Genomic DNA, 113230 nt, shown 5'->3' with positions numbered 1-113230 from the left:
CGAGGTGATGCCGGTGCAGCACCTGGTGTTGGCGGCGGGGGTGCGCAGCCCTGAGCTGGCGCTGCCGGGGATCGCGCTGCCACTGTACCCGCTCAAGGGCTACAGCCTGAGTGTGCCGATTGGCGAGCAGCACGCCGCGCCGAAAATCAGCATCACCGACTATGACCGCAAGATCGTTTACGCACGGATCGGCGAACAGCTGCGGGTGGCGGCGATGGTCGACATCGTCGGCTTTGATACGGGCCTTGAGCCCAAGCGCCTGGCCCTGATCAAGCGCCAGGCCTGTGAGACGTTCCCCTTGGCCGGTGACTACAGCCAGGCCATCGAATGGGCCGGCATGCGCCCGGCCACCCCCAGCGGTGTGCCGCTGATTGGCGCCAGCGTGTACCGCAACCTGTGGCTCAACCTTGGCCACGGCGCCCTGGGCTTCACCCTGGCCTGTGGCAGCGGCCAGGTATTGGCCGAACTGATCGGCCAGCACACCACTTCCATTGATATGCAGGGCCTCGCGCCCCGCGCCGCATAGGGCACCGCAATGACCATCAGCCGGATCGACAGCAATAACCGCTTATCGGGCGCCGTGACCTACCAGGACCTGGTATTCCTCTCCGGCCAAGTGCCGGGCCAGGGCCAGGACGTCACCACCCAGACCCACGAGGTGCTGGCCAAGATTGACGCGCTGCTGGCGCAAGCCGGCAGCGACAAGGATCATCTGCTCAATGCGACCATTTACCTGAAGAACATCCAGGAAGGTTTTGCGCCGATGAATGATGTCTGGTCCGCCTGGCTCACGCCCGGCCAGGCACCGACCCGCACCACCCTGCAGGCGGAACTGGCACGCCCGAGTGTGCTGGTGGAAATCAGCGTGATTGCTGTACGCCGCCCATAACAAGAACACCAACGGAGAATAACAATGCAAAAAATCACGTTGATCGGTACCGCACTGGGGCTGTTGTTGACGGCCCAGGCCCAGGCCAATGAAGCGCCGCTGACGGGCACCCTGGCCAAGGTCGCGAATGCCAAGAGCATCACCCTGGGTTATCGCGATGCGTCGGTGCCGTTTTCCTATGTCGGCGATAACACCGGCAAACCCATGGGCTATTCCGTGGACCTGGCGAGCAAGATTGTCGAGCGTATTCAACAAAAGACCGGTGTGCCCAAGCTCAACGTGAAGTACAACCTGGTCACTTCGCAGACGCGTATTCCGCTGGTGATCAACGGCACGGTGGACCTGGAGTGCGGCTCCACCGGGGTGACGGCCGAGCGGCAGAAGCAGGTGGCGTTTTCCTATGGCTTTATCTATGTGAAGGGCCAGTTGCTCACCGCCAACGACAGCGGTATCCAGCGTTTCGCCGACCTGCGTGGCAAGAACGTGGTGACCACCGCCGGCACCACCAACGAGCGGTTCCTCAAGAGCTACAACCATGAGCACAAGCTGGATATGTCGGTGATCAGCGCCAAGGACCATGGCGAGGCGTTCCAGATGCTGCAATCGGGTCGGGCCGTGGCGTTCTATATGGATGACGCGTTGCTCTATGGCGAGCGCGCCAAGGCCAAGGACCCGCACAAGTGGGTGGTGGTGGGCGAGGAACAGTCGCGGGAAATCTACAGCTGCATGGTGCGCAAGGACGACCCGCAATTTTTGGCGGTGGTCAACGAGACCCTGGGCGAGCTGTACAGCTCGGGGGAAATCAACGGGATTTACCAGCGCTGGTTTGAACAGCCGATTCCGCCCAAGGGCTTGAACCTGGAGTTCCCCATGACCAGCGAGCTGAAGGCGATTATTGCCAAGCCGGTGAGTGATCCGGTGGAGTAAACACTCAATCCCCATGTGGGAGCGGGCTTGCACGCGAAAGCGGTGTGTCAGTCAATACATCCGCAGACTGATAAAACGCTATCGCGAGCAAGCCCGCTCCCACATTTTTGATTGGGTTTACATGCAGGGTTAGAAGTCGCCCCAGAGTTGTTGAGCGACTGATAACGCGACTACCGGTGCAGTCTCGGTGCGCAACACCCGCGGGCCCAGTCGTGCGGCGTGGAAACCAGCGTGTTTCGCAGTTTCGACTTCGCCATCGGTCAAGCCACCCTCCGGCCCGATCAAAAACGCCAGGCTCGACGGCTTGGCATGGCTCACCAGCGGCTCGGCCACCGGGTGCAGCACCAGCTTCAAATCCGCCTCGGCCTGTTTCAACCAATCGGCTAGCAACAGCGGTGGGTGAATCACCGGCACCGTGGAGCGGCCGCATTGCTCACAGGCGCTGATCGCCACCTGGCGCCAGTGCAGCAGGCGTTTGTCGGCGCGTTCGTCCTTGAGGCGCACCTCGCAGCGCTCGCTGAAGATCGGCGTAATGGCGTTGACCCCAAGCTCGGTGGCTTTCTGGATTGCCCAATCCATACGCTCGCCACGGGACAGGCCCTGGCCCAGATGAATGTGCAGCGGCGATTCGACCTGGCCGACGAAGGCCTCGGTGAGTTGCACGGTCACGCGTTTTTTCCCGACTTCCAGCAGTGTGCCGCGGAACTCCTGGCCAGAGCCGTCGAACAGTTGCACGGCATCGCCTTCGTTCATGCGCAACACGCGGCTGATGTAATGCGCCTGGGCTTCGGGCAGTTCGTGGTCGCCAAGGCTTAGCGGGGTATCGGTGAAAAAACGCGACAGTCTCATTTCTGTTCTCTGCAAATAATGTGTGTGTTGCTATGCAGCGGGAGCGACGTTTTTCCTGTAGGAGCCGGCTTGCCGGCGATGGAGGTCAACGATAACGAGGGGGCCTGGATGAATGCGGCGCTCTCACGTTTTTCGCCGGCAAGCCGGTTCCTACAGGGGGCGTTAGCCGGGGTCGCGAAAGCCTGGGTGAAAGTCTTTCGGGACTGCCACGCTGACTTTGCTGTTGGTGGCGATATCAATGCCTTCAGTGGCCACTTCGGCCAAAAAGTCGATCTGCTCCGGGGTGATCACATACGGCGGCAGGAAATACACCACGCTGCCCAGGGGCCGCAGCAATGCACCGCGCTCCAGGGCATGCTCGAACACTTTCAGGCCGCGCCGTTCCTGCCACGGGTAGGCGGTCTTGGTGGCTTTGTCCTGCACCATCTCGATGGCCAGCACCATGCCGGTCTGGCGTACTTCCGAGACATGGGGGTGATCCACCAGGTGCGCGGTGGCCGTAGCCATGCGCTGGGCCAGGGCCTTGTTGTTCTCGATGACGTTGTCTTCTTCGAAAATATCCAGGGTCGCCAGGGCCGCCGCACACGCCAGCGGGTTGCCGGTGTAGCTGTGGGAATGCAGGAAGGCGCGCAGGGTCGGGTAGTCGTCGTAGAAGGCGCTGTACACATCTTCGGTGGTGACCACGGCCGCCAGCGGCAGGTAGCCGCCGGTCAGGGCCTTGGACAGGCACAGGAAGTCCGGGCGGATGCCCGCTTGCTCACAGGCGAACATGCTGCCGGTACGGCCGAAGCCTACGGCGATTTCGTCGTGGATCAGGTGTACGCCATAGCGATCGCAGGCTTCGCGCAGCAGCTTGAGGTATACCGGGTGGTACATGCGCATGCCACCTGCGCCCTGGATCAGCGGCTCGACGATCACGGCGGCGACGCTGTCGTGGTTGTCGGCCAGGGTCTGTTCCATCGCCCGGAACATGTGGCGCGAGTGTTCTTCCCAGCTCATGCCTTCGGGGCGCAGGTAGCAGTCCGGGCTGGGCACCTTGATGGTGTCCAGCAGCAAGGCCTTGTAGGTCTCGGTGAACAATGGCACATCGCCGACCGACATCGCGGCGATGGTTTCGCCGTGGTAGCTGTTGGTCAGGGTGACAAAGCGCTTCTTGTTCGGCTGGCCGCGGTTGAGCCAGTAGTGAAAGCTCATTTTCAACGCGACTTCGATACACGACGAACCGTTATCGGCATAGAAGCACCGCGTCAGGCCCTCGGGCGTGATCTTTACCAGGCGCTCGGACAGTTCGATCACCGGCTGGTGGCTGAAACCGGCGAGGATCACGTGCTCCAGTTGGTCCACCTGATCCTTGATGCGCTGGTTGATGCGCGGGTTGGCGTGGCCGAACACATTGACCCACCAGGAGCTGACGGCATCGAGGTAACGCTTGCCTTCGAAGTCTTCCAGCCATACGCCTTCACCGCGCTTGATCGGCACCAACGGCAGTTGCTGGTGGTCTTTCATCTGGGTGCAGGGGTGCCACAACACGGCAAGATCGCGTTGCATCCACTGGTTATTCAAGCCCATCTTTGCGTCTCCTCGAAGCGCTGCCACGACCTGCGCAGGCAAAACAATCGCGCAAGCCTATGCAATGGCGGGCTGTGTCACAACCCATGAGCCATGAATTGGCAGTAAATGCAGGACGGTCTGTCACGTTTGTGCTCAATAGTCCTTAATCCTTAGTTAATTTACTGTTCATAGGCTCAAGATCGGATAAATCGATCTTTCACAGCAAAATTTTCCGCTTTATATCGATAGGTAAAACGCTAGTCTTGGGCACGGCTCTCACGGGATTTGGGGAATGCAACTACGAAACACATCGACCCGCTACGGCTGGGTCAGCATTGTTATCCACTGGAGCGTGGCACTGGTGGTGTTCGGTCTGTTTGCGCTGGGCCTGTGGATGGTCGGTCTGGATTACTACAGCATGTGGCGCAAAGACGCGCCGGACCTGCATAAAAGCATCGGCATTACGCTGTTCGCGGTGATGTTGGTGCGCATTGTCTGGCGCCTGCTCAGCCCACCGCCGCCAGCGCTGGCCAGTTATAGCCGCATGACCCGGATCGGCGCGGCGTTTGGCCACGCGTTCCTGTATCTCGGGCTGTTTGCCGTGATGATTGCCGGCTACCTGATTTCCACCGCAGACGGTGTCGGGATCCCGGTGTTTGGTCTGTTTGAAATTCCTGCCGTGGTTTCCGGTCTACCGGACCAGGCAGACGTAGCCGGCCTGGTGCATTTGTACCTGGCCTGGGTGCTGGTGGTGTTTGCCGGCCTGCATGGCGTGGCCGCCTTCAAGCACCACTTTATCGATCGTGACGCGACCCTGGTTCGTATGCTGGGGCGCAAAGCCTGATGTTCAACCTCGACTCACAAGGAATAGAAAGCATGTTGAAAAAAACTCTCGCCGCTCTGGCAATCGGTACTGCTCTGCTGTCTGCTGGTCAGGTGATGGCGGCCGATTACAAGATCGACAAGGAAGGCCAGCACGCCTTCATCGATTGGGAAATCAGCCACTTGGGCTACAGTTTCATCTACGGTACGTTCAAGGACTGGGATGGTACTTTCAGCTGGGATGCCGCCAAGCCTGAGGCCAGCAAAATCGCCGTCAACGTGAAAACCGCCAGCCTGTGGTCCAACCACGCTGAACGTGACAAGCACATCGCCAGCAAGGACTTCCTGGACGTTGCCAAGTTCGCCGATGCCAAGTTCGTTTCGACCGCGGTTAAACCAACCGGCGAAAAAACCGCTGACGTGACCGGCGACCTGACCTTCCACGGTGTAACCAAGCCTGTGACCTTCAAAGCCGTTTTCAACGGTGAAGGCAAGGATCCATGGGGCGGCGAACGTGCTGGCTTCAACGCAACGACCACGTTGAACCTGAATGACTTCGGCATCAAAGGCCCAGGCCCGACTTCCCAGACTGTAGACCTGGATATCACGCTGGAAGGTGTCAAAACGAAGTAAATTCGCGAGCTGCATAAAAAACCGGATCGAGAGATCCGGTTTTTTTTAGCCTGGAACGCGGTCAATGTGGGAGGCTGGCTTGCCTGCGATGGCCATAGGTATCTACACAGCCTTCAGAAACTGACGAACTTTCCTGTGGCGAGCGGGCTTGTCCCGCGCTGGGCTGCGAAGCAGCCCCAATAAGCCGAATGCGTTGTACCAGATACACCGCAGCAGCTGGTTTTGGGGCTGCTTCGCAGCCCAGCGCGGGGCAAGCCCGCTCGCCACAACGGCGCTATCTGCCTGGATTTAGGCGTTGCGGCAAAGTTGTGTAGATACCGCCATCGCAGGCAAGCCAGCTCCCACCGTTGATCAATGCCCAGTCCATAAAAAATGCCCCGGATCTTTCGAACCGGGGCATTTTTCGTGGCGCTATGAAAATCAGCGGTTGCGGGTCAGCAACGCTGGTTTTTCACCACGAGGGCGGCCTGGCAGTTGATCCAACTGTTCAGGTGTCGGGAAGCGATCGCTTTTCGACTCCTTGTGGATAATCTTCGGCGTGGTGCCGCTGCGCGGGTTCTGCACGGCCGGCTCGGAGGAGCGTGGCTGCTCATCACGGGCAGGGCGGCGGTTGCGCGACTCTTCGCGACGGGCCTGGCCATCACGCGGAGCGCCGTTACGCGGACCATTGCGCTTGGCAGGCGGGGTGCCAGTGGTGGCGCCGTTGCTGCTGCGTGGACCATTCTGGCGACCCTGCGGCTGACCACCGGTGCGCGGAGCGCCTGCGCCTGCGCCCTGTGCCGGGGCACCTGGGCGGCGACCACGGCCCTGGGCCGGTTTGGCCTGGGGCACGTAGTCAACGCGGTTACCGAAGTTATCCACATCATCGTCGAGGAACTCGTCCGGTGCGCGGTCGGCTGCGGCGCGTGGCGGCTGGCTCGGCTGGCGCTGTTCGCGGGCCGGGGTGCCTTCGCGGGGCTTTTGCTCGCGGGCTGGGCGTTCGCCACGGCCGTTGGTAGGCGCCTTGTCCTTGCCGCCCTTGTCCTTGCCTTTGTCGCGACGACCACCGCCACCACCGCCGCCGTTCGGGCCATCGCCCTTGGGACCACGTGGGTTGCGCGGGTTACGCACATCCGGACGCTCGCGCACTTCCGGCTTTTCGGCTTCTACGGTGCTGGCATCGAAGCCCATCAGGTCGCCGTCGGCGATTTTCTGCTTGGTCATGCGCTCGATGCTTTTCAGCAGTTTTTCTTCATCCGGGGCGACCAGGGAAATGGCCTCGCCCGAACGACCGGCGCGGCCAGTCCGGCCGATACGGTGCACGTAGTCTTCATCGACGTTTGGCAGCTCGAAGTTGACCACGTGTGGCAGTTGGTCGATATCCAGGCCACGGGCGGCGATATCGGTGGCGACCAGGATCCGCACGGAGCCGGCCTTGAAGTCGGCCAGGGCCTTGGTCCGCGCGTTCTGGCTCTTGTTGCCGTGGATGGCGACAGCGGTGAGGCCGTGCTTGTCCAGGTACTCGGCCAGGCGGTTGGCGCCGTGTTTGGTGCGGGTGAACACCAGCACCTGTTCCCAGGCGCCAGCGGTGATCAAGTGGGCCAGCAGAGAGCGCTTGTGGCTGGCAGGCAGGCGGAACACCCGTTGCTCGATACGCTCGACCGTGGTGTTGGGCGGCGTGACTTCGATGCGCTCGGGGTTGTGCAGCAGCTTGCCGGCGAGGGCGGTGATGTCGTTGGAGAACGTTGCCGAGAACAGCAGGTTCTGACGCTTGGCCGGCAGGCGCGCGAGGACTTTCTTCACGTCATGGACAAAGCCCATGTCGAGCATGCGGTCGGCTTCGTCCAGCACGAGGATTTCCACGTGGGACAGATCGACGCTGCCTTGGCCGCAGAGGTCGAGCAAACGACCAGGGCAGGCGACCAGCACGTCAACCCCACGGGACATGGCCTGAACCTGTGGGTTCATGCCGACGCCGCCGAAGATGCAGGCGCTGACGAACTTCAGGTCACGGGCGTACAGCTTGAAGCTGTCATGCACCTGTGCGGCGAGTTCGCGGGTAGGGGTCAGGACCAGTACGCGGGGTTGGCGCGGGCCGTGACGCTGGGATTTGTCCGGGTGACCATTGGGGAACAACCGCTCCAGAATCGGGAGGGCGAAGCCGCCGGTTTTACCAGTACCTGTCTGAGCCGCGACCATCAGGTCGCGACCTTGCAACACGGCGGGAATAGCCCGCTGTTGCACCGGAGTAGGCTCGGTATAGCCCGCTGCCTCGATGGCGCGGACTAAAGCCTCGGAGAGACCGAGGGAAGCAAAGGACATGAGTAATCCTGTTTGTAGTTAGGGCTTGGCCCAAAGGGATAATCTTGCCGGGCGCGAATGGCGTTTAGAGGAACGCAATCCCGTCCGGTCCTGCTGGGGTTGGCAGGCACTCCAACGGCTCGCGCGGGCTGCAAAGCTGCGCAGTAGCGGGGTTGGATACCTGTGATACGACCACAGAGGCCGGGCGTAAGCCTGGCGGAAAGGCCGGAGTATAACAGAGCAATCACTGCGCGCTGCTTTCCTGCTGCTCAACGGTGTCGTCCAGCAGGGGCGACGGGGCGATTTGGCTCACGGTACCGGCATATTTTGCACTCAGGGCCGCGTAGGCGGGCTCTTGCTTGAAGCGTTTGAGCTCGGCGCCAAAGCGCTGCACCAGCAGGTCCATGCCCGCGCCACGGCGTACGGCCAGGAATTGCTTCTGGCTGCTGATCACCGGCGACGCCTGGGTGACTTGTTGCTCCAGGCCCAACTCCTTGAGCACATGCTGGCCGACCCGGCGGTCGGTGATCACCAGATCGATCCGGCCACGGGCCAACTTGCCGAAGTTGGCCTCATGGCTGGGGGCCGGCTCGCGGGTAAACAGGGAGGATTCGCTGAACCCGGCGCTATATAGGTAACCGGGGGACGTGCCGATGGTCAGCCCTTTCAGGTCGTTGAGGGTGCGGAATGGATGCGGGCGCTCGTTGGCGTAGAACATCACAAACTCAACCTGGGACAACGGTTCGCTGGGGTAAAGCAGTGCTGCGTCGCGTTCATGGCTGTGAAAAATGTCCAGCGCGCCATCTGCCAGGCCCTGGTCGAGCATGGCCAGGCAACGTTTCCAGGGCAGGAACTGCCATTGCACCTCAATCCCCAGGCGCTGGAACACGATCATGGTGGTCTCGTAGTCGAGCCCGCGCATCTGGCCGTTTTCTTCGTAGACGTAGGGTGCCCAGGGTTCGGTGACAATGCGCAGTTTCTCGCCATGGGCGGTCAGGCTCAGGCAAGTGAAAATAACAGCGGTCAACAACTGGAGAATGACGGGCATACCCTGAGGTTACGACTGTCTCAGGTTAAAGAGAAGCTCTGGATCGGGGATCTTCAGGCGGCAAACCTGAATTTTTATTGTGCCGCCGACCCGCAAGGAATCCGGGGCGACGGCACAACGGGCAGCCTCAGCGTGGCAACTTGAGGTTGTTCCAGATCGCCAGGCTCGGGTCGGCCTGGTTCAGGGTGTAGAAGTGCAGCCCCGGTGCGCCACCTTGCAGCAAGGTCTCGCACATTTCGCTGATGACCTGCTCGCCGAAGGCCTGGATGCTTTTGACGTCATCGCCGTAGGCTTCCAGCTGCTTGCGTACCCAGCGTGGGATTTCTGCACCGCAGGCGTCAGAAAAGCGCGCCAGCTTGCTGTAGTTGGTGATCGGCATGATGCCCGGCACGATCGGGATGTTCACGCCCAGGGCCTGCACGCGCTCGACGAAGTAGAAGTAGCTGTCGGCGTTGAAGAAGTACTGGGTGATCGCGCTGTTGGCGCCGGCATTGGCCTTGCGTACGAAGTTGTTGAGATCGTCTTCGAAATTACGCGCCTGCGGGTGCATTTCCGGGTAAGCGGCCACTTCGATATGGAAGTGATCACCGGTTTCTTCACGAATGAAGCTCACCAGGTCGTTGGCGTAGCGCAGCTCGCCGCTGGCCATGCCCATGCCGGACGGCAGGTCACCGCGCAGGGCGACGATGCGCTTGATGCCGGCAGCCTTGTACTGGGTCAGCAGGCCGCGCAGGTCGTCCTTGCTGTCGCCCACGCAAGACAGGTGCGGAGCCGCAGGCACCTTGGCTTCGCTTTCCAGCTGCAGCACGGTGTTGATCGTACGATCACGGGTCGAGCCGCCTGCGCCGTAGGTGCAGGAGAAAAAATCGGGGTTGTAGCTGGCCAACTGCTTAGCAGTTGCCATCAGTTTTTCATGCCCAGCATCGGTCTTGGTCGGGAAGAACTCGAAGCTGTAGCGACGGTCTTGGGACATGGTAATACCCTTGGAAACTCGAAGGCCTGGAAGGCATACACAATCGAAGCGGGTGCCGGGCTTTCTGTGGGAGCTGGCTTGCCTGCGATAGTGTCACCACGGTATTGCTCAAATACCGAGGTGCCTGCATCGCGGGCAAGCCCGGCTCCCACAGAAGAGCCGGCGCCAGCAGGGCCGATCAGTAGCGGTAGGCGTGCGGCTTGAACGGACCTTCGACAGTCACGCCGATGTAGTCGGCCTGGGTCTTGGTCAGTTGGGTCACTACGCCGCCGAAGCCGCGGACCATTTCCAGGGCCACTTCTTCGTCGAGTTTTTTCGGCAGTACTTCCACGGTCAGGCGCTCGGCTTTCTGGGCTGGCGACAGGTCGGCGTATTTCTGGTCGAACAGGAAGATCTGAGCCAGTACCTGGTTGGCGAACGAGCCATCCATGATGCGGCTTGGGTGGCCAGTGGCGTTGCCCAGGTTAACCAGGCGGCCTTCGGCCAGCAGGATCAGGTAGTCGTCGTTCTGCGGGTCAAAATCACCAGCGCCGGTACGGTGAACCTTGTGCACCTGTGGCTTGACTTCTTCCCATGCCCAGTTCTTGCGCATGAAAGCGGTGTCGATCTCGTTGTCGAAGTGACCGATGTTGCACACCACGGCGCGCTTTTTCAGGGCCTTGAGCATGTTGGCATCGCACACATTCACGTTACCGGTGGTGGTCACGATCAGGTCGATCTTGCCCAGCAGGGCCTTGTCGATGCTGGCTTCGGTGCCGTCATTGACGCCATCGATGAACGGCGAGACCACTTCGAAACCGTCCATGCAGGCTTGCATGGCGCAGATCGGGTCAACTTCGGAAACCTTGACGATCATGCCTTCCTGACGCAGGGACTGGGACGAACCCTTGCCCACGTCACCGTAGCCGATCACCAGGGCTTGCTTGCCCGACAGCAGGTGGTCGGTGCCGCGCTTGATCGCATCGTTGAGGCTGTGACGGCAACCGTATTTGTTGTCGTTCTTGCTCTTGGTCACCGAGTCGTTGACGTTGATGGCCGGGATTTTCAGCTCGCCCTTGGCCAGCATGTCCAGCAGGCGGTGTACGCCGGTGGTGGTTTCTTCGGTCACGCCGTGGACGCGGTCCAGGATGGCCGGGTATTTCTTGTGCAGCAGCTCGGTCAGGTCGCCGCCGTCGTCGAGGATCATGTTGGCATCCCAAGGCGCGCCATCTTTCAGGATGGTTTGCTCCAGGCACCATTCGTACTCTTCTTCGGTCTCGCCTTTCCAGGCGAACACCGGTATACCGGCAGCGGCGATGGCGGCAGCGGCCTGGTCTTGAGTCGAGAAGATGTTGCAGGACGACCAACGCACTTCGGCACCCAGGGCAACCAGGGTTTCGATCAGCACGGCAGTCTGGATGGTCATGTGGATGCAGCCGAGAATCTTCGCGCCCTTGAGCGGCTGTTCAGCGGCGTACTTGCGGCGCAGACCCATCAGGGCTGGCATTTCGGATTCGGCGATAAAGGTTTCGCGACGGCCCCAGGCAGCGAGGGACATATCGGCGACTTTGTAGTCGGTAAAACCTGCAGGCGTGATTACAGCGCTCATGAAGAGCCTCCATTCGTAGTGTGCGAATGGGCGCCGTTGTGCGTTTAGTATCCAACCAGGACAACCTGGCTGGGCAACGCCCCATCCGAGCCTGACAGGCCAGGGCCTGCTGCAGCGCCCCTCGGACAGGTGGCGGGAGAACGGTATCAATCGCAGATGACCGTTTTGAAACGGTGGCGATTATAGCCGCCTGCGCCCGACTTCCCAAGCCTTTCTGTCGGGCTCATGAAGATCGCTCATGGCCGTGATAGGCAATGGCGCATAGAGCTTGGGCCGGCGCTCTGCCATGATGTTGCCCATCATTTCGCAAGACGCTTTGGAGTGAACATGAACTTCCACACCCGCAAATGGGTAAAACCCGAAGACCTGAACCCCAACGGCACCCTGTTCGGTGGCAGCCTGCTGCGCTGGATCGATGAAGAAGCGGCGATCTATGCGATTGTCCAGTTGGGCAACCAGCGGGTGGTGACCAAGTACATCTCCGAGATCAATTTTGTCAGCGCTTCGCGCCAGGGCGACATCATCGAGCTGGGCATCACCGCTACCGAATTTGGCCGCACCTCCATCACCCTGACCTGTGAAGTGCGCAACAAGATCACGCGCAAAAGCATCCTGACCGTGGAAAAAATGGTCTTCGTCAACCTCGGCGAAGACGGCCTGCCGGCGCCCCACGGGCGTACCGAGATCAAGTACGTGAAGGATCAGTTCCAGGACGACAGCGAGTAACGATCCGCCGTGTAGCGGTGGTCATTGAACGCTCTTGAGGGCGCACAGGTCGTACCTGAAATCGCCCCCTCGTTCAGGTACGCCCATGGCCACGCAAAAAGACGGCAAGACTCCCAATCTGTCGCAGGAAGAACAGCACGACGTGGACAAAAACCAGCCGCCCCGGGCGGCTGTGTTGCATGAAATCATCCGCACCCAGGGCGACCAGGAACTGGAGCGCAGCGTCGCGGCGTTATGGTGGTCAGCGCTGGCTGCGGGGCTGACCATGGGCCTGTCATTGATGGCCATGGGGTTGCTCAACTCACGCCTGCCGGACGGCGAAGGCTTTAAGGTGATCGCCAGCCTGGGCTACTGCGCGGGTTTTTTGGCGGTGATCCTCGCGCGCCAGCAACTGTTCACCGAAAACACCCTGACCGCCGTGCTGCCGGTGATGAGCAAGCCGACCCTGGGCAATGCCGGGCGCCTGTTGCGGCTGTGGACGGTGGTGTTGGTGGGCAACCTGTGTGGCACCTTGCTGGTGGCCTATGTGATGTTGCACTTACCGATCTTCGACACCAAGACCGACCTGGCTTTCTTGGAGATCGGGCGCAAGATCATGGAGAACGACACCGGCCAGATGTTCGCCAAGGGCATTGTCTCCGGTTGGATGATCGCCACTATGGTATGGATGATCCCGTCCATGGAAAGCGCCAAGATGTGGATCATTATCCTGATCACCTATCTGATGGCACTGGGCGACTTTACCCACATCGTCGTCGGTTCGGCGGAGGTGTCCTACCTGGTATTTGCCGGCGAGCTGCCGTGGAAGGACTTCTGGCTGATATTTGCCGGCCCGACCCTGGCCGGCAACATCATCGGCGGCAGTTTTATCTTCGCGTTGATCAGCCATGCGCAGATTCGCAGCGAAAGCAGCTTGCCGGGTAAAAAGGCTGCGGATCCCAGGCATCCGCAGCAGATCGACAAGGATCAGTGATGTTCAGGCGTGGCCTGGGGCTCGCCCTCGGTCACGCGCTTGACCAGCCTGCCGATGCTCAAACCCTGCAACAGGATCGACGACAGCACCACGATATAGGTGATGCTCAACAGCAGGTCACGCTCCGGACCCAACGGCAAGGCCAGGGCCAGCGCCACCGAAACCCCGCCGCGCAGCCCGCCCCAGGTGAGGATGCGGATGGTGCCGCGCGGCACCGTGCGCCAGCGCCGCAGCAACAGAATCGCCGGGGCCACCGTCAGCAGGCGAGACAGCAGGATCGCTACCGCCAGCAGGCTGGCGGCAAGGACATGTAGCCAGTTGAACGGCAACAGCAGTAGTTCCATGCCGATCAGTGCAAACAGCAGTGCGTTGAGCATGTCGTCGAGCAACTCCCAGAAGCCATCCAGGTAGCGACGGGTCATGTCGTTCATCGCCAGCTTGCGTCCCAGGTTGCCGATGATCAGCCCGGCCACCACCATCGCAATCGGCGCCGATACGTGCAGCTCGGAGGCCATCGCCGAGCCGCCGATCACCAGTGCCAGGGTCAGCATGACTTCGATCTGATGCTGCTCGATGCTCTTGATCATCAGGTACACCAGGTAGCCGATCAGCCCGCCAAACACCACGCCGCCAATCGCCTCATGGGCAAACAGCATGGCAGTGGCGCCTACGGTGGGCGTCTCGCCGAGCTGCGCGATGCCCAGCAGGACGGTAAACACCACCACCGCCGTACCGTCGTTGAACAGCGATACGGTCTATATGGACACATGGAACCTATGCCGTACATGTGACCATGTGGACAGACACTCTCTATATGAAGGTGTGGCAACTAGCTTGAGCGCACGTTAGGGCAGGCCCCAGAAAGAATTACGCAAACATGGACGCAACGAGAGATCCTAGTCATACGGCTGAAAGATGATGGTCGATGGGGGGGCTAGATGAGTGCTGTGGCTGCTCTGCGTCCCAGGGCGTGGATCACTTCTTCAGAGTCAGGAGGAGCCGTGCATCACAATGGGACTGGAATATTGTCGGCGAGCGAAAGCGATCAACCGCGCGATGCGAGGTTGGTTATGAAACTTCTTAGAACTGGACTAATGCGAGAGAAAGGGGTTACCAGCGTCCTGAGAGGAGAGCTAATGTTGGGAGCAATACCCAACATTCGCCCACCGGAAGCTCTGCTGGAGACTCAGCCTATGGGGCTTACCAGCCTTGGCTTACGCAGCCTTACAATCTCCCTTTCAAGCTCGTCGATGTATCGGACAAGCATCAGCTCGCGGCTTCGAACTTCGTCGCACTCATTTTTGAGGTTGGCAATTTCCTGGTTCTTAGCTTTGAGCTTTTCCTTTTCTTGCCGAGTGGAAGCTTTCTTTGGAGGGGGCTTCTGCGCTGCCGCTGCGTCCCTGATGGCTTGCCTGAGCGCGGCGAATTGGGGGCGATCAGCCCTGATCGAACCCCTAGTTCGCCCAGCCTCAAGCGCGACCAGGTCATAGGTGATAGGCATGTCTCTAGTGACGATCAGTGGTTCGCCAGCAAGGATTCGGTTTAAAGCATCCCAAAAGATGATTAGGTCGCAAAGTTCGGTCATGCTTGGATCCCCAGGCGAGTAGCGAAGGATGACAGCTCATACTGCGTCTGAAGCTCTGCAGTGTGCTCCATACTTCCTTGGACGCAGGCATCTACAGTCAGGCCCTGAAGGGCAATAAGCTTGAGGAGTTTTGGTTTGATCACGACTGCAGAAGCACAACCATCGCAGCCGAGGAGATCAACGGAGATCCGTTTAGTGCAAATGCTATTTGACGTGCAGCCGCCCAGTGGTGTGGGGCGGTACGACAGCTGACCTTTTTTCACCCGTTTGATTGTTTCCTCGAAGCGTTCTGCATAGCTCAGCTTGAGCATTGATTTCTTGCCATGGATTTGAGCCCAGGCGCCATGAGCGCCATAGAGAGTCTCTTCTGACATAACTACCTCATTAGTATATTGCCAAGATGCAACGTGACGTTCAGACTCTTGAAAAAGAGCAACCATACTGTCTTTGTTGCCACTAAAAGCTTTGAGAATGTCGGGTGCGTAAATAGACCCTCCGCTATAGTATTTAGTCATGACTATGCTTATGTGTTTAAGCATGAGCTTGAGGGCTGGAAGCGTGACGATTCCACTCCTGATCGCGTAGACTGCAGTAGAGCGCCGCAATTGGTGAATGCTTAGTGGCCATGCGTTTCCGATGCGGATATCATTGGAAACATCCCAGATGCGCAAAGGATCAACGTTCTTCAGTTCCTTCATATCCTCAGCGCTGATGGGCGGTGTGCTAAGCCTCCGTTGGAAGCGAGAGGGTTCATAGTTTCCGGCTACCGGTTCTTCCGAGTTAATTGTTGCTGGATCCAGCAACGTGTTGCTGAAAGGAAAATATGCGGTTGATATGAATACATACTGATCGTCAGGAATAATTTCATTACAAGTCAGGATTGTTTTGCAGACGTGAGACGCTGCTGCAAAAGGCATTTCAATATCAGCGGATGAATACCATGATACATATTTCCTTCTTTTGTGCAGTTTGGTAGTAAATCCGTACAGACTTCTGGAAATTACTACTCCAGCCCTGATGTCTTTACGAAGTGCGCTAAGTCGCAAAGAGTAAAGCTCAGACCGCCTCATGCCTGTAAACGCGTAAATTAACATTGCGGCGCAGTAATTGATGACGCCGAAATGACTCAGAAGCTCTTTCTTGTCATTAATGTTGTTGGCTTCTACGTAATCAGTGAGGTCGCAGCGTGCTATGGCGGTTTTGAAGGCTTCTCCCTGAACTTCTGACGAAGTTTCACCTGGGCGGTGATTCCATGATATTACCTGCGCCAAATCTTGTAGCTGACTGCGATGCTCCATGTAGTCAGCGATTTTATTTTTGTAGCCTAATAGCAGTTCTATATAGATGGCGGTTGGTATCGCCAGTGTTTGGTCATTCTTAGTATTTTTAGATGTTGAGGCTGGTTTGAACTGAGCAGTCGCAGGCTTAAAACCTAGATACTGGAAAGGGAGCATCGAGATTTTCGGCAACAGATCTTCAAGTGCTGCTGCATTGCTTTTAGCTGTTTCAAGGCATAGCTTATGGATGCCTTGCACATGCTCGGCTGATGATAAAGCTTGGAAAACAGAAATGCATTGTTGATAGCAATACATTCGAGTTTTCTGCAATACAAGGTTGTACCTGTTAATTGAGTCGACACCTAGCGGCGTACCGGGGGATTTGAAGGCATGTCTGTCCAATGCAAGTAGAATGCTTTTGGATTGCTTAATATTGATTCCCCAGTCCGCATCGGTTTGTTCTCCAGCGTACCCCAGATAAATGACTTTCCTTTGGGATATTCCTCGCTCGCGCCCTTGAAGCGGCCAAGTATTATCGCTAAATTCAACTGGTGTACCATCAGGCAGGTACGCAACCACAAAATTATCCGAAGGATAAACATAGTCCTCAGCTAGCGCCGACCAAGGGGTGTGCTCGGTGTCTAAATACTCAGTAAGGAAAAACTTTGCGAACTGCATTACAGAACCCCTATTTCAGAAAGTATTCTTAGCTTGTTTTGCCAGTAGGGAGTAAGATTTTCATGTTCGTAAACATCAATCCGGATGTCCGAAATTTTTTGCGCCAACGAAGCATTGGCTACCATTTTTCCAATGATCCAGTGGATTTTATTTAATGTGAGGTCGAACACTTGTCCGTGTTCCTTTGGGTTGATTTGTATAAGTTGGAGCTGTTCAATTATGTAGGCCATGCTCAACAGCTTGTGTGCATCTTCGGTGTTAAAGTGAATTAAATTGCTTTCGCAGAACAAGCAGCCAAGAAAGTTTTGGCAGTTTGGCTGTATTGAATATTCGTCCAACTGCTTTGCAGGTATAAGTTGGCCATTACATGATCCTGCTTGAGTGGTTTGAACTGCGCGCTCTTGCTCCACAGTTGCAAGCATTAACCCAAAACTGGTGAAAAAGGCTCCAGCTTGGGCAATGTTTTCTGCGGTATTACCTGCTTGATAACTGGTGACTGCCGTGGTCAGAGTATGCTGCGCATCTGCTGCTGCGACATCGATACCATGATTGGTTGTTTTATAATGGTGATGGAACGCCCGGAGCTCTCGAAATCCAAAAATAATGAGATTGGGATCCACTAGGCGCCTGAGCTGACTTCCTACGATTGAAGAGTATCCATTGTTTAGAGGGAGCGGGCTGTCTTTGCGACCAAATGTGCCAAATAAAAAGCCGAAGTCGTGACCTTCAACCAGGATTTCCCTAATTCGCAGATATGCTCGAAAGTGAACTAGAAATTTTGTCTCGAATGACAAGTCTAGCTCGGTATGGCTGCGCCATTTTATCGTTCGAAAACTTTGAACAACAGTTTCGACGGATGACATTGCATCCCAAGGTATTGAGCCCACTGGTGACTCGTTACCTTCAGTGTACAAAATGAACATGAAAAGGAAGCAGTCGTGAGCAACCTTACAGAGCTGCAGCTGCTCTTCCTTGGTCAGTATTCTGTCGAGGGAAATGAATCTGTCCATAGTTGCTGAGTCTTGTATCCAGCCCCTTTCGTTTAGGCGATCAAATACGGTTCGGAATCCGTCTGAAACGTCGTCACCCGTTGCTTCAACGTGATTCAGTACATCACGTCTTACCGAGGTGAGAATCCTGCCTGGAGTTTTACTGGTTTGGTAATGTAAAATGGCTGTCTCTGACATCACAGGGTAGTAGCAGGACGTAAACCAATAGGTATGTCCAGCTCCTTTCAGAGCGACAGGTACACGCTGTGATCCGCCCAAGAATTCACTTATTGAGTCAAATAGCCCACGTGCAGCTGCAAGGGTGGGGAATAACTCATCCTCGGAAGGTACTTCAGTGTTTATTTTCTCTTCTTTGCTGTATCCAGGATGTTGAATGCCTACACTGATATTTACAGTATGTTCTGGATAAAATTTCTCAGCGGACTGCATTGCTACAGAGAGATTGCGCTGTGGGGTGTTTCGCCGCTCGGGACTAGCTGTCAAGCAGAGGTGGCGAGAGTATTGCACCAGCGCGAGGTGATAGTCCTCAATGCTATCGAGCACTGCGGGGTGACCATTTGAGTCACTCCAGTCCAAGAACATGCTGGTTCGATTAAAACTCTCATACACAGAAGATGGCCGTAGTATGCGGTAAAACAGTTCCGCAATGCTGATGGCCCAGTTTAATAAGGCCTGTAGTCTACTGTATGAAGTAGTTGCGGGATCCACGTGGGCTGGCGTGTATGGTCTTGGTTTTACTCTCACACAATATGAATATGCTCCGATATTCAACCGTTGAACATTAGCGCCATCTCGAAATGACAGCTGCAATGATTCGACAGGTATTTCGTCAAGTAAGAGCATACACTGGTCGTAACTGCATTCGTCCAGGTCGATTGTATAGGGAGCGAATGCAACATGTTCTGGCATTAGGATGCTCCCCAAGTGTTCTGGATTCGCGATTCCAAATAGGCCTCAAATTGATTTTGAGCGATAGCCTTGATTTTTTTCTTGCGTACACTGTTGACGTAGTTTTCAGTCTCTTCAGTGCTCGCATGGGCGAGCCGCTCACAGACAATGTTCAGTAGGTCAGCCCAGGTTATACGTCCAGCGTTGAGATGCTCGAGATTTTCAGTGACTACGTTCTCAGCAAAGGATGCGCGCAAGTTATGGAAGCGTACTTTGAAGGTATGCCCTGAGTGTGATAGCGCTGGGTTCAGTTGCTGGAAAATAAAAGCTTGAATCGACTTGCCTAACCGTTGGCTCCGGTAGTCACCTGCAAAGCTGTCATCAGCTTTAGCGTAATATGGTGCTCCGGTTTTCGCTAAGAATATATAAGTTTTATCATTGTTAGAGTAAAAGGATTTAGCCTTGCGTTCGGCGTACCTGTCAGAGGCTAGGTATGTTTTTAGAGCTACTACCAGCCATCCAGGGATCAGTACCGCAAATCTCTTCTGAAACTTACTGTCTGCGAATCCTTCTTCCCCCACGACGACAGGGTGATAGTCGCCATCAACATAATCATCCAAAGCGCTCGCTTGAATCGTGAAGACGGTTTGAAGTCTAGCCCCTGTTAGGAGTGCAAGAAGAAAACCTAGGGTCATCTCCGTATTGTCGATCTGGAGCAGTGTGTCGATGAGTCCCTTCTGCTCTGTCTCGTCATACGCCCTAAGAGCTTTGGGGCCTAGGTTTTTGATAACTTTCAGCGTCAGATCAGTACGCGTAATCTTCTTGTCATAAGACATGCCTGCTTTGTTCTTGATGCGTATGTATCCTGTTGACTCTTTCCACATAGCCTGCTCGGGGACGAATCCTCTGTGCCGTAACCAGCGGTAGAATGAGATGACTTTACGAATCTTTGCGTTGGCCTTTTGTCCCTCTTTAGGGAACTCTTTGACGACATCCCGGTAATAGTCCGAGTAAGCATAAGTGGGTCTTTTGGCTTTTCTTAAGGAGAAATTTAAAAAATTAATACCGAGATCCGACATGACACAAAAGAAGTCTTTCAAAGCCGCTGCATGCTTTTCTACTGTCGCCTGACTTGCGGTAGCGCCGGTAGCCACGAGATCGAGCAAGTAAAGATTGCCAAGTGCCCATGGGGATCCGTCCGGCTGCAGCAAGCATGGAAAATGGTTGAAAATTTGTTTTTCAACACTCTCCATCGGTATTAAGGGGAACAGGTTTTCATGAGTATTAGAGTCTGAGCAGGAAGTCAGATCGCGCGTAAGCTCACGCTCCTCCACATCTACTGCTTGAAGTAGTTTTAGTTTGGCAATCTTTTTAATTGAAAGTTTACCAGTCGGAGGTTGGTTTTCGATTCTGATCAGGCCTGCATTGCTCATGATTTCTTTATGTCCACACACAAGGGGCGCAGTCGAGAAAGTGCTCGCGGCGGGTAGCTTAGGTTTATATTCGTTTGAAGAGGCTAGCGCCGAGTCATTAGCTTTGCAATAGGCTTTTCCAGCAAGGAATATATGATCTTATGACAATATTAGTTAAGTTTTAATATAATTTTATTGTCTTGCGGGAACGCCGGTTGGCGGGATTTCGGGACAGTAGTTTTCTGCGTACCCTCAGGCGGGCCCAGTGCCTGCTGGGGCAGGGGGAGATATACCCTCATCACCTTAAAGGCGAAGAGTGCCTAAATATATTGTCAATTCTTGGGTATATATCTATATCCCACATATGGGTAAATTTTTTTCTGGGTTGATTGTCTTTCTGTGGGCGTTTGCACGGTCACAGCATTAGATGGCTTGCTGACGGAGGCCATCGGCGTTGCAGCCCTACCTCATTTCCCTTATGACTAGGCAGGTAGGATTGCTGATCCAGTCTTACTGCAACCGACGCGTGCATCATTTGGTTGCGTGATCTGCTTATGTTGCACATTGAACTGCGGCTACGGTCACCGCATACACAGGCTTGTTATAAAATCGCATTTAAGTGTTAGCCTTCGTGCTCACGACAGTTCATTTCATTGCAGCCTCCGGATCATCCATGATCACTCTCCAGCGATTCATCGCTTGGCTATTCCCCGACCGTCGCACCGGCCATGAAAAAGCGCGTGAGCGCGAATTCATCAAGGCAGCGAACAGCCTCAAAACCCTTAGGGTGACACCAGAGGGCGGCATGTCTATCGACCCAGAAGAGCTCCGTGAGCAGATTGTCTCCGCACGTGAGCAGTTGAAGCACCTTGTTCACAACCCAGGAACACGTAGTGGGCCGTGCCAAACAGTTGCGACAGATGAGGTGGCTCAGGAGGCTGCCCCGTCTGCTGAGGAGCTGCAGGACTGTATTGAGGTGGTGGCTTGGCGTCGGCTTTCTGGTGGCGCTACTGTGCGCTACGTGTGCCTTCAGTCCACGCATACCGGTAGGTACTCTGTCGCGACGGCTTGTCTCTTCTCTGGAACCTCGGAAAGTCTACCGACCTGCGTCGACGGCAATACCCACAGGCAAGTCGCTAACGCCCTTCAGGGTGGTGAACTCCACTGGTACGCGACTGTGAATAAGGCCATGGATACTTGGGATGCAGAGCTCTGAAGGTAGTGCAGGTTTTACTGGCGCCAAATGATGCTCATCGCTCCTGGTCTACAAATTTACAGCCCGGCGCAGATAAGTTACAGGGGCTCATTTGAGGCCGAAATTGCACACGCCTGCTTTAGCCTTTAATCACGAGGCTCAATTGGCTGGCTTGCTCTGCGCGCCAACGATTTACTTCTCATCTGTAAATATTCGCTTTCCTTTTGCGTCCTTTCTCTTTTACTTCGCTTTTTAATATCATTATAAAGACTATCTCGATGCTTATTGAATTGCATCCGCTCCCGCAGCATTTCCGACGTCGATGAAGAAGGCCAGGCCAAAAGTTCTCCTTCATTAAATAATAGCCCATTGCTTATCACATCCAGCGGCCACAGATTTTCGACATAATGATCAATCGTACGACACACGTGTGCATGCCTAAAGGCCTTGTATCCGAGGCAGTTGGCTACAAGATCATAAGCAAAGCTAAGTTTCATCGGGCTACCATCAGCCCTAACTAACTTAAGGAGCTTTTTGGCTCGGTATTTGATTTGTGCAATACTCATTCCTTTAGCAGTACCAAGACAAACCAGTACATCAGCTACTCTATCCTCTCTCAGAACGTAATCATCCGTAGGTGCCCAGCTTGAAATATTATTTGCATTCAAGAACGCTTGGAGATGATCTCCCAGATGTACAATTGCAGCTTTTGCAGTAAGGGGCTTTTCGGCTTGCTGCGCAGGGTACACTGTGTAGTTCATTCTCACAAAAGCTCGTCGGTCGATTATTCTCAATCATGCTAATCAAAAATCTCCGACTTGCAAGCCCCAAAAAGAACGAGCTGTCAATACATGGTTAATGTTTTATTGATATATTGACGCTGCTCTTTCAGGTGCGGGGTATTCTTCTATCGCAATCGTTGGCTAAGGCACAGGATTCTTCGGGATGTTACCGTCTTGCCCAAGGTGACGTCCCTCGCAAGCTGATTGTTATTGCAAACAGAGTTAGCCACCTATTCGATGGCTTAAGTTTGAAAGAAAGCGTGGCAGGCGTTCATCAAAGCGATTGCGTCGTCGAGAGCGCGATGGTGCGTGGTGGTTGGTAGTAGGCAGTAGATCTTACTGGCAGCTTCCCGTCCCACAAACACCTCCAGAGGCTTCAACTCGAAGGTGGGCATCAGGTCTGCTGCTTCGTAGAGTACATCGAGCCAGAAACCGTCCTGAGGCGAGTCGCTACATAGCACTTGTCCTGAGAACAACTGATTCATATGCCTCGCCACAACGTCGGCGGGATCACCTTGCTGATGCAACTGATCCTGACAGATGCCGTGCATGTCTTGGGCATCAAACGACCAGTGCGTCCAGTAGCGGGCTGGCTTGATCAGCGAGCTGTAGGAGGCCTCACTCGATACGACAGCGACTTCGATAGGATAGCTATCAGGAGCTATCCCTGAGGCCTCGAAATCGATAAAGAATGAGGGCTGTTCCATCCTGCTGCTCCTGTTAGAAGATTGCGATTCCGCTACGCCGAACCAGTCGCTTTAGCCGCTGGCTGCCTGCGCTACTCGGTGATTGTGCAGGTGCTGCATCTCACGCTCCCACTCAACCAGAAATTTCTGCCAGTCGTGCGCATATGGGCCTTCGGGGAGTCGCGTTGATCCAACGCTGGCCTGCAGAAAGCGCTCTCTCCAGGGCTGCGGGATTTCTTGCTCCAAGACTATATCGATGCCGGAGTGATGGCGTTTCACCAGGGCAGAATGACGAACCTTGTTGAGCTCGAGTGGCTCATGGATGAAGGCTGTGCTGCTTCGCTCCTGGTTGTCGAGATCGTCAAGGATGGCTAAGACACCTAGTGCCATTGAATCACCAGGATGGAGGCTAGCAAGTGCCCAGAGAGCCCTTCGTCTTGCTCTCTCAAGCTCGCTGAGCTCCTTACTGGTCATTGCAGATTCCTCTGAGATGGCTCGAAGCTGAGCAGCGGTAATGGCGTGCCGCCTGACGGCGTATGGCTGGTGTGAACCGAGCCACAGCAAGCTGCGTCTCGGCCCTCCGGGCGCTCATCCTGCACGCCTGCGCGCTCCGCTTGCTAGATGCTCGCATGGTATGGAGGGCATCACGCTGCGAATCTGGAATTCCTGCTGCGCTTTCTAGCGAGTGGGGCACGATGTTGCAGGTACCCCAGCGTACCGCCAGGTTGGCTACTTATGAAATTTACTGAAGCGACTCGAAAGTGTCGCAGGGTCGATGCTTTCCCAAACCTCTGGATTCGCCGTTGCACTGAGCATCACCTGAGAGCGCCAAAGAAAAAACAGCGCAGCCAAGCTGCCTTCCACTAGCGCAAGCACAGTGGCGTTGGAGAACACGTCTGGGTTAGGCCCAAACAGGAGTCCCAGAGCGAATAAAGACGGAACCCACCCAATTACGAACATCAGGCAAAACGCGATGACTGCAAATCCTGCAAGAGCGACAGGTACTTTGAACCGCTGACTGGTATCAAATATTTTCTCACCGCGCTGGGTCAGGCCGTAGAGCACTCCATGATTTTTCTCTTTTTTCTTACTCCTGTTGAAAATTCCATAGAGGGTCGCAGTTTCACCTGCTTCTAGCTCTTCATAGAGCTTGTTGGAGACCTGGAGATTCGGAATCACCGCGCCATCCAAGCTGATCTTGATTTTATGACCACCGCTTATGGGGTTTACAGACCGAACGTAGTCAACCTTTCCTGAAAATTTCACGCAATCAAACTTCATTACTACCTATCCCTGCCTTCACAAAAATTATCCCAGTCATGGCTAGACACTGATCGATGCTGAACGCAAGCGGGCTTATGCGGTTCATAAGCGTTGACTCAATGACGCATCAGACGAGCGTGGCGCCCTTGAGATGTCCCTTGCGATGCTATGCCGAATATCGCGCCGTCGTGATCAAGCAGCCGCCTAGCTACCGATATGTCACGATAATATCATTATGATCTGTTTATCGAAACGTGCCCGTCGTGGCTCTATCCTCAGTTTTGAGGATCCTGCTCATGCAACTGAAAGAGGCGCTAGCGGCGGCGTTGCGTGGAGCACGTGCTCATCAAGGCTTGAGCTACGACGAACTGGCAGGGGCAACCCACAGGACTTACGTTGGAATGCTTGAGCAAGCACGAGCGAATCCGACGCTCGAAAAGCTCGACGAGATCGCTGAGTACCTTGGGCTCGACCTCCTAACCATGGTCACGTTAGCCTTAGCGGCTCAGGGGAATGAGCCTCCATCGAATGTATTGCAGCGCACGGCCTTGAGAGTCCGAGAGTTTGAGGCGACAGGTGGGTGGCAGTTGGTCGAGGAGCAATTCAGTGGCGGTAAGCTGATTAAGCGTTCCCAAGGAAAACCCAAGCAGCCGTTGAATGCTGAAAGTGTCCGGGCCCTGAAGGCACAAGGTCTCGACAAGAAAACAATTGCGGAAAGGCTCGGGCTTGCCAGGAGCACCGTCCAGAAATACTGGAATACCTGAGCCTGCAGTTCGCCAGATATCGACGATTCAGGCTAGCCAGAAGTCGCTATCTAGTTGCCCAGCCATACACCTAAAATAGGCGAGCATACAATTGTGTCATGACCCGCTTTAAGTATGGCGGCAGCAAAGGTTGTAGAAAAAACCAGGTCGAAGAAATAGCTATTTTATTGAGGGGATTAATCTACAAAGGCATCAGGGCGTCGACGACAGTTTAAAGCTGAAGCTAATGCACAAATCAAAGTCTTAAGCCCCAGGAGGGTGGTGATTTAAAAATTTAAAACATCTTACCCCCCTTGAGATGCGTTGTGATTTCTCTGTATTTGATTTGCGTTGCAACTAGATCATTTCACGCATTTGCCAACTTTCCCGAACATTTGAAGGCTCATGCTGTAGAATGAGTAAATAGCTCCGCTAGATTTTCCAATATATAGGTCGGCTAGCCTTTGGATTGCATAGCCATCCGGAAGCGCATCAATAATTAAATCGTTTAGTTCGTTCCACCAAGATTTGCGTTCTCGAACTAGAAACTGGCTGTTCAGGTTTAGGCATTCGATAGTGTATTTTGCCCGAGCAGAGTCAAGCGTATTTAACCCTATAGCAGGAACTACCTCGCCATTGGACAAGTAGTAAAAAAATCTTTCACAGCCTGGCTTGTGCGGAGTGATAAAAAGCTTCTTGTCCACGGTTTGTGACTTGCCTATTGCATGCCCGCCAAATGCAGCTCTACTACAGGCGTTGCTTATTGAGCAAAGATCACTGCTACTAAGTGCGCTTGCTGCAAGATTTGCGTATTCAAATGTAAGCCTTGGGTATTGGCTTTTATTTAAAACATGCTCCACATGATAGCCGTACCCATAATTTTCAGCCCTAAGCTCACTATAGCAGCATATTTTAAACTGCTCCTCCAGTAACGCATCAAGGAGTGCGGATTTGTTTTTGAATCCACTCCACCTGCGCCCTGCCTCCTTTGAGGATTCGGGAGGGGGATTATTAATGTGTTTAAGTTGGTGATAGCCTTGCTGAGACTTAGCTATATATCTCATTGACTAAGAGCCCGCTGACGAAAAATACTCCGTTGGAGACGGAGCAACTGAGGGTGTTTTTCACCCAAGACCTGGCTCAGATTAGTCATCAACAGAACGGCCTCAGGTTTGTCATAATAACCTTGTTCCACTAATGAGGTCAGGTGCTGCAGTTCTACTCTCTCTGGAACTGGAGGCAGCGGGTCAACCAGCATCACTCCCTGGAGTACATCCCCGGCGGGCTCACCATAACTTTGCGCATATGGCTTTCCTGCTACAACCCGATTTGTACTGTCTCGTCCCAAGATGCGTATATTGTCGCGACGTACCGTGCTTAATACCTGCGGGCTATGAGTCGTAACTATAAATTGAATGCATGGGAAAGCTTGCTTAAGATCGTTGAGAATTGTTTGCTGCCAAGCTGGATGAAGATGTAAGTCAATCTCGTCAATCAGAACTATTCCATCCGTCTTCTCCGCCGCCTCAGCACCGAATTGGGGGTTTAATAATGCGCACCTGCAAGCCAAATCACCCACCATTTGAATCAATCCCCGAGCCCCATCCCCGAGCTGGGAAAGTTTAAGCTTCCCTGCACCACTCTGCTCGAAATATAATTCGCTTTCACCTTTACGGGGCAGTATTAATTTCCAGCCGGTAACATTTTTTACTGTATCTCTGACACCAAGCCAAAGTATGGTTGCATAGTTCTTGTCAAAAAGACCTGCATATACGGAAGAAAAAAGATTACCGACAAAATAGCTGAACCCCATAAAGCTAGTGGTTACATTGACTGCTCCATCGTAACCAGCAAGTCTAGGGATTTCCCTATGGATACTACGCCGACCGGCATTTTTTTTCCATAGCCTATTCGTCCCGTAAAATGCAATTACAGGAAGATTTGGTGTGTCATTTTCTTGACCGGTTAGCTTTTGTATGTCTGCCCATATCGCATCCATGCTCTTCGAGGCTGCGTGATACGCTACCATTGAAACATTTTTCCATTTGCACTTCCCTCCGCTATTATTTAGAGAGCAGCTTATCTGATACATCTCAGACCAATCGAGAGCGAATTCATCTACATCAAAATCATCGGCGTCGTGTATTTCATCAATGTCATCCCAGTCTCGCTGAAAAGCACCATCTTCGGAAAACCAAGGCTCAGCTCTTACCGAGCAAGGATATAGTTGTTGGCCATGTTTAGAAAGAACGTCCTCCGCCTTAATTGTAGGCACAGCACCTCGCCTGATATCCTTTCCATAGCTTTTAACATATGCCCACAGTAATAGTTTTACTGCGCTAACGACGGAGCTCTTTCCGCTGCCATTCTCTCCAACTATAATTGTTATGTCTTTTTCGAATCTCATATCAAAGCACTCTAGACCTCGATAGTTAGTCACTGAGATATGCTTGATTTTCAACTGGCAACTCCTTTAAGGAGGGGGTTGATTGGCTTGGTGGTTACCATGTTAATTCCCTTGTTCTTAATGCTGTATGGTGACCCTTGAGAAACTGCTGAAGGCTCTCTAGCGGTAGGTTTTCTTCGGCCACGACGACTGCCGCAGCCGCGCATCTTTTAACACCTACGTCAGCGTACATAGCCTTTAGTAATCATCCCAGTCGTCATAATACTCGTCGGACTCTGGCTGACCATCCTCGCGCTGGAGGTCTTCCGTTATGAATCTGACACGACAAACCTTATGCCTGACCAGCGTGTCAGGAACGTACTCAATCGCAGGCGTCTGCGATGGGGGGCTGCTGAGCAAATCATCTAGTTTCGTGAAAGCAGTTCGAGGCTCGAGTGAAGCCACCACCGCATGATTAAAAAGGGTCAGGTTAGTGCCTTTCCGCACTTGAGCGGATTCGAACAGTACACCGTCGAGCGGCGGGTCGAACTGCGTAGCTAGGTACTCCGCCATGACTTGGGTAGCCAAGTATTCGTGTTCCTGGTTCGGAAGCACTGGTACGGTGATTTTTGCGTGGAGCGTTTTCAGGAAGATGCGCCGACCCATTTGCTCTTCATAGCTTGCTTCAAAGGCACTCAACGGCCTCGCTTCGTAGGCTTCATCCAATGCGATGAAATCCAGGACGCGAACGGGCCTTGTGAGCTTGAATTCGCCGCTAACGACTCGTCCTCCTACTGGCGGGCGAAGCTCGGCAACACATGTTTTTCGATCAAAGGCTCCATAAAATGCAGCCAAGCCTTTAGGGTTCATTCGGCCAGCACCAGCGGCCTCCTTGGGTGGAGGGCCTAGTTCTGCAGCAGGCTTGCTAATGATAGAGTCGTATTCTGCAAGGGAATCACAGCGCCTGGCACGAAAGATCTGTTCGTCGACAAGCTCTCTAATAACGGACATCGAGCCATCAGGGCTTTTGAAGGATGAGAGCCCTCGAAACAGCCAGTCCAGAAAATCCTTGGCATGCTGACTAAAAAATCGATTTCCATGCTTCATTTCGTTCTGAAAATTCAGCCATCGAGCTTCTGCTTCTCTTGGTCGAATCACTCTCCACTCATAGTTTTCATCATCGCTGTACCTCGCTTCACCTCCCTGAATGATGTCGTAATGGGAGCTTTCGTTGAGGTCGCAGAGAACACGCTCGACAACGGGGTCGTCCTCATCCAAACCAAGTAATTCTGCGACATGAAAAATAAGGGGGTCGCCAGCCTGCTCTGTTTCAGAGCGTTTCCCATTGTCATCGTAATGATCGTATATCGCTTCAGGATGGCAATACTTCTGGAGGACATCGTCGACCATGGTGATCAGGGCGTCGAATGGGATAGCCTTACGCCTTTTTATTAGGCAGAACGAGCACTCCGCAGTCATGCCGGTTCGCCTGATCAACCCAATGAGATAGGCTTCGTTCAAGCATTTGTGGCAGATCAGGTCTTCATCCATGTGGCTGTGCTCAGCAATTCAGTTGACGGTGATTCTAAGTCAACATAGACGCTCGGCTCGATGGAAACCTGCGGCCCATAGGCTCTGCCCTCAAGGAGCCCGTTGGAGACCACGTGTAGACTTGGGCTGCTTAGCCACTAGGTGTTGCAACACCATGGCTTCATAGCATTAGCACTGACAAATGGAGTTGATTTTAAGGTTATGACTGTAGTGGTCAACTGATCCCGGACACGACGTTAAGGTTTTTCTCGTACTGAGCGGGTGCCAGTCCATCATTGAACTGGTGTGGCCGAACCCAGTTGTAGCGATGCATCAGATAATGACTGATATCCCGCTGTGCCTCTTGGGCCGTCATGTAGCCCACGGCGGGTATCCACTCGGTTTTCAAGCTGCGGAATACACGCTCCATCGGCGAGTTGTCGTAGCAATTACCTCGGCGACTCATGCTCTGGCGCATGCGGTATCGCCAAAGCCGCTGGCGAAACTGTCGGCTCCCATATTGGGAGCCCTGATCTGAGTGAAACAGCAGGCCCTGAGGCTTGCCGCGTTGCTCATAAGCCATGTCCAGCGCCTTGATGACCAAGTCCGTGTCCGGTTTGTTTGAAAACGCCCAGCCCACCACCCGACGCGCATAAAGATCCATAACCACCGCCAGGTAATGCCATTTTCCTTGCGCCCAGATGTAGGTGATGTCGCCACACCAGACCTGATTGGGCGCGAGTACATCGAACTCCCGATTCAAAATGTTCGGAATGTCAGGCCTCTCCACTGTTGCTTTTTTATAAGCATGAGAGCCAGGTTGCTTGCTGATTAATCCCAGTTCCCGCATCAGGCCACGTACCTTGAACCGACCAATTTGCTCGCCATCTTCCTGCAATATCGAAACGATACTGCGGCTGCCGGCAGCGCTTCTACTTTGCCCGAACAGCTCATTGACTCGACTGAGTAAACGAACCCGCTCAGCGTCTGGAGCCCGACGCCGCTGGCAATGGTCGTAGTAGCACGAGCGAGGTGTCTCGAACACCTCGCACAGCAATTCGATCGGCTCATGGGCACCTAGCTGATCGATCAGCGCAAGCGCTCGTGTTCTTCCGACATCAAGAGCGCGGTAGCCTTTTTTAAAATGGATTTCTCCCGCTCAAGACGAGCGATCCGCGCTTCCAGCTCCTGAATTTTCTGCTGCTCGGGCGTCAGGGCTTTACTCTGAGGCGTTACGCCATTGCGCTCCTGCTGGAGCTGGCTAACCCAGCGACGCAGCGCAGACTCGACCACCCCTAGCGAGCGGGAGGCCTCAATGTGGCTATAGCCCTGATCGAGCACGAGGCCTGCGGCCTCACGTTTGAATTCAGCAGAGAAGGTACGGCGTTGTTTGGTCATCAGACACCTCTATCTGGCGATATTCTCGCCTAAATGAGTGTCCGGAATCATTAGACCACTACATGACCGCACCACATGCCTCGACCTACCGACGTCCCGCAGACTGGAAGCAATTCGAGCGTCTGTCTTTAGCAGTGATGAGTTGCGTCTTTAAAAGCAGGTTCGATCAGTACGGTCGGGAAGGCCAACGGCAGCATGGCGTGGATCTGTATTGTCGCCTCAAAAATGGTTCTCTCATCGCCGTTCAGTGCAAGGGACGAAATGATAACCTCGGCAAAAATCTGACCCTGGCTCAGGTAAACCAGGCGGTTCTCGAAACAGAAGACTTTCCGTTCAAGATCGATCACTTCTTCATCCTTACCACCAGTCCGCATGACAAGCACCTGACCAATCGTGCCTTAGAGCTCACGGAAGAGCGAGCTATCGTTGGAAAGGGAACAGTGGACGTATGGGGCTGGGGGGCGCTTGAAGCTGTGATTCAAGAGAACGCCTCGCTCCAGGAGTCATTTTATCCTGACTACAAACCGAAGATTTCTTTTCGTGGCTGGTTCCTCAGGGTCGGGTTGGCTAGCTGCTTTTTCGTAGCTGCCGTCGTGGGAACTCATAAGTACCTTACCTATCAAGCCGATACAGCACAGATGAACCAAGCGACTGTCGAGGGCCTCACTGAGTATATGGATCTGAATGATCGGTTGATTCAGATCTATGAGGGTTGCCTAGGGATGCTGGACAAAGAGACCTTTGCCTTCTCATATTCTTTTCAGCAATTTTGCATCGTTCCTGTGGAAAGGACTCTGAATGCAATGGAGCATCAGGTGCAGCACGCCAGTTTGAAGATTGATATTGCTGCGATTAATCAGCTGGATGTGCTGCTCGATCTTTTGCGAGAGGATTATCGACAAGGATTGATAGCCAATCAGATGACTGATTTTTTTGAACAGGGCATCAGGGATAGCCAGAAGGCATTGTGCATTCCAAACAATTCTGACGCGTCCGCTGAACGCCTGAAGCGGCTGCGCAAGCCTGCTGACGATGCGATGAACCGGCAGCTGGAGTTCTACTTTATCCTCCGCGACTTTATCCTGCCTGGGCTTCAATCCATGCAGGCAAATGTGCTGGTCGCAGCTCGGCAAAGTAACCGCAGTGGCCTATCAAAACAGATGTTGAGTGACGCGCATCAGTTAAGCGAACTGCTGAAGCAGCGCCACCAGTATCGAATGGAGGAGCCACAGCAGCCTTTCACTCTGTCTGCTGTGAAGAATTTGAGCTCACGAGGGATAACAATATCAGGCGAAATGGACACCATGATTGAAGATGCCCGATATGCCCACGTTTTGCTCAAGGGGATTCGAGCATCATTTCTTGGCAAGCACGAGGACGTGAGTGAGCTAATTGAATGCGGCGTCTATGTTAAGGATGCCGGAATAAGGTTCCGCAAGGATGAGGAAGCCATCAGGGCCTCCGCTGTACCAAACGCCTGAGATGAGCAGTCAGGCTCTTGCTTACCGAGGCACTGCTTTTGGTAGCACTGGCGCACAGAGGCATGCTACATGACGCAACCGCTCTTTGATTTTGACCTAAAACGCGTTTCTCGTCGGCACTACATAACTGGCAAGGCCGCAATCAATTTCCCCCAGCCAGGATGTATCACTGGTGGTTGGCATTTCCTGTCTTACTTCGACCGAGATTCGGGCGTTGCTAAAGTGTCGCTAGCAGGGATTCACTACCCAGACACCGATGCGTTTTTTGGTGACACGGGCATCACTGACGTGACCGAACAGCTCAGGAAGCGTGGATGGCCCATAGTGGACAAAAAGCTCTTCATGGCTGACCACTACAGAGCTGCTGCAGACATGATCGTGAAATGGTCGTTGAGCGATTCAAGATACTGCAACGTAGAAGTCGCGGAATGGTTCCCTTCCCCTGAGGCTACGCAGCGGCTGCTTGGAATACTGAATCTTGGCAAGCCCAAGCTTTCGGAATGGAACAGGCTGCAAAAAGTGGAAGCTTGGCTAAGCTCGCAATAGGTGATGAAGTCAGGTTAGTCAGGAAGACAGCCGTTGTAAGACGCTGAATGAGAGTAATGAGTCATTGAAAATTTTGGGGAGCGCCTCACGGGTCTGGCAGTCATTAACTATGCCCCCCTGTAGTGTTGGCCGATTGGACTTCCATCCACAACGCATCCGGATGCGCCTGCACCTCCGTGCTGTGGTTGCTTTCTTGCTTCAAGCTGTACAGGCTTGTAGTTTGAAAATATCGAAAATCAGGAACGCCACATGAAGATTTCGTTGATAGACAATGGGCTTGACTCCCTTCGCAAAGGTTACGTCCACTTGGGTAGGTATGAGAAATTATTAGCCGAAAAGGCCGGCGACACAGAAAGATTCTCAGCACTAAAAGACTCAGTCCTATCAATCCAACATGGTGTTGAAATCTTATTCAAATACTCTCTCAAAGAAAAAAATGAGATCCTGCTCTTTACCGACATTTCAAAACTCAAAGAAGCTTATAAAAGCCGACGAGAGGGAATCATTAAAGAGCTCTATGAGTACGAAGGCTTACATACCGTAACATTTAAGGAGTCTATCGAGCGCCTAAAGGATATCTGCGGCATTCATATGGATGAACGGTTTGTCAAGACTCTAAAAAAGGTTGAGGCATGGCGGAATAGCATTACTCATAGCGCTGTGCTTTTGAGGGAAATTGAAGTAGCAAGAATCCTAATAAAATTTTTGACAGAGCTGGATGATTTTTTTGGCCCTTTGATCGGAGAACCCTACCTAAAAGGGCAGGGACGAACAGAGTTAGATCGAGCCTATAGGCTGACAAAAGCGGTCTACGGCGAGCTGGATAACAAAATTAAAGGATTGACGGTTGAACGTTTAATTGATGTGCTGCAATCTAATAATCTTAAAAATGTGACCGCTCCGAGCACTTTTCTAATCAAAGATCCAAAAAAGGCTTACGCTATACTGGAGCAAATACAGGGAAGCGAAATCCGGTATGGTTGTGACTTTGTAAATATGCACAACTCCGGTCATGCACAAATTGTAAGCCTAGCAGAAGACGATATCCTCACGATCCATGCCGTGGATATTCGAACCAAATATCAGTTTTGTTTAGATGCTCTGGTTGTACACATCCCAGAAATCAACAACGACCGTTCGCCTCTCATATTCATGTTCGCTAAACGCCTCACAGCGCAGGGCAAAAAACCCTATGTCAGAGAGGACGTAGGATGTACCCTGCAGCATGGAGTGAACATCGATGCTGACGACTCCTATCACTGGGAGAGGGAAATGCGCGAACAATCAATCGAAGACTATAACTCCGACACTCCCCAACTTCCGTCACATAAGGAAGCTATTAGATTTTTATCAGGTGGCCCCGTATGCTTCATGAACATCCAGCAGCTGGAATACGGATCTGCACATCGTCTTCTTGATAACAAGGCATTTCAAAATCCGGAAGCGTTACATGCTGCCTTTCAAGAAATGGAGTCAGGCGAATAAAGAGTGGTCGAGGAGGATGTTCGGTGGTGCCAAGTTCTATTACCGACATGGGATGGTAACCGAAAGTAATTGGTAGGGGTGAATGTTGAGAACTGTGTTTGATGAGTCTATTGATGCGAACGAACACTTGTGGCGATACTTTAGGCCTGATCGTTTTTTAGAGATGATAAATCAAGGGTGTCTTTATTTTGCATCTGCCCGACAGTTTCAAGATCCTTTTGAGGGGGCTACTGCTGTACTACCACCAGGATCAATTCATGATCCCCGGTTTTTGCCGCAGAATGAGGGCGGCGAAAGAGCCTTCGAGCAGCTACGTCGTCTAACAAAAATATGTTGTTGGCATCGAGCTGCATATGAAAGTGATGCGATGTGGCAGTTGTATGCTGCAGCATGGAAAGGAGTAGCTATTCGAACCAGTCCAGCGAGATTGGCCAAGGCGATTAAGCCCTTCAAACTGAGGAAGGATTACGCTGACGAAACTCTCTGGAGCGGTAATGTTCGGTATCTCGATCTGTTAAAAGAGAGACTTAGGGTTAATGTGCTTGAGCGCTTTATGTACAAGCACAAGGCATTTTCCTGGGAGCAAGAATTCAGGCTGATGATATCACTTCGTTTGGCAGAGGAATTTGGCGTAAAGGTTCCTGAGTCTGGTATTAAAGTGGCCGTAGATGTTTGCTTGCTTATAGATCGAATTTATCTTGGCCCAGAACTGTCTATTGACGACACTCAAGCTATTCGCCTTGCCGCTGAGTCTGCGGGACTTGGCGATAGGGTCAGGGTATCAAGTATGCTGGGAACTCCTAGATATACTTGAACTAGAACAATAGGCATGACCCGCTTCAAATCCGGATTGAAGCAAGGACGGTCGTAAAGCGCGCTGCCGTATCGCGGCAGCAGTGATGCCGGCATGAGGCCTAAACAGACTATCCTCGCTTCAACTCAGATCAAAACCTCTTATGAGTGTGCGGTGCCATGCCAACTTGGACGCAACGGAAGAGCCCTGTTTCACGTACTCGAGTCTTCGGAGAGAATGCGCTTCCAATGACGATTGACTAGGCTCGGCGACAAGCCCAACTCCTGGGCGATCTGCGCCTGTGTCATGCCGGTTGCTCTAAGCCTCCTAACGGCGTCGAGGCTTGCGGGGTTCTGAGGTTTTCCGCGTGTACGCTGAACTAAAGCCCCATCGGCAAATTGCTCTGCTAATAGCTCCATGCCCCCACCAGCTTCAAACGCTCGAAGCTGCTCTTGTGCATTTTTCATGAGGTCAGGATATGGCGTCCCCAGCCGTGCGGACATGCACAAGGCCAGAAGGGCGAGCGGATCTATCTCAAGTGCTTCAGCCAGGCTTTCGAATTTCTCAAGCGTGATGCTGGTTTCACCGCGCTCCAGAGCACTGATCTTGGACTTGGCGCTGGCATCCGAAAGCTTCTCATACCGGATGCGTTTGTTCAGGCGTAGAGCCCTGAGGGTACCTGCTAAGGCGATTTTGAGATGCATGGCTTGACCAAAAGTCAGGATATAGCCATACCAATGGGTTTCCGATAAACATCAATATGAGGTATTATTGTAAATATCGGAGCGGCTCCAATCCCTCTCTCCAGGCCTGACGCCAACAGGGGGGGGCTGACAGCGACCACGGCCTGACAATTTATGATAAATCCTAAGGGTGAAGAGATGGACGTGGATAGTCCCATTCAAGACGGTCTGTTGGGCGTTCCTGGTGTCAGCCTAATGGGCGCGGAGCTTTGTCTTGATGACGCCCTGCAGGCGGCGAGAAAGCACTACAAGCACCTTCCATTATGCGTCGTCGAAGAGTGGATCATCCTGGATGCCATGGTCACCGACGATGAGCGAGCGAAAGTAATCGCTGCAGGCTGCCAGCCAATGTTCCTGTTTGCTCACAAAGTTGTGCATGACGAGCAGAGGCGATTTGAGCCCGGTGATTGGGTGAGGTCGAGCATGGGGACTGCGTTCAAAGACGAATTTATGTTCGCGACCCGAAATACAGTTTACGTTCTGATCGGGCCGGGCCATCGCAAGTCTTCCTCCATAGAAGCGATATTTTCCCTTTTCTGATTACCAACCGTTCTGCTGGGCAACTGACGTGTTCCAGCAGGTGAGGCGACACATGTTCAGAACCATTAATAGCGACCTCATAGGCGTACCAGGATTGTTCGGTGAGGGCGTGTCCCATTGGCGCGGAGTATCAAGGCTGCTCCGGACGCCGTGGTATCACGTCACCCTCAGCGTCGAAAACGATGGAAGGCACAGCGAGTGCGCGCTGATGATTGACGACACGCGCCAGCTTCAAGAAATTTTGATGATCCAAGGCTCTGATTTAGGTATCGCCGACATCATGGCTGTGACGCCGTCCTGGATGAATAAGACTGGTAGTTGGCAGATGGAGCGATTGACCAGATTAAGCGTAGGTGAGGACAGAGTTGGCTCTGAGGTTTGTGTCCTGGAGGTGGGTGATGGCGAGGTTTATCACACCTCGCACCAACCAGATTTCCAGATCGAAGCGCTGGCAAACGTAAGGCCCGTCTTCCTTTTAAGCATGATTCGATCAGCCTGAAAGTTACCATTAACCTCCCACGATACCAGCGCTCCTGGTCACGTGTGCAATTCTTGATAACCACCTACAGACTGCAACCGGAGCCCAATGATGCTGGACACGATAGATGTGAATTTTCACGGCAAACGCCATACAGATTTTGATCTAAAGCGAATTATAAGGGCTCAAGAGCAGGGCTTCGACATGCCCGTCACTGCGTACCTTTGCGGGGTATCCATAAGGGCGCGCGCAGGCATCGGCGTGGTGTTTGGCCACAAGCGAAAAGACCAGCACGGACGGTTTGGCGATGGCCACCTGATCAGGACTTCTGATGTGGTCAAGGTCGAGCGCGAAGGCCGATTCTGGGTTATGACAACCGTTAATTCACGGTATGTGCTCGCGACGTTTCAGAGGGGTAATGGGCGTAAAAGTTTGAGGGATTACCAGCGTCTGGCATCAGGGCAGCCACACTTCACTCCCCGCATTCTGCAATAACCCTCTTCAAGTCAGATTCGACATGTGGTGGGGCAGGTATCTAACAATTTGTGTAAGCGTCCGGGGAAGTCATCTACCCGATCCCTGCGATGACTGGATGTGTACGGCAACATCTTTCAGCAGGCTTTTGAGTAGCTATTCACCCATCCCTAGCCCGCAAAAACTATATTCGCTAGCTCTTAAATCACTGTCGATTTCTCGGTGGAGACGTCGGTGTAGTCAGCTTACGATAGCGCGATCTGCATCTGTCTTCTCTCACCGAGGTACCACTGAATGACGCCACTAAGTGCGGTTTTCCGCAACCTTCACCAAGATAATTTGTTGGTACTCGCCAACGTGAGCGATGCTGGCAGCGCACGTATTGTCGAGAGCGTAGGGAGTAAGGCAGTCGCAACCAGCAGCGCCGCCGTTGCTTGGGCGCATGGATACCAGGATGGCAATCAACTTCCCCTAAAACTGCTGACTACTACAGTTGAGTCAATGGTTAGAGTGCTTACAGTCCCCCTCACGGTCGATGTCGAAGGGGGCTATTCCGACGACCTTGAGTCGGTTGCTAAAGTTGTTGACTGCGTAGTTAGGGCTGGAGCGGTTGGAATCAATATTGAGGACGGAACAGGCAGCACCGATCTGATTTTGCGAAAAATCGAAGTGGCAAAGAAGGTAGCAAACAAGCATGGAATCGACCTGTTCGTGAACGTACGAACTGACGTTTATCTGAGATGTTTGGTAGAACCAGCGCGACAATTGGCAGAGACCCTCTTCCGTGCATCGCTGTTCGAGCAAGCAGGTGCAGACGGCATTTTTGCGGCTGGAATGGTTGAGAAAAACGACATTGCTACACTGTGCGAGGCAACGCGGCTACCCGTCAACCTGCTTGCCTGGAACGGCCAACCCGGTATGGATGAATTAACGAGCCTAGGCGTCAAACGGCTAAGCGCCGGTTCCAGCATTGCTGAATTCTTATACGGCGCCAACAAGGCGGTAGCCAGGAGCTTCTTGCGAACGGGAAAGCTTTTCGAGTATCCATTGGACGCATATACCTACAGCGACCTGAATAGCCTCATGGCAGCAAAAAAACACCTAAGCGAAAAGTAATCTTCGCTCTATCAATCTGTGATTCGCATGAAAATCGCCGCTGCTTTCCGCACCTCGAAAGCGATTTTTCACACCCATTCGAGGACGAGGCTACGCTCTAATGAGATCTTACAATCACGCTCTTCCGCCCAGAAGCGAGATGGTAAATGCAATGCTATGCAGCGACACCGCCTATGAGGGCGTTTTTTTCACTGCTGTCAAAACTACAGGTATTTTTTGCCGCCCTACATGTGGTGCACGTAAGCCAAAGCCCGAGAATGTAGAGTTTTTTTCGCAGGCCAACGAAGCGATGGCGGCAGGTTATCGGCCTTGCTTACGATGCAAGCCATTGGATCTCGCGGCTTCCGCGCCAAATTGGGTCAAGGGGCTACTGGCCTCTGTATCTGCATCACCTGACGCTCGCTGGAGTGATGCTGAACTAACTACGCGTGGTATCGATCCGTTACGCTTACGCAGGTGGTTCAAACAAAATTTTGGCATGACTTTTCATGCATGGATGCGTTCTAGAAGGCTCGGTGTCGCCCTAGGCCGGATTTCTTCGGGCGAAACGCTGGATAACACAGCATTTGACTTAGGATACGAGTCATTGAGTGGCTTTAGAGATGCTTTCAAAAAAACATTTCAAATGCCCCCCGGTAAGGCAACTGAAACGTCGCTCCTGCTTTATCGCCATCTGACTACACCGTTGGGCCCAATGATTGCCATGGCAGAAGAACGAGGTTTGGTACTCCTCGAATTTCTTGACCGACCGGCCCTAACCGCTGAATTAAACGAACTGCGTGGGCGTCATGGGTATTCAATTGCGCCTGGCGAGCATCTCTACATCAAGCAGATCGAAGCTCAACTAAAACTTTACTTTGATGGAAAACTAAAAAGGTTTTCAGTACCGCTCCATATGCCAGGCAGCTCTTTTGACAGGCTTGTTTGGGCAGAGCTTCTAAAAATCGACTATGGAACCATTTCAACCTACGGTGCCATCGCTAGGGGCATCGGTAAGCCAGGTGCAAGCCAAGCAGTGGGCAATGCAAATGGACACAATCGCTTATCTATTGTCGTGCCCTGTCACCGTGTCATAGCGACAAATGGTGCACTCGCCGGATATGGCGGAGGACAGCCCAGGAAAGAATTTTTACTGCGTTTGGAGAAGAATGCTTTGCAAATGACTCAACAGAACGAATTCCTGTTGAATTAGTTGCTAAGCAGAATATACGCAGACACAACGACTCCTCAGAGCGTCTTTGTAAAGATCCGTCGGCACTTATTTGCTAGCTAAACCAATGATATGCGTCCGGGCATCCCGTCTTGCGCAACTAAACCGGCTGCCACCTATGCGGCAGCAGCTCCGCAATCTCACTTGCCCGCTGCGTGGGCAGGCGCGTGAGGACGTCCTTCAAATAAGCATACGGATCATGCCCGTTGAGTCGCGCCGACTGGATCAAACTCATGATCGCCACTGCTTGTTTTCCGCTGCGCAGTGATCCTGCGAAGAGCCAGTTCTTGCGCCCCAACGCCCAAGGCCGGATCTGGTTTTCTGCCCAATTATTGTCAATGGGTATGGCGCCATCATCGAGATAGCGCGACAGAGCCGTCCAGCGTTTGAGGCTGTAATCCAAAGCCTTGCTGATCGCTGAGCCATCGTGCACAAGTAGGCGCTGGGCGATCATCCAGGCATGCAAAGCGTCCATCACCGGTACGGCTTTTTCTTGCCGAATTCGGCGGCGTAAATCCGGTTCCAAGTGGCGGACTTCACTCTCGATTTCGTAAAGCAACTGGATGTAGCGCAAGGCCTGTTCGGCGAGCTGGCTCTTGTTCGTGGCGTGCAGCTCGAAGAACTTGCGCCGTGCATGGGCCATGCAGCCAATCTCGGTGACGCCCAGTTCAAAGCTGGCCTTGTAGCCGCCAAAATCATCACAGACCAGCTTGCCTTTCCAGTCTTGCAGGAAGTTGCGTGCATTCTCTCCGGCGCGGCTCGGACTGAAGTCGTAAACGACCGCTGCCAAGTCCGAGAACTGGCTGGTGGCGTAGGCCCAGACATACGCGCGATGGGTTTTCTTTGCGCCCGGCGTAAGCATCTGCACCGGCGTTTCATCGGCATGGATTACGCCATGTTCAAGAACAGCATCGTGCAGGGCATCGACCAGCGGCTGCAACTGCACGCCACAGCTGCCGACCCATTGCGCCAAGGTCGAGCGGGCAATGGCCAGACCGGCCCGACCAAAAATCGACTCCTGACGATAGAGCGGTAAATGGTCGGCGAACTTGGCGATCATCACGTGGGCTAGCAGGCCGGCGGTCGGGATGCCCTTGTCGATGACCTGCGCCGGAACCGGTGCCTGGATCAGGATTTCGCACTGATCGCAGACCCACTTGCCACGGATGTGACGCTCCACGGTGAACACGCCCGGCGTGTAGTCGAGCTTCTCGCTTACATCCTCGCCGATGCGCTTGAGGACGCAGCCGCACTGGCAGTGACTGTTATCGGGTTCGTGGTGGATCAGGGTGCGCGGAAACTGCGGCGGCAAGGCGGTACGTTTAGGTTTTTGCCGAGCCTCGGTCGAAACAGTCGCGGGTTGCAGCGCTTCAAGCTCGGCTTCGATGGCCGCGATGTCGGTGTCGATCAGGTCATCAAGCAGGCTGGCCTGATCCGGGCTTAGTTGCTCGCTGCGCTTGGCAAACTTGAAGCGCTTGAGCTGCGCGATCTCGTGGGCCAGTTTCTCGTTGACCGTTTTGTGATGGTGAATTTGCTTACCCATCGTCTCGACTTTCTGATCGAGATTCTCGACACGCTGCATCAACTGCGCCGCCAGAGCACGCAGTTGTTCAGGGTTTAAGTGGTCGAGATTAGGAAGCGAAGTCATGCCGCCGATTTTGCCAGAACAGCCTAAAAGCGACGATAGGCTCATCGGACAATTGGACGGCCTGGCTGGTCGTGGCAGGCGTTATATGATGGAAATTACACTGCCTGGGCCAACTCTTTGCCAAGGCAAACCCAGCACCAAGGCATGCAGTTGTTCGGCACCTAATTCCATCTGAGAGCCGTGTCGAGAACCCGGCCAGAAGAACTTGCCCTGATGCAGGCGGCGCGCCGCCAACCAGATACCCAACCCATCGTGCACCAGCACTTTCATTCGATTGGCGCGGCGGTTGGCAAACAGATAAGCACAGTGCGGCTGAGCCGCACCGAACACCGCGACCACCCGCGCCAGAGCAGTGTCGGTACCGGCACGCATGTCCATAGGCTCGGTGGCGAGCCAGATGGCATCGATGCGGATCATCGCAACAAGTCTCGCAGAAAGGTGGCGCAGGCGGCAGCACTTTCGGTCGGCCAGTTCACTTTGACGGTGCCGCGCGGATGTGAGATTTCGAGACAGATAGTCGGTAACGCAGCCTGCGAATTTGCTCCGGCTGGCTGCAAGGGCAACGGAATGAACGCGGGTTGCAGCGCCATGGCTTTCTGCGTTTGCACTCGAATCCATTTATGGACGAGGTTCGCGTTAAGGCTGTGGCTCAGCGCGACATTGGCAATCGAGGCCCCGGGCTGGGCGCACTCTTGAATGACCTGGGCCTTGAAGGATTTGGAGTAGGAACGGCGTTGTGGCTGCATGAAAGACCCGCTTAAAAGGCTAGAAATGGTGTCCACTTAAATCAGGTGGACACCATCGCCTTTGGCGTCGGGGTCAGGAAGGTGTGTTGGCCGGACGCATACCAATTTGTGGGCGTTTTGGATGGTGAATGGAAGATAAGGAACTGTGCTTCACTGTAAAAACGACCCAGTCAGAAGCGCTTTTGCCACGGTTAAATTGCACTGGCATTGCCGATTGAAGACTCTAGGTTGCGCGACACTGCGTTCGGAGCAGACACAGCGTCGCCACCTGTATTTACATTCGTATGATCCGTATTCGAACGTCAAGGCTCTGCGTCATATTAGGTCGCCAATGCTCAGCTATGCAGCTATTTTCCGTTAGGTGGTTGTTTAGATAACTGCTCCACGCGCTGGGTTATGAACAAGTAAAGATTGGTAGAGAACATGCCTACTAATATTGCCACCAATGACATAGTGTAAAAGCTATTAGGGGTGCTTAGTGCATCCTTCATATCAATCCCGCGTGGAGCTAGATGTGGCGCTACGAGAGACACCAATACTCCGCTCTTTATGCTTATCCAAGAAAAGCAGGCCATGAAAGCCGACCCTCCTACCAAAGGCAGCTTATCCACAATGCGCACTTCGGAAAGGAGCAAGCGAGTTCCCGCACCTACGGCACCTAGCAAGAATGGGATCGTGAGCAGTACCCCTGCGTTGAATGCCTGACTAAGAAAGGCCACAGTCTGCTCGTCGAGCTTGTAAACCCCTGGATTCACGTACACGGCGGTGGCAATGATGGACATCGCCCCTACAAACACTGCGAAGGCCAGGATCAACCTGTAGTTTTCGCTCCTCCTCTTAGCACGAGCGGCGGTGTCATCAACACCAACTGAAGCAGCCTCATTGAAAGGATTCAACTGGGACGACTGCGGATCTTGCGATGCATCTGAGGCGTTCGACGGGGTAGCGGATTGGTGATCCTGATCACACGTACAGCTCATGTATCTTCCTTAGTAATGTATTGCCATCGAACCCGACAAGGGGGGGCACGGAAGCTTGTTCTTTTCCGCTTAGCAAGCTTATACCAATGCAGCGGGGAGAAGACGAACTGGTCATTTGCGTCATGTTGAGGGCTGTACCAATGTAGACCTATGTCGGTAGATGGCCTTCTACCGCCATCGCTTCAAATCAGCTTATTCTCCAACCTACCTGACTGGTGAATGCCAGCACACACGGACGGAGATAGGTAATGAAGCTGCAGAGTGTTCGCCTGAGTAATTTTCAATCCTTCGGGGAGCCAACCTCAATTTCATTCGAGGACTCCACCTTTTTGATCGGCCCTAACGGGGCTGGCAAGACCGCCGTCCTACAGGCTTTATGCCGCATGTTTTGCTTCGACCCGTCACTTCGTAGGATCCGGCGATCCGATTTCTTCGTTCCTTTTGATGAGGTTGAGCCCCCTGAAGAGCGCTCTCTTTGGCTAGAAGCCGACTTCATCTTCCCCGAGCTGCTGGAGGAGGAAGACAACGCAACCGTAGCTCCTCACTTCGCCCACATGCGCATGGACTCGCCAGATGACATCCCTCGTGTCAGATACCGTCTGGAGGCTACGATGGGCGTTGCTGGTGATATCGAGGAGGCGCTTTTGTACGTGCTGGATGCCAGCGATGAGGGGGTTGCACTTACCACTACACCGGTGACTCGGCATCATCGCAATGCAATCCAGATGCATTACCTACCAGCAAGGCGCGATCCTGCTGATCACATTACCTACGGAGCCAACGCATTGCTTGGGCGTTTGCTTCGTGCGGTGGATTGGGAGTTGGATCGTGAAGTCGTTCAAGAGCTCACTGATCAGATCAGCGAATCGCTGTCCTCCAACGTATCCATCAAGGCCTTCAGTGAAATCCTGAGCAGCACTTGGAAGGGCCTTCATCGTGGCACCTTCTTTTCTGATCCGAAGCTGACCTTCATCACGTCGGAAATCGAGTCTCTGCTTCGTCACATGTCGGTGTCTTTCACTCCTGGGCATGACGATCACCTGGTGGATTTCTCGCGGCTGTCCGATGGTCAGAAATCGATGCTGTATCTCTCACTGGTCTTGTCATCTCATGCGATAGGTCGTGCAGTGTTGAAAGGGGAGTCGACGGCATTCGATGTACAGCGGCTCAAGCCACCATCGTTCACCCTGATCGCAATCGAAGAACCTGAGAACAGTCTCTCACCCCACTATCTGGGGAGAATCGTCAATGCTTTGAATAGCTCGATTGGCGGATCAGACTCTCAAGCGCTGATTGCTACCCATGCGCCCTCCATGTTGCGTCGTGTAGAACCTGAGCATATTCGGTATCTACGACTCAATGAAAAACGTGTCACCAAGGTATCGACGATCCAGTTGCCCGAGACTGACGGGGACGCTAGGAAGTTCGTCAGGGAAGCCGTCCAGGCGTTTCCAGAGATCTATTTCTCTCGCTTAGTTGTTCTAGGGGAAGGTGATAGTGAGGAAATCGTTCTCCCACGAATCCTCAAGGCCAAGGGGGCACCGGTTGACGAGTCTGCTGTCACCATTGCTCCGTTGGGAGGACGCCATGTGAACCATTTCTGGCGGCTCCTGGAGGGCCTGGGTACTCCGTATCTAACGCTGTTGGATTTGGACGTTTCCAGATACCAAGGAGGGTGGGGCCGGATCAATTACGTCAATACTCAGTTAAAAATTCACAATCCAGCGAAACAGCTACCCACCCATTGGCAGATCCCGGCATGGAACGTGGTGAACGTACCAATTGGGGAAGGAACTCACTGTGGTGGCCTCTATGTACTCCAAGAGCTCGAGAAACGGGGAGTCTTTTTCTCAGCCCCCATGGATCTCGACTACTCAATGATAAGCTCATATCCGGAAGCCTACAGTGTAGAGCGCGAAGTTCCGGATGACGATGTTCTCAAGGCTGTCCTAGGCAAAAAAAGACATGAGCCAGGACAGTATTCAAAAGAACAGCTGGAGCTTTTCGCCACCTATCACTCTAAGTTCAAGCTGGGCAGCAAACCTGCTGCTCATATCGCAGCACTCGCCGAACTCACCGATGAGGAAATTTTAGAGAACTTACCGTCTTCGTTCAGCCGACTTGCTGATGCGGTGATTGCTGCCCTAGAAGGGTTGCCGGAATGACCTCCGTGGAAGTTTGGTTGCCCGCTGACGGGTTAACACTTGAGAAGAATGCGTTGCTTGCGGTTAAGGAGCTGGAACAATCACTGGCTTTAACGGCAGGGCCGGGAGCCGGTAAGACGGAGGTGTTAGCGCAGCGTGCCGACTTTTTGCTCAGAACTGGCGAGTCGCGATACCCCAAACGAATTCTGGCCATCTCATTCAAGGTCGATGCAAGCAAGAACCTGAAGCAGCGTGTACAGAAGAGGTGTGGTTTCGAGCTTGCATTACGCTTCGATAGTTACACCTTCCACGGCTTCGCAAAGCGCATTGTCGACCGGTTTAGACCGGTATTGGTGGGAGCAGACTACCTGGAGCCTGGCTACAAGATTGGTACCGAATTCGTTCATGGAAAGCAGGTCAAGTTCGACCAATTGATTCCGCTGGCCTTCAAGATACTGTCCTCTTCTGCGGCGGCTCGCAACGCTCTCTGCCAAACCTATAGCGATGTCTTCCTAGATGAATTCCAGGATTGCACCGCTGAGCAATACGAGCTGCTGCACCTCATTTTTCTAGGTAAGCCTATACGCTTGACGGCTGTGGGTGATGTGAAGCAAAAGATCATGGGATGGGCGGGGGCAATGGACGGAATCTTTGCTCGATTTGTCGATGACTTTGGCGCGAAGCCCCTTCATCTTTTCAGAAACTTCAGGTCGAAGCCTCGGTTGCTGCGTATGCAAAATGAGGTAATTCGAGCCCTCGATCCTGATGCCGTCATGGCCGGGGAGCTTATTGCCGGCGACGAAGGAGAGATCATTGCTTACCACTTTGATAACTCTGAGCGAGAGGCGGCCCACATAGTCAACGCGATTCAGCAATGGGTCACGGTTGACCAGATTCCGCTGCATGAGATCGCCATCCTGTTTTCCCGGCAAATTAGTGATTACGGGACATTCATCATGGATGGCCTAGACGCAGCTGGCATCCCGTATCGAAACGAGCACCTATCTCAGGATCTGGTCAATGAGCCGGTCGCACGCCTGATCATTGACTACCTCGCATGCCTTTATAGGCCGAGCGAGCCGAAAGGATGGATGCGGCTGATGGAGCAATTTTCTGTGGTCGATTCGGAAGACAGCGAATCAAAGGTGCAGGCAGTCTTCGAATCGATCTACGGAGGTCATCGTAAGCGAGTTAAAGCGTTAGCTCGTTCTACTCAGCCTTATGATTTCTGGTGGGAAATGGCTCAAGAATTCCTTGGGCAAGTGGGGCTACCCATGTTGACGTCAATGTCCCCAGACTATGAGGCAAAAGCTAGACTCGGAGAAGTTGTGGATCAGACCCATCAGCAGCTCAATGTGCTGTATGAGCAAGGTTATGATCTGCTGAGTGCTTTGGATCGATTCTCCAATGATCAGGCAATCAGACTGCTAACGATTCACAAAAGCAAGGGACTAGAGTTCCACTCGGTCATCATGCCTGCGATAGAAACTCAGACGTTTTGGGGAAAACCTTACGATGAGCGATGCTCTTTCTTTGTCGGAGTTTCTCGAGCGAAAGACCGGTTGCTGCTGACGAACTGCGAGAGGCGCTTTACGCCGCCGACACATCCTGCGAGGTGGCGTGAGGCACGTAGCCAGCATGCCGAGTTCATAGGGTACATCGCCCCGTTCCTATCCACATGAGGCGTGAACGCAGATCCAATTCATCTGGGGCGAATCACCAGTAATTTTTCTCAAAGGTCTCGCTAGGCTAGCAAATAAAAACGCCGTGTTCGTCGCGGCGTTTTTATGCGTACTGGACAGTCTTCACGTGGCTTCTGGATACCCCCCTCGATCTCAATACCCTCGTGTTTGGAAATGAGCTACAGCGAGGTGTCGGCGCTGATTGAAAACTGACCCACCCTGCCGATTGAAAAATGACCCAGGGCAGATTGCCGATTGGTCATCAGCAATTGTGAATTAGCGTAGCAGTCCGCTCCCCAAAGGCCTAAAGCCCCATCACATGTGTGCATATGACAGGGCATATTCCAATGGAGATCAAAATGGCTCGTCGTCCTCAGCGGCAACACTTCTGCATGACCCTCATCTATATTGGTGTGATGGCCGAAGCGTTCAGCGCATTAGGGCATTCTTCAGGCAGTGAGTCGGTCTGGTCACTCAGCCATCATGGTCGTGGTTCGAGGAGAAAGGCATGAGCCCCACTGACGCGATACGAGGAAAGGAAGGGGAGGTTCGACGTCTGATCGAGGCCTATGGCTTCATTGAGCCCAGACTATTCGGCTCTGCCGCTCGAGGCGATGATCACGAAGGGAGTGACCTCGATCTGCTCGCCACTATCCCTCCAGCTCTAATCGGCAAGATTTCCTTGTTCGACATCGCCGAGCTCGAGGATGAGCTCCAGGCCATGGTGGGCGTCCCGGTCGACTTCCACGTCTGCAACAACATGCCCGAGCACCTCAGGCAATCCATTGAGCGTGAGATGGTTACGCTGTAGCTGTGAACATGCTTGCGATGATCCTGGCGTCGAGCAGGGCATGGTGAGGCAGGTCTTCCCCATCGTTTGTCGCGGCCAGGGTCGTGGCATCAGTAGGAAAGTTTCTGACGTTCTTGGGCCATTTTCCATCGTGATAGGCGAGCTCGCAAAACAGCTCCCAGTCGTAGACAGGGGCGTCAGTGACAATCTCGAGCTCTTCATCGTAGGTTGCCAAGAAACGTAGGAGTGCTGACCTGGCCTCGGTCAGAGGCATGGCGTACTCACCACCCCAGAGCTGTGGCAGTACGATCTTCTTCACGAAGTCACTGCAGTCATCAACCTGCCACGTATCCTGCAATTCAACGTAGAATTCCCGGCGATCCTGGCCAACCAGAGCCAGGGAGATCAGCTTCGCCTGCTCGCTGAGCTGAGAGAATTCAGAATCTAGAAAGAGCCTCATGCTTTTGAAACTCCGTAATGACTAGGGCACGCCTGACTATGGCGCATGAGGGGCAACTATGGGAGATGGCCCTCGAGCATTTTGGCTCAGACGGACTGCTCCAGGTGGTAGTAGATATGTGGAGCCATGCCGCTCTTCCACCCAGGCCAGTGGTGGAACACCTGACCACCAAACAGGTGAGCCAGGGTGTTCTGAATATACTGAAAATTGCCCAAGAACGGGGCGGGGCGTTCGTACTAGGTCGAGCGCCAGTTGCGGGCACAGTGACTTTATACGCTCGTCACGCCAGTGACCTGGCTGACGGGCTTATTACGCGACTGCCGAAGGAGCTGCTATCGCGAGCATGGAGAGGCTCCTGTCTAGAAATCGACCTAGGCATTTAAAGTCAGGGCACCGTGGCGTAGCCATCCTACTAGAATCCATTGAGCTAATTTCTGCTCCATTGAGAAGTTTATGAACGCTGACTTAACTGAAGAAGAAATGCGTCGTGCATTGTTTGGTACGGCTGAGGCTGAAAGTCAGGTGCCTGCTGTTCCAGTTCAAGAGCCTGTGCCTGAGGTTGTATTCACGAAGCCGGTAGCAGCTCCCGTAGCCAAGAAGAAAGTGGCGAAAGCATTCACGCCAAGACTCAAGGTCACGCTACGGGTCGGAAACGAATTCGAAGGGAAGATGCATGAGTTGATCCACGAGGCCGACACGTTGAGCTCGTTGCTCGCTGAGCAAGAGGCTGTGAGGGCTGCAAGGAAGAAATACAAATACGTGGAAGTGGAATCCGTTAAATCGATGTAGCACACGCCTCAAGTTTAGGTCGGACAAGTGCAATGTATTTTCAGATAGTCCGCCGACAAGTCACTGTAAAACCCGAGGGGTAGAAGGTTAAAACTTTCTGAAGCGCCTGTTCTTTGATATTTGAAAACCACCAAGCCCGAACAGCCGTGATTTTTTAATGATCAGTGGCTGTCTAAAAAATGGCACAGGAGGGCTTCTTGGGGCGCTGCTCGGCGGTATCTCGGCCCACTTGGCCCCCACCAAGTTGTGGTTGACGCTACGCTTTTCGCCAAACCAATGCAGGAATTACCCGGATGTAAATTAGCTCGCTGACCAATTCAATCAGCGTTTGGGTGATGACTGCTGCCGCAGCTAGCCCTCTGATTTCTTCGGGTAGAGCAAGTGCCAAGGGCAGAACCACCAACGAGTTCCGTGTCGAGCTACTGAACGCTACTGATCTTGCAGTGATGGCCGGCAATTTGAATACTCGCGCAACCAGCGCACCAACCAATGGTGCCAAGAGCATGAAACCAATGTAGACAGGAATGACGGGCAGCAGCTTGTCCATGTCTCTGACCACCGCTGAAATCTGAGAGCCGATCACTACGACCAATACCGCCGCCATAGCCGGCACAGGCATCCAAGCCCAAGCGTTGTTCCAACCCTCAACGACGCGTGACCTTTTTGCACCGGCAGCTGTTGCTACCGCCAATACAAAGGGCAAAGCAATCAGCACTACGAAAGCCTCAACAAATGGGCCCACCGATATAACCACCGCCGAGTCATTACCCAGCATGAAGGCCAGATACAGGGGCAGTAGCACAAGCTGAAGCAATAGTAGCAATGGCGTTGCCGCCAGAGTCAGTTTGGAGTCGCCCTTACCGATATGGGTAAACACCACCACATAGTCGATACAAGGCGTCAGCAAGACCAACAGTGCGCCCGCCAGAATCGCGGGGTGATCCGTTATGCCCATGGTCAACGCCCAAACCAACAGGGGGATGGCGACGAAGTTGGCTGTGAGCAGCGCCGTCATGAAACGCTTGTTTGCGAGCCCTTCACGGAGATCCAGGAATGGGATCTGTAGAAACATGGCGTACATCAGCACAGCGATGGCTGGTGTCACCAACGCACCTAACGCTTGAGAAGCATTAGGTGCGAGCAGACCTCCGATAGCAGCGACAATGACCGCGACGAAGTAGACGGGAATCTGGTTCTTCTCTAGCTGTTCTCTGTCCACGAAATGCCCTTAAACGCGTGAAATCAATTTTCGATTGAGCAGGGTAATATCTGTAGCCACTACAGGTTCAAGAAAATGCTTGGGGAATTCGCATGTCAGGAATTGGGGCGTTGTCTAAATCAACGGGTTGCCACATTGAGACGATTCGCTACTACGAGAAAATAGGCCTTTTACCGCCGGCCCTGCGGTCGACCGGCAGGCACCGAATCTACACAGAGAAGCACCGTTCAAGACTCGTGTTCATCCGTCAGAATCGTGAGTTAGGCTTTCCCCTAGACGATATACGAGAACTCATCGCGCTCGCAGCAGATGCTGATCGTCCGTGTGCTGACGCACTGTCCGTGGTCAAGAAGCATTTGGCCGAAGTAGAGTTGAAAGTAGCCAAACTCCAGCAGATTCGAATTGAGCTGCTTTCCATGGCAGGCGCTTGTGAGTCAACCTGCCTGGGCTCAAACACCTCTGATTGCACTATTGTTGAGTCCTTGTTCGAACCCGCAGCAGGGACACGTTCCAGATGCTGCTCGTGATCAAGGAATTACAGCTATTCGACATCAAAACAAGCAGTCACATCAGAAACGGCATGGAACGTTGTTAAACCACCGTCTATTAACCGTCACTTGAGCGCTCGTGGGAGCTGCGATGCGAAGCCCGAAAAGGATATTGATGCCGATTGCTCAGATGCGGTAGGCTCAGGTTAGGAGATGGCATTCCTCCTTAAACCGCCTTGTGCTGATGATGCCTACGTGAACCCTGGACAGGGTGCGTAGGTGTGCCTCCCTGTCCCCAATCTAGGACAGGATATGACTTTACCCTTCGAGCTTTTCTTCTCTTTCCTCTTCCGCGCAAGCCGGTTGCCCGTTAGTCCACTCAGATCTGATGAGGTGGGCTCGCCATGCTGAAATCACTTGTAGTTATCGCCGTTGGCGCGTCACTTGGTGCCTGGTTGCGCTGGCTTTTGGGCATGAAGCTAAATGCTCTGTTCCCTACGATTCCTCCAGGCACAGTGGTTGCGAACATGATTGGGGGCTACATCATTGGCCTAGCTATCGCGTTTTTAGCCGCATCCCCTACCCTGAGTCCTGAGTGGCGCCTCCTGATCATCACGGGTTTCTGCGGTGGGCTTACCACCTTCTCCACATTTTCAGCCGAAACGGTTGCCTTGATTCAGGAGGGCAGACTGGTCTGGGCGCTTGGCTCAATTTCGTTGCACGTTGCAGGCTCGTTAGCGATGACCGCTGCGGGGCTTCTGTCCTACCAAATGATTGGTACTCGCTGAGGAGATAGAAATGAAAGGCTATATGGTCGTTTTCTTCACCCAACAAAACCGTCGTTATCAGGGAAAGATGCTAGGCGAATGGATCGTCGACGTGGCTAAAGAAATGGGGTTACGCGGCGCCACGCTCTGCACTGGAATCGAAGGGTTTGGGCACACCGGAAAACTGCATTCATCGCATTTTTTTGAGCTGGCGGATCAACCCACGGAGATTCGCTTGGCAATCACGGAAGATGAGGCAGAACGGTTGTTCACACGACTGGACTCCGAGGAGATATCGGTGTTTTTCACTAAGACGCCAATCGAGATGGGCACCCTTGGAAAAACGCCTTCCAGCGCAGCCCCCTCCACAACTTCGGAGCTATGAACATGAGCTACGCGGACATCCCAGCTGGCAAAGCCATCCCCGATGACTTTTTCACCGTTATCGAGATTCCTGCAAACCACACTCCGATCAAGTACGAAGTGGACAAGCCAAGTGGGCAGATCTTCGTTGACCGCTTCCTCAGCACACCGATGTTCTATCCGGCCAACTACGGGTTTATCCCGAACACGCTGAGCGACGATGGTGATCCGCTGGACGTCCTGGTGGTTTGCCCTTATCCCGTCTCACCTGGCGTTGTCATCCGCAGTCGCCCGGTGGGTGTGATGTACATGACGGACGAAGCTGGTGCGGATGCCAAGGTGATCGCAGTGCCTCATGAAAAACTCAGCTCAATGTACAGCGATGTAAAGGAGTGCTCAGACCTCCCTGCGTTACTCCTCGCACAGATCCAGCATTTTTTCGAAAACTACAAGGCACTGGAGCCGGGTAAGTGGGTGAAGATGGGGCGTTGGGGGAGCGCGGATGAAGCGCGGGAAGAAATTCGCAAGTCGGTAGCAGCGTATATCCCCAAATAGGCTTACTCCAGATTGAAATGCCACAGTCGGAGGATCGCGCTGAGGTGCGGGCATTTATGGTGGGTTTCAGTTGCTTCAATCATCAAATATCCGGGGAACCACACGCCTGTAAGGAATGATCAATGTTCGCTCGCCTATTGAGGATATGCGCTTGGAGCGTGCTCCTGAGTTTCGTGAGCGAGCCTCTGCCGGGGAACAGGCTGGAGGCTGATTAGGGCTTGGTGTAAATCGTTACAGGCTATGTGCCCTGCCGCGTTGGTAAACCTCGGATGTTAAAATAATCGCTTTGGATCAAAGCGTAAGGACACTGATGACTCACAGCAGAACTCCCGCAGAAACCCCTAGAGCAGCCGCGATCCTGGCTCGCTTCCTATCGTCGGAATCCGCTGGCGGTCTCGTACTGATGGGCGCAGCACTCGCGGCCTTAATTGTGGCTAACTCGCCTCTCTCGCAAGGTTATTTTGCCGCCTTGCACAGTGTCTGGCTGGGCATGTCTGTGGAGCATTGGGTCAATGATGGCCTGATGGCTATCTTCTTCCTGATGGTCGGCCTTGAGATCAAAAGGGAGGTTCTGGCAGGCGGGCTCTCCACTTGGGGCCAGCGTGCCTTGCCGGGATTTGGTGCTATAGGCGGCATGGTGGTGCCTGCGCTGATCTACATCGCAATCAACTGGGGGAATTCTGAGACCTTGAAGGGGTGGGCTATCCCTGCCGCTACCGACATCGCGTTCGCCCTGGGCGTCTTGTCGCTCCTAGGTAAGCGAGTCCCTACGTCGCTGAAGGTCTTCCTCGCCGCCTTGGCGATCATTGACGACCTGGGTGCTGTAGTCATCATCGCCTTTTTCTACACCACCGGTCTTTCCATGCCGATGTTGCTGGCATCGCTCGTAACCCTGGTCATTCTGATCGCAATGAATCGATTGGGCGTCAGACGATTATTCCCTTATTTGCTGGTCGGCGGTGTGCTGTGGTTCTTCGTGCTGCAGTCGGGAGTGCATGCCACCCTTGCGGGTGTCGCTGTAGCTCTGTGCGTCCCAATGGGCAAGCCTGAAGAGGAAGCCCGGTCTCCACTGCTATTCCTGGAGGAAAAGCTGCACATGTGGGTTGCGTTCGCTGTGGTGCCGATTTTCGGCTTCGCCAATGCGGGCGTTTCACTGGCAGGTATTTCCATGGAGAACCTAGTCGATCCGGTTCCTCTGGGTGTTGCGCTGGGCTTGTTGGTGGGCAAGCAGATTGGCATCTTCCTATTGGCTGCTCTTGCCATTCGTATGGGCCTGGCCAAACTACCAGAAGGCAGCAATTGGGCACAGCTTTACGGCGTTGCGCTCCTGTGTGGCATCGGCTTCACCATGAGCCTGTTCATTGGCAACTTGGCGTTTGCTGGATCAGCTCACCTGATTGACGAGGTAAAAGTCGGCGTGTTGATCGGTTCGACCTTGGCTGCAATCGGTGGAGTCCTGATTTTGCGTCGCAGCGCTGCGCCTGCCGTTGCCACAGCCACTCTATCGAGGTGATTAGAAAATGAGCTGACAGCAGAATTTCTCTCCATCAGAATTTCTGCTGTAGGAGCACCGTCTAACGAAGTGCCATCATTTTGTCGTTAGGATCACGATACAGTGTGCGACGGCATATCGAAGCCGAGATATGCCGGTGAGGGAGGCCGTCGTATTTGGTGTTCTATAGCAGTCATGTGGGGAGTAACGAATCTTGTCAGCCGAGGGACGTTCAAAGGGTGTTACGACTGAGTCCCCATGGATGGTATTTCTGGTATTCCTGCGCCTAGGTCTCACTTCTTTCGGAGGCCCGATTGCACATCTAGCTTACTTTCGCGAAGAATTCGTTGCCCGACGCCAATGGCTGAGCGAGCGCAGTTATGGGGATTTGATTGCCCTGTGCCAATTCTTGCCGGGGCCCGCCAGTAGCCAGGTTGGCATAGGTATAGGACTTTCTCGTGCCGGATTTCCAGGAGCAGTCGCTGCGTGGGCAGGTTTCACATTGCCTTCGGCAATAATCTTGGTTTTATTCGCTCAGGGTATGTCCGCGTGGGGAGGCGCGTTTCCGAGCGGTCTTTTGCACGGTCTTAAAATTGTCGCGGTGGCTGTCGTTGCTCAAGCCGTCTGGGGAATGGGCCGTAGTCTTTGCACTGATGCCCCTCGAATAACCGTCGCCGTGTTTGCGGCTTATGCTGCAATGCTTTGGCCACATGCTTGGGGGCAGATCGGCGTGATTTTCTTCGGTGCCGTCATAGGACTAATGCTCTTCAAAACCGATCAAAGCCAGACTACTGAGTCTTTGCCGATACCGGTGAGCAGGAAAGTCGGTGTGGTGTCGTTGCTGCTGTTCTTCGGCCTGTTAGCTGGCCTGCCATTGCTGGTTCAGTTGTGGCCCTCACAAGCGTTAGCTGTGGTAAACGCCTTTTTCCGCGCCGGGTCATTAGTTTTCGGAGGTGGGCATGTTGTGCTGCCGTTGCTTCAGTCGGCGACCGTGCCGAACGGATGGGTAGCCAATGACACGTTTCTTGCCGGATATGGCTTAGCACAGGCCGTACCAGGCCCACTTTTTACCTTCGCAGCATTTCTTGGCGCGTCCATGAATGCCCAACCTTCTGGTTGGCTCGGGGCTACCGCGTGCGTCGTTGCAATTTTTGCTCCTTCGTTCTTGCTCGTAATCGGCGTGTTGCCATTTTGGGAGCAACTGCGGAAAAGCTTACGCACCCAAGCCGCACTTTCAGGCGTAAACGCAGCAGTTGTAGGCCTTCTCCTGGCAGCCTTGTATAACCCAGTCTGGACGAGCGCCATATTGATTCCTACAGATTTTGGCTTGGCGCTGATAGCGCTTGTGGCTTTGATGTTCTGGAAGGTTCCTCCATGGTTGGTCGTCCTGGCGGGAGGTCTTATCGGATGGTTACTCAGCATTTTATTTTGAGGTCGGCTAAGCGATGCCGTCAGGACGGGTCGCTTAGCGCACGCTTACAGTGTTCTGCGTTGTTGATGCAGCCGATGAATTTGATGAGCCGAAGGTGCAGAACTGAGAACATGCATTGCGACCTGAATTTTAGATTTCACACAGCTCATTTTTTTCAAATGGGCTAATGGCGAAACTGATCCGGGAAAGGTAATTTTCAAACTTTTATTCAGGGACGACTCACATGCCTGTCAGAATTCGAGCTGCAGTGGTTACAGATGCACAGGCAATCCAGCGCATTTATGCTCCCATAGTTTCGAACACGGCGATCTCATTCGAAGAGACCCCGCCAAGCGGTGAGGAGATTGCTCAGCGGATAGCGACGACACTTCAGACGTATCCCTACCTAGTGGCCGAAGAAGGTGGGGAGATCGAGGGCTACGCCTATGCCAGCCAGCACCGCACACGTCCAGCCTACCGGTGGGCGGTGGACGTGACGGTGTACGTAGCTGAATCGGCTCGCCGTCAGGGCGTTGGCCGTGAGCTCTATGAGACTTTGCTTCCGATCCTTGAAAAACAGTGCTTTCGTGCAGCTTACGCCGGAATTGCTCAGCCCAATGAAGGCAGTGTGGGTCTGCACGAGTCGCTGGGATTCGTCCACATCGGTACATATCCGGAGGTTGGCTTCAAGCTTGGGAAATGGCACGACGTCGGCTACTGGCGGCTCGGACTGTGCCAGGCAACTCCGCCACTGGAGCCTATTCTCTTCCCCGATCTTGAAGTCGTATAAACAGTAGGCGCACTCGATTTGCTTCGCGAGCCATCAGGCTTCGCTTGTGAGATAGCTTTGGACTTGGTTGACTACATCTCGAGCGGTGCGGGTCACTCCGATCAATGTAGCGGAGGCTAGCCCCGTCCAATCGCCGTAGCCCACCAGCCACAGATTAGGTGAAGCAACACTCCGGTTTTCATTCACGGCGACTTTACCGTCATCGTCAACGATACCCAGGTTGCCCAGGTGGTCGAGCGCTGGAGAAAACCCAGTGCACCAGATGACGACATCCACCGCTGTTTCGTCTCCTGATGACCAAACAACGCCTGTTGAAGTGAAGTGCGTGAATGGCCGTACTGCGCTCAATACACCGCGTTCACGAGCGTCCTTCACCGATGGCACCATTACGATGTCGCCCAGCCCCCCAGCGGGTTGTTCAGGCTCCACACCTTCCTGTTGCGCCTTCAATCGAGCAGTAGCTCGTTCGAACAGGGCGCGCCCATCAACCTCATCAGGTAGAAACTTTGGAGCCTCTTGAGTCACCCAGGTTGCCTGAGCCACTTTAGAAACCTCGGCGTAAATCTGGGCTCCCGAGTTGCCACCACCCACGACAAGGACGGTTTTCCCCTCAAACTCATCCGGCCCAACGTAATGAGCGGAATGAAGCTGCTGCCCTACGAACAACTCCTGTCCGGGATAGCTCGGAGTAAATGGGCGGCTCCAGGTGCCTGTTGCACTGATAACCGCTTTGGCATCCCAGTTTCTATCCCCGGAGACAACCCGTAATCCTTCTTCGATTTTCTCGACACGGGTCACCCTGGTGGATCGGATGATGGGGAAGTCATATCGACGCTCGTACAGAGTCAGATAGTCGATAACATCATCACGGTGAGGTGTTTCTTCTGATACGGCAGGCATCGGCCAGCCTGCAATCGAGCTCCATGCCGATGGAGAGAAGAGTCGCAACGAATCCCAGCCATGCCGCCAGGCTCCTCCTGGTGCCGACTCCGCATCGAGCAGCACGTAAGACAAGCCTGACCGCTTCAAAAAATAGGCGACTGTCAGCGCGGATTGACCACCGCCAATGACCACAACATCAAGTTTCGAATTCTGACTCACCAGCATCCTCCAGGCTCAATCGCGGCACCTCACCGTCGTCGTATCAGACTCTGCGACCGTGCTCATCAATGACCACTTGGCCGTCCTCTTTGACGAAACTCCCACGCTGCTCTTGCGGTAACAAATCGAGCACAGCTTCTGACGGACGACACAAACGCGTCCCCAAAGGCGTCACGACGATGGGGCGATTGATCAGGATAGGGTGAGCCATCATGGCATCGATGAGCTGTTCGTTCGTCAGTGATGCATCGCCCAATCCTAGCTCTTCGTACGGAGTGCCTTTGATACGCAAAAGAGCCCGCACCCCGATACCCATATCCTCAATGAGTCTGACAAGTGTGGTGCGATCAGGCGGGTTCTTCAGGTACTCGATAACCGTCGGTTCTTCCCCGCTGTTACGGATCAACTCCAAGGTGTTGCGAGAGGTGCCGCATTCGGGGTTGTGGTAGATCGTGATCTGGCTCATATCGCTTCCCCGTACTGACGTTAGATGGAGCGCTGGTTGACGCGTTTGGAAAGCTCTTCGGCGGACTCTTTACGCTCGGAGTACCGATCAACCAAATAATCCTGGCGATCCCGCAACAGCAGGGTGAACTTCATCAGCTCTTCCATCACGTCCACGAGACGGTCGTAGTACGAGGACGGCTTCATACGACCTGTCTCGTCGAACTCGGTAAATGCCTTGGCCACCGAAGATTGGTTTGGGATGGTGAACATCCGCATCCATCGACCCAGTACGCGCAGCTGATTGACCACGTTGAAAGATTGCGAGCCGCCGCAGACCTGCATCACAGCAAGGGTTTTGCCTTGCGTAGGTCGTACAGCGCCAATCGCCAGCGGAACCCAGTCAATTTGGGCTTTGAATACTGCACTCATGGAGCCGTGACGCTCAGGGGAGCACCACACCTGTCCCTCAGACCATTGCATCAGCTCGCGCAGCTCAGCGACCTTGGGATGTGTATCGGGAGCGTCATCCGGAAGCGGCAGACCCGATGGGTCAAAGATCTTGGTTTCAGCACCAAACTCATTCAGCAGGCGTGCCGCCTCTTGCGTGACTAACCGGCTGAATGAGCGTTCTCGCGTTGATCCGTACAGCAGAAGAATGCGAGGTTTATGGAGCGAAGGAGTACGAGGCGACAGTTGCTCCAGCGAAGGAATGTCGATCAGGTCGGCGTGTACGTTCGGCAATGTGTCTTGCATATAAACTCCTACGGCGGCGCCTGGTTGGGTGCCGCCTCGGTAGATCTTTAAAGCGAACCGATTCGGTTCAGTTCAGCCTTCAACTGTTCAGCGCTGATGGTCTTCAGTGGCAGCGCAAGAAATGCGCTCACGCGCTCGTGAATTTTGGCGAGTGTGGTTTCAAAAGCTGCGGTGATCTCGGCTTCCGAACCGCTAGCGTCAGACGGGTCGGCCAGACCCCAATGCGCCTTCAAAGCTGGCCCAAAGAAGATTGGGCATGCCTCACCCGCTGCCCGGTCACAGACAGTGATCACGATGTCTGGCGGTGAGCCCTCAAAAGCATCCGAAGCCTTGCTGCTCAAGCCCGCCGTGGAGATACCCGCCGCCTCCAGCGTTTGCAATGCCCGTTGATTCACCCGGCCACTGGGAAAGCTTCCTGAGCTGACGGCTTCTACACCCTCGGGCGCCAAGTGGTTGAAAAGCGCCTCGGACAGAATGCTGCGGCAGCTGTTGTGAGTGCACATGAACAAGACTTTCATCAGACGATTCCTTGATTCAGAAACTGAGGCGCAGTGCCAGGGCGGACAATGTGGCGACGAGGATGGGCACGGTCAGCACGATCCCGGTCTTGAAGTAGTAACCCCAGCTGATCGTTATGTTTTTCCGGGCGAGCACGTGCAGCCACAACAGAGTTGCCAAGCTCCCAATTGGGGTGATCTTCGGGCCCAAATCGCAGCCGATGATGTTGGCGTAAACCATCGCTTGCTGGACTACACCATTGACTTCAGCGGCATGAATGGATAAGGCGCCTACCAGAACGGTGGGCATGTTGTTCATGATCGAAGACAGCAACGCTGTTAGCAGCCCTGTACCAAGGGACGCGCCCCAAACGCCATAACCGGCGAACACGTTCAGGATCTGCGCAATGTGGTCGGTCAGGCCGGCGTTCTTCAGGCCATAAACAACCAGGTACATCCCCAAAGAAAAGATCACTACCTGCCATGGCGCCTCTTTGAGCACCTTGCTTGTGTTGATGGCGTGACCACGAGCCGCGATGACGTAAAGAATGAATGCACAGACTGCTGCAATGGCGCTGATTGGCACCCCCAGTGGCTCAATGACAAAGAAGCCGATCAGGAGTAGTGCCAACACCCACCAGCCGGCTACAAAAGTGGCCCGGTCGTGGATTGCTTCGTCCGGATTGTCCAGTTGGTTGAGGTCATAGGTCTTTGGTAATTCTTTGCGGAAAAACCACAGCAGCATGGCTAACGTCGCCGCCACGCTGACGATGTTTACCGGCACCATGATCGATGCATATTCGTTGAAGCCGATATCGAAGTAGTCGGCAGAAACGATGTTGACCAGGTTGGAAACCACCAGCGGTAAGCTCGCCGTATCGGCGATAAAACCGGCTGCCATGACGAATGCCAAAGTAGCCGCAGGAGAAAAACGCAACGCCAACAACATCGCGATCACAATGGGTGTGAGGATCAATGCTGCTCCGTCATTGGCGAACAGGGCCGACACTGCTGCGCCTAGCAGGACGATAAATGCGAACAGCTTGCGGGTACTCCCGCCTCCCCATCGGGCCACATGCAGCGCAGCCCACTTGAAAAAACCTGCTTCATCAAGCAGCAGACTAATGATGATGACCGCGATGAAAGTCCCAGTGGCATTCCAGACAATGCGCCAAACCTCTGGTATGTCGGCAAGGGTAACGACACCTGCCAGCAACGCTACGATGGCACCGAACATCGCACTCCAGCCCACCCCCAGCCCCTTGGGCTGCCAGATGACAAGAACGATGGTGGCGATAAAGATCAATACGGCAATCAGCATTTCATTAATCCGGTTGGGCGTGAATCAGCTACACACGGCTTGATTAATCGGACGGTCGTTCATGCCGCAGAGGCGCTTAGCCTCGGCTTCCAGCCATTGCTGATTGGCGTCTACCACTTCCTTCAAAACTGCAGTCACCCATGTGGGCAAATCAGGATTCAGCCGGTAGTACACCCATTGGCCTTGGCGACGATCCAACAGCAAACCGGCAGAGCGCAGCAGCGCCAAATGACGAGAAATCTTCGGCTGACTCAGGTCGAGTGCTGCCGTTAGCTCGCATACACACAGCTCACCTTCACTCACGACAAGCAGCGAAATTTTTGCTCGGGTGTCGTCCGCCAGGCACTTGAACAAGGTGGTGGGGTTCATGGGTTCTGTCACAGATCCTCCAGGTGTTTGGTCTTGACCAAAACGAAGAGCTTGATGCGCTCGTGGATGTCGTGGAGCGTGTGGCGAAATGCGCCGGGATCGTCGCTAGCTAATGCATACGAAAAATCGAATATATGCTTTGTCGAATATTCGGTAAAGCGAATATGATGATTGCTGCTTCGGCTTGAGCCGTGACAGGCCATACCAACCGGCACAGAAGGAGACGAAGGGATGGGTAAGGAGATGGTGATACAGGCAACGGAAATAGCCGAAGGGCAACGGCAGCGTTTTCGCGACGCGCTGAAGTCCGCTGACCTTCCAGCAGATGATATTGATCTTCCAGGCCGAACCTTTTTTGAGTTCTCACAGGATGGTGAGACTGTTGGATGGGGAGGATTTGAAACGCATGGTACTGACGGGTTGTTGCGTTCTCTGGTTGTAGTCTCGACACACAGATCGAAGAGGGTCGGTGTCACGGTGCTTCGGGTCATTGAAGCGAAGGCCGCCGAGCAGGGAATCGCTCGACTTCATTTGCTGACAACAACTGCGTCAGGCTTCTTTGAGCAGCAGGGCTATGCAGCAAACCAACGAAGCTCTGCGCCGCCTCTGATTTCTCAAACGGAGCAGTTCAGGGGGCTTTGCCCTGACTCGGCTTGCTACATGTGCAAGGCGTTATCTGCGTTGGCGAGAAGATAGTCGTTGAGATAAACATGTACGTTGTGGTCAAAAGTGCAAGCGGAGCGCGCCGGCCCATGACGGGCCAAAGGCTTGAGGATGGACGCCCGTAGGGCCAAAACCCGGCGCAGCTGGGGTTTGGTTCACGACAGCCGTACCCCGAGGGGGCAAGCCCAAAGCGGATATACCGTGAACCGCCATCACACTAGAAGGTAGAAGTTAGCCGAAGGCATCACGAAGCAGTGTCTGCATCATCAACGAGGCAGGGCCCTGAAGAAAATGCTCCTGACTGCTGATATCGAACCGCACAGGATTAATATGAGCGACAGTGGCACCATGGCCCAAAGCACGTAGCGGTAGCTCAGCAGCCGGATACACAACCCCGGACGTACCAATCGAGAGGAACACATCGCATTCCTCTGCAGCGGCTAGGCCCGCACTCCAAGCGTCCTCAGGCAGCATCTCACCAAACCAAACGACTCCTGGTCGAACATACCCATCACACGCGCTGCATCGCGGCGGCTCAATTCGACTTCCCTCCTCAGGCAGTGCGCCACACGTGAGGGGCAACCTATATGCCAGCCCGCAATCGATGCACCTAGGAGAATGCAGGCTGCCATGCAGATGAATTACATCCTGGCTGCCGGCGCGTTCATGCAGGTCATCCACATTTTGTGTGACCACCGTCAGCTTGTGCACATGCCTGGCGAGCTCGGCGATAGCGAGATGCGCTCCATTCGGCTTCGCCTGCCCAACCTTCTGCCGACGCCACTCGTACCACCCCCAACACAGCGCTGGATCGGCTCTGAATGCTTCGCTGGTGGCGAGCTGAGCCGGATCGAAGCGCTCCCAGAGCCCTGTCAGTGCATCACGGAATGTCGGGATGCCACTTTCGGCTGAAGCACCCGCCCCGGTAAAGACAACAACATGCTTAGACTCGCGCAATTGCTGAGCCAGTGTGCTGGTGGTCATGAGCATTCCTTCGGGCCGGATCTCTTTGGGTGCCGACATTGTGGTCTGGGGCTATTCTTGCCTGTCTCTTGCCATAATGAAGTCAGCGAAGGCATTCGCTGGGTTGTGCCCGCCTTCATCACCAGCCCTTCCGAGTGCTTCTGGAGTGACATCTGTCGTAGGCCAAACACAGCCGCTGACGAAATCATGCAGAAAGCCCAGGCTATCTAGCTTCATGAAGAACTCATCGTCTGTTTCACCCTTCTGCCGCTTGGTGTAGTAGTACGAGAGCGCGCTGGTGAGCACGTCGGTGAGCTGGATACCATCAGAGTCGTGTGAGGCGCTGAAGGCCAATGTATTCAGTTTCAGGGGCAACTCAATCTGGGCGTTCCCGAAACCGATAACTTGCTGCTCTTCACCTTGTTCTTCGAGCTCGGCGATTGCGGTGAAAAAATCGGCCTGCCGTTCCAGTGGCTCCGAGTCATCGCATAACGCGTCGAACCTGGCATGCTGCCTCCCCCACTGAACACACAGTGAAAAGAAAGCCGGTATTGCTGGGTTGAAGGTATGTTTGGGCAAATCTTCGAAGGCATCCCGGACAATCATCGAGGTCATGGACAGCACTCCGAGCTCCCACTCCATCGGCAGCGTGCTCCGTGCGGCAGTTTCTTTCATCACCTCCAAATGCTCGTAGAACGCAGTGATTGCTTCCTCGCTTTTCTCGCAGCACATGTCGTAGTAGGCGGAGAGGAACTGATCGAAGCAACCATCCCCCACTGCTAAAGGAAGGCAAGCGAAGAGCATGTTGCTCAGAGCGATGTTTTGGCCGTTCTCATAAAGGTTGAAGTCGAATTGGTAGTAAAGCAGCGGCTCCAGGAGGTCATCGATCACCTTGGTCAACAGCATGAATCGCTTGTGAAACACCTGTGCCTTGAAGCGCTTGGGTGTCACCAGGTCAGACCGGAATAGCTCAATGATCCGGTCTTGCCCTCGCCCAGACTTTCGAAGCTTTTTGAAGTGGATTTCAGCCGCCTGCTGGGAGCGGAGTGGGCGGAGTAGCTGCTCGCACTCTTCAGCGTTGAAGTCGCACGAGCCAAGGATAAACAGTGGTTGGTCTAGATCGGCCAACTGACGTCCTGTGTTACCCGATTCGTCGAAGTAAATTGTTGTCATTTCGCTACCCTGCGTTTCTGCCTTCGTGGAGTCTTGAATGGCCAGCATGAAGCTGGCCACCACCTCATCAATATCAGAACTCGTGTTCAACATCATCGAAGAAGTTTACGTGTAGCTCGTACTCCAGCGAGCCAAAACGCGCAAGCAAGTCTGCCCTCAGTTCGCCTTCAGCTTCAGGTTCGAAATTGATCCAGTAGCTGTACACGAGACCATCATCCGACTCGTTGGTGGTGATCTCTGATCCCGCCAAGAGCTCGCCATCTTCGACCGATATCCCCAGTTCGCTTGCGAGTGCTTGCGCCATGGACATACGGTTGCTGTTTCGAGCCTCTTCCACCTGAGCCCAATACTCCTGCTCAGACTTACGATCTCGATCTGCATCCGACTCGATAATGGAAATGGATACGCCATCTTCTGCAAGCAACCACTTCCCCTCGCGGCGAAGCAACCCGACCGTGGCAGTAAGGAAGAATGCTGCACCGTGGTATACCCGCTCCTGGTCTTGCTGGCCTTGGTAGGTCAGCGATACTCCTAGGGTCAGCATGCCGGTTGAATCGGCGTACTCAGTGGTATCGACCGTCAAGGCGTTCACCGTGAACCCGCTTGCGTTTGTCTCCGCAATCGCACCTGAGAGCTGATCCTCCAGCTCCTGATCCAGATCCGTGTAGACATCGTCCTCGTGGATCGCGTCGCTAAAATCTCTGATCCCAAAGACAGCCATCATCAGGCGTGGATCCTTGGGGTTCCGCTGGGCGACCATAGAAAACTCATGGTAATCAGCGAAGCCTGCTTTTTGCACAAGTGCTTCTTGAGCGACAGAAAGCTTCAGGCCCTGATCTCGAACAAGTTGTTTAGCTTGAGATTTTAAGAGGTTTAGCGGGGAAAAATCAGACATGGCAATGGTTCCTAATCTACGACGCTTAGGTGTCCGATTGCCTGTTCACCGGGCAGCGTCTGGTTAGGGACATGCCGATGTAAAACGAGAGGTTCGTCAACGATGGGCTATTGCTTCGCGAAACAGGCGCCAGGCGACCATCACCGCCTGACCCTGATCATAGGTCAGGAAAATCCACTTCGCAATAGCCCTCGGCGAGGCCATCACCAAGCTGCTTTGTTGGGTATACCTAGAGGGGCGCCTGGATATAGGCCATGACCGCAAGCGGAGCGCGCCGGCCCTGTGGGCCAAAGGCCTGAGGATGGAAGCCCGCAGGGCCAAAACCTGGCGAAGCCAGGGTTTGGTTTACGACAGCCGCACCCCGATAGGGGCTGGCCCAAAGCAGGAATACTCCAGATCGCCGTCGACCTATGGGGCAGGAAAACCGCAAATCGTCTCGCGAATCAAGCTCTCTACCATTTCCGAGTTTAGCCCTAGTGAACAGTGCTACTGGTTGTAGGTAATCCGACTGCGTATGCCAATGACGTGTTGGCTGAGTGGTGCCCCATGCTATCGCTGATTTGACGGATGAAGTCCGCGTAATTATATGTAGTTTTGCGGATGGCATGAGGTGTGAGCAGGCCCGCATCAATATCCGCTTTGCCAGCCCACGAGACACAGATCTTTCTCAGAGCGTCAGGCGATAGTGGACGCTCAGGGGCATTAGCCGCACGGAAAAGATACTCTCCGTCCGACAACTTCGAGGTCTTGATGTATTGCTCGAACATCGACCTGTGCCTATCGGGGATCGCGTCAATAACATTCTTGTTTTCACGGATTTTCACGCCATACACCGCATCACCGTGCCGCATCCTTGCCGATAGGAACTCGTTTTGTCGCAAAGCACCCAGCATGCATGCGAACAGAGCTCGATCTCTCAAGCTCCCAGATTCGGCAAGGATCTTTTCCAGCGTCTGAACGTGTTCCTTAGACAACCCCGGCTGAGCCCCGCGAACCAGTTCAGATAACAGGCTATGACGAGCACCTGAAGAAACCTGCACACGTTTGAAGGCTACAAGGTTTGTCAGAGGAAGATCGTTTACAAGCCGTTCCAGATTCAGCTCATCTATGGGCTGCAGGGTAGCTTTGATGGCTGAACCAATTGCCTGCCTGACATCGGCTTCTGGCGGCACAGGTTCACCAGGTTGGCAGACCTTTGAAGTCTCGCTGAGATCGTAGAAGCTCTTGTAGCCGAGTCCCTGCGCGAGAGCTTTTTGAGCATCTGCCAGCGAGATTGGGGCTGAGCCATGCCATTGCTTTTGCAACTGCTTGGACAGGCTTTTGAAACCACGATTTCGGATCAGGTCGTCTGGATAGACAGGGACGCGCATAGCAATTCTCCGGTAGCGTCAGGGTGTCGGCTGCCCGCTGACTATCGTCGAAATGCGTGCGATAAAGAGGGTGTTGCAACCTGTGGCATTTGAGCCTTCACGAGCCGACCGTTTGATCCAGGGAGATCAGAGGCGGCGAAATTAGCATGACGATCTGCAGAGCGTCTACGATGGTTCCAAAATATGGGGCTAGGCTGGTCGAATATCATGACAGCATGGCCGTAATTTTTTAGGCATAGTGGCAGCTGGTTTTTTCAGCGTGATTTGGACTCGGCATCTGATATCGGACAAGGGAAAATTGAGAAAAGGCATGGCGAACTTCAAATCGACTGAGATGCGGTTCCTTGATTCGATCTTCGACATGGGCGGCGGATACGTCCTCGACTTTTCCAACCGTACGTTGGACGAGTTCTTCATGGAGGAGCTTGAGATCGACATCTCTCACGAAATGTTCTCCAAGGATGGTACCTCCAAGGCTAGGCGCGTCAGATGTCTCCTCCAAAACGCCGATCACTCCACGGTAGCTCGAGTGCTCGAAGCCCTCTGGAAGTACCGGCGAACTATTCGGGCAGACAGCAACGCGACGGAAGACGTGGTAAACGCCGAAGGCCGCTTTCTATCGCTGCTCGAATCAATAAGATCACCAGGACAGCACGCCCAGGTGGTACAAAATCCTTTCGCTGCAGCAACGGTCATTGATCAGGGCGCAGTTCTTGATGCTTTAAAGCAGCGGCTGTACGACCTGCGCGATTTGCCACCGCAGAAGCGTGGCTACGAATTCGAAGGATTTCTCAAAGAGCTTTTTGACTCATCTAGGCTTCAGGCGCGTTCGCCGTTCAGCTTGGTTGGCGAGCAAATAGACGGCAGCTTCCAGCTAGGAAACGAAACGTATTTGATCGAAGCCAAATGGGTCAGAGATCCGATTGGAGCAGCTGAGCTACACACGTTCCAAGGCAAGCTAGATCAGAAGGCCGCCTGGGCCCGAGGCGTTTTCATCAGCTATGGAGGGTTCACGCAGGAGGGCCTCCATGCGTTTGGCAGAGGTCGAAAGGTGATCTGCATGTCCGGCGAGGACATCTACAAGGCATTGGGTCAGCGTATACCCATCGCCGAAGTGATTGAGCGCAAGGTCAGAGCTGCGGCAGAGACAGGCGCTGCGTTTGTTCCACTGGATGAGTTGTTCAGGGCGTGACCTGACTGAGCTACCCGCATCCTCAGTGTCCTCTTGCCTGCACGTCCGTGATGTCGTGCGAGCCTCTGAAAAATGCTACCGCCCACCCAGCATGACGGCATTGCGTGATGCCATATTGATATTCTTTCGTGGTGTAATAGGTTGATTGGTCGAGCTCACGCATATGGAAGGCGCCCGTGTACATAACCCGCATTAGAATTAAAAACTTTCGCTCATTAGTTGATGTGGAGATTCTGCCTGTTAATTACACTGTTTTGGCAGGTGCTAATGATTCAGGAAAGAGCAATGTTCTGCGAGCATTGAATCTTTTCTTTAATAATCAAACTGACGTAGGCAAACAACTGGTCTTTGTAGATGACTACAGCCAAAAAGCCGTTGGTCGTGCGAACAGAGCGAAGGAAATTATGGTTGAGCTCGAGATTCAGCCACCGAAAAATTACACCGATAATGATCCTGTGGTGTGGCGAAAAACATGGCGCGAAGAAACTGTGATGCCATATGATGAACACATGAAGATGATTGGTGATAAGAGTTTTAGTGCGCGTTCAAAGACGGAGTATTGGCTGCGACAGATAGGCTATGAATACGTACCTGCGATTCGTGGCGAAGAGTTTTTTAACACGCTTAAAAGAAGATTACATAACACCTTGGCGGAGACTATCGCACCTAAACTCGCTAAAGCTTCAGGGCAGTTTTTGAAGAGTTTACGTACAGAAGTGCGAGGAATCGAAGATGAAGCATTAAGAATATTGAGTCTAAAAACTGAATTTTCTTTGCCGACCGACTTGGGCAGCCTTTTCGAAATCCTCGACTTCAAAACTGCGGATAAGCATGCTGCGACACCATTGCAACACCGTGGTGATGGTGTCCAAGGGAGACATATCCCTGTAATTCTTCGATTTTTAGCAGATCAACGGAAGGCGAACTTCGCGAAAGGAAGGCCATCACCCGAAACAATTTTTGGGTATGAAGAACCAGAGAATAATCTGGAGTTGGCTAGGCAGGTTGAAGAGGCTGATGAATTTTACCGATGTTCGAATGTGATCCAGATACTTCTCACCACGCATTCGCCTGCATTTTACAGCATTGCCAAGTCACAAGATAAAGCACGCGCTTTATATGCTTCCCGCATAAACGGAGCGACGGCCTTTGTAGACTCCACAACCACTGCAGCATTGGATGACGGGCTAGGATTGATGCCCTTTATAGAGCCTTACCTGAAGGTTGCTTTGGATCAGCGACGTCAACTATTTGAGCAGTTGAAGGAGGTTGAAGGGCAGTCCCTACACACTGATCAATCTGTGCTTTGCGTAGAGGGTGATACGGACAAGCTTATCCTTGAAAAGGCCTGTTCTATACTGTTTGGCCCAACCATTCCTTTCAAAGTGATAACAAAGTCAGGCTCTGGGGCTGGCACTAACTGGGTTGTCGGGTATGCTACAGCTCGCGCCGTGATGACGGATGTGAAAGGTCGCACTGCAGTTTTGCTGGATGGTGATGAGGCAGGTGCGGCGGCAGAAGCTACCTTAAGTCAACGGACGGACTCCTTAGACCTGAAGGGAAAACTAAAATATTTCAAGCTTAACAAGATTAATGGGGATGATGAGCTCCGGCAGGCGCTAAAGGCTGGTTTTGAGTTATCCATTGCGATTGAAGAGCTTTGCGGGGCTGCGGCTTGGGATCATGCAGAGTCGAAGTTTTGGCTGGAGCCACGCCCTGACGTAGTCAAACTTAATTCTGAAACTTTAAAAGTTGATCAATCCTTTAACAGCTTCCTGACCGAGAAGGTCGCTGATGAAAAATGCCGTAGGTTAATTGCTAATCGTATCAAATGGATGAAAAAAAATGACTTCTCCAAATTTGTTATAAAACAAATGGAGGAAACAAAAAAAGTCCCGGTGAGCTTGGAAAAGTTAGTCCGCGAAATTCATAAATATTTCCACGGTAGTTTGTAGCTGGAGGGCGAGTACCAAACGCGTCGCATGCCATCCACGGGCGTGAATTGCGACGCGTAATTCATCGTCTTGCCTTGCGGTTCGGGCGCTTGTGTTGATTGTCTCAGAGACGGATTGTGGATTGACGACTTGTGGGTGATGACCGAAGCCATGTATGCGGCCACGTCATCCACCATCTTGCATCGCCCATGCGAGCCAACGCTGCCCCTATATGGCGAGCACGAAGGTGCTTTGGCACCCTAATCCTGCCTCAGCTATGGCGCAGTGTCACGTGGTGAGTGCCTCCTTGATATCGCCCTTAAAGCGGCAAACGAGAGGATGTCACGACACCTCTTGGCCATAGACCAAGAGGATCGGACGATCTCAGCAATACCTGTGAGGGTTAAGCCGCCGGTTCGGGAACCGCTTTCAGGTTCATCTGAGCTTCGAAGATGAGCAGGTCGCTCTCTTCATTGTCCCTCATCAACCTAATGACCCTAGAGCTAACCTGGATCTCGCCATTTCTATCGAGGCGAACATACTGGGGGTATCGATCAAGCAACAGCTCGGACAGACCGCGACTGTATCCCTCTCGGATTAGCTTGATTTTTGCGTCATCCGTGGTGCCATATTTCATGCGTTTATAAAAAGCTGGATCAATAGCCCCAACCCCGTTCAGCACCTCAACAAATTTAAAAATCTTGTTGTCAAAAAAATCATCTTCTTCCTTAAGACGAACGATTGCGAGATTGACTCTTTCTACATCATCCTTGGTTGAAATTCTGACCCAATAAGGAAACTGGCTATTACCAAACTTAGTATCACCCCAGTTTGCGACATACACATAGTCAGTCCCCTTTTTCTCAGGAAGCTCGCGCCAATATTTTAATGTGTACCTTAGTATCTGCTTGAGGCTGTACTTTTTCAGTTTCCAGTCCAAAAACATAGCGTAGAAATCTATAGTAGCCTTGTTTTGCAGTCGCTTTAGGTCACTGTACTTTCTCTTATCATCGAAATTGTCGACAAAGCAAGACTTGATCTCTAGCAGGAGGCGGTCAGCGCTATCGATCAAACCATATTCCTCAACCGATGTACTAATCGCGCTATCAATCTCCTCCTCAGTGGCGAACACGTCAATCTCACTCACACTGTTAGCGATCAGCAACTGGCCAACCTGTGTCTTGACATACTCACACTCTTGACCAGTGACTATGCCAGGTTGGAGATTTTCCAGCCTTGCCACAGCGTCACGATGCCGGTCTGCCATTGGGCCATCCAAAATGGCAGTCTCTTGGAGCAGGACGTTGCTTACGTTGTCTTCGTCGACCTTCGAAACATTCACGTTTTTTTCATAGAAGGTCTGAAGATTAGATTTCTTATTCGTGAAGCCGTCGACACCCAAAAGGTAGATGCTTGACTCTAACTTTTTAAGCGTGGTGCCCGCTTCGGGTGCGAACACCTCACTAAATCTATTAACACGACCGATTAGGTTTTTGAATTGCGATGAGGTCAGATTTCCACGGCCTTTTGAATAGTCAAAAATGAACAGGCGCTCAATAGGAAGATTTACGCCTTCAAGCAGAGTGGAGTTGCAGACCAAATACTTCATCGCCTTTGACTGGTGGAACAGGTTTTCCAAATACAGTCGTATGGTGTCCGGGATCGAGCCATGGTGGTACATCACTCCCCTGCGCAAGCATGAAATCAGCCTGTATCGCTTATCGAATGTCTCCTCAAGCTCATCACAAGCTCGCTGAACTAACGGGCAGTCGATATCAGGTAACGTGTTGGCGAGCTCGACGGCGAACTGCTCAATTTTCTTTTTGGTGTTGCCATAAATAATATTCTTGGCTAACGATTCGCGCTTGATCAGGTCGAAGCAATTCTTGTGCTTTCTGTCGATTTCCAACCATTGGTTGAGGAAATGGTCGTAGAGTTTTAGCTTGCCGTCGTTCTTCCCAGTCCTGAAGTCTCTGGTGTAGAAGCGCTCAGACTTGATGTATTCATCTACCCTGAAGCCCTTGGGCGTCATATCAAGGTAACGAACTCGAACGTTAAGCTCGTTACAAAGGAAAGGAGTCAAAAACTTAAATGAAGTCTGAGAATTCCTCGCGCCTAGGATGCATAGCATAGTCGCCAATAGTTCATTGCGACTGTCGCCCTGAAGGAGGTTGTGAGCCTCGTCCACAAACACCATATCGAAGTACAGGCCACTGTATTCGTTTAGTAGGCGATTCAGGCGCTCTTGTGTAAGCACAAACGTTCGATTGTTTCGCTCGGGCGAATACATCTCCGGATGCGTCACGACCTTGCCCAACTTTGGAATATCTGAATAAATCAGGCGCTTCTTCGTCTGGGCGAGCAAAGCTTTCGATGGCACCAAGATAAGGATGCGTTTAGAGGGGTTGTCTTTGACAGATTTGATAATGAGCTCAGACTTCCCGTAGGACGTCGGGGCAATGACTACTGACGAGTTCTCATATTCGTCCTGGACGAACGTTCTTAGCGTATCCTGCTGCTCCGTAAGCACCATACCCTGATCGCGGAATGTGTCTACGTAACTACTCACGATATTTTGAATGAATGACCTACTCAGCCTTTCATCTTGCTCAAAAGATTTACCGAGAACGGCAGAGACAGGTAATAGCCCGCTGTTGATAGATACGTCATAAAGCGGCTCGTATCTCCCCGTCAAATTGCCATAAAACAAGGTTACCCTATAACCTAAACGTTTTATTTCAGGCGCTTTGTGGTTGAGGAGCAGGACTGCAATCGCAAGCAGCTTAACAGTATCCCCGTCGGACATCTCGCTGCCACGGAGAAGCTCCATGTAGATGTCTTTGAAGCGGGTTTTTGCCAATTCCTTGATAGTTAGCTCTTGCATTTAGCATCCTGCCTCGGCGCGGAGAAAGTCTTCCAGTTTCTGAAGTGTTCCCTTATGGAGGGATAAGACCAAGACAGTTTTGAATATAGGAGTTGTTGTCAGGGTAGTGGTGAAGTCCGCAATACTCGTTTCCATGACTTCGTGCGAGACATCATTAAACAAAGCAGACACTAAGACTACGTTATTGTCTGATGGTACGGCAGAGTTCCCGTAAGCTTTGTCACCCTCCATACCCAGGATGGCGAGGACAGATTCTTTGTAGCTTTTCTTATCGTTAATGGATTTCTGTGCGGCATTCATGGCGTTCAGCCAATGATTCATTTCTGATTCCGCGAGTCGGCCCTTAAGGTCATCACGTGCCTTGGCTAGCATGGACTTGCTGGCTGCACAGGAGGTTTTCTTTCCGGCTGCCCCCGACTTCACTTCCGTGATCCACACCTCGTCAGTTGAGGGTTGATAAAGAATGAGGTCAAAACCTTTCCGGATATGCTTTTCTTCCATATTGAAGAAAGGCGAGACCACATCAAAATCGTCAAGCATTTCAAGGATTACGACATGCGCTAGTAGCTCTCCCAACATGCCAGTGCGGGTATTCTGATCCTTGGTGGAGTAGCGATCCCAAAATGACTTCAAGGTTGCCGCGTATTTGAATACCACCATGCTCCGGCTGGCTTGGTCGGCACCGTGGCATATTCGGGTGAGATTCGCCCTGAGGACATCCTTTAGGTCGTCCGAGAAGGTCTCAATGCAGCACAGTGCATACTGACCGGTTTGCTTGAATTTCACGCCATCCATAACACGAATATCCACTCGGGCCTCGGCCTTTCTTCCGCTATTCCAGCGCAGCGGCTTGGGCTTATGCCTAATTCTAATCTGACCGTCACAGGCTTGTGGCTGGTACCTGAGCACTGCGCAGCCAAGAGAAATACCAGTGGGGCAATGTGCCACTAAATGCAGTGTATGGCGAGAGAATACTCTGGTTAACAACCTCCTGCAGCTCGTACGAATTTGTGAAAGCCGTCATGTCAGCGGAGCTAATTCACGTATCAAGAAATTACGCGAGGCCAGAGTAGGTCGAGGCGGCGAGTGAGCGTCGGTTAGGTGGAGCTAGCGGCATCTTGACTCGTCGGGGCTGATAGGCAGTGGGGCAAGCAAGTGTCCATATAAAGTAGAAATGATGTGGACAACATTTGATTAGCTGCAGGCCAGTAAATGCAAGTGTTTGCGATGTCTGTCCACACGACTATATGGGGGGAAAAGACTTTCGCCGACAATCGTGGTCTTCAGCGGTTTTGACGCATTGGCGGTACGCAACACGCCGAGCACCGCAATCGGGTCGGTGGGCGAGATCAGTGCGCCGAACAGCAGGCAGTAGAGGAAGCTCACATGCCAGCCAAACAGGGCAAAGATGTAATACGCCAGGCTGCCGATCACTACGGTGGCGATCAATACGCCAAAGGTTGCCAGCAGGCCGATGGGCCAGCGATAACTGCGCAGGTCGTTCAGGTTGACGTGCAAGGCGCCGGCGAACAGCAGGAACGACAGCATCCAGTTCATCAGCAAGTCGCCGAAGTCGATTTGGCCGATCAATTGCTGGACGCGCTCTTCAAGGCCGGGGTAACCGATAAAGCTCAGGCCTTGGAGTAACAGGGAAAACATCAGCGCGGTGACCATTACGCCGATGGTCGGTGGCAAGCCGATAAACCGGAAGTTCACATAAGTGAGCAGGGTGGTGAGGCATATGAAGGCGGCAACAAGTTCAAGCATCCGGGGTCCTTTGGAAGGCGGTTGAAATAAGAGCAGATAGGGGAAATGGCAGCCGTCATAGGCATGCTAGGTGCGCCGAAGCGGCGTTTAGTATAAACATGTGCTGATACATCCCGAATCAATTAAGGAGGTTCCATTGCTTGCGACGGCCCTTGTCCTGGTAGCGGCGTTGTTGCATGCGACGTGGAACACCTTGATCAAATTCAGCGGCGAACGCCTGTTGGTGATCGCCTGCATGGACAGCGTTGCGCTGTTGTTTGTTCTGCTGGCGGTGGGATTTGTTTCACTGCCGCCCCTGGAAATCTGGCCGTGGATCATCGCTTCGGCGTTGTTCGAGTTGCTCTACCGGTACCTGTTGATCCAGGCCTATCGCGTCGGCGACCTGGGGCTGGTGTACCCGTTGATGCGTGGCTTATCACCGCTGGTGGTGCTGGCGTTGACCCTGGTGTTTGCTGGTGAAGTGCTCAGTACCCAGCAGATTGTCGGCATCCTGCTGATCCCGTTCGGCATGCTGTGCCTGTTGTGGCAGGGCGGTGGCGGGGACAGGTTGCCCTGGTCGATGCTGCCGGTGGTGGCGCTGATCGGCTTGTGCATCGGCTGCTATACCTTCCTCGACGGGCAGGCGCTGCGGCGCTGGTCGCACCCTTTGGACTACCTGGTCTGGCTGACGCTGCTCAGCGCCTGGCCTTTTCCATTGTTGGCCATGGTGCGCAAGCGTGCCGCGTTCAGCCTGTTCTGGCGCACGCAATGGCGGTTGGGGCTGAGCGTGGGATTGTGCGTGTTGTTGAGCTACGCTCTGGTGCTTTGGGCCATGCAGTTGGGCTCGATTGCCGAGGCCGCCGCGCTGCGGGAAGTCAGCGTGATCCTGGTGGTGTTGTTCGGTATGCGCTATCTGAAAGAACCTTTCGGCCGCTCCCGGCTCTTAGCCTGTGGGTTGGTACTGATCGGCATGCTCGTGATGAAACTCTAACCAGTGGATAAAACTAAAAAAGGAATGAGTGATGACTGTCGCTTTCTGGTGTGTGTTGATCGCAATTTTTCTGCCTTACCTGTGTACCGGCGTGGCCAAGTTCAGTGGCGGCAAATTCGGGCCCCGGCAGAACCACGACCCCCGGGCCTTCCTGGAGACCCTGGAAGGTTTTGCCAAACGCGCCCATAGCGCACAGCTCAACAGCTTTGAAGTGACCCCGGCGTTTGCGGCGGCGGTGATCATTGCCCACCTGGCGGGCAACGCGGAACTGGTGACCATCAACGTCCTGGCGGTGCTGTTTATCACCAGTCGCTTGTTGTACATCATCTGCTATTTGGCGGACTGGGCGATCTTGCGTTCGCTGGTGTGGTTTGTGGGCATGGTGTTGATTGCGAGCTTTTTCTTCGTCTCGATGTAAAGCACTGGGTCGGCGCCTGCTTGCTGTGGCGAGCGGGCTTGTTGTGGCGAGCGGGCTTGTCGGAACGCCGCATCGCCCGCGCTGGGCTGCGAAGCAGCCCCAGTAAGTCGAATGCGGTGTATCAGATAATCCATAGCGGGTGGTTTTGGGGCTGCTTCGCAGCCCAGCGCGGGGCAAGCCCGCTCGCCACAGTAAGCCCCCTTGCCACAGTGAGCTCGCTTGCCCCAGTAGTAGCCCGCTTGCCCCGGTAAGCCGGCTCCTACAGGGGAGCGTCCGGCACTTTGGGTAGCGCTGCGCCCTTGGGCCACAGCATCCAGATCTGGCCCTGCTGTTTCATATTCCCGGCCAACTCGCCCGCAGCATCACCCGTCCCCCAGAACAGGTCCGCACGTACCTCACCGACAATCGCACCACCAGTGTCCTGGGCCGCTACCGGTCGTACCACTGGCGAGCCGTCGGGCCGGGTGGTCGACAGCCACAACAGGCTGCCCAGCGGGATGACCTTGCGGTCCACCGCCACGCTGTAGCCTGCAGTCAGCGGCACGTTCAGCGAGCCGCGCGGGCCTTCGTTGCTATCGGGCCGGGTGCTGAAGAAGACGTAGCTGGGGTTGCTCGCCAACAGTTCCGGGATGCGCTGCGGGTTTGCCTTGGCCCAGGCACTGATCGCGCCCATGCTGACTTCTTCTTTCTTCAACTCGCCTTGCTCCACCAGCCAGCGGCCGATCGGGCGATAGGGGAAACCGTTCTGGTCGGCGTAGCCCACGCGCAGTTGTCGGCCATCAGCCAGCTGGATGCGGCCAGAACCCTGGATTTGCAGGAATTGCAGGTCCATCGGGTGGGTCAGCCAGGCAATCGGCTTGGCACTGGAGCCTTGTTGGTTGATGGTGCCGGCATCGTCATAGGGCTTGAGGACCCGGCCTTCCAGGCGCCCGCGTAGGCGTTTGCCCTTGAGTTCGGGGTAGATGCTTTCGAGGTTGACGATGATCAGGTCGTCCGGCACGCCAAACACGGGGACATGGGCGGTTTTGGTTTCGGTGAGGCTGCCTGGATAGACCGGCTCGTAGTAGCCAGTGATCAGGCCATTGGGCGTGTTGTCCGCCGAGCGCAAGCCGTAGACGTCCAACTGTTGCTTGAGGAAGCCGCGGATGTCGCCGGCATTGCCCGGCACATTGACCGCTGCCGCGCAGGTGGTGCCCCATATCGGATCGTTCTTCAGGCGTTGGCAGGCACTGCGCCAGGATTCGAAACCGGCTTGCAGGTCGCTGTCCGAAACCACGGGCAGGGCGTCCCAGGTGGCGCTGACATAGGTCGCTACGGCGTGGGGTTTTTCGGGCGCAGGTGTGGGGGCCGGAGTGTTGCCGCCGTCGCATCCTGCGAGCAGCGCGATCATCGGCAGAGCCCACGCCAGTCGGCGACTCCAGGGGTTCAACAGGTTATTCATGCAAGTAAATTCCCAAGGCGATTGCCCGCGCAGGTTGTGGCGCAAGCATCCATATTATTAATAGGGCTATTGGTCTTTGCGGGCGGGGCGAGGATACTGGCCGCCGTTTCCCGTGACCCTGAGCCACCATGACTTTTAAAAAACTGACTGTTGTATTGCTGGCCTGCCTGACGCTGACTGCCTGCGGTGGCGTTGATCCAAACTCGCCACTGGGCCAGCGCAAGGCTATTTTCAAGCAGATGCTCAAGACCGGCGAAGACCTGGGTGGCATGCTGCGCGGTCGCATCCCGTTCGACGGGGCGAAATTTGCCGAAGGTGCGGTCAAGCTCGACGCTCTGTCCCATGAGCCGTGGAGGCACTTTCCAACGGTGCGCGAAGAAGACCACACCAGCGCCAAGGATGAGGTCTGGCAAAAACAGGCGCAGTTCCAGGAACTGGCGCGCAACCTTGAGGCGGCCACCGGTGAATTGGTGATCGCCAGCCAGGTTCAGCCTTACAAGGCCAGTAACCTGGGGCCGGCCGTGCAGAAAGTCGAAGATGCCTGCAGCGCCTGTCATAAGCAGTTTCGCGACCACTGAGCCTGATCGGGCAAGAACGCCGAATGCGCCTTACTTGTCCAGGTCGTCGAGGGCTTCCTGCAACTCTTTGCGCGATTCGGCGAGCTTGTCCTTACGCTTGTTGATCTTCTCGGAGTCGCCCTTTTTCATGGCCTTGTCGAGGTCGGCCTGACGGCGGCTGACTTCGTGTTTGGCATCCAGCACCTTGTTCTCGCGTTCCTTTTTCAGGGAGGCGTCGGTGCAATGGGCGGTGACTTCGCTCAAGGCTTTTTCCAGGCCGGCTTGTTGCTCACTGTTGCCGTGGGCCTTGGCTTGTTCGATCTGCAGGCTGATGGCTTGGCGCTTGGCGGCGCAGCCGGTCAGTTGCGGGGCCGTCTCGGCAGCCATCAATGGCGTGGTCATTAAGCTGGTGATGGTCAGCAGGGCAAGCGGTGCAAGAAACTTCATAAAGACTCCAAATTAAACAAGATCGTTGTCAGGTGGGCAGGATGATTTCTGCCGGCACCGATTAATGTAACGGGCCCGGGACTAAAAGCCGTCTATCCCTGCAGCTCGCAGTGTTTCACTCATGGCCATCACCTGAGGGTCGCGAAAAAAGGCGCTCAACTGCGCCGCGCGTCCCGGGCCGATTCCCGCTTCGGCTTGCCAGGCTTGAGTGTCTCGCGCGGCCAGGGCCTGCCAGCCGCCCGCGAGGTTGTTCCGGGCGGTAGGTGGAACCCCCAGCGCCATCAGCCATTGCGCGAACGGTCGCTGGCGCGCAACTCGCAAGCCCGCAAGCAGGCGCGCACTGCTGCGCTCGCCGAATCCGTCAATGGTAGCAAGCTCTGTCTCATCAAGGTTCAACCAATCCACCAAACCGCTGATTTGACCGGCCTGGATCAAACTGTTCCAGGTCTCGCGGCCAATGTGTGGCAGATCCAGCCCCTGCTTGCCACTGAGCCAGGCCAGCCGGGCCAGCAGCTGTTCCTCACAGGCAGGAGTCAGTCGCCAGCAGCTCAGGTGATGGAAATCACTCGCGGCAGGCACGGTGATATCCGCGCGTGGGTGGCTGCGCAGGATGACTTGGTCGAGCCTTGGGATCACTTGGCCGGCAAGGCTGATGGATATCTGGTCACCGGGACGGATATCCAACTCCTGCCAACGCTTCAAGGAGCCGATGCTGACGCGCCGGACCTGGCGGTCGTCGAGCAGCACCGGGTGCAGTTCCAGGATCGGCGTGATGCGCCCGGTGCGGCCGATCTTGAACTGCACCTGGCGCACATGGGCCAGGGCTTTGATCACCGGGTATTTCCAGGCAACCGCCCAATACGGCGTACTGGCCTGCCAGCGTTCGGCCGGAGCGCGCTGGCTTTGGTGCAGCACCACTCCGTCGGTGGCGAAGGGCAATGGATGCCCATGCCAGAAGGTGCGCCAGTGCCGCGCCTGTTCGAAGTTCTCGATGGGTTGGCTATAGCGCTGGCTGTCGCTAAAACCCCAGCGTGCGAGGGTACCCAGTTGCTGCCTGAGGTCCGCCGGCCCCTGGGGCCAGGCCCAGACAAACAGGCCGATACCTGCGGCGTCGGCGTCACTCAGTTGGTGACGGTTCATCAGCCCGGAGATTTTGCTGCGGGCGTTCATGCCCCCCGTCTCACCTTGTATATGGGCATCCAGGCGCCAGTACAGCTCGCCCTGCAAAAGCAGGTCGATGGCTTCGGGCAGCCGTTGCACGATGCCGGGGATTTTGCGGGCCGACGTCGTCCAGTCCTGGCCGAGCAGGCCATCGCCACGGCTGATGACCTGGGCCAGGCGCCCCCCACGGTAGATCAGGGTTATGGCGACGCCATCGACCTTGGGTTGTATCCACAGGTCGCTGCGAGTGCGGACCCAGTCTTCCACGGCGCGGTCGTTGACCAGCTTCGCAAGGCCCGTGTGCGGCACTGGGTGGGGGATGGTGCCCCGGGCGCTGGAAAGGGGGCTGTCGCCAGGCGGCGCCACCTGTGCAAAGCACCGGCGCCATTGCTCCAGGCGTATGCGAGCCTGGTCGTACAGCTCGTCGCTGATAAGGGATTGGCCGAGCCGGTGGTAGCTGTCATCCCACAGGCCGATTTGCCGTTGCAGGGCGGCGATTTCGTCCCGGGCCTTGTCGGCTGGCCAGTCCGGGCAGCCCTGCGCCCAGGCGACGATAGGGAAGAGCATCAACAGCAGGTAGTGCAGCAGGCGGGGCGTCATCACGAGCATCCTTGCTCTGAAGGGGCGCCCAGCCTAAAGCAAGCAAACGCCCATAAAAAAGCCCCGCAGGCGCGAGGCTTTTTACCGGGTGTTTCTACTTACTTGAACAGACCGCCCAGAGCTTTCACGGTGTCGTTGCTGTCAGCCTTGGCCTGCTGCTTTTGCGAGGCTTCGTCGAGCTTGCCTTGGGACTCGCCGACTTTTTTGCAACCTTTGTTTACCTGGTCCAGTGCAGCCTGCATGGCCTTCACTTTCAGGTCTTCGCCGTTGGCTTTGGCGGCGTCGACTTTGGCTTGCAGCTCCTGGCTCTGTTTTTCGCAGTTGCCGGTAGCGCCGCCCAGCTGGGACGTCAGGGCGCCAGTCAGGCCGCTCAGGTCAGCGGCTTGCACTGGCAGGGCGAACAGGCTGAACAGGACGGCAGCAGGGGCGAACGTGGAAATACGCATGAAAAACCTCAATGTTCGATTGCCTGCGCACTTGGCTGTCCCGAGCAGGCGCAATGCAATATCCAATGTGGTTGAGCGCTCGGGAGGGCGCGGATTCTAGAGGGCCATCATTTGGCCTGCAAGGGTTGGATCCAATTAATGTGAGCTTGTAGGGGGCGAGCTTGTTCGCGAGGGGCGTCGACAATACCGCGGGAGCCTGATGCCCCGTGGGGTTCTGGAGATTTTCGCGAGCAAGCTCGCTCCTACAATTCAAGGCAATAAAAAGCCCCGCCGGGGGAACCGGGCAGGGCCTTGGGTGTTGCGAGCAGCGATTACAGGCCGGCAGCGGTACGCAGGTCGTCGGCGCGGTCGGTTTTTTCCCAGGTGAACGTGGTGAAGGTGTCGTCGCCGACGGTCTTCTGTTCAGGGGTACGACCGAAGTGGCCGTAGGCCGCGGTTTCCTGGTACATCGGGTGCAGCAGGTCGAGCATGGTGGTGATTGCGTACGGACGCAGGTCGAAGATCTCACGCACCAGCTTGACGATCTTGTCGTCGCTGATCTTGCCGGTACCGAAGGTATTCAGCGAGATCGACGTAGGCTGGGCCACACCAATGGCGTAGGAAACCTGAATCTCGCAACGCTCGGCCAGGCCGGCGGCGACGATGTTCTTGGCCACATAACGACCGGCGTAGGCTGCCGAGCGGTCAACCTTGGAAGGATCCTTGCCGGAGAATGCGCCACCGCCGTGACGGGCCATGCCGCCGTAGCTGTCGACGATGATCTTGCGCCCGGTGAGGCCGCAGTCGCCCACCGGGCCACCAATGATGAACTGGCCGGTCGGGTTGATGTGGAACTGGGTGTCTTTGGTCAGTAGTTCGGCAGGCAGCACGTGCTTGACGATCAGCTCCATGACGCCTTCGCGCAGGTCTTTGTAGGAGACTTCCGGGTTGTGCTGGGTCGACAGCACCACGGCGTCGATGCCCACCACTTTGCCGCCTTCGTAACGGCAGGTCACCTGGGACTTGGCGTCCGGGCGCAGCCAAGGCAGCAGGCCGGATTTACGGGCTTCGGCCTGGCGCTTGACCAACTGGTGGGAGAAGGTGATCGGCGCCGGCATCAGCACGTCGGTTTCGTTGCTGGCGTAGCCGAACATCAGGCCCTGGTCGCCGGCGCCCTGGTCTTCTGGCTTGGCGCGGTCGACGCCCTGGTTGATGTCAGGCGACTGCTTGCCGATGATGTTCATCACGCCGCAGGTCGCGCCGTCGAAGCCGACGTCGGAGCTGGTGTAGCCGATGTCGGTGATCACGTCACGGACGATCTGCTCCAGGTCGACCCAGGCCGAGGTGGTGACTTCACCGGCGATGATCGCCACGCCCGTTTTCACCAGCGTCTCGCACGCCACGCGGGCGAACTTGTCTTCAGCAATGATGGCGTCCAGCACCGCATCAGAAATCTGGTCGGCGATTTTGTCCGGATGCCCTTCAGACACGGACTCGGAGGTGAAAAGGGAATATTCGCTCATCTCGATGTTTTCCTGATATTTACCGATGGTGAGTGTCGCCAGATGGCCGCTGAAAGTGGCGGACCTGAATCTGGAAACCATTACGTAAGCCTACATAGAGGCTTTCCCCGGGAACGAGTCCCGCAGCGGTGGCCCAACGGGCCAGATCGTCCTGTTCAAACCCCAACCATAGATCACCGCAGGCCTCCCTGGCCCAACTCTGGTTGTGGCTGCATAAATCAGTTACCAGCAGGCTACCGCCCGGTTGCAGCAAACCGGCCATCTGCTTGAGCGCATCGGCCGGTGCGGCGAAATGGTGAAGGACCATGTTCAACACCACGCAGTCGGCTTGCAGCCCTACATCATTCAAGGCATCGGCCAGTTGCAGGCTGACGTTGCCCAAGTGCTCGCGCTCGCACAACTGGCGCGCCAGCTCCAGCATGGCCGGGCTGTTGTCCAGCGCCGTCACCTGGTGGAAGCGCCGTGCCAGGTCCGGCAGGAACCCGCCATCGCCCGGCCCGACTTCCAGCGCCGTTGCACCTGGGTTGAAGCCCAGCTTGTCGAGCAGCGCCAGCACGCTTTCGCGGTATTGAGGCAGCCCGGCAATCAGGTCCTGCTGGGCGCGAAACTTGTCCGCCACCCGTGAGAAAAAGTCCTGGCTGGCCGCGGCGCGTTGCCCGTGGACCTGAGCGATCCGCGATTGCACGTCAGCCGGCAGGGCCAGGTTGTCTACTTCTTCAAGCAATGCAGCGTGCAGCTTGCCACCCAGCAAATCGTTGTGGGGCAGGGCGCGACGGTAAAAAATCGCATTGCCTTCACGGCGGGTGGCTACCAGGTCGGCCTGGGCCAGCACCTTCAAATGGTGGCTCATGCCGGACTGGCCGATGGCAAAGATCCGCGCCAGTTCCAGCACGCCAAACGAGTCGTTGGCCAGGGCGCGCAGTACATTCAGGCGCAGCGGATCACCGCCGGCCTTGCACAGGGCCGCCAGCTCATCGCAATCGTCGGGGCGAATGGAAGGCGCAGGTAAGTTCATAAGGCCAGCAGTCTAGTGATGAGGTCAAATCCCCGCAAGGCCAATATCAAAAAGTTTTGATATTGGCCGATAATCGGTGGTTATAAGCAGGCGCTATAACCTTTAGACGAACGGCGGGAAGTGTTCTTGCTGTCAATGCAGTCCAAACCACAGGAAAAACCCACATAAGTCGGTATCTGTCATTGCCCCTGAGGCCTTGGCTGAGGGAAAATGCCGGTCCTTTTTTCCGTTTCTTTTATTCAACCCCCAGGAGATCAGCGATGCCCAGCCGTCGTGAGCGTGCCAACGCCATTCGTGCCCTCAGCATGGATGCCGTGCAAAAAGCCAACAGCGGCCATCCCGGTGCCCCGATGGGCATGGCGGATATCGCCGAGGTACTTTGGCGTGACTACCTGAAACACAACCCGAGCAACCCATCGTTTGCCGATCGTGACCGCTTCGTGCTGTCCAACGGCCATGGCTCGATGTTGATCTATTCGTTGCTGCACCTGACCGGTTACGACCTGTCCATCGACGATCTCAAGCAGTTCCGCCAACTGCACAGCCGCACCCCGGGCCACCCGGAATTCGGCTACACCCCAGGCGTCGAGACCACCACCGGTCCCCTGGGCCAAGGCCTGGCCAATGCCGTGGGTTTTGCCCTGGCAGAAAAAGTCCTGGCGGCGCAGTTCAACCGCCCCGGCCACAACGTTGTCGACCACCACACCTATGTGTTCCTGGGTGATGGCTGCATGATGGAAGGCATTTCCCACGAAGTCAGCTCCCTGGCCGGTACCCTGGGCCTGGGCAAACTGATTGCCTTCTACGATGACAACGGCATCTCCATCGACGGCGAAGTCGAAGGCTGGTTCACCGACGACACGCCAAAGCGTTTCGAAGCCTACAACTGGCAGGTGATCCGCAACGTCGACGGCCACGATCCGGAAGAGATCAAGACCGCCATCGAAACCGCGCGTAAAAGCGAGCAGCCGACCCTGATCTGCTGCAAGACCACCATCGGCTTCGGTTCGCCGAACAAACAAGGCAAGGAAGACTGCCACGGCGCCCCACTGGGTGACGCGGAAATCGCCCTGACCCGCGAAGCGCTGAAGTGGAACCATGGCCCGTTCGAAATCCCGGCTGATATCTACGCCGAGTGGGACGCCAAGGAAGCCGGCCGCGCCGCAGAAGCCGAGTGGGACCAGCGCTTTGCGGCCTACTCCGCCGAGTTCCCACAACTTGCCAACGAACTGGTACGCCGCCTGGCTGGCGACCTGCCTGCCGATTTCTCGGAAAAAGCCTCGGCCTACATCGCCGAAGTCGCGGCCAAGGGCGAGACCATCGCCAGCCGTAAAGCCAGCCAGAACACCCTCAACGCCTTTGGCCCGTTGCTGCCTGAGTTCCTCGGCGGTTCGGCTGACCTGGCCGGTTCCAACCTGACCCTGTGGAAAGGTTGCAAAGGTGTCTCGGCTGAAGACGCCAGCGGCAACTATATGTACTACGGCGTGCGCGAGTTCGGCATGAGCGCCATCATGAACGGCGTTGCCCTGCACGGCGGCCTGGTGCCGTACGGCGCGACCTTCCTGATGTTCATGGAATACGCGCGCAATGCCGTGCGCATGGCTGCGCTGATGAAGAAGCGTGTGATCCATGTGTACACCCACGACTCCATCGGCCTGGGCGAAGACGGCCCGACGCACCAGCCGGTCGAGCAACTGACCAGCCTGCGCACCACGCCGAACCTGGATTGCTGGCGCCCAGCCGACGCGGTGGAATCCGCCGTGGCCTGGAAGCACGCGATCGAGCGCAAGGATGGCCCTTCGGCGCTGATCTTCTCGCGTCAGAACCTGCAGCACCAAGTGCGTACCGACGCGCAGATCGCCGACATCAGCCGTGGTGGCTACATACTCAAGGACTGCATCGGCGAGCCGGAGCTGATCCTGATCTCCACCGGTTCCGAAGTGGGCCTGACCGTTCAGGCGTACGACAAGCTGACTGCCCAGGGCCGCAACGTGCGTGTTGTGTCCATGCCGTGCACCAGCGTGTTCGAAGCCCAGGACGCGGACTACAAGCAATCGGTCCTGCCGTTGCAGGTCAGCGCGCGTATCGCCATCGAAGCGGCTCACGCCGACTACTGGTACAAGTACGTGGGCCTGGAAGGCCGCGTGATCGGCATGACCACCTACGGTGAGTCGGCGCCGGCGCCAGCGTTGTTCGAAGAGTTCGGTTTCACCCTGGAAAACATCCTGGGTCAGGCTGAAGAGCTGCTGGAAGACTAAGGCTGTAGATTGGGGTAGCTGTACTGACGCCTTCGCGAGCAAGCCCGCTCCCACATTTGGAATGCATTTCAACTGTGGGAGCGGGCTTGCTCGCGAAGGCGGCGGCACATTCACCCCATTACCCAAGGTAATCGAGAACCCCATGCCTCAACCCCGTCCCTACAAAGTTGCACTCAACGGCTACGGCCGCATTGGTCGTTGCGTCTTGCGTGCTCTGTTCGAGCGAGGGGCGGCGGCTGGGTTTGAAATTGTGGCAATCAACGATCTGGCTGACATGGCCAGCATCGAATACCTGACACGCTTCGACTCCACCCACGGCCGGTTCCCCGGCGAAGTGCGAATCGACGGCGATTGTCTGCATATCAATGGCAACTGCGTGAAGGTCTTGCGCAGTGCCACGCCCGAGGGCATCGACTGGGCGGCGCTGGGCGTCGACCTGGTGTTGGAATGCTCCGGTGCCTATAACACCCGTGCCGATGGCCAGCGCTTCCTCGACGCCGGCGCACCGCGCGTGCTGTTTTCCCAGCCGATGGCCAGCGAGGCGGATGTCGACGCCACCATCGTCTACGGCGTCAACCAGGACTGCCTGACCGGTGACGAGGTGTTGGTGTCCAACGCCTCCTGCACTACCAATTGCGGCGTGCCTCTGCTGCGCCTGCTGGACCAGGCGATTGGCCTGGAGTATGTGTCGATTACCACCATTCACTCGGCGATGAACGACCAGCCGGTGATCGACGCCTACCACCATGAAGACCTGCGCCGCACCCGTTCGGCGTTCCAGTCAGTGATTCCGGTGTCCACCGGCCTGGCCCGCGGTATCGAACGCCTGCTGCCGGAACTTGCCGGGCGAATCCAGGCCAAAGCAGTGCGCGTGCCGACGGTGAACGTGTCGTGCCTGGATATCACCATGCAAACCGTCAGCGATACCGATGCCGCCGAGGTCAACCGTATCCTGCGCGACGCCGCCACCAGCGGCCCGCTCAAAGGCTTGCTGGCCTACACCGAGTTGCCGCACGCCAGTTGTGATTTCAACCACGACCCGCATTCGGCCATCGTGGATGCCAGCCAGACCCGTGTTTCCGGGCCAAGGCTGGTGAATATCCTGGCCTGGTTCGATAACGAATGGGGCTTTGCCAACCGCATGCTCGACGTAGCAGAGCACTATCTGCACATCGCTACTAAACAACCTCAACAGTAATTCAGGAACTGCGACCCATGACCGTGTTGAAGATGACCGACCTCGATCTGCAAGGTAAGCGCGTACTGATCCGCGAAGACCTCAACGTCCCAGTCAAGGACGGTGTAGTCACCAGCGATGCGCGAATCCTGGCCTCGCTGCCGACCATCAAGCTGGCCCTGGAAAAAGGCGCGGCCGTGATGGTCTGCTCCCACCTGGGTCGTCCGACCGAAGGTGAGTTCTCTGCCGAAAACAGCCTCAAGCCTGTAGCCGACTACCTGAGCAAGGCCCTGGGCCGCGAAGTGCCTTTGGTGGCTGATTACCTGGGCGGCGTCGAGGTCAAGGCCGGCGATATCGTGTTGTTCGAAAACGTGCGCTTCAACAAGGGCGAGAAAAAGAACAGCGACGAACTGGCCCAGCAATACGCAGCCCTGTGCGACGTGTTTGTGATGGACGCTTTTGGCACCGCGCACCGTGCCGAGGGTTCGACCCATGGCGTGGCCAAGTTCGCCAAGGTCGCCGCTGCTGGCCCGCTGCTGGCTGCCGAGCTGGATGCACTGGGCAAGGCCCTGGGCGCACCGGCCCAGCCAATGGCCGCCATCGTGGCTGGCTCCAAGGTGTCGACCAAGCTGGACGTGCTCAACAGCCTGAGCCAGATCTGCAACCAACTGATCGTTGGCGGCGGCATTGCCAACACCTTCCTGGCCGCTGCTGGCCACCCGGTCGGCAAGTCCCTGTACGAGCCGGACCTGCTGGACACCGCTCGCGCCATCGCCGCCAAGGTCAGCGTGCCGCTGCCGGTGGACGTGGTAGTGGCCAAGGAGTTCGCCGAAAGCGCCGAAGCCACCGTCAAGCTGATTGCTGACGTGGCCGCTGACGATATGATCCTGGATATCGGCCCGCAAACTGCGGCGAACTTCGCTGAACTGCTGAAAGCCTCCCAGACCATCCTGTGGAACGGCCCGGTCGGTGTGTTCGAGTTCGACCAGTTTGGCAACGGCACCAAAGTTCTGGCCAAGGCGATTGCCGAAAGCTCGGCATTCTCGATTGCCGGTGGTGGCGACACCCTGGCGGCCATCGATAAATATGGCGTTGCTGAGCAGATCTCCTACATTTCTACCGGTGGCGGCGCGTTTCTTGAGTTTGTCGAAGGCAAGGTGCTGCCTGCCGTTGAAGTGCTGGAAAGCCGAGCCAAAGGCTGAGGCCCACGGCCTGGAAAAGGAGCATTCCCATGATCAAGCCATTCGCGCTGGTGATTGCAGCAGGCCTGTTGGCCGGCTGCGGCAGCGCGCCCAAGGCGCCAGCAGAGGCCCCAGGGGCTGCGCCGCACAAGGGCTGTTACCAGGCCGACTGGCAGGCGGAGACCATGCCGGTGATCAGCAAGCGCATAGGGCCTGACGGGCTGGAGAAATACGACTCCCCGCCCAAAGGTAAGGAACAGGGTTGCCCTTGACGGGTCTGATTCACTAACCGACAGCACCGGCGGCCACGGGCCGCCGTTCGAGGATTGGCAATGAAAGGCGTTATCGCCCTGGCAGCACTGGCTCTATTGGCCGGTTGTGCCAACCTGAACATGTTCAACAAGGCAGAGCCCCAGCAAGACACATGGACCACCTGGGTATGCGACAGCCAGGCCCAGGTTAACTGGCGGTTTGTCGATACTGACCGCAAGCAGGTGGATGTCCGCCTCGGCGGCTCCGACCAGGTATATCGCCTCAAGGAAGACGTGGCGGCCTCCGGGGCGCTGTATAGCAATGAGCAGTTGGCATTTCATACCAAAGGTGAGGAAGGCCTGGTTTATTGGGTCGCCACCGACGATTTGATCGGCCGAGGCTGCAAGGCTCAGTAACACAGAACTGAAAATCTCATGTAGGAGCGGGCTTGCCCGCGAAAGCGCTGGGTCAGTTGGCGAATTCGGTGTCTGGTACACCGCGATCGCAGGCAAGCCAGCTCCCACATGATTCGGTTCCAGATTGGAAGTTGGGTCAGGCCCACTAGCAATAACGATTCAGCAGGCCAAGGTCCAATTCCTTGATCTGCAATAACTTGAATAGCAGCCGCCGCTACGGCAGGCTTGCACGATTAACGACCCTCGACCGGGAGAGACAACACAATGGCACTTATCAGCATGCGTCAAATGCTGGACCACGCAGCCGAGTTCGGCTACGGCGTTCCAGCCTTTAACGTCAACAACCTTGAGCAGATGCGCGCCATCATGGAAGCCGCTGACAAGACCGACTCCCCAGTGATCGTCCAGGCTTCTGCCGGTGCGCGTAAATACGCCGGTGCCCCGTTCCTGCGTCACCTGATCCTCGCGGCAATCGAAGAATTCCCACATATCCCGGTGTGCATGCACCAGGACCACGGCACCAGCCCTGATGTATGCCAGCGCTCCATCCAACTGGGCTTCAGCTCGGTGATGATGGACGGCTCCCTGGGCGAAGACGGCAAGACCCCGACCGACTACGACTACAACGTACGCGTCACCCAACAAACCGTAGCCCTGGCCCACGCCTGCGGTGTGTCGGTAGAAGGCGAGCTGGGCTGCCTGGGTTCGTTGGAAACCGGCATGGCCGGTGAAGAAGACGGCATCGGCGCCGAAGGCGTGCTGGATCACAGCCAGATGCTGACCGACCCGGAAGAAGCCGCTGACTTCGTCAAGCGCACCCAGGTCGACGCCCTGGCCATCGCCATCGGTACCAGCCACGGTGCCTACAAGTTCACCAAGCCACCTACCGGCGACGTGCTGGCGATCGACCGCATCAAGGAAATCCACAAACGCATCCCCAACACCCACCTGGTGATGCACGGTTCTTCCTCGGTACCGCAAGAGTGGCTGGCAATCATCAACCAGTACGGCGGCGACATCAAAGAAACCTACGGCGTACCGGTTGAAGAAATCGTCGAAGGCATCAAGCACGGCGTACGTAAGGTCAACATCGACACCGACCTGCGCCTGGCGTCCACCGGTGCAATGCGTCGCCTGATGGCCACCAACCCGAGCGAGTTCGACCCGCGTAAATTCTTCGGCGCCACCGTGACGGCGATGCGTGATGTGTGTATCGCGCGTTACGAAGCGTTCGGCACTGCCGGCAATGCTTCGAAGATCAAGCCGGTGTCGTTGGAAGCGATGTACCAGCGTTATCTCAAAGGTGAGCTGAACGCCAAGGTGAACTAAGCCTAAAGTGTTTAAAAAGAAACCCGCAGCGATGCGGGTTTTTTATGAGCGGCTTATAGCCGAGCCCGACCTTCCAAACACTGAAAAATAATGTGGGAGCGGGCTTGCTCGCGATTGCGGTGGTTCAGCCAATACATTTGCCTGACCCACCGCCATCGCGGGCAAGCCCGCTCCCATATTTGATTTGCGGTGCTTATTGATCAACCAGCACTTTGGGGTTCGAGTTGCCCCAGACGGTGTAGAGATCGGCCAACAGCGCCCCATTGATATCCTCAACCTCGGCCTGGGTGGTCTGCACATTCCCCTGCTTGCCAAACAACACCACTTCATCGCCACTTTTTACGGTCGGCACATCGGTGACGTCGACCATCAAGGTGTTCATCGACACTTTGCCCACCACCGGCACCCGATGCCCATTGATCAGCACGATGCCTTTGTTGGTGAACGCTCGACGATAGCCGTCGGAATAGCCCACGGTGATATTCGCCAGTTTCGAGTCCCGCGCCAGGGTGTAGGTGCGGTCGTAGCCGACGGTGTTGCCCTTGGGGTAGCTGTTGACCGAGGCCACGTGGGACTTGAACTGCATCACGCGCTTGTAGGCGGTGAACGACGGTACGGTGTCGCCGAACAGCAGGCCGCCGGGGCGCACCATGTCCAGGCGCGACTCGGGCACTTCCAGGGTGGCGAAGGAGTTGGCGGCGTGCAGGGTGATTTTGCTGCGGTCCAGTTGGGCGACGTTGATCAGCCAGTTGGCTTGCTCGTTGAAGGCCTTGAGGCCGGCGCGCACGTCGGCGGCGTCTTCGACGGCGAAGTGGGTCATGATCGCCTTCACTTGCAGGTTCGGCACCTTGGTGATGGCTACGGCATCGCGCCGGCCTTGGGCGGTGGTCATTTCCACGCCGTTGCGGCTCATGCCGCTGGAGTTCAGGCCCAGGTGTACCACCAACGGGCGGCCATGATGTTCGGCGATCAGGCTTGCGCGCACGGCGAAGTCGAGGTTGCCCACCAGCTCTTCCATGTTGTACGGCAGCGCCGCTTCCAACTCGCTCAACGCGGCGGTACGCACGCGGATCAGTTGGCCCTTGAAGCCGCTTTCACGTACCACGCGGGCTTCTTCATTGCTGGCTACGCCGACGCAAGGCACGCCCAGCTTGATCACCGACGGCATCAGCAGGCCGATACCGTGGCCATAAGCGTCTGCCTTGAGCACGGCGCAGATTTTCGACTTGTCGGCGAGGCTGGTTTGCAGGGTGCGGATGTTGTGTTCGAACGCGGCTTTGCTGATTTCAACCCAGGCGTTGCTGTCCTGGATATTGACTTGGGCCACCCCGTCGGTCATCGACAACGGCGGGGCCGCAAAGGCCGGGTTTTGCAGCATAACCATGCCCATGGAAAGGGCGAGTAGGGTGCGAGTGAAGGGCATTGGTGAGTCTCCATGACTTTCTTATAGGGAAGCATTGCGCGTGCGCGGCGCCATACTCGAATTGTCCTACAAGAAAGTCGAGACCCAGGGTCGCGGTTCTGTCCTAAAGCGTCGTGAGAATGATCGGACTGTCAGTTGTGATCGATATCCAGCTTGGCAAATGTCACTTTGCCGCCCTCTTTGCTGTCGCCGCTGTTGTCTTGCACATACACGCCGGCCTTGAAGTACAACGGTTTTTTGCCCCAGGCCGCGCCGAGGCGTTCGTTCCATTGGCCGTTGGCGGCCTCCACGCTCAACAGGCCGGCCTTGTTCAGGTGGATGACGTAGGTGAAGTTGCGCGCCAGTGGCACATTCTCGGCCACGATAATTACCCGGCCCTTGCTGTCATCCGGGCGCATGCGCACTTTGGCGACGATGTTGCCGGTCTGGGTTTTTTCCTTGTACTGGTATTCGACTTTGACCAGCGGTTTCTGGCTGTCATAGGCGTGGATCTGACCGATGACAATCTTGCCCGAGGAGGGCACCTGGTTGATGGCCAGGGTGGCGCGCAGGTAGTTGTCGGCTTCGGGGTAAGTCCAGTTGCGCAGCCGGCCATCGGCATAGGTTTCGCGCAGTTCGCTGCGCGGGTAGATGGCATTTTCGGTACGGGTACCAGTGACGGGGGACCAGAATTGCACGCTGCTGCCTTCGGCCTGGAAGTACTTGCCCTTGAAGCCGCTGAGCAGTTTAGGGGTGTCGATGGTGGCGGGCGGAGTGCCAACAGGGATGCTCAGGTTCCAGGTGGACAGATCAATCATGGAGTGCGCCTTTGCTGTACGGAAGAAGGGTCAAAAGGCTTTGGCCCATGGGTTGGCGCGTTCTTTATAAGCGGCTGGTAACTGTTTGTTAATAAGTTTTAGGCGGTTTATTGGCGCCAATAGTCTGTCAAAAAGCCATCTTTCCCGTAGTTCGGGGGCTGTAGCGCCTGACCGTTAGTCGGTTGTGTGCTCTTTGGCGCAATGATGGCCCCGTCGTGCCTTCTGCTTTAAATGATCCAAGGCTAGAGTGACTCCACATTAAGTGTCCGGTTTTATCTCAAAATTGACCGGAGTGAACCCTCAAGGAAGAGACGCAGTATGGAATCCGTTCCAACCCTGGCCGAAGGCTCTTCAGTGCTCCTGGTAGTCGATGACTACCCGGAAAACCTGATCAGCATGCGCGCGCTCCTGCAGCGCGAGGATTGGCAGGTGTTGACTGCGGGTTCCGGCGAGGAAGCCCTGGGGCTGCTACTGGCGCGTGATGTCGACCTGGTGCTGCTGGATGTGCGCATGCCGGGCATGGATGGCTTCGAAGTGGCGCGCTTGATGCGCGGCAGCCAGCGTACCCGCATGACACCGATCATCTTCCTGAGTGCCACTGAGCAATCGCCCGCCGCGGTGCTCGAAGGCTATGCCAGTGGCGCCATCGACTATCTGTTCAAACCCTTCGACCCACATATTCTCAAGCCCAAGGTCCAGGCCTTGCTGGAGCATCAGCGCAACCGCCGCGCCTTGCAGCGTCTGAGTCATGACCTGGAGGCGGCCCGGGCCTTTAATGCCTCGGTGCTCGACAATGCCGCCGAGGGCATTCTGGTGGTGGGCGAGGACGGAGTCGTCAGCTACGCCAATCCGGCCATTTCACGGTTGCTCAATGCCACTGTGGACGAGTTGCAAGGCCAGGCGTTCCTGGGCTTCCTGCAAGAACCCCATATGCCTGACTGGTTCAGCTGCGAGCTGTATACCGGCTACCTGCGTGGCGAAACCTGGCGCCTGCATGATGCAATCCTGCGCACCGTACCCGGCCAGCAGTTGCCGGTGGCGATGTCCTGTGCGCCACTGCCCCGGGAGCAGAAGGCCATGGTGGTGACGGTGCAAGACATGTCCCAGGTGCGCCATCTGCATCAGCAACTGGAATCCCAGGCCGTCACCGATCCGCTCACCGGTTTGCTCAACCGGCGTGGTTTCTACCAGACCGTGGAGACGATCCTGCTGCGCAACGAGCGCAGCGAACATGCCACGGTGCTGCTCTACATGGACCTGGACGGTTTCAAGCGGGTCAACGATTCGGTGGGGCACGACGCCGGCGACCGGGTGCTGCGCTGGGTCTCGGAGCAGTTGGAACTGTGCCTGCGCAGTTGTGACATTCTTGGCCGCCTTGGCGGCGATGAGTTCGTCGCGCTGCTGGAGTTGGAATACCCGGAACAGGCCGCCAAACTCGCCGAACAGTTGATCGAGCGGGTGTCGATCTGCCAGCAGGTGGACGGCCTGGAGGTCATGCTGGGGGTCAGTATCGGCATTGCCACCTTCCCCGATTGCGGTCGCGATTTGTCCGGCCTGCTGCGTGCCGCCGATATCGCCATGTACGAAGCCAAGCGGGCAGGGCGTCAGCAATATCGCTATTACGATCAGGAAATGAATGGCCGGGCCCGCTCGCGCCTGATGCTGGAAAGCAGCGTACGCGAGGCCATCGACAACAAACAGGTGACGTTGGTGTACCAGCCCCAGGTGTCCCTGCTGGACGGGCATCTGCGCGGTGTCGAAGCCTTGCTGCGCTGGCAGCACCCGAGTGTGGGCGATGTGCCGCCCGGGTTGTTCATGCCTCTGTTGGAGGAGGCGCGCCTGATCAGCCAGCTCAGCAGTTGGATTTACCATCAGGTGGCATTGGCGCGCCAGGCCTGGGCCTCGGTCATGAGCGACGACTGGGTGCTCAGCGTGAGCCTGAGCAGCAGCCAGTTCAATATGCCCAACCTCGCGCCCCAATTGCAGCAGGCAATGGAGCGACATGGGCTGCACGGGCGGCAACTGGAGGTGGAAATCGCTGAAGAAAGCCTGATGCACAATATTGAAGAGTCCATCAAGCAACTCAAGCAACTGCGCCGCCTGGGGGTGCGCATTGCCCTGGATGACTTCGGCTTGGGCAACTGCTCCCTGGCCCATCTGCGTGACCTGGAGTTTGACACCCTCAAGCTCGACCCCGGCCTGGTGGCCCGCGTGCTCGGCTCGCCACGGGAGGCCGCGCTGGCCCGCAGCATTATCGAACTGTGCGGGCACTTCGGCTTGTTGGTGATTGCCGAAGGTGTAGAAACCCTTGAGCAATGCCACTGGCTGCAGGCCAATGGCTGCCAGTTTATCCAGGGGCCGCTGGTGGCCCTGCCCCTGACCGCCGAAGATATTTCCCTGTGGCCGCAGCCTTTCGCGCTGCGCGCAGGCCCCTGCTGAATTCGCTACACTGGCGGCCTCACGCCCCTGCCGTTCGAACCCATGACTGCGCTGAAATACCTCCAGGCCTATCCCGCCGCCCTGCAAGAGCAAGTGCGCCAATTGATCGCCAAGGATCAACTGGGTGACTACCTGCACCAGCGTTACCCCGAGCGCCATGCGGTGCAGAGTGACAAGGCGCTGTACAGCTACGCCCAGGCCCTGAAGCAGGAACACCTGCGCAACGCGCCAGCCATCGACAAAGTGCTGTTCGACAACCGCCTGGACCTGACCCACCGCGCCCTGGGCCTGCACACCACGATCTCGCGGGTGCAGGGTGGCAACCTCAAGTCCAAGAAAGAGATCCGCATCGCTGCGTTGTTCAAGGAGGCCGCGCCGCAGTTCCTGAAGATGATCGTCGTCCACGAACTGGCGCACTTCAAGGAATCGGACCACAACAAGGCGTTCTATAAACTCTGCGAATACATGATGCCCGGCTACCATCAGGTGGAATTCGACCTGCGGGTGTACCTGACTTATCGCGACTTGCAGGGCAAGTGCTAAACACAAGGCGACCGATCATGGATGTAAGCAAGACCAAGAGCAGTTTCTACCGCCGCCTGTATGTGGCGTACCTGATCGACAGCCAATTGGCCAGCAGCGTCCCGGCGTTGACCGAGGTGACGGGCATGCCCCGGCGCACGGCCCAGGACACCATCGCGGCGTTGGCGGACCTGGATATCGTCTGTGAATTCGAGCAGGAAGATGGCGCCCGCAACCATGCCGGGCACTACCGGATTCGCGACTGGGGGGCGATTGACCGGGGCTGGATCGAGCGCAACCTGGTGCAGGTCAAGCAGGTGTTGGGTTACCCCTGAAATTGGGCTGGCAGGTCTGACGCTATCGCGGGCAAGCCCGCTCCCACAGGTCGATAGCGATCAAATGTGGGAGCGGGCTTGCCCGCGATGGCGATCTCAAGCGCGCCGCATACCAATATGTGGAATGTCGTCTTCAAGGTAGACCTCACCCTCGACCTTGAACCCATATCTTGCGTAGTACCCCTGCAAATGCGCCTGGGCTGAGAGAAAGATCGGCGTCTGCGGCCAGATATCGTCGATCTGCTTGAGGGTTTCCGCCAGCATCTGGTGGCCCAGGCCGGTGCCTCGCGCGGCCTCGGCCACGAGCACGCGGCCGATAACCACGTCGCCGCCATTCAGCTCCGGGTCCAACAGGCGCAGGTAGGCCACCAGTTGATTGTCCTGCCAGGCCATCAGGTGGTGGGTATCGCCCTCCAGGTCCTGATCATCGATGTCTTGGTAGACGCATTTCTGCTCGACCACAAACACCGCTGCCCGCAGACGCAAAATGGCGTAGAGCTGTTCTTTGCCCAGATCATTGTGGTGCTTGCAAACCCAATCGACAGTCATCGTTCCATCTCACATAAAGACCTGACCCGGATAGTAAAGCCCTAGCCGCCGACTGTCTTGGGCGGTAGTGCAAACACCTGGAAAACACTGTTTTTTGTGAGTGACGTCAATTTGCCATCATTGAGTGCTTTCTCGGCCTGGTTCTTTGTGTAATCTGCGATACACCTCGAGCGATAAGCTACAGTCAGAACCTGGAAGTACTCCCGCCAGCGTCATCGCCCGCAACGAATTGCCCGCTGTGCAAGGACATTAAGCATGCTGCGATTGTCTCGTGCCGTTGCTTTGATCGTATTGCTGTTGCTGGCCCCGACGGTGGCCGCGGAACGCTTGCGCCTGGTGGCGGATGCGTGGCCGCCGTTTACCGATGCGACCCTGATCAATGGTGGCCTGGCCACCGATATCGTCAGCACCGCCCTGGCGCGTGCCGGCTATGCCAGTGATTTCGAGCAGGTGCCATGGGCACGGGCGTTGATGGGGGTGGGGGACGGGCGTTACGACGTGCTGGTCAACGCCTGGTACGACGAGGCGCGCACGCAGTTGGGGCAGTTTTCCGCCGAGTATCTGCTTAACCGCGTGCGGTTTATCAAGCGCCGCGACGATCCCATTGAGTACCAGAACTTGCAGCAACTGCATGCCTATCCCATCGCGGTAGTGCGCGGCTATGCCTATTCGGCGGATTTCGATGCCGATCCCAAACTGCAAAAAGTCCCGGTGCATAACTTCGCCATGGCCGTGCGCATGTTGGCTGCCCAGCGCGTGCGGATGACGGTCGAGGATGAGTATGTCGCGCGCTTTTACCTGGCGCGGGAATCGCCCAGGGTGCGCAATGCCGTGGAGTTCCTGCCCCAGCCATTGAGTGAGAACAGCCTGCATATCCTGGTCAGCCTGAAAAACCCCAAGCATGAGCAGATTGTTGCCGGGTTTGACCGGGAGATCAGCAGGATGAAGGCGGATGGCAGTTATGCGCGGCTGCTGAAACAGCATGGGATGTAGGGAGCTTCAGCGCCCCATCGCAATGACGAACGCCCCCCCTGTGGCGAGCGGGCTTGCCCCGCGTTGGGCTGCGAAGCAGCCCCAAAACCAGCCGCTACGGAGTCTCTGATATACCGCATTCGGCTTACCGGGGCTGCTTCGCAGCCCAGCGCGGGGCAAGCCCGCTCGCCACAACAGCCCTATCTGCTCGCGCTGGTTTCCTTGATCAAATGCGCGGCCAATGTGCGCAACGGCCCCAACTGCCGGCAAATCAACGCCAATTGCGTCTGCACCAGCCTTTGCGCCTCATCGATCTCATCGGGCATCTGCTCCAACTCTACCGCCAGCGCCTCCTCGGCATCGCTTTGCACCGCGATCGGCTGTTTGTTCGCCAGCCCCGTGGCAATTTCGTCGATGCTGGTGGCGAGGGTCTTGCCCGCGCCTTCGATCAGGTGTTCGCGCATGTCGGCCGGCAGTTGGGTATCGCGGTGCGCACCGAGCCCCGACAGGTAGCTGAGCAGGGTGTGGGACAGCACCAGGAAGCGGAAGCCCACGTCGGCTTCCTTACGGAAATGCCCCGGTTCCATCAGCATATTGGCCAGGGTGGTGGACAGCGCGGCGTCGGCGTTGTGCGCGTTGCGCCGGGCCAGGCGGTAGGCCAGGTCGTCGCTCTTGCCGGCGGCATATTGCTGCATGATCTGGCGCAGGTAGATGCTGTTGCAGGTCAGGGTGTTGGCCAGCACCTTGTTCAGGCGCCGGCCCTGCCAGTCTGGCAGGAACAGGAACACCGCCAGCCCGGCGATCAGGCTGCCGAGCAGGGTATCGAACAGGCGCGGCAGGAACAGCCCGTAGCCATCGCCCACCTGATTGAAGCAGAACAGCACCATCAGGGTAATGGCGGCGGTGGCCAGGGTGTAGCGGGTGGTGCGGTTGATAAAGAACACCAGCCCGGCGGCGATGGCGAACATCGATTGCACCAGGGGGCTTGGGAACAGATCGAACAGCGCCCAGGCCACCGTCAGGCCGATGGCCGTGCCGATGATCCGCTGGCCGAGCTTGCGCCGCGTCGCGCCGTAGTTGGGCTGGCAGACAAACAGGGTGGTAAGGATGATCCAGTAGCCTTGGGACGGGTGGATCAAATGCACCATGCCGTAGCCCACGCTCAGCGCCAGGGGCAGGCGCAGGGCGTGGCGGAACAGCAGCGAAGTCGGGGTCAGTTGGGTGCGCAGGCGCGTCCACATTTCCTTGAGGTTGCGCGGCGAACGGTCCAGCAGGCTGCTGTCGCTGGCATCGGCCAGGCTGTCGGGGTTGCTGGCGTCACTGAGCAGGCGGTCGAGGGTCGACAGGTTGGCCGCCAGCGCCCGCAGCGAGCGTAACAGGCCGCGCCAGGCCGGGTTGCTCTGGATACGCAGGTGTTCCAGGGATGCATTCAGGTCGCCCAGGGCCTCGGCGAAGCTGGCGTCGTAGACAAACGGCTGGCGCAACTGGATCGACTCGGCGAGGGCCTGGCAGGCCTTGCCTTGCTGGCGCAGCAGGCGCTGGCAGCGGAACAGGACGTCGCTGTGGAAGAACGCCTCGGCCAGCGCGTTGTAGGGGTAGTGGGAGGAACTGGCGCGTTCGTGGATGTCCTGGGCCAAGAAGTACAGCTTGAGGTAGCGGCTGACCTTGGACCCCGGCCGGCCATTGCCGACACGGTGCAGGATGATTTCCTTGGCCGCATTGAGCGCCGCCACCACCCGGCCATTTTGTTGGGCCAGTTCCAGGCGCCGCGCTTCTACGTCCAGTTGGCGAATAGGCTCGAACAACGACGACTTGAGCTTGAGGTAACGCCCCAGTTCGCGAAACAGCCGGGCCAGGCTCTGCTGCACCGGTTGGTTGGAAAACATCGCCTGCCACAGCACCGACAGCGCGCCATACCAGGCGGCGCCGGCCACCAGCAGCAAGGGCTCGTGCCAGAAATCGGTGACGGCGCCACCGCGCTGATCCACGCCGATCATGGTGTAGACCGACAGAATCAAGGTGGCCGAGGCGATCGCCCCATAGCGCTCGCCGAGGGCGCCGAGCATGGTCAGGCAGAAGCTCGCCAGGGCGATGGCGATGGCGAAAATCCACGGGTAGGGAAACAGCAACTCCACCGACAGCGCCGCCACGCTGAAACACACCAGCGTTACCGCCAGGGCATTGAGGCGGCCTTGCCAACTGTCATCGGTCTCGGCCAGGGCGCTGGCGATAATCCCCAGGAACAGCGGGATCAGCAGCGACATTTCATCCTGATACCAGCACAGCGCCATGCTGCCGGTGAGGGCGATAAACACCCTTACGCTGTAACTGAACTTATCCAGTGCCCAAAGGCGCCGCATGGACTGCTTGAACGAGGTCGAGGACATGAAGTCTGGGGTCTTCCGGGACGATGCCGCTAAATTGAGCCAGTAATGACGCCACGGCAAGCGCGGCAATCACATTCATAAGCAAAAAATGTTTTTGGCACACCCCAATCAAAATGTGGGAGCGGGCTTGCTCGCGAATGCGGTGTGCCAGCCACCGGATCAGTTGACTGGTACTGCGCATTCGCGAGCAAGCCCGCTCCCACAGGTGATCGCATTACCGTTCTAGAGGGCGGGGATCAGACGTACTGCGCCGCCGCATAGCCCGACGCCCAGGCCCATTGGAAGTTGAACCCACCCAGGTGCCCGGTCACGTCCAGCACTTCGCCGATAAAGTACAGGCCGGGGCTTTTCAGCGACTCCATGGTCTTGGACGACACTTCCCGGGTATCCACCCCACCCAGGGTGACTTCGGCGGTGCGGTAGCCTTCGGTTCCGGCCGGGACCAACTGCCAGTCGCCCAGCTTGGTGGCGATGTCTGCCAGTTCGGCGTGGGTGTACTGCTTCATCGGCTTGGACACGAACCACGTCTCGGCCAGCAGGTTGGCCATCTTCTTGGTGAAGATCTCGCCCAGCAGGGTCTTGAGCTCGCTGTTGGGGCGCTCGGCCTGTTGCTGTTGCAGCCAGGCGTGGGCGTCGTGGTCGGGCAACAGGTTGATTTGCACGGTGTCGCCAGCTTCCCAATAAGAGGAAATCTGCAAAATCGCCGGCCCGCTCAGGCCGCGATGGGTAAACAGAATGTTCTCGCGAAAGCTCTGGTCGTTACAGCTCACCAGGCAATCGACCGAGGTGCCGGACAACTCGCCACACAAATCCTTGAGCTGATCGGTGATGGTAAACGGCACCAGGCCGGCGCGGGTCGGCAACAGCTCATGGCCGAATTGCCTGGCCACCTGGTAGCCAAAGCCGGTGGCGCCCAGGGTCGGAATCGACAGGCCGCCGGTGGCAATCACCAACGACTCGCAGCGCAACTCGCCGAGGGTGGTCTGCAACTGATAGCCGCTGTCGAGTTTGCTGATCTGCTGGATCGAGGTGTCCAGGTGCAGGCTCACGCCGGTCTGGATGCACTCGTCGAGCAGCATGCCGAGGATGTCGCTGGATTTGTTATCGCAGAACAGCTGGCCGAGTTTTTTCTCGTGGTACGGCACGCCATGCTTGGCCACCAAGCCGATGAAATCCCACTGGGTGTAGCGGGCCAGGGCAGATTTGCAGAAGTGTGCGTTGTGCGAGAGGAAGTTGGCAGGCTCGGTGTACATATTGGTGAAGTTACAGCGACCACCGCCGGACATCAGGATCTTCTTGCCGGCCTTGTTTGCATGGTCGATCAACATCACCTTGCGCCCACGCCCGGCGGCGGTCAGCGCGCACATCAAGCCTGCGGCGCCGGCGCCAATGATCACAACTTCGGTCGAGCGCAAAACGGTGTCCTCACAAAATATTGATCTGAAATGCAATCAAAAATGTGGGAGCGGGCTTGCTCGCGAATGCGCACTGTCAGCCAACCGATCTGGCGACTGGTACACCGCATTCGCGAGCAAGCCCGCTCCCACATTGGATCTCCATTGAATCGAAGAGCTTTACAGGATCCGCACGCGCAACGAACGGCCCTTGATCTTGCCATCGTTCAAGCGCTGCAACGCCTGCTTGGCGACGCTGCGCTCCACTGCCACGTAGGCCTGGAAGTCGAAGATCGCAATCTTGCCGACCTGGGTGCCCGGGATCCCGGCTTCACCGGTCAGTGCGCCGAGGATGTCGCCTGGGCGAACCTTGTCTTTACGACCGGCAGCAATGCACAACGTGCTCATCACCGGCAGCAGCGGCGCGCCGCCCTGGGATTTGAGGTTGCTCAGTTGGTCCCAGTTCAGCGGGGCTTTTTGCAGCAGTTCGATGGCCTGGGCGCGGTGTGCTTCGGACGGTGCTACCAGGCTGATGGCGATCCCGGTCTCACCGGCACGACCGGTACGGCCCACGCGGTGGATGTGGATTTCCGAATCGCGGGCCAGTTCGACGTTGATCACCATGTCCAGCGAGTCGATGTCCAAGCCACGGGCCGCCACGTCGGTGGCCACCAGTACCGAAGTACTGCGGTTGGCAAACATTGCCAGCACCTGGTCACGGTCGCGCTGTTCCAGGTCGCCATGCAGGCCGACTGCAGAAATGCCCTTGGCGGTCAGGTGGTCCACGGTTTCCTGCACTTGCTGCTTGGTAAAGCAGAAGGCTACGCAGGAGGCCGGACGGAAGTGCGACAGCACCTTGGTCACCGCGTCCATGCGTTCTTCCGGGGAGATTTCGTAGAAACGCTGCTCGATCTGCTCGTCGGAGTGGAACGCTTCGGCCTTGACCTGCTGCGGCGCGCGCATGAATTTGGAGGCCAGTTGCTTGATGCTCACCGGGTAGGTGGCCGAGAACAACAGGGTCTGGCGACGGGCCGGGGTCTTGCTGATGATGTCTTCGATAGCGTCGTAGAAACCCATGTCGAGCATGCGGTCGGCTTCGTCGAGGATCAGTGTGTTCAGGCCGTCCAGCACCAGCGAACCCTTGCGCAGATGCTGCTGGATGCGGCCGGGGGTGCCGACGATGACGTGGGCGCCATGTTCCAGGGAGGCGATCTGTGGGCCGAGGGACACGCCGCCGCACAGGGTCAGGACCTTGATGTTGTCTTCGGCGCGGGCCAGGCGGCGGATTTCCTTGGCCACCTGGTCAGCCAGCTCGCGGGTCGGGCACATCACCAGGGCCTGGCAACCGAAGTAGCGCGGGTTGATCGGGTTCAACAGGCCGATGCCAAAGGCGGCGGTCTTGCCGCTGCCGGTCTTGGCCTGGGCGATCAGGTCCAGCCCCTTGAGGATCACCGGCAAGCTTTGCGCCTGGATCTGCGTCATCTCGGCATAACCCAGCGAGTCGAGGTTAGCCAGCATGGCGGCGGAGAGCGGCAAAGTATTAAAAGCGGTGGCGATGGTGGTCACGGGACTGGCTCTGCAAAAACAAAATGTCGCGCAGTGTACCAGCCCCGTGGGAATTTCCCTGCAAGTTCTAGACGAGACGCCGCTTAATGCTCGATGTCGTGCTCGCGGCTGACCATCCGTTTGCCGTCTTTTGGCGACAATTGCAGGAAGATCGCCGCCGCCAGCATCGCCATGATGCCCACGGTGAGGAACGTCAACTGGAATGCCTCAAGCACGGTATTGACCCCATCGTTACCGGCTTCGGCGGTAAACCCGCCCAGCAGGGCGCCGGCGCAGGCAACCCCCAGGCTCAGGGCCAGTTGCGCCACCACTGACAGCAAACTGTTGCCGCTGCTGGCCTGGGCATCGTCGAGGTCGATCAGGGTCACGGTGTTCATCGCGGTAAATTGCAGGGAGTTGATCGCCCCCAGCACCGCGAGCATGGCCAGTAGCAGCGGGTACGGCGTCTGCTCGCTGACCAGGCCCATGCTCGCCAGCATCATGCCCAGTAGCAACGTATTGCCGGTGAGCACGATGCGATAGCCCAGGCGCTCGATCAGCGGCCGGGCGATGGACTTGGCGACCATGGCCGCCGCCGCCAGGGGCAACATGCTCATCCCGGCCTGGGACGGCGAATAGCCCAGGGCGATCTGCAACAGCAAGGGCACGAGGAACGGCAGGGCGCCGCTGCCCAGGCGGGCGAACAGGTTGCCGAGAATGCCCACGGCAAAGGTCCGGGTCTTGAACAGCACCGGAGAGAACAGCGGGTTTTCGATATGCCCGGCGCGCAGCCAGTAGGCCGCCAGGCATGCCATGCCGCCGAACAGCAGCAACATCACGCGCAAGTGCGGCAGGTGCAGCTCGCCCAGGCCTTCCATGGCAATGGTGATCAGCACCATCGCCGCGCCAAACAGCAAAAAGCCCAGGCTGTCGAAGCGTGTGCGCTCAGTGCCGCGCAGGTCGGGGATGAATTTCCACACGGCGTAGCAGCCGATCATGCCCACCGGCAGGTTGATCAGGAAAATCCAGTGCCAGGTCAGGTACTGCACCATCCAGCCGCCCATGGTCGGGCCGAGCAGGGGGCCGAGCAGGCCGGGAATGGTGATAAAGCCCATGATCCGCACCAGCTCCGAGCGCGGGTAGGCGCGCAGCACCACCAGCCGGCCGACGGGCAGCATCAGCGCGCCGCCCAGGCCCTGGATCACCCGCGCGCCCACCAGCATGGTCAGGCTGCTGGACAGGGCGCACAGCAGCGAGCCGATGCTGAACAGCATGATCGCGCCGAAGAAAATCTTCTTGGTGCCGAAACGGTCGGCGATCCAGCCCGAGGCCGGGATCAGCAAGGCCACGGTGAGCATGTAGGCGATGATCACACCCTGCATGCGCAGCGGGTTTTCCGCCAGGTCCTCGGCCATGGCGGGCAGGGCCGTGTTGAGAATCGTGCCGTCGAGCGACTGCATGAAGAAGGCAATCGCTACCACCCATGGCAACCAGCGGGCGGTCTTGGCATCGAGCACGACACGATTCGGCATGAGATCCCTTTTTGTTAGCAGGCTATGTGTCGCCGATTATGCGCCAACCTCGGCCGGTTTTCCCACTGGCGGTTCGTCTATATCGGCGATGGCTACGTGTTTGCCCACCAGGAAATCGATCAGTGCCCGATGCACTGCCAGCGCCGCCTCCCGCGACTCCAGGTCGAGCAAATGGCCGGTGTGTTCGGCACTGGCGAAGCTGCTGCGCCCCACATAGTGCTTGAACAGTTGGGCCTCATTGGCCGGCGTGTACTCATCCAGGGTGCCGTTGAGGAAATGCACCGGCGTCTCGATCTGGCGTAGTTGCGGCAGGTAGTTGCCATCGCCCAGGGCCAGTACCTGATGAATATGAAAGCGTGCCTGGCGGTATTCGGTGGTGGCCATGGTCGACAGGTGCCGATGGTTATTGCGCTTGAGCCGGCTGGAGAGGAATTTGCCGACGGTTTCATTGAGCAGGTGGCCGACGGCGGACTTGTCATCGGCCTCGATCAGCACCCGCACCCGCTCCACATATTCGAGCATCGCCTGGTTGAGGTTGGGCGCCAGGGCCATCACCACCGAGCTTTCGATCGAAGGCGGGTTGCGTGCCAGGGTCAGCAGGGTCGAGATGCCACCCCAGGAGGCCGACACCAGATGGTTGACCTGAAAGCGCGCCACCAGCGCCCGCAGGATCTCGACTTCGTCGTCCTTGGTCACCAGGTCCAGATCGGTGTTGTGCGGGCGCGAATAGCCGGAAAACGGCAGGTCGAACATCAGCACATTGAAATGCTCGGCCAGGCACTTGCTGGTGCGGGCGAATGAGCGGGTGGTGGACAGCGCGCCGTTGACCAACAGCACGGTCTTGCGTTGCGGATCGTTACCCAATTGCTCTACGTGAACGTTGTAGTGCTTGAACAACTTATCAATGACAAAACTTCCTTGGTACATGTCAACGCTCCGGCTCGCCCTATCCCGGGCGAGGTCATGCATCGCTTGCGGGCAAGCGGGTTGAAAGGTGGCGGGATGCCACTAACTGTTATAACGAGCTTTTGGAGAGTCGACAACAGCCCGCCAACCAACGGGGCGCTGTCAGGGAAGGTTCATCAGCGTGCGGGGGATTGCCCTGTAGGAGCCGGCCTAAACCGTGGGTAGGGAGCTTGGTGTGGTCTCAGGGAGCTTGTTGTGGCGAGGGGGCTTGTCCCCCGCTGGGCTGCGAAGCAGCCCCAGTAAGGTGCACCGAGTTGTGTCAGGTTGACCGCGGGGGCTGGTTTTGGGGCTGCTTCGCAGCCCAGCGGGGGACAAGCCCCCTCGCCACAACAAGCTTGCCTTCACCACACTCGGCCCAAGGTTTACAAGGTCAGGGTCAGACGCTTGACCAAAGCGCCGGGCAGCAAGCTCGATGAAGTGTTGCGCGCGCCGTAGGTGCTGGCCGACAGCCGCAGCTCGCGCTCGGCAGTCAGCGCTTCCAACTGCGATCCCAGCAGGTGATACACGCTGTCGTCAAAACGCATGGTGCTGACCGGCGCCTTGATCTCGCCGTTTTCCACCCAGAATGTGGCGAAGCGGGTCATGCCCGTCAGGCGCGCCGCCGGCTGGTCGGAGTAGTTCAGGTACCACAGGTTGCTGATATACAGCCCGGTGCCCAGTTGCTTGAGGATATCGGCCTGGGCCAGGTTGCCGGCGGCCATCTGCAAGGCGCTGGGGGACTCATCGCCGCTGGCGCCGTTGGTGCTCAAGCCGTATTCGGCGGCGCTGCGTGAGTTGACCAGGCGCCCCTGTGCCCGGCCATCGGCGATCAAGGTCACGTCGCTGCGCGGATAACCGTCACGGGAGAACGCCGGGCTCAGGGAGGCCGTGATCTGTTCGCTCATGCCCACCAGCGGGCTCAGGGCCTGGTCACCGGCATACAGGCGTTGCAATGGGCTGCCCTTGCTGGCGATGGCCTGTGCAGAAAAACCGCCCCACGTGAGCATGTCGACGATTTCTTCCAGAGCCGCCGGCGCCAGGTAGGCACGGTATTGGCCGGGCGCCAGGGCGTGCAATGGTCGGCCCAGGAACTCCAGTTGTTCGCGGGCGTGCTGCAAGCGCTGGGCAAACGCCGCGCTGTCCCAGGCATCGCCGGCGTAGCTGGCCTTTACCGCCTCGCCATTGGCATGGAATAGGCTGAAGTCAAAGTTGAAGCTATTGGCCTGGTGCCAGCCAAAGGCCCCCGACGAGCTGGCGAACCCGTGGCTGATCGGCCCGGCGGCATAGATTCCGACCAAGTCCAGGCCTTGGGCGCCGTGGCTGATGTCGGCCAGGACCTGATCGAGGTCTGGCAACGCCTGGGCCTGCTCGCTCCTGTTCTGCCAAGCCGTGTGATTGAGCAGCAGGTAAGGATCCTTGGGCAGCAAGGGCAGGGTTTCGCGCAATTGCTGCAGGCCCTCGGCCAGGCGCTGGCGGTCGACTTCGGGGGATCCGGCCAGGGTGATGCCAAGGTCGGCATGCCGGCCATCATTGATCAGCTTGAGGTTGAGGCTGGCCTGCTGCACCTGGCCGGCCTGGCGTACCTTGGCGTGATTGAAACGCACGAATTCGGACGACTCCGCCGCGTAGCCCAGATGAAACTGTTCCTCGGCGGTGATGGCCTGTTTGAGCCACTCCACCAGTTCCTTGAAAGCATTCATCAGGCATCTCCCCCAAACACATCTACATCGCTGAACACACACGCAGGCGAAGCATGGCCGACGCGGATCACCTGGTTCGGCTCGCCCTTGCCACAGTTGGGCGTGCCCAGCACCTTGAAGGTACTGGCATCGCCCACGGCACTGAGCTTGCGCCAGAACTGCGCGGAAATCGCCCGGTAGTTGGGGTTCTTGACCACGCCCTTGAGCTCGCCGTTCTCGATCAACTGGCCCCATTCGCAACCGAACTGGAACTTGTTGCGCGCATCGTCGATGGACCAGGAACGGTTGGTCGACATCAGGATGCCGTGCTCGATGCCGCCGATCAGTTGCGCCAGGCTTTGGTCGCCGGCCTCGATATTGAGGTTGGCCATGCGGTCGATGGGCGCGCGGTTCCAACTGCTGGCGCGGCTGTTGGCCACGCCGCCCAGGCCCGAGCGGTATTGCGACAGCGCCCCGCCCAAGGGTTTGAGCAGCAGGCCATTGCGGATCAGGAACTGCTTGTTGGCGGGCGTGCCGTCATCGTCATGGGCGTAGCTGGCCAGTTGTTCGGGAATGTTGGGGTCGAAGGTCACGTTCAGCAGGTTGGAACCGTATTGCAGGTGGCCGAAGTCGCTGGCCTTGACGAAGCTGGTGCCGGCGTAATTGCGCTCGTCGCCGAGGATGCGGTCCAGCTCCAGCGGGTGGCCGATGGACTCGTGGATCTGCAGGATCATTTGGTCAGGCATCAGCAGCAGGTCGCGCGGGCCTTGGGGCGTGTTGGGGGCCAGCAGCAGTTGCAGGGCCTCGTCGGCAATCCGTGGCGCGGCGCCGACCAGGCCGAAACGGCTGATCACCTCAAAGCCACCTTGCTGGCCAAAGTTGCTGCCGCCCAGGGTGCGGGTCTGGCTGTCGTTGCCGTCGTAGGCCGTGACATCGACACCGGGGAACACAAAACGCTGGGCCTGGCGCAACTCGGCGCTGGCACTGTTGAGGTAGATCTGCTCGACGTGAGTGGTGCCCAGGCTGACCTCCCAGTTCACCAGGCGCTCATCCTTGGGCACGGCGGCCGATTCGGCGCCGAGCAGTTGGTAGCAGTCACTCAGGGACGGGAAGGGTTGGTCGAGTTCTGGCGACAGATAGTCGGCGATGTCGCTGGACACCGGCTGGTCGCGCAGGTCGAGCAGGGCATGGGGCCTGATGCGACGGGCTTGCTGTTCGGCCCGCTCCAGCGCGGCTTGCAGGCCGGCCAGGGAAATATCATGGGTGGCGGCGTAGGCTTCGACACCGTTGAGACGCACGGTGAGCATGGCGCCTTCGTCGCGGCTCAGGTGCGGCGGCTCGGCGACGTTCTTGCGTACCGACAGGTACTGGCCGGACTCGCGCACGTAGCGCAACGAGAAGAACTCGGCGTGGGTGCGCAGGGCGGCGAAATGCTTTTTGAGTTGCGGGTGTTTGTCGAACATGGGGACCTCCTTGTTGGCAGCGGTGGCCCGGAGGCCCTCATCGCTGTAGGAGCGAGCTTGCTCGCGAAGGTCGCGAACGATGGCGCGGGCATTCTGGATAAATGCCGCGCTCTTGGGTTTTTCGCGAGCAAGCTCGCTCCTACAGGGTTAGACCGGGCAACCCTTGGCGCGCAGGATGGCGTCAAAGCGATCAGGGTCCAGGGTGCCGGCTTCGATAGCGGCCAGTGTGGCTTTCTCGCGGGCCAGCAGGTCATGGCAGCGCACCAGCAACTCCGGCAGTTCGCTGCGTGAGGCGGCGACCACGCCGTCGCCATCGCCGATCATCAGGTCGCCAGGGGCTACCAGCATGCCCGCGCACGAGATCGGTACGTTGATCTCGCCGCCACCGTCGGTGCTCGGGCCACGGTGCACGCCGCCGATGGCGTAGGCCGGCAGCTCGCCGGTTTGCCATTCGTCGAGGTCACGCAGGGCGCCGTTGATCACCACGCCGACGATGCCGGCCTTCAGGGCCATGGCACGCATGATGCCGCCGAACACGGCGCGGGTCAGGTCGGCGCTGCCGTCGATCACCAGCACATCGCCCGGGCGGGCCATTTGCATGGCTTTGAGAATCATCAGGTTGTCACCGGGGCGCACACGTACGGTCAGCGCGCTGCCGAGCATCGGTGCGTTGCCGTGGAAGGCCTTGAGGCCCAGGCCACCGACGTTACGGCCCAGGCAGTCGCTGACGGCCGCGGCCGGGATCTTGCTGAATTCCTTCAGCCATTTCGGGTCCAGCGGTTCAACGTTTGGATTGATCAGGAAGCCGGTAGGCCATTTGCTCGAAGAAACGACATCAAACATGAGAAAGCCTCGTGGCCAGGCAGAAGCCGGCGTGTCGGTAGGGAGGTGAAACGTTTGCGCGAGGGACTAGATTAGGCCGGCGCGGGGGTGGGATCAAGGGTGGGGCGGTGTAGGAGGGGTTTTGTACGGGGAGCTTGCACGCGAATGTCGTTAACGATGACGCGGGGCAGTTGGTGCCCCGCGGGGTTCTGAGGTTTTTCGCGAGCAAGCTCGCTCCTACAGGCTAGGACCCACTTCACGCAACGGCTTGCCACGCACTGGCGCATCGCCGGCCACGTAGTAGTCGGCGGTGCTGCGCGGCAACTGGCGGCCACGCATCTTGTCGGCGATTTTCTCGGCGATCATGATGGTTGGCGCGTTCAGGTTACCGGTGGTGATGATCGGCATGATCGACGCATCGACCACCCGCAGGCCCTGCATGCCATGCACGCGGCCTTCGCCATCGACCACGGCCATTTCGTCGGTGCCCATCTTGCACGAGCAGGACGGGTGGAACGCGGTTTCGGCGTGCTCGCGGATGAACTTGTCCAGTTGCTCGTCGGTTTGCACCTCGATGCCCGGGCTGATTTCGCGGCCACGGTACTGGTCCAGTGCCGGCTGCTGCATGATTTCACGGGTCAGGCGGATGCCATCGCGGAACTCCTGCCAGTCCTGCTCGGTGGCCATGTAGTTGAAGAGGATGCTCGGGTAGTCCCGTGGGTTCTTCGACTTCACTTGCACACGGCCACGGCTCGGCGAACGCATGGAGCCCATGTGTGCCTGGAAACCGTGCTCTTTCACACCGTTGCTGCCGTTGTAGTTAATCGCTACCGGCAGGAAGTGGTACTGGATGTTCGGCCACTCGAATTCTTCACGGGTACGAATAAAGCCGCCCGCTTCGAACTGGTTGCTGGCGCCGATGCCGGTGCCGTTGAACAGCCATTCGGCACCGATCGCCGGCTGGTTGTACCAGAGCAGCGACGGGTACAGCGAGACTGGCTGGGTGCAGGCGTATTGCAGGTACAGCTCCAGGTGGTCCTGCAGGTTTTCGCCGACGCCTGGCAGGTCGTGGACCACCGGGATGTCGAGGCTTTCCAGCAGTTTGGCCGGGCCGACACCGGAACGTTGCAGCAGTTGTGGCGAGGCGATTGCGCCGCTGCACACCAGCACTTCCTTGCGCGCACGGGCTTCAACACGTTCTTCGGCGGCACCGATCAGGTAACGCACGCCGACCGCACGCTTGCCTTCGAACAACACTTTGTCGGTCAGGGCATGGGTGACGATGGTCAGGGTCGAGCGCTTCTTGGCGGTGTCCAGGTAGCCACGGGCGGTACTGGCGCGACGGCCGTTCGGCGTGACGGTACGGTCCATCGGGCCGAAGCCTTCCTGCTGATAGCCGTTCAAGTCTTCAGTGCGCGGGTAGCCGGCCTGCACGCCGGCTTCGACCATGGCGTGGAACAGCGGGTTGTTGCCGGCCTTGGGCGTGGTCACGCTGACCGGGCCTTCGCCACCGTGGTAATCGTTAGGGCCGATGTCGCGGGTTTCGGCCTTGCGGAAATACGGCAGGCAGTCGAGGTAGCTCCAGTTTTCCAGGCCTGGCAGTTTCGCCCAGTTGTCGTAGTCCATGGCGTTGCCACGGATGTAGCACATGCCGTTGATCAGCGAGGAGCCACCCAGGCCCTTGCCGCGACCACATTCCATGCGGCGGCCGTCCATGTGTGGCTCTGGATCGGTTTCATAGGCCCAGTTGTAGCGGCGGCCTTGCAGCGGGAACGCCAGGGCAGCTGGCATCTGGGTACGGAAATCGAGACGGTAGTCCGGGCCGCCGGCTTCCAGCAGCAGGACGGTGACGCCTTCGTCTTCGGTCAGACGGGTCGCCAGGGTGTTACCGGCAGAGCCGGCACCCACAATGATGTAGTCGTATTCTTGGGACATAAATGCACCCTCTTTGGAGATGGTCAGGTCGGGCTCCATCGCGGGCAAGCCCGCTCTCACAGGGGAACGCATTCCAATGTGGGAGCTGGCTTGCCTGCGATGGCGGCCTCGCAGGCAATACAGAACTCGGGTTTAGAACACCGAGGCGTAGTCGCCCAGCTCAACCTGTACCGATTTGATGCGGGTGAAGTTGTTCAGCGAGCTGATCCCGTTCTCACGGCCAACACCCGACTGCTTGTAGCCGCCAACCGGCATCTTGGCGTCGGACTCGCCCCAGGCGTTGATCCAGCAGATACCCGCTTCGAGCTGATGAATCACGCGGTGGGCGCGGTTCAAGTCCTTGGTCACCAGGCCAGCAGCCAGGCCGAAGTCGGTGTCGTTGGCACGACGGATCACTTCTTCTTCAGTCTCGTAGGTGAGGATGCTCATCACTGGGCCGAAGATTTCTTCACGCACGATGGTCATTTCGTCGGTGCAGTCAGTGAACACAGTCGGTGCCACGAACGCGCCCTTGGCGAAGTCGCCGTCGGTCAGACGGTCGCCGCCGCACAGCAGGCGTGCGCCTTCTTCTTTACCTTTGGCGATGTAGCCGAGCACGCTTTCCATGTGGGCGAAGCTGACCAGCGGGCCGAAGTTGGTGTTTTCGTCTTCTGGGTTGCCGACGCGGATGCGCGCTACACGCTCGACGATCTTGGCTTCAAAGGCGGCTTGCAGGTGCTTTGGAATAAACACGCGAGTGCCGTTGGTGCAGACCTGGCCGGAGCTGTAGAAGTTGGCCATCATCGCGGTATCGGCGGCACGATCCAGGTCGGCGTCGTCGAAAATGATCAGCGGGGATTTGCCGCCCAGTTCCATGGTCACGTCTTTGAGCGAGGAGCTCGACGCGCTGGCCATGACCTTCTTGCCGGTATCGGTGCCGCCGGTGAAGGAGATTTTTTCGATGCGCGGGTGCTCGGTCAGCCAGGTGCCGACTTCACGGCCGCTGCCGGTCAGGACGTTGAACACGCCATCCGGAACGCCGGCTTCGGTGTAGATCTCGGCCAGTTTCAGGGTGGTCAGCGACGTCACTTCACTTGGCTTGAAGATCATTGCGTTGCCGGCAGCCAGGGCTGGGGCGGACTTCCACAGGGCGATCTGGATCGGGTAGTTCCACGCGCCGATGCCGGCGACCACGCCCAGCGGCTCGCGGCGGGTGTAGACGAAGGAGGTGGTGCGCAGCGGGATCTGCTCGCCTTCGATGGCAGGCACCAGGCCGGCGTAGTATTCCAGCACGTCGGCACCGGTGACGATGTCGACGTACTTGGTTTCGGAGAAGGATTTACCGGTGTCCAGGGTTTCCAGGGCAGCCAGTTCATCGTTGCGCTCGCGCAGGATTTCCACGGCGCGACGCAGGATGCGCGAACGCTCCATGGCAGTCATCGCGGCCCAGATTTTCTGGCCCTTTTCGGCGCTGACCACGGCACGCTCGACGTCTTCGAAAGTGGCGCGTTGCACGTTGGCGAGAACTTCACCGTTAGCCGGGTTGATGGCTTCGAAGGTGGCATCGCTGCCAGCGTCGCTGTAGCCGCCGTCAATGTAGAGTTTTTGCAGTTCGAAACGGGCCATAAAGTCCTCGCAAGTGCATAAGTGGTTGGCGTTAACCACTGAGGGGCGCAGCCCACTCAGTAGCCGTTCAGGGGTTGAGCGTTTATGTGTGCTCTAACTCACCTGCTTGGCCAATTGGAAATCCATGTATTCGTAAGCGATCCGTTGCGCCTGCTCCGTGTCGAAAGCGTCTCCCGACAGGGCGCCGCGCAACCACAAGCCGTCGATCAGGGCCGCCAGGCCTCGGGCTGCTTTGCGTGCGTGCGGCAGCGGTAGCACTCGGCGGAACTGGCAGCACAGGTTGGAATACAGACGTTGATCGTTGATCCGCTGCAACCTGTGCAAAGACGGGTGGTGCATGCTGGTGGCCCAGAAGGCCAGCCAGGTTTTCATTGCCGGTCCGTTGACCTGGCTGGCGTCGAAGTTGCCCTCGATGATCACCCGAAGGTGCGCCCGTGGGCTGTCGTCCTTCAGCGCAAGCCTGCGTTCGTGGACGTTCTCGATCAGCACATTCATCAGGTACCGCATCGTTGCGGCGATCAGGCCATTCTTGTCCTGAAAGTAGTGACTGATGATGCCGTTCGAAACTCCGGCCAGACGGGCGATCAGCGCAATGCTGGCATCTCCCATCCCAACCTGATCGATGGCCGTCAATGTGGCTTCGATCAACTGCTGGCGGCGTATGGGTTGCATACCGACCTTGGGCATGTAGCACCTCTCCTTAGGCCTGCCGACGGGCGTAAACGTTCGTCGGCTTGAGGGCCAGTCTATTTTGTTTTGATTGAACGTTCAATCAACAAAGAATAAGATCTGCGACAAATGGTCGCTGCCTACAGGTATTTCCTACGTGTCGGCAGGCACATCTGACATCCGTAAAAACCCCTGAAACAGCCCGTCACAGCGCTTCGCTGGGGTTCGGGGTTTTTCGGGATGTCTTTATAACACCCGTCCGTCGACTGCCGAAAAATCGATGGCGCGGGTCAAGCGCTGCCTTGTGTCCTCTCTCGCACTGCCCGGAGCCTCTGTGCCATGAGTTCTGCCTCTCTTATAAAGACCCCACCGGAAAAGGTGCGGGTCAACGGTTGGGTGTTCTACACCTCCACCGCGTTGATCCTGTTGTTGACCGCCGTTCTGATCATCGCCCCGCAAGAGGCCGGCAGAATGCTGGGAGTCGCCCAGACCTGGCTCTCGAAAAGCTTTGGCTGGTACTACATGGTGGTCATCGCCGCCTACCTGGTATTCGTGGTGGGCCTGGCGTTTTCCTCCTACGGCAAATTGAAGCTGGGCAGCAAGGCCGACACTCCAGACTTCAGCTACGGCGCCTGGGCCGGCATGTTGTTCTCTTCGGGCATCGGCATTTCGTTGCTGTACTTCGGCGCGTCCGAGCCGTTGGACCACTACTTCAACCCGCCTGAAGGCGCCGCCGCCACCCATATGGCCGCGCGCCAGGCGTTGCAGTTGACCTTCCTGCACTGGGGCCTGCATGGCTGGGCGATCTATGCGCTGGTCGGCCTGGCCGTGGCGTACTTTGCCTACCGGCATAACCAGCCGCTGGCGCTGCGTTCGGCGCTGTACCCATTGATGGGCGAGCGCTGGGTCAAAGGCGCGGCCGGTCACGCGGTGGACGGCTTCGGCATGTTCGTGACCCTGCTGGGCCTGGTGACGAACCTGGGGATTGGTTCGATGCAAGTGTCGTCCGGGTTGGAAAACCTGTTCGGCATGGAGCACAGCAACACCAACCTGCTGATCGTGATCATCGTGATGAGCACCGTGGCGACCATCGCTGCCGTGTCGGGCGTGGAGAACGGCATTCGCCGTCTGTCCAACCTCAACATTGTGTTGTTCAGCGGCCTGTTGATTTTTGTGCTGCTGTTTGGCCCTACCCTGCACTTGCTCAACGGCTTTGTGCAGAACATCGGCGACTACATGAACGGCCTGGTGCTCAAGACCTTCGACCTGTACGTGTACGAAGGCGATGGCGAGAAATCCGAGCGCTGGATGGGCCTGTGGACCCTGTTCTACTGGGCCTGGTGGATTTCCTGGGCGCCATTCGTGGGCATGTTCATCGCGCGTATTTCCCGTGGCCGTACCGTACGTGAACTGGTGGCGGGCGTACTGCTGATTCCGCTGGGCTTTACCCTGGCGTGGCTGTCGATCTTCGGCAACTCGGCCCTGGACCTGGTCCTCAACCATGGGGCCGTGGAGCTGGGCAAGACCGCGCTGGAGCAACCCTCCATGGCGATCTACCAGTTGCTGGAATACTACCCGGCGTCGAAAGTGGTGATCGGCGTGTCGATCTTTGTCGGCTTTGTGCTGTTCCTGACGCCGGCGGATTCCGGCGCGGTGATGATGGCCAACCTGTCGTGCAAAGGCGGCAACGTGGATGAGGATGCGCCGCACTGGCTGCGGATCTTCTGGTCGGCGGTGATCACCCTGGTGACCATCGGTTTGCTGTTTGCCGGTAACTTCGAAGCCATGCAGACCATGGTGGTGCTGGCGGGCTTGCCGTTCTCGGTGGTGCTGATCTTCTTTATGTTCGGTTTGCACAAGGCCATGCGCCAGGACGTGGCCATCGAACAGGAGCAGGCGCAATTGGCCGAACGCGGCCGTCGTGGTTTCAGCGAGCGCCTGACTGCCCAGGACCTGCAACCGAGCCAGGCTGTGGTGCAGCGTTTCATGGACAAGAAAGTCACCCCGGCGCTGGAAGAAGCGGCCGTGGCGTTGCGCGCCCAGGGGCTGGATGTGCAGACACTGTTGGGTAAATCCAAGCGCTGCATTGGCGTGCGGATCGAGATGGAAGGCAACCCGTTTGTCTACGAGGTGAGCCTGGATGGCTACCTGGCGGCGCCGAGTGAGTCGATCGAAGCGCACGAGGAGCGTGCGCGCTACTACCGCGCCGAGGTCTACCTGCACAACGGCGGTCAGGAATACGACCTGATGGGCTTCACCCAGGAACAGATCACCCGGGATGTGCTCGATCAGTTTGAAAGCCATCGGCAGCTCCTTGGCCGTGTCTATAGCTGATAAAAGCCGGCGGTGTCGTCACTGACACCGCCTGTTCAAACTTGGCAATGCGGTCAAATGTAGGAGCGAGCTTGCTCGCGAAAAACGTCAACGATAACGCGT

General features: G+C 56.3%; 103 protein-coding genes, 3 pseudogenes and 2 riboswitches (1 of these 108 cut by a window edge). Of the genes and pseudogenes, 46 read left to right on the top strand and 60 right to left on the bottom strand.

Annotated elements, in window-relative coordinates; all coding sequences use genetic code 11:
* The 3 genes in view from C5F71_RS10700 to C5F71_RS10690 are tightly spaced (at most 24 nt apart) and all read left to right on the top strand, a layout consistent with a single transcriptional unit that may run on beyond the window.
* Nucleotides 1–526, top strand: partial view of a D-amino acid dehydrogenase gene (locus tag C5F71_RS10700; RefSeq protein ID WP_104911111.1) — the 3' end only. Its footprint begins 716 nt before the window's first position; the window shows 526 of its 1242 coding nt (coding positions 717–1242); its start codon lies beyond the left edge, outside the window; its stop codon occupies nucleotides 524–526.
* 9 nt (nucleotides 527–535) lie between these two features.
* Nucleotides 536–889, top strand: coding sequence for a RidA family protein (locus C5F71_RS10695; RefSeq protein ID WP_104911110.1), 354 nt, complete (start codon nucleotides 536–538; stop codon nucleotides 887–889).
* Between the two features lie 24 nt (nucleotides 890–913).
* Nucleotides 914–1816: a transporter substrate-binding domain-containing protein gene (locus tag C5F71_RS10690; protein ID WP_029297402.1), complete on the top strand. Its 903-nt coding sequence runs from the start codon at nucleotides 914–916 to the stop codon at nucleotides 1814–1816.
* A 129-nt stretch (nucleotides 1817–1945) separates the two neighbouring features.
* On the opposite strand, the gene C5F71_RS10685 is transcribed toward C5F71_RS10690, so the two are convergent.
* Together C5F71_RS10685 and C5F71_RS10680 are read right to left on the bottom strand one after the other, a co-directional pair.
* Complete coding sequence (locus C5F71_RS10685) at nucleotides 1946–2665, bottom strand: 16S rRNA (uracil(1498)-N(3))-methyltransferase (protein ID WP_104911109.1); 720 nt, start codon at nucleotides 2663–2665, stop codon at nucleotides 1946–1948.
* A 162-nt stretch (nucleotides 2666–2827) separates the two neighbouring features.
* On the bottom strand, nucleotides 2828–4234 hold the full coding sequence (locus C5F71_RS10680) for an adenosylmethionine--8-amino-7-oxononanoate transaminase (protein WP_104911108.1): 1407 nt from the start codon (nucleotides 4232–4234) through the stop codon (nucleotides 2828–2830).
* A 274-nt stretch (nucleotides 4235–4508) separates the two neighbouring features.
* On the opposite strand from C5F71_RS10680, the gene C5F71_RS10675 reads away from it, so the two are divergent.
* Together C5F71_RS10675 and C5F71_RS10670 are read left to right on the top strand one after the other, a co-directional pair.
* Nucleotides 4509–5060 carry a cytochrome b gene (locus C5F71_RS10675; RefSeq protein ID WP_092231075.1) on the top strand — a complete coding sequence of 184 codons (552 nt, stop codon included), beginning with the start codon at nucleotides 4509–4511 and terminating at the stop codon, nucleotides 5058–5060.
* A gap of 32 nt (nucleotides 5061–5092) precedes the next feature.
* Nucleotides 5093–5671, top strand: coding sequence for a YceI family protein (locus tag C5F71_RS10670; protein WP_104911107.1), 579 nt, complete (start codon nucleotides 5093–5095; stop codon nucleotides 5669–5671).
* A gap of 420 nt (nucleotides 5672–6091) precedes the next feature.
* Here the strand turns inward: C5F71_RS10670 and C5F71_RS10660 are convergent, their stop codons facing one another.
* The 4 genes from C5F71_RS10660 to ahcY form a co-directional block, all read right to left on the bottom strand.
* The gene (locus C5F71_RS10660; RefSeq protein WP_029297392.1) at nucleotides 6092–7972 is read right to left on the bottom strand and encodes a DEAD/DEAH box helicase; all 1881 of its coding nucleotides are present in this window, start codon (nucleotides 7970–7972) and stop codon (nucleotides 6092–6094) included.
* A gap of 223 nt (nucleotides 7973–8195) precedes the next feature.
* Entirely contained in the window at nucleotides 8196–8999 is an 804-nt protein-coding gene (locus C5F71_RS10655; protein WP_104911106.1) for an ABC transporter substrate-binding protein, read from the bottom strand.
* Nucleotides 9000–9126: 127 nt separating this feature from the next.
* The gene (metF, locus tag C5F71_RS10650) at nucleotides 9127–9972 is read right to left on the bottom strand and encodes a methylenetetrahydrofolate reductase [NAD(P)H] (protein WP_029297387.1); all 846 of its coding nucleotides are present in this window, start codon (nucleotides 9970–9972) and stop codon (nucleotides 9127–9129) included.
* A 178-nt stretch (nucleotides 9973–10150) separates the two neighbouring features.
* A complete protein-coding gene (ahcY, locus tag C5F71_RS10640) occupies nucleotides 10151–11560 on the bottom strand; it encodes an adenosylhomocysteinase (protein ID WP_029297385.1) in 1410 nt (469 codons plus the stop codon).
* 21 nt (nucleotides 11561–11581) lie between these two features.
* Nucleotides 11582–11689: riboswitch (S-adenosyl-L-homocysteine riboswitch) on the bottom strand.
* A 198-nt stretch (nucleotides 11690–11887) separates the two neighbouring features.
* Between ahcY and C5F71_RS10635 the strand changes: the two genes are divergently transcribed.
* Together C5F71_RS10635 and C5F71_RS10630 are read left to right on the top strand one after the other, a co-directional pair.
* On the top strand, nucleotides 11888–12286 hold the full coding sequence (locus tag C5F71_RS10635; protein WP_029297383.1) for an acyl-CoA thioesterase: 399 nt from the start codon (nucleotides 11888–11890) through the stop codon (nucleotides 12284–12286).
* An 85-nt stretch (nucleotides 12287–12371) separates the two neighbouring features.
* Nucleotides 12372–13259, top strand: a complete 888-nt coding sequence (locus C5F71_RS10630; RefSeq protein ID WP_029297381.1) for a formate/nitrite transporter family protein — start codon at nucleotides 12372–12374, stop codon at nucleotides 13257–13259.
* Here the strand turns inward: C5F71_RS10630 and C5F71_RS10625 are convergent.
* From C5F71_RS10625 to C5F71_RS10600, 5 genes and pseudogenes are all read right to left on the bottom strand, one after another.
* A pseudogene (locus C5F71_RS10625) lies at nucleotides 13253–14008 on the bottom strand (cation:proton antiporter); the annotation flags it as partial. The gene C5F71_RS10630 and the pseudogene C5F71_RS10625 overlap by 7 nt on opposite strands.
* A 437-nt stretch (nucleotides 14009–14445) precedes the next feature.
* Complete coding sequence (locus C5F71_RS10620; RefSeq protein WP_007246729.1) at nucleotides 14446–14844, bottom strand: hypothetical protein; 399 nt, start codon at nucleotides 14842–14844, stop codon at nucleotides 14446–14448.
* On the bottom strand, nucleotides 14841–16799 hold the full coding sequence (locus C5F71_RS29280) for a hypothetical protein (RefSeq protein WP_256588127.1): 1959 nt from the start codon (nucleotides 16797–16799) through the stop codon (nucleotides 14841–14843). The genes C5F71_RS10620 and C5F71_RS29280 overlap by 4 nt, the downstream gene beginning before the upstream one ends.
* On the bottom strand, nucleotides 16799–18391 hold the full coding sequence (locus C5F71_RS29275; RefSeq protein WP_256588126.1) for a hypothetical protein: 1593 nt from the start codon (nucleotides 18389–18391) through the stop codon (nucleotides 16799–16801). The genes C5F71_RS29280 and C5F71_RS29275 overlap by 1 nt, the downstream gene beginning before the upstream one ends.
* A 326-nt stretch (nucleotides 18392–18717) precedes the next feature.
* On the bottom strand, nucleotides 18718–20130 hold the full coding sequence (locus C5F71_RS10600; protein ID WP_104911102.1) for an integrase: 1413 nt from the start codon (nucleotides 20128–20130) through the stop codon (nucleotides 18718–18720).
* 652 nt (nucleotides 20131–20782) lie between these two features.
* On the opposite strand from C5F71_RS10600, the gene C5F71_RS10595 reads away from it, so the two are divergent.
* The gene (locus C5F71_RS10595) at nucleotides 20783–21325 is read left to right on the top strand and encodes a hypothetical protein (protein ID WP_104911101.1); all 543 of its coding nucleotides are present in this window, start codon (nucleotides 20783–20785) and stop codon (nucleotides 21323–21325) included.
* Nucleotides 21326–21450: 125 nt separating this feature from the next.
* Here the strand turns inward: C5F71_RS10595 and C5F71_RS10590 are convergent, their stop codons facing one another.
* The 4 genes from C5F71_RS10590 to C5F71_RS10575 form a co-directional block, all read right to left on the bottom strand.
* The gene (locus C5F71_RS10590) at nucleotides 21451–22065 is read right to left on the bottom strand and encodes a hypothetical protein (protein WP_104911100.1); all 615 of its coding nucleotides are present in this window, start codon (nucleotides 22063–22065) and stop codon (nucleotides 21451–21453) included.
* Nucleotides 22066–22328: 263 nt separating this feature from the next.
* Nucleotides 22329–22793 (bottom strand): hypothetical protein, encoded by a 465-nt coding sequence (locus C5F71_RS10585; RefSeq protein WP_104911099.1) that lies wholly within the window; start codon nucleotides 22791–22793, stop codon nucleotides 22329–22331.
* A gap of 51 nt (nucleotides 22794–22844) precedes the next feature.
* Nucleotides 22845–23246 (bottom strand): hypothetical protein, encoded by a 402-nt coding sequence (locus tag C5F71_RS10580; RefSeq protein WP_104911098.1) that lies wholly within the window; start codon nucleotides 23244–23246, stop codon nucleotides 22845–22847.
* 255 nt (nucleotides 23247–23501) lie between these two features.
* Nucleotides 23502–24053 carry a hypothetical protein gene (locus C5F71_RS10575; protein ID WP_071489355.1) on the bottom strand — a complete coding sequence of 184 codons (552 nt, stop codon included), beginning with the start codon at nucleotides 24051–24053 and terminating at the stop codon, nucleotides 23502–23504.
* Nucleotides 24054–24331: 278 nt separating this feature from the next.
* Between C5F71_RS10575 and C5F71_RS10570 the strand changes: the two genes are divergently transcribed.
* Nucleotides 24332–24799: a helix-turn-helix domain-containing protein gene (locus C5F71_RS10570; RefSeq protein WP_071489354.1), complete on the top strand. Its 468-nt coding sequence runs from the start codon at nucleotides 24332–24334 to the stop codon at nucleotides 24797–24799.
* A 341-nt stretch (nucleotides 24800–25140) separates the two neighbouring features.
* Here C5F71_RS10570 and C5F71_RS10565 read toward each other — a convergent pair whose 3' ends face one another.
* The 4 genes from C5F71_RS10565 to C5F71_RS10550 form a co-directional block, all read right to left on the bottom strand.
* On the bottom strand, nucleotides 25141–25842 hold the full coding sequence (locus tag C5F71_RS10565; protein ID WP_104911097.1) for a retron system putative HNH endonuclease: 702 nt from the start codon (nucleotides 25840–25842) through the stop codon (nucleotides 25141–25143).
* The gene (locus tag C5F71_RS10560) at nucleotides 25839–27239 is read right to left on the bottom strand and encodes an AAA family ATPase (RefSeq protein WP_104911096.1); all 1401 of its coding nucleotides are present in this window, start codon (nucleotides 27237–27239) and stop codon (nucleotides 25839–25841) included. Before C5F71_RS10560 ends, C5F71_RS10565 begins: the two co-directional genes overlap by 4 nt.
* Before the next feature lie 183 nt (nucleotides 27240–27422).
* Nucleotides 27423–28715, bottom strand: coding sequence for an RES family NAD+ phosphorylase (locus C5F71_RS10555; RefSeq protein WP_104911095.1), 1293 nt, complete (start codon nucleotides 28713–28715; stop codon nucleotides 27423–27425).
* A gap of 214 nt (nucleotides 28716–28929) precedes the next feature.
* Nucleotides 28930–30092, bottom strand: a protein-coding gene (locus C5F71_RS10550; protein ID WP_104911094.1) for an IS3 family transposase whose coding sequence is annotated in 2 segments (ribosomal slippage) — nucleotides 28930–29837 and nucleotides 29837–30092 — 1164 coding nt in all. Because the reading frame shifts where the segments join, the coding sequence is not laid out codon by codon here.
* Between the two features lie 62 nt (nucleotides 30093–30154).
* On the opposite strand from C5F71_RS10550, the gene C5F71_RS10545 reads away from it, so the two are divergent.
* The 4 genes from C5F71_RS10545 to C5F71_RS10530 all read left to right on the top strand — a co-directional run bounded on the left by C5F71_RS10545 (nucleotide 30155) and on the right by C5F71_RS10530 (nucleotide 34418).
* A complete protein-coding gene (locus C5F71_RS10545) occupies nucleotides 30155–31573 on the top strand; it encodes a hypothetical protein (RefSeq protein ID WP_158682859.1) in 1419 nt (472 codons plus the stop codon).
* 69 nt (nucleotides 31574–31642) lie between these two features.
* Nucleotides 31643–32119, top strand: coding sequence for a hypothetical protein (locus C5F71_RS10540; protein ID WP_104911092.1), 477 nt, complete (start codon nucleotides 31643–31645; stop codon nucleotides 32117–32119).
* Nucleotides 32120–32368: 249 nt separating this feature from the next.
* Complete coding sequence (locus tag C5F71_RS10535; RefSeq protein ID WP_071489349.1) at nucleotides 32369–33604, top strand: hypothetical protein; 1236 nt, start codon at nucleotides 32369–32371, stop codon at nucleotides 33602–33604.
* Between the two features lie 82 nt (nucleotides 33605–33686).
* Complete coding sequence (locus C5F71_RS10530) at nucleotides 33687–34418, top strand: DUF2971 domain-containing protein (RefSeq protein ID WP_104911091.1); 732 nt, start codon at nucleotides 33687–33689, stop codon at nucleotides 34416–34418.
* 191 nt (nucleotides 34419–34609) lie between these two features.
* On the opposite strand, the gene C5F71_RS10525 is transcribed toward C5F71_RS10530, so the two are convergent.
* A complete protein-coding gene (locus tag C5F71_RS10525; protein ID WP_104911090.1) occupies nucleotides 34610–35101 on the bottom strand; it encodes a transcriptional regulator in 492 nt (163 codons plus the stop codon).
* A 177-nt stretch (nucleotides 35102–35278) separates the two neighbouring features.
* Between C5F71_RS10525 and C5F71_RS10520 the strand changes: the two genes are divergently transcribed.
* The 5 genes from C5F71_RS10520 (at nucleotide 35279) to C5F71_RS10500 (ending at nucleotide 38940) form a co-directional block, all read left to right on the top strand.
* Nucleotides 35279–35680 carry a hypothetical protein gene (locus C5F71_RS10520; protein ID WP_244526632.1) on the top strand — a complete coding sequence of 134 codons (402 nt, stop codon included), beginning with the start codon at nucleotides 35279–35281 and terminating at the stop codon, nucleotides 35678–35680.
* 52 nt (nucleotides 35681–35732) lie between these two features.
* On the top strand, nucleotides 35733–36179 hold the full coding sequence (locus C5F71_RS10515; RefSeq protein WP_074908478.1) for a hypothetical protein: 447 nt from the start codon (nucleotides 35733–35735) through the stop codon (nucleotides 36177–36179).
* A gap of 90 nt (nucleotides 36180–36269) precedes the next feature.
* Nucleotides 36270–36653, top strand: a complete 384-nt coding sequence (locus C5F71_RS10510; RefSeq protein ID WP_104911089.1) for a hypothetical protein — start codon at nucleotides 36270–36272, stop codon at nucleotides 36651–36653.
* Between the two features lie 273 nt (nucleotides 36654–36926).
* The gene (locus C5F71_RS10505) at nucleotides 36927–37748 is read left to right on the top strand and encodes an isocitrate lyase/phosphoenolpyruvate mutase family protein (protein ID WP_058421621.1); all 822 of its coding nucleotides are present in this window, start codon (nucleotides 36927–36929) and stop codon (nucleotides 37746–37748) included.
* Between the two features lie 100 nt (nucleotides 37749–37848).
* Nucleotides 37849–38940 (top strand): bifunctional transcriptional activator/DNA repair enzyme AdaA, encoded by a 1092-nt coding sequence (locus C5F71_RS10500; protein ID WP_104911088.1) that lies wholly within the window; start codon nucleotides 37849–37851, stop codon nucleotides 38938–38940.
* Between the two features lie 118 nt (nucleotides 38941–39058).
* On the opposite strand, the gene C5F71_RS10495 is transcribed toward C5F71_RS10500, so the two are convergent.
* The 4 genes from C5F71_RS10495 to C5F71_RS10480 form a co-directional block, all read right to left on the bottom strand.
* A complete protein-coding gene (locus tag C5F71_RS10495; RefSeq protein ID WP_058421619.1) occupies nucleotides 39059–40606 on the bottom strand; it encodes an IS66 family transposase in 1548 nt (515 codons plus the stop codon).
* Between the two features lie 81 nt (nucleotides 40607–40687).
* Nucleotides 40688–41023 carry an IS66 family insertion sequence element accessory protein TnpB gene (gene tnpB, locus C5F71_RS10490; RefSeq protein WP_088513857.1) on the bottom strand — a complete coding sequence of 112 codons (336 nt, stop codon included), beginning with the start codon at nucleotides 41021–41023 and terminating at the stop codon, nucleotides 40688–40690.
* Nucleotides 41020–41352, bottom strand: a complete 333-nt coding sequence (locus C5F71_RS10485; protein WP_256588125.1) for a transposase — start codon at nucleotides 41350–41352, stop codon at nucleotides 41020–41022. The genes tnpB and C5F71_RS10485 overlap by 4 nt, the downstream gene beginning before the upstream one ends.
* Before the next feature lie 347 nt (nucleotides 41353–41699).
* The gene (locus C5F71_RS10480; RefSeq protein WP_104911086.1) at nucleotides 41700–42332 is read right to left on the bottom strand and encodes a hypothetical protein; all 633 of its coding nucleotides are present in this window, start codon (nucleotides 42330–42332) and stop codon (nucleotides 41700–41702) included.
* A 248-nt stretch (nucleotides 42333–42580) separates the two neighbouring features.
* Between C5F71_RS10480 and C5F71_RS10475 the strand changes: the two genes are divergently transcribed.
* From C5F71_RS10475 to C5F71_RS10465, 3 genes are all read left to right on the top strand, one after another.
* Entirely contained in the window at nucleotides 42581–44497 is a 1917-nt protein-coding gene (locus C5F71_RS10475) for an ATP-dependent endonuclease (protein ID WP_074908480.1), read from the top strand.
* A complete protein-coding gene (locus C5F71_RS10470) occupies nucleotides 44494–46158 on the top strand; it encodes a UvrD-helicase domain-containing protein (protein WP_104911085.1) in 1665 nt (554 codons plus the stop codon). Before C5F71_RS10475 ends, C5F71_RS10470 begins: the two co-directional genes overlap by 4 nt.
* Before the next feature lie 508 nt (nucleotides 46159–46666).
* The gene (locus C5F71_RS10465; RefSeq protein ID WP_074908482.1) at nucleotides 46667–46969 is read left to right on the top strand and encodes a nucleotidyltransferase family protein; all 303 of its coding nucleotides are present in this window, start codon (nucleotides 46667–46669) and stop codon (nucleotides 46967–46969) included.
* Here the strand turns inward: C5F71_RS10465 and C5F71_RS10460 are convergent.
* Nucleotides 46959–47408: a 3'-5' exoribonuclease gene (locus tag C5F71_RS10460; RefSeq protein ID WP_074908483.1), complete on the bottom strand. Its 450-nt coding sequence runs from the start codon at nucleotides 47406–47408 to the stop codon at nucleotides 46959–46961. The genes C5F71_RS10465 and C5F71_RS10460 overlap by 11 nt on opposite strands.
* Nucleotides 47409–47861: 453 nt before the next feature.
* Between C5F71_RS10460 and C5F71_RS10450 the strand changes: the two genes are divergently transcribed.
* The gene (locus C5F71_RS10450) at nucleotides 47862–48197 is read left to right on the top strand and encodes a hypothetical protein (RefSeq protein WP_104911083.1); all 336 of its coding nucleotides are present in this window, start codon (nucleotides 47862–47864) and stop codon (nucleotides 48195–48197) included.
* 256 nt (nucleotides 48198–48453) lie between these two features.
* Here the strand turns inward: C5F71_RS10450 and C5F71_RS10445 are convergent, their stop codons facing one another.
* Nucleotides 48454–49416 carry an arsenic resistance protein gene (locus C5F71_RS10445; protein ID WP_104911082.1) on the bottom strand — a complete coding sequence of 321 codons (963 nt, stop codon included), beginning with the start codon at nucleotides 49414–49416 and terminating at the stop codon, nucleotides 48454–48456.
* Between the two features lie 92 nt (nucleotides 49417–49508).
* Between C5F71_RS10445 and C5F71_RS10440 the strand changes: the two genes are divergently transcribed.
* The 7 genes from C5F71_RS10440 (at nucleotide 49509) to C5F71_RS10410 (ending at nucleotide 55282) form a co-directional block, all read left to right on the top strand.
* Entirely contained in the window at nucleotides 49509–49943 is a 435-nt protein-coding gene (locus tag C5F71_RS10440; RefSeq protein ID WP_104911081.1) for a helix-turn-helix domain-containing protein, read from the top strand.
* A gap of 161 nt (nucleotides 49944–50104) precedes the next feature.
* Nucleotides 50105–50165: riboswitch (Fluoride riboswitch) on the top strand.
* Between the two features lie 143 nt (nucleotides 50166–50308).
* Nucleotides 50309–50692 (top strand): fluoride efflux transporter CrcB, encoded by a 384-nt coding sequence (gene crcB, locus C5F71_RS10435; protein ID WP_104911080.1) that lies wholly within the window; start codon nucleotides 50309–50311, stop codon nucleotides 50690–50692.
* 10 nt (nucleotides 50693–50702) lie between these two features.
* Complete coding sequence (locus tag C5F71_RS10430; protein WP_104911079.1) at nucleotides 50703–51056, top strand: DUF190 domain-containing protein; 354 nt, start codon at nucleotides 50703–50705, stop codon at nucleotides 51054–51056.
* Nucleotides 51057–51058: 2 nt separating this feature from the next.
* Nucleotides 51059–51589, top strand: coding sequence for an inorganic diphosphatase (gene ppa, locus C5F71_RS10425; protein ID WP_055135310.1), 531 nt, complete (start codon nucleotides 51059–51061; stop codon nucleotides 51587–51589).
* A 310-nt stretch (nucleotides 51590–51899) separates the two neighbouring features.
* A complete protein-coding gene (gene nhaA / locus C5F71_RS10420; RefSeq protein ID WP_055135311.1) occupies nucleotides 51900–53102 on the top strand; it encodes a Na+/H+ antiporter NhaA in 1203 nt (400 codons plus the stop codon).
* 241 nt (nucleotides 53103–53343) lie between these two features.
* Entirely contained in the window at nucleotides 53344–54513 is a 1170-nt protein-coding gene (gene chrA, locus C5F71_RS10415) for a chromate efflux transporter (RefSeq protein WP_104911078.1), read from the top strand.
* A gap of 223 nt (nucleotides 54514–54736) precedes the next feature.
* Entirely contained in the window at nucleotides 54737–55282 is a 546-nt protein-coding gene (locus C5F71_RS10410) for an arsinothricin resistance N-acetyltransferase ArsN1 family B (protein WP_104911077.1), read from the top strand.
* A gap of 33 nt (nucleotides 55283–55315) precedes the next feature.
* Here C5F71_RS10410 and C5F71_RS10405 read toward each other — a convergent pair whose 3' ends face one another.
* From C5F71_RS10405 to C5F71_RS29270, 7 genes and pseudogenes are all read right to left on the bottom strand, one after another.
* Nucleotides 55316–56389: an ArsO family NAD(P)H-dependent flavin-containing monooxygenase gene (locus C5F71_RS10405; RefSeq protein ID WP_055135314.1), complete on the bottom strand. Its 1074-nt coding sequence runs from the start codon at nucleotides 56387–56389 to the stop codon at nucleotides 55316–55318.
* A gap of 37 nt (nucleotides 56390–56426) precedes the next feature.
* On the bottom strand, nucleotides 56427–56849 hold the full coding sequence (gene arsC, locus C5F71_RS10400) for an arsenate reductase (glutaredoxin) (RefSeq protein WP_007247287.1): 423 nt from the start codon (nucleotides 56847–56849) through the stop codon (nucleotides 56427–56429).
* Nucleotides 56850–56869: 20 nt separating this feature from the next.
* Nucleotides 56870–57583: an arsenical resistance protein ArsH gene (gene arsH / locus C5F71_RS10395; protein ID WP_055135316.1), complete on the bottom strand. Its 714-nt coding sequence runs from the start codon at nucleotides 57581–57583 to the stop codon at nucleotides 56870–56872.
* 47 nt (nucleotides 57584–57630) lie between these two features.
* Nucleotides 57631–58101, bottom strand: a complete 471-nt coding sequence (locus tag C5F71_RS10390) for an arsenate reductase ArsC (RefSeq protein WP_003395039.1) — start codon at nucleotides 58099–58101, stop codon at nucleotides 57631–57633.
* A gap of 16 nt (nucleotides 58102–58117) precedes the next feature.
* Nucleotides 58118–59401: an arsenic transporter gene (locus C5F71_RS10385; protein WP_104911076.1), complete on the bottom strand. Its 1284-nt coding sequence runs from the start codon at nucleotides 59399–59401 to the stop codon at nucleotides 58118–58120.
* A 24-nt stretch (nucleotides 59402–59425) separates the two neighbouring features.
* Nucleotides 59426–59770 (bottom strand): metalloregulator ArsR/SmtB family transcription factor, encoded by a 345-nt coding sequence (locus C5F71_RS10380; RefSeq protein WP_177410402.1) that lies wholly within the window; start codon nucleotides 59768–59770, stop codon nucleotides 59426–59428.
* 8 nt (nucleotides 59771–59778) lie between these two features.
* Nucleotides 59779–59877, bottom strand: a pseudogene (locus C5F71_RS29270) (arsenate reductase ArsC); the annotation flags it as partial.
* 124 nt (nucleotides 59878–60001) lie between these two features.
* Between C5F71_RS29270 and arsN2 the strand changes: the two are divergent.
* Nucleotides 60002–60466: an arsenic resistance N-acetyltransferase ArsN2 gene (gene arsN2, locus C5F71_RS10370; protein ID WP_010206896.1), complete on the top strand. Its 465-nt coding sequence runs from the start codon at nucleotides 60002–60004 to the stop codon at nucleotides 60464–60466.
* A 198-nt stretch (nucleotides 60467–60664) separates the two neighbouring features.
* On the opposite strand, the gene C5F71_RS10365 is transcribed toward arsN2, so the two are convergent.
* The 4 genes from C5F71_RS10365 to C5F71_RS10350 all read right to left on the bottom strand — a co-directional run bounded on the left by C5F71_RS10365 (nucleotide 60665) and on the right by C5F71_RS10350 (nucleotide 64834).
* Complete coding sequence (locus C5F71_RS10365) at nucleotides 60665–61417, bottom strand: NAD-dependent deacylase (protein ID WP_177410401.1); 753 nt, start codon at nucleotides 61415–61417, stop codon at nucleotides 60665–60667.
* 51 nt (nucleotides 61418–61468) lie between these two features.
* Entirely contained in the window at nucleotides 61469–62665 is a 1197-nt protein-coding gene (locus C5F71_RS10360; RefSeq protein ID WP_256588124.1) for a DUF3800 domain-containing protein, read from the bottom strand.
* Nucleotides 62643–63464 (bottom strand): hypothetical protein, encoded by an 822-nt coding sequence (locus C5F71_RS10355; RefSeq protein ID WP_104911074.1) that lies wholly within the window; start codon nucleotides 63462–63464, stop codon nucleotides 62643–62645. Before C5F71_RS10355 ends, C5F71_RS10360 begins: the two co-directional genes overlap by 23 nt.
* A gap of 473 nt (nucleotides 63465–63937) precedes the next feature.
* A complete protein-coding gene (locus C5F71_RS10350; RefSeq protein WP_104911073.1) occupies nucleotides 63938–64834 on the bottom strand; it encodes a tyrosine-type recombinase/integrase in 897 nt (298 codons plus the stop codon).
* A gap of 310 nt (nucleotides 64835–65144) precedes the next feature.
* On the opposite strand from C5F71_RS10350, the gene C5F71_RS10345 reads away from it, so the two are divergent.
* A complete protein-coding gene (locus tag C5F71_RS10345) occupies nucleotides 65145–66026 on the top strand; it encodes a restriction endonuclease (protein ID WP_104911072.1) in 882 nt (293 codons plus the stop codon).
* A gap of 176 nt (nucleotides 66027–66202) precedes the next feature.
* Complete coding sequence (locus tag C5F71_RS10340) at nucleotides 66203–67981, top strand: ATP-dependent endonuclease (protein WP_177410400.1); 1779 nt, start codon at nucleotides 66203–66205, stop codon at nucleotides 67979–67981.
* 382 nt (nucleotides 67982–68363) lie between these two features.
* Here C5F71_RS10340 and C5F71_RS10335 read toward each other — a convergent pair whose 3' ends face one another.
* The 3 genes and pseudogenes from C5F71_RS10335 to C5F71_RS10325 all read right to left on the bottom strand — a co-directional run.
* Entirely contained in the window at nucleotides 68364–70844 is a 2481-nt protein-coding gene (locus C5F71_RS10335) for a DEAD/DEAH box helicase family protein (protein ID WP_104911071.1), read from the bottom strand.
* Complete coding sequence (locus tag C5F71_RS10330) at nucleotides 70845–71654, bottom strand: Hachiman antiphage defense system protein HamA (RefSeq protein WP_256588123.1); 810 nt, start codon at nucleotides 71652–71654, stop codon at nucleotides 70845–70847.
* A 444-nt stretch (nucleotides 71655–72098) separates the two neighbouring features.
* Nucleotides 72099–72611 (bottom strand): annotated as a pseudogene (locus C5F71_RS10325) (cation:proton antiporter); the annotation flags it as partial.
* Between the two features lie 136 nt (nucleotides 72612–72747).
* On the opposite strand from C5F71_RS10325, the gene C5F71_RS10320 reads away from it, so the two are divergent.
* Both C5F71_RS10320 and C5F71_RS10315 read left to right on the top strand, forming a co-directional pair.
* Nucleotides 72748–73581 carry an EamA family transporter gene (locus tag C5F71_RS10320; RefSeq protein ID WP_029297377.1) on the top strand — a complete coding sequence of 278 codons (834 nt, stop codon included), beginning with the start codon at nucleotides 72748–72750 and terminating at the stop codon, nucleotides 73579–73581.
* Between the two features lie 31 nt (nucleotides 73582–73612).
* Nucleotides 73613–73999 (top strand): MAPEG family protein, encoded by a 387-nt coding sequence (locus C5F71_RS10315; protein ID WP_070993958.1) that lies wholly within the window; start codon nucleotides 73613–73615, stop codon nucleotides 73997–73999.
* A gap of 259 nt (nucleotides 74000–74258) precedes the next feature.
* On the opposite strand, the gene C5F71_RS10310 is transcribed toward C5F71_RS10315, so the two are convergent.
* Nucleotides 74259–75440 (bottom strand): murein transglycosylase A, encoded by a 1182-nt coding sequence (locus tag C5F71_RS10310; protein ID WP_104911068.1) that lies wholly within the window; start codon nucleotides 75438–75440, stop codon nucleotides 74259–74261.
* 128 nt (nucleotides 75441–75568) lie between these two features.
* Here C5F71_RS10310 and C5F71_RS10305 point away from each other — a divergent pair, with 128 nt between their 5' ends.
* Complete coding sequence (locus tag C5F71_RS10305) at nucleotides 75569–76018, top strand: cytochrome c (protein ID WP_104911067.1); 450 nt, start codon at nucleotides 75569–75571, stop codon at nucleotides 76016–76018.
* 30 nt (nucleotides 76019–76048) lie between these two features.
* On the opposite strand, the gene C5F71_RS10300 is transcribed toward C5F71_RS10305, so the two are convergent.
* The 5 genes from C5F71_RS10300 to C5F71_RS10280 all read right to left on the bottom strand — a co-directional run bounded on the left by C5F71_RS10300 (nucleotide 76049) and on the right by C5F71_RS10280 (nucleotide 81168).
* A complete protein-coding gene (locus C5F71_RS10300; RefSeq protein WP_070993957.1) occupies nucleotides 76049–76444 on the bottom strand; it encodes a DUF1090 domain-containing protein in 396 nt (131 codons plus the stop codon).
* Between the two features lie 81 nt (nucleotides 76445–76525).
* Complete coding sequence (ligB, locus tag C5F71_RS10295; protein WP_256588122.1) at nucleotides 76526–78205, bottom strand: NAD-dependent DNA ligase LigB; 1680 nt, start codon at nucleotides 78203–78205, stop codon at nucleotides 76526–76528.
* A gap of 98 nt (nucleotides 78206–78303) precedes the next feature.
* Entirely contained in the window at nucleotides 78304–78651 is a 348-nt protein-coding gene (locus tag C5F71_RS10290; protein ID WP_070993955.1) for a DUF1090 family protein, read from the bottom strand.
* Nucleotides 78652–78962: 311 nt separating this feature from the next.
* Complete coding sequence (gene metK / locus C5F71_RS10285; RefSeq protein WP_029297363.1) at nucleotides 78963–80153, bottom strand: methionine adenosyltransferase; 1191 nt, start codon at nucleotides 80151–80153, stop codon at nucleotides 78963–78965.
* Nucleotides 80154–80172: 19 nt separating this feature from the next.
* On the bottom strand, nucleotides 80173–81168 hold the full coding sequence (locus tag C5F71_RS10280; RefSeq protein ID WP_104911066.1) for a metalloregulator ArsR/SmtB family transcription factor: 996 nt from the start codon (nucleotides 81166–81168) through the stop codon (nucleotides 80173–80175).
* Between the two features lie 260 nt (nucleotides 81169–81428).
* Between C5F71_RS10280 and tkt the strand changes: the two genes are divergently transcribed.
* The 6 genes from tkt (at nucleotide 81429) to fba (ending at nucleotide 87781) form a co-directional block, all read left to right on the top strand.
* Nucleotides 81429–83426: a transketolase gene (gene tkt / locus C5F71_RS10275; RefSeq protein ID WP_104911065.1), complete on the top strand. Its 1998-nt coding sequence runs from the start codon at nucleotides 81429–81431 to the stop codon at nucleotides 83424–83426.
* A 142-nt stretch (nucleotides 83427–83568) separates the two neighbouring features.
* Nucleotides 83569–84624 (top strand): erythrose-4-phosphate dehydrogenase, encoded by a 1056-nt coding sequence (gene epd, locus C5F71_RS10270; protein ID WP_070993953.1) that lies wholly within the window; start codon nucleotides 83569–83571, stop codon nucleotides 84622–84624.
* A 17-nt stretch (nucleotides 84625–84641) separates the two neighbouring features.
* Nucleotides 84642–85805: a phosphoglycerate kinase gene (locus tag C5F71_RS10265; protein ID WP_029297354.1), complete on the top strand. Its 1164-nt coding sequence runs from the start codon at nucleotides 84642–84644 to the stop codon at nucleotides 85803–85805.
* A gap of 29 nt (nucleotides 85806–85834) precedes the next feature.
* The gene (locus C5F71_RS10260; protein WP_070993952.1) at nucleotides 85835–86056 is read left to right on the top strand and encodes a hypothetical protein; all 222 of its coding nucleotides are present in this window, start codon (nucleotides 85835–85837) and stop codon (nucleotides 86054–86056) included.
* Nucleotides 86057–86116: 60 nt separating this feature from the next.
* The gene (locus C5F71_RS10255) at nucleotides 86117–86452 is read left to right on the top strand and encodes an MliC family protein (RefSeq protein ID WP_029297350.1); all 336 of its coding nucleotides are present in this window, start codon (nucleotides 86117–86119) and stop codon (nucleotides 86450–86452) included.
* 264 nt (nucleotides 86453–86716) lie between these two features.
* On the top strand, nucleotides 86717–87781 hold the full coding sequence (fba, locus tag C5F71_RS10250) for a class II fructose-bisphosphate aldolase (protein ID WP_029297347.1): 1065 nt from the start codon (nucleotides 86717–86719) through the stop codon (nucleotides 87779–87781).
* 193 nt (nucleotides 87782–87974) lie between these two features.
* Here fba and alr read toward each other — a convergent pair whose 3' ends face one another.
* Nucleotides 87975–89204 carry an alanine racemase gene (alr, locus tag C5F71_RS10245; protein ID WP_104911064.1) on the bottom strand — a complete coding sequence of 410 codons (1230 nt, stop codon included), beginning with the start codon at nucleotides 89202–89204 and terminating at the stop codon, nucleotides 87975–87977.
* Between the two features lie 131 nt (nucleotides 89205–89335).
* Nucleotides 89336–90001, bottom strand: a complete 666-nt coding sequence (locus tag C5F71_RS10240) for a polysaccharide lyase family 7 protein (RefSeq protein ID WP_029297342.1) — start codon at nucleotides 89999–90001, stop codon at nucleotides 89336–89338.
* A gap of 318 nt (nucleotides 90002–90319) precedes the next feature.
* On the opposite strand from C5F71_RS10240, the gene C5F71_RS10235 reads away from it, so the two are divergent.
* The 3 genes from C5F71_RS10235 to C5F71_RS10225 are packed head-to-tail and all read left to right on the top strand — an operon-like array spanning nucleotide 90320 to nucleotide 93297.
* A complete protein-coding gene (locus C5F71_RS10235) occupies nucleotides 90320–92440 on the top strand; it encodes a bifunctional diguanylate cyclase/phosphodiesterase (RefSeq protein ID WP_092231041.1) in 2121 nt (706 codons plus the stop codon).
* Between the two features lie 42 nt (nucleotides 92441–92482).
* Entirely contained in the window at nucleotides 92483–92983 is a 501-nt protein-coding gene (locus tag C5F71_RS10230; RefSeq protein WP_070993951.1) for a M48 family metallopeptidase, read from the top strand.
* Between the two features lie 17 nt (nucleotides 92984–93000).
* Nucleotides 93001–93297: a helix-turn-helix domain-containing protein gene (locus C5F71_RS10225; RefSeq protein ID WP_029297334.1), complete on the top strand. Its 297-nt coding sequence runs from the start codon at nucleotides 93001–93003 to the stop codon at nucleotides 93295–93297.
* Nucleotides 93298–93393: 96 nt separating this feature from the next.
* On the opposite strand, the gene C5F71_RS10220 is transcribed toward C5F71_RS10225, so the two are convergent.
* Nucleotides 93394–93846, bottom strand: a complete 453-nt coding sequence (locus tag C5F71_RS10220) for a GNAT family N-acetyltransferase (RefSeq protein WP_104911063.1) — start codon at nucleotides 93844–93846, stop codon at nucleotides 93394–93396.
* 255 nt (nucleotides 93847–94101) lie between these two features.
* On the opposite strand from C5F71_RS10220, the gene C5F71_RS10215 reads away from it, so the two are divergent.
* Complete coding sequence (locus tag C5F71_RS10215) at nucleotides 94102–94839, top strand: ABC transporter substrate-binding protein (RefSeq protein WP_029297330.1); 738 nt, start codon at nucleotides 94102–94104, stop codon at nucleotides 94837–94839.
* 179 nt (nucleotides 94840–95018) lie between these two features.
* Here the strand turns inward: C5F71_RS10215 and yccS are convergent, their stop codons facing one another.
* The 11 genes from yccS to betI form a co-directional block, all read right to left on the bottom strand.
* Entirely contained in the window at nucleotides 95019–97205 is a 2187-nt protein-coding gene (gene yccS, locus C5F71_RS10210) for a YccS family putative transporter (protein WP_092231036.1), read from the bottom strand.
* 236 nt (nucleotides 97206–97441) lie between these two features.
* Entirely contained in the window at nucleotides 97442–98620 is a 1179-nt protein-coding gene (locus C5F71_RS10200; protein ID WP_104911061.1) for an NAD(P)/FAD-dependent oxidoreductase, read from the bottom strand.
* A 159-nt stretch (nucleotides 98621–98779) separates the two neighbouring features.
* Nucleotides 98780–100117 (bottom strand): ATP-dependent RNA helicase DbpA, encoded by a 1338-nt coding sequence (gene dbpA / locus C5F71_RS10195; RefSeq protein ID WP_240160319.1) that lies wholly within the window; start codon nucleotides 100115–100117, stop codon nucleotides 98780–98782.
* Between the two features lie 131 nt (nucleotides 100118–100248).
* A complete protein-coding gene (mdtD, locus tag C5F71_RS10190; RefSeq protein ID WP_029297321.1) occupies nucleotides 100249–101676 on the bottom strand; it encodes a multidrug transporter subunit MdtD in 1428 nt (475 codons plus the stop codon).
* A gap of 36 nt (nucleotides 101677–101712) precedes the next feature.
* On the bottom strand, nucleotides 101713–102603 hold the full coding sequence (locus tag C5F71_RS10185; RefSeq protein WP_029297319.1) for an alpha/beta fold hydrolase: 891 nt from the start codon (nucleotides 102601–102603) through the stop codon (nucleotides 101713–101715).
* 401 nt (nucleotides 102604–103004) lie between these two features.
* Complete coding sequence (locus C5F71_RS10180; RefSeq protein WP_029297318.1) at nucleotides 103005–104321, bottom strand: TldD/PmbA family protein; 1317 nt, start codon at nucleotides 104319–104321, stop codon at nucleotides 103005–103007.
* On the bottom strand, nucleotides 104321–105763 hold the full coding sequence (locus tag C5F71_RS10175; protein WP_104911059.1) for a TldD/PmbA family protein: 1443 nt from the start codon (nucleotides 105761–105763) through the stop codon (nucleotides 104321–104323). Before C5F71_RS10175 ends, C5F71_RS10180 begins: the two co-directional genes overlap by 1 nt.
* Before the next feature lie 147 nt (nucleotides 105764–105910).
* Nucleotides 105911–106606, bottom strand: coding sequence for an RraA family protein (locus tag C5F71_RS10170; RefSeq protein WP_029297314.1), 696 nt, complete (start codon nucleotides 106604–106606; stop codon nucleotides 105911–105913).
* A 216-nt stretch (nucleotides 106607–106822) separates the two neighbouring features.
* Nucleotides 106823–108520 (bottom strand): choline dehydrogenase, encoded by a 1698-nt coding sequence (gene betA, locus C5F71_RS10165; protein WP_070994075.1) that lies wholly within the window; start codon nucleotides 108518–108520, stop codon nucleotides 106823–106825.
* A 132-nt stretch (nucleotides 108521–108652) separates the two neighbouring features.
* A complete protein-coding gene (betB, locus tag C5F71_RS10160; RefSeq protein WP_092231023.1) occupies nucleotides 108653–110125 on the bottom strand; it encodes a betaine-aldehyde dehydrogenase in 1473 nt (490 codons plus the stop codon).
* Between the two features lie 93 nt (nucleotides 110126–110218).
* A complete protein-coding gene (betI, locus tag C5F71_RS10155) occupies nucleotides 110219–110812 on the bottom strand; it encodes a transcriptional regulator BetI (protein ID WP_010207128.1) in 594 nt (197 codons plus the stop codon).
* 378 nt (nucleotides 110813–111190) lie between these two features.
* Between betI and C5F71_RS10150 the strand changes: the two genes are divergently transcribed.
* Nucleotides 111191–113128, top strand: coding sequence for a BCCT family transporter (locus C5F71_RS10150; protein WP_224791161.1), 1938 nt, complete (start codon nucleotides 111191–111193; stop codon nucleotides 113126–113128).
* The last annotated feature ends 102 nt before the right edge of the window (nucleotides 113129–113230 follow it).

The organism is Pseudomonas sp. LG1D9, from assembly GCF_002949995.1.
Lineage (GTDB): Bacteria > Pseudomonadota > Gammaproteobacteria > Pseudomonadales > Pseudomonadaceae > Aquipseudomonas > Aquipseudomonas proteolytica.
The sequence above is the reverse complement of the archived record's forward strand: the minus strand, read 5'-3'. Positions and strand labels throughout refer to the sequence as shown.

What these genes read in the sequence shown, in the direction of transcription:
- C5F71_RS10695 (WP_104911110.1), top strand. Translation starts at nt 536, where the DNA reads ATGACCATCAGCCGGATCGACAGCAATAACCGCTTATCGGGCGCCGTG.
- C5F71_RS10690 (WP_029297402.1), top strand. Translation starts at nt 914, where the DNA reads ATGCAAAAAATCACGTTGATCGGTACCGCACTGGGGCTGTTGTTGACG.
- C5F71_RS10685 (WP_104911109.1), bottom strand. Translation starts at nt 2,665, where the DNA reads ATGAGACTGTCGCGTTTTTTCACCGATACCCCGCTAAGCCTTGGCGAC.
- C5F71_RS10680 (WP_104911108.1), bottom strand. Translation starts at nt 4,234, where the DNA reads ATGGGCTTGAATAACCAGTGGATGCAACGCGATCTTGCCGTGTTGTGG.
- C5F71_RS10675 (WP_092231075.1), top strand. Translation starts at nt 4,509, where the DNA reads ATGCAACTACGAAACACATCGACCCGCTACGGCTGGGTCAGCATTGTT.
- C5F71_RS10670 (WP_104911107.1), top strand. Translation starts at nt 5,093, where the DNA reads ATGTTGAAAAAAACTCTCGCCGCTCTGGCAATCGGTACTGCTCTGCTG.
- C5F71_RS10660 (WP_029297392.1), bottom strand. Translation starts at nt 7,972, where the DNA reads ATGTCCTTTGCTTCCCTCGGTCTCTCCGAGGCTTTAGTCCGCGCCATC.
- C5F71_RS10655 (WP_104911106.1), bottom strand. Translation starts at nt 8,999, where the DNA reads ATGCCCGTCATTCTCCAGTTGTTGACCGCTGTTATTTTCACTTGCCTG.
- metF (WP_029297387.1), bottom strand. Translation starts at nt 9,972, where the DNA reads ATGTCCCAAGACCGTCGCTACAGCTTCGAGTTCTTCCCGACCAAGACC.
- ahcY (WP_029297385.1), bottom strand. Translation starts at nt 11,560, where the DNA reads ATGAGCGCTGTAATCACGCCTGCAGGTTTTACCGACTACAAAGTCGCC.
- C5F71_RS10635 (WP_029297383.1), top strand. Translation starts at nt 11,888, where the DNA reads ATGAACTTCCACACCCGCAAATGGGTAAAACCCGAAGACCTGAACCCC.
- C5F71_RS10630 (WP_029297381.1), top strand. Translation starts at nt 12,372, where the DNA reads ATGGCCACGCAAAAAGACGGCAAGACTCCCAATCTGTCGCAGGAAGAA.
- C5F71_RS10620 (WP_007246729.1), bottom strand. Translation starts at nt 14,844, where the DNA reads ATGACCGAACTTTGCGACCTAATCATCTTTTGGGATGCTTTAAACCGA.
- C5F71_RS29280 (WP_256588127.1), bottom strand. Translation starts at nt 16,799, where the DNA reads ATGCAGTTCGCAAAGTTTTTCCTTACTGAGTATTTAGACACCGAGCAC.
- C5F71_RS29275 (WP_256588126.1), bottom strand. Translation starts at nt 18,391, where the DNA reads ATGTTCTTGGACTGGAGTGACTCAAATGGTCACCCCGCAGTGCTCGAT.
- C5F71_RS10600 (WP_104911102.1), bottom strand. Translation starts at nt 20,130, where the DNA reads ATGAGCAATGCAGGCCTGATCAGAATCGAAAACCAACCTCCGACTGGT.
- C5F71_RS10595 (WP_104911101.1), top strand. Translation starts at nt 20,783, where the DNA reads ATGATCACTCTCCAGCGATTCATCGCTTGGCTATTCCCCGACCGTCGC.
- C5F71_RS10590 (WP_104911100.1), bottom strand. Translation starts at nt 22,065, where the DNA reads ATGAACTACACAGTGTACCCTGCGCAGCAAGCCGAAAAGCCCCTTACT.
- C5F71_RS10585 (WP_104911099.1), bottom strand. Translation starts at nt 22,793, where the DNA reads ATGGAACAGCCCTCATTCTTTATCGATTTCGAGGCCTCAGGGATAGCT.
- C5F71_RS10580 (WP_104911098.1), bottom strand. Translation starts at nt 23,246, where the DNA reads ATGACCAGTAAGGAGCTCAGCGAGCTTGAGAGAGCAAGACGAAGGGCT.
- C5F71_RS10575 (WP_071489355.1), bottom strand. Translation starts at nt 24,053, where the DNA reads ATGAAGTTTGATTGCGTGAAATTTTCAGGAAAGGTTGACTACGTTCGG.
- C5F71_RS10570 (WP_071489354.1), top strand. Translation starts at nt 24,332, where the DNA reads ATGCAACTGAAAGAGGCGCTAGCGGCGGCGTTGCGTGGAGCACGTGCT.
- C5F71_RS10565 (WP_104911097.1), bottom strand. Translation starts at nt 25,842, where the DNA reads ATGAGATATATAGCTAAGTCTCAGCAAGGCTATCACCAACTTAAACAC.
- C5F71_RS10555 (WP_104911095.1), bottom strand. Translation starts at nt 28,715, where the DNA reads ATGGATGAAGACCTGATCTGCCACAAATGCTTGAACGAAGCCTATCTC.
- C5F71_RS10545 (WP_158682859.1), top strand. Translation starts at nt 30,155, where the DNA reads ATGACCGCACCACATGCCTCGACCTACCGACGTCCCGCAGACTGGAAG.
- C5F71_RS10540 (WP_104911092.1), top strand. Translation starts at nt 31,643, where the DNA reads ATGACGCAACCGCTCTTTGATTTTGACCTAAAACGCGTTTCTCGTCGG.
- C5F71_RS10535 (WP_071489349.1), top strand. Translation starts at nt 32,369, where the DNA reads ATGAAGATTTCGTTGATAGACAATGGGCTTGACTCCCTTCGCAAAGGT.
- C5F71_RS10530 (WP_104911091.1), top strand. Translation starts at nt 33,687, where the DNA reads ATGTTGAGAACTGTGTTTGATGAGTCTATTGATGCGAACGAACACTTG.
- C5F71_RS10525 (WP_104911090.1), bottom strand. Translation starts at nt 35,101, where the DNA reads ATGCATCTCAAAATCGCCTTAGCAGGTACCCTCAGGGCTCTACGCCTG.
- C5F71_RS10520 (WP_244526632.1), top strand. Translation starts at nt 35,279, where the DNA reads ATGGACGTGGATAGTCCCATTCAAGACGGTCTGTTGGGCGTTCCTGGT.
- C5F71_RS10515 (WP_074908478.1), top strand. Translation starts at nt 35,733, where the DNA reads ATGTTCAGAACCATTAATAGCGACCTCATAGGCGTACCAGGATTGTTC.
- C5F71_RS10510 (WP_104911089.1), top strand. Translation starts at nt 36,270, where the DNA reads ATGCTGGACACGATAGATGTGAATTTTCACGGCAAACGCCATACAGAT.
- C5F71_RS10505 (WP_058421621.1), top strand. Translation starts at nt 36,927, where the DNA reads ATGACGCCACTAAGTGCGGTTTTCCGCAACCTTCACCAAGATAATTTG.
- C5F71_RS10500 (WP_104911088.1), top strand. Translation starts at nt 37,849, where the DNA reads ATGAGATCTTACAATCACGCTCTTCCGCCCAGAAGCGAGATGGTAAAT.
- C5F71_RS10495 (WP_058421619.1), bottom strand. Translation starts at nt 40,606, where the DNA reads ATGACTTCGCTTCCTAATCTCGACCACTTAAACCCTGAACAACTGCGT.
- tnpB (WP_088513857.1), bottom strand. Translation starts at nt 41,023, where the DNA reads ATGATCCGCATCGATGCCATCTGGCTCGCCACCGAGCCTATGGACATG.
- C5F71_RS10485 (WP_256588125.1), bottom strand. Translation starts at nt 41,352, where the DNA reads ATGCAGCCACAACGCCGTTCCTACTCCAAATCCTTCAAGGCCCAGGTC.
- C5F71_RS10480 (WP_104911086.1), bottom strand. Translation starts at nt 42,332, where the DNA reads ATGAGCTGTACGTGTGATCAGGATCACCAATCCGCTACCCCGTCGAAC.
- C5F71_RS10475 (WP_074908480.1), top strand. Translation starts at nt 42,581, where the DNA reads ATGAAGCTGCAGAGTGTTCGCCTGAGTAATTTTCAATCCTTCGGGGAG.
- C5F71_RS10470 (WP_104911085.1), top strand. Translation starts at nt 44,494, where the DNA reads ATGACCTCCGTGGAAGTTTGGTTGCCCGCTGACGGGTTAACACTTGAG.
- C5F71_RS10465 (WP_074908482.1), top strand. Translation starts at nt 46,667, where the DNA reads ATGAGCCCCACTGACGCGATACGAGGAAAGGAAGGGGAGGTTCGACGT.
- C5F71_RS10460 (WP_074908483.1), bottom strand. Translation starts at nt 47,408, where the DNA reads ATGAGGCTCTTTCTAGATTCTGAATTCTCTCAGCTCAGCGAGCAGGCG.
- C5F71_RS10450 (WP_104911083.1), top strand. Translation starts at nt 47,862, where the DNA reads ATGAACGCTGACTTAACTGAAGAAGAAATGCGTCGTGCATTGTTTGGT.
- C5F71_RS10440 (WP_104911081.1), top strand. Translation starts at nt 49,509, where the DNA reads ATGTCAGGAATTGGGGCGTTGTCTAAATCAACGGGTTGCCACATTGAG.
- crcB (WP_104911080.1), top strand. Translation starts at nt 50,309, where the DNA reads ATGCTGAAATCACTTGTAGTTATCGCCGTTGGCGCGTCACTTGGTGCC.
- C5F71_RS10430 (WP_104911079.1), top strand. Translation starts at nt 50,703, where the DNA reads ATGAAAGGCTATATGGTCGTTTTCTTCACCCAACAAAACCGTCGTTAT.
- ppa (WP_055135310.1), top strand. Translation starts at nt 51,059, where the DNA reads ATGAGCTACGCGGACATCCCAGCTGGCAAAGCCATCCCCGATGACTTT.
- nhaA (WP_055135311.1), top strand. Translation starts at nt 51,900, where the DNA reads ATGACTCACAGCAGAACTCCCGCAGAAACCCCTAGAGCAGCCGCGATC.
- chrA (WP_104911078.1), top strand. Translation starts at nt 53,344, where the DNA reads ATGGTATTTCTGGTATTCCTGCGCCTAGGTCTCACTTCTTTCGGAGGC.
- C5F71_RS10410 (WP_104911077.1), top strand. Translation starts at nt 54,737, where the DNA reads ATGCCTGTCAGAATTCGAGCTGCAGTGGTTACAGATGCACAGGCAATC.
- C5F71_RS10405 (WP_055135314.1), bottom strand. Translation starts at nt 56,389, where the DNA reads ATGCTGGTGAGTCAGAATTCGAAACTTGATGTTGTGGTCATTGGCGGT.
- arsC (WP_007247287.1), bottom strand. Translation starts at nt 56,849, where the DNA reads ATGAGCCAGATCACGATCTACCACAACCCCGAATGCGGCACCTCTCGC.
- arsH (WP_055135316.1), bottom strand. Translation starts at nt 57,583, where the DNA reads ATGCAAGACACATTGCCGAACGTACACGCCGACCTGATCGACATTCCT.
- C5F71_RS10390 (WP_003395039.1), bottom strand. Translation starts at nt 58,101, where the DNA reads ATGAAAGTCTTGTTCATGTGCACTCACAACAGCTGCCGCAGCATTCTG.
- C5F71_RS10385 (WP_104911076.1), bottom strand. Translation starts at nt 59,401, where the DNA reads ATGCTGATTGCCGTATTGATCTTTATCGCCACCATCGTTCTTGTCATC.
- C5F71_RS10380 (WP_177410402.1), bottom strand. Translation starts at nt 59,770, where the DNA reads ATGAACCCCACCACCTTGTTCAAGTGCCTGGCGGACGACACCCGAGCA.
- arsN2 (WP_010206896.1), top strand. Translation starts at nt 60,002, where the DNA reads ATGGGTAAGGAGATGGTGATACAGGCAACGGAAATAGCCGAAGGGCAA.
- C5F71_RS10365 (WP_177410401.1), bottom strand. Translation starts at nt 61,417, where the DNA reads ATGACCACCAGCACACTGGCTCAGCAATTGCGCGAGTCTAAGCATGTT.
- C5F71_RS10360 (WP_256588124.1), bottom strand. Translation starts at nt 62,665, where the DNA reads ATGATGTTGAACACGAGTTCTGATATTGATGAGGTGGTGGCCAGCTTC.
- C5F71_RS10355 (WP_104911074.1), bottom strand. Translation starts at nt 63,464, where the DNA reads ATGTCTGATTTTTCCCCGCTAAACCTCTTAAAATCTCAAGCTAAACAA.
- C5F71_RS10350 (WP_104911073.1), bottom strand. Translation starts at nt 64,834, where the DNA reads ATGCGCGTCCCTGTCTATCCAGACGACCTGATCCGAAATCGTGGTTTC.
- C5F71_RS10345 (WP_104911072.1), top strand. Translation starts at nt 65,145, where the DNA reads ATGGCGAACTTCAAATCGACTGAGATGCGGTTCCTTGATTCGATCTTC.
- C5F71_RS10335 (WP_104911071.1), bottom strand. Translation starts at nt 70,844, where the DNA reads ATGCAAGAGCTAACTATCAAGGAATTGGCAAAAACCCGCTTCAAAGAC.
- C5F71_RS10315 (WP_070993958.1), top strand. Translation starts at nt 73,613, where the DNA reads ATGACTGTCGCTTTCTGGTGTGTGTTGATCGCAATTTTTCTGCCTTAC.
- C5F71_RS10310 (WP_104911068.1), bottom strand. Translation starts at nt 75,440, where the DNA reads ATGAATAACCTGTTGAACCCCTGGAGTCGCCGACTGGCGTGGGCTCTG.
- C5F71_RS10305 (WP_104911067.1), top strand. Translation starts at nt 75,569, where the DNA reads ATGACTTTTAAAAAACTGACTGTTGTATTGCTGGCCTGCCTGACGCTG.
- C5F71_RS10300 (WP_070993957.1), bottom strand. Translation starts at nt 76,444, where the DNA reads ATGAAGTTTCTTGCACCGCTTGCCCTGCTGACCATCACCAGCTTAATG.
- ligB (WP_256588122.1), bottom strand. Translation starts at nt 78,205, where the DNA reads ATGACGCCCCGCCTGCTGCACTACCTGCTGTTGATGCTCTTCCCTATC.
- C5F71_RS10290 (WP_070993955.1), bottom strand. Translation starts at nt 78,651, where the DNA reads ATGCGTATTTCCACGTTCGCCCCTGCTGCCGTCCTGTTCAGCCTGTTC.
- metK (WP_029297363.1), bottom strand. Translation starts at nt 80,153, where the DNA reads ATGAGCGAATATTCCCTTTTCACCTCCGAGTCCGTGTCTGAAGGGCAT.
- C5F71_RS10280 (WP_104911066.1), bottom strand. Translation starts at nt 81,168, where the DNA reads ATGAACTTACCTGCGCCTTCCATTCGCCCCGACGATTGCGATGAGCTG.
- tkt (WP_104911065.1), top strand. Translation starts at nt 81,429, where the DNA reads ATGCCCAGCCGTCGTGAGCGTGCCAACGCCATTCGTGCCCTCAGCATG.
- epd (WP_070993953.1), top strand. Translation starts at nt 83,569, where the DNA reads ATGCCTCAACCCCGTCCCTACAAAGTTGCACTCAACGGCTACGGCCGC.
- C5F71_RS10265 (WP_029297354.1), top strand. Translation starts at nt 84,642, where the DNA reads ATGACCGTGTTGAAGATGACCGACCTCGATCTGCAAGGTAAGCGCGTA.
- C5F71_RS10260 (WP_070993952.1), top strand. Translation starts at nt 85,835, where the DNA reads ATGATCAAGCCATTCGCGCTGGTGATTGCAGCAGGCCTGTTGGCCGGC.
- C5F71_RS10255 (WP_029297350.1), top strand. Translation starts at nt 86,117, where the DNA reads ATGAAAGGCGTTATCGCCCTGGCAGCACTGGCTCTATTGGCCGGTTGT.
- fba (WP_029297347.1), top strand. Translation starts at nt 86,717, where the DNA reads ATGGCACTTATCAGCATGCGTCAAATGCTGGACCACGCAGCCGAGTTC.
- alr (WP_104911064.1), bottom strand. Translation starts at nt 89,204, where the DNA reads ATGCCCTTCACTCGCACCCTACTCGCCCTTTCCATGGGCATGGTTATG.
- C5F71_RS10240 (WP_029297342.1), bottom strand. Translation starts at nt 90,001, where the DNA reads ATGATTGATCTGTCCACCTGGAACCTGAGCATCCCTGTTGGCACTCCG.
- C5F71_RS10235 (WP_092231041.1), top strand. Translation starts at nt 90,320, where the DNA reads ATGGAATCCGTTCCAACCCTGGCCGAAGGCTCTTCAGTGCTCCTGGTA.
- C5F71_RS10230 (WP_070993951.1), top strand. Translation starts at nt 92,483, where the DNA reads ATGACTGCGCTGAAATACCTCCAGGCCTATCCCGCCGCCCTGCAAGAG.
- C5F71_RS10225 (WP_029297334.1), top strand. Translation starts at nt 93,001, where the DNA reads ATGGATGTAAGCAAGACCAAGAGCAGTTTCTACCGCCGCCTGTATGTG.
- C5F71_RS10220 (WP_104911063.1), bottom strand. Translation starts at nt 93,846, where the DNA reads ATGACTGTCGATTGGGTTTGCAAGCACCACAATGATCTGGGCAAAGAA.
- C5F71_RS10215 (WP_029297330.1), top strand. Translation starts at nt 94,102, where the DNA reads ATGCTGCGATTGTCTCGTGCCGTTGCTTTGATCGTATTGCTGTTGCTG.
- yccS (WP_092231036.1), bottom strand. Translation starts at nt 97,205, where the DNA reads ATGTCCTCGACCTCGTTCAAGCAGTCCATGCGGCGCCTTTGGGCACTG.
- dbpA (WP_240160319.1), bottom strand. Translation starts at nt 100,117, where the DNA reads ATGCTGGCTAACCTCGACTCGCTGGGTTATGCCGAGATGACGCAGATC.
- mdtD (WP_029297321.1), bottom strand. Translation starts at nt 101,676, where the DNA reads ATGCCGAATCGTGTCGTGCTCGATGCCAAGACCGCCCGCTGGTTGCCA.
- C5F71_RS10185 (WP_029297319.1), bottom strand. Translation starts at nt 102,603, where the DNA reads ATGTACCAAGGAAGTTTTGTCATTGATAAGTTGTTCAAGCACTACAAC.
- C5F71_RS10180 (WP_029297318.1), bottom strand. Translation starts at nt 104,321, where the DNA reads ATGAATGCTTTCAAGGAACTGGTGGAGTGGCTCAAACAGGCCATCACC.
- C5F71_RS10175 (WP_104911059.1), bottom strand. Translation starts at nt 105,763, where the DNA reads ATGTTCGACAAACACCCGCAACTCAAAAAGCATTTCGCCGCCCTGCGC.
- C5F71_RS10170 (WP_029297314.1), bottom strand. Translation starts at nt 106,606, where the DNA reads ATGTTTGATGTCGTTTCTTCGAGCAAATGGCCTACCGGCTTCCTGATC.
- betA (WP_070994075.1), bottom strand. Translation starts at nt 108,520, where the DNA reads ATGTCCCAAGAATACGACTACATCATTGTGGGTGCCGGCTCTGCCGGT.
- betB (WP_092231023.1), bottom strand. Translation starts at nt 110,125, where the DNA reads ATGGCCCGTTTCGAACTGCAAAAACTCTACATTGACGGCGGCTACAGC.
- betI (WP_010207128.1), bottom strand. Translation starts at nt 110,812, where the DNA reads ATGCCCAAGGTCGGTATGCAACCCATACGCCGCCAGCAGTTGATCGAA.